Raw genomic sequence first — 115343 nt, forward strand, 5'->3', positions numbered from 1 at the left:
ATTTCGTACTATTTGCTCAAACGCGTCTTAAGAGTGCCAGCGGTGGATGCCACTGTCAGCGGGTGGCGGCCCCATATGCTGAGCGGCACTATCCGGCGCTGGTGGTGGTCCCATATGCTGAGAAGCATTGTTTACTGGCGAAGCAGGTCCGGCGTGCTGACTCCAGCTGGCGTCATTATGATGGTTTTCATGATGACGATGCCAGTCAGAAGATGGGCCACGATGATGACCACCATCAGCCATCACACAACCTGACGTTGCGGCACTCGCTAACGCTACAATTACACATGGGATAACTTTTTTTAAGAACATAACAGATCCTGATTGAATATCACCGGGGCAGGTTACGACTGAGTTTTTATACGTTGGGTAAACATGGTGAGGGGTTTGGGGAGGATGTTGGAAGAGGTTGATTGAGGTCAATTTTAGGTAGGATTGTGTTCCTTAAAGGCTATTCTCTGCTGTTGGGCTGCTAGTTAAGCGAGAGTGTCACCAGAAACTTACTGAACCTAAGATGAGGTTTGGTACTATTTCTTTTCTGACTTCCTCTGATGTTTAGCTATACATGAACAAACGCTAAATCCCTTTTTTCTCTGGTTGATGGGACACTCTAGCCCCATCAACTTACAAATCTTAAAGATTTGCGCCTGCTACGCAACGTGACCAGCATCGGAACCGTGTCGGCCCTCAATCTTGATAGCCCTTTATGCCGTGTTGTTACCTGAAAACACAATCAACTGGCTGAGCACCGATGCGGATAAAACCCGCTCATGGAATGCGCCGTCAGTGGGCGAACAAGTTCTTGTTCTGTGTCTGGGCGATGAAATTGATACCGGCTTTATGCTGTCAGATATTTTATCTGACAACACCCCGGCCTATGCTTTGCACTGGTCATTTCATGACGGCGCGGTGATCGAGTACGAGCCGGGAACTGGCTTACTGGCCGAAACCGGCAAACAAACGGCCACCATCAAGACGGCGTTAAAAATCCTGTTCGACCTGGCTGAAGTGGAATACAAAACGCTGCGAAAATTGCGCAGCTGGAAGTCACCCAAGGCTGCACGCTGACCGATCTTGAGCACATATGGCAGTGAGTGCAAGCGGCCGTGTTCAAGCGTGAGCATAACGTTGATGCGGATAATTATGTATTACATCCACTTCGCGCCCGCTCATCCTGAGGATGCAATTCGCTGGCGTTCCTGGCGAAGAAAAATGGCGACAAAGTGGCGGGTAAAATTCCAGCAGAATAGAAATTCAGGTAACAGAATGGGTTTTAACTGGTTGATTTAGGTATTAAATTTTTTAAATTCCAACCAAAAAAAGACCGAATACGATTCCTATATTCGGTCCAGGGAAATGGCTCTCAGGGAGCCGTGCGCTAAAAGTTGGCATTTATGAAGGCGATGTCGCCTTGCAATTTAAGGTTAGAACAGCGCGGTGGAAATGCCAGCAAACGCGGGGATCAGGGCCATAAAGTGGATCAGTTTGTGATCGCAACGGCAAAAAATCGGAGATTGGGCGCAGCGCGAGGCTGCACCCGAGAGGTTTATTTACCGCACAGCGCCTGGGTGCGCTCAATAATCGGCTGCAGGCTCATCATCTGGCCCGGATGCGCTTTGTCTTCGGCCTGAATCACGCTGATCGGCTGCGCTTTCACCTGCTTGTTTTTGAACAGCTGGTCGGCGATGTCGTTCAGCGGATATTGCATCAGTGTGCTCGGGTTGATGGCAAACATTGCTCCATCTTTCTCGCAGGTCAGCATCACCTCTTCACGGTTAAACGGCCACTTCTCTTTACCGATCTCAAAGCGGCTGACGGTAATGATTTGTGTCGCCAGCGCCTGGCCGCATACGGATAACAACAGGATTGCGGGGATCACTTTCTTCAGCAACATAACTACCCTTTTCTCTCTTAAACCACATTCAGGCTGGCGACAGCGTGGCAAATACGCTCACCAGCCCAACCACTCCACACGCCAGCAGCAGTTCAAGCTGCGTCATGCGAATAAATTTTTGCTGCGTGCCGCTGCCCGCCAGGCGGAAACGCGGCACCAGCCAGTACCGGTTAATCAGCGCCACCAGCACCATCAGGGCAACCAGCAGCATTTTGCACAGCAACAATATAATGTAGCGTGAATCGTGCCACATCAGTGGCCAGCCTGCGATCATCACGCTGTTTATCACGCCGCTCAGCAGCGTTAACACCACCGCCAGATGACCGTAGCGCGAAAACCGCATCATGGTACGAATCGCGTCCGTGCGGCGATCAATCTGGCGCACCTCGCGCATCAACAGCAGCAAGGGCAATAATCCCCCCACCCAAAACGCCGCCGCAATCAGATGCATTGCCTGGCTGATCTGCTGAAGCAGACCGGGCACTCCATCGCGCATTGCGGCGTGACCAATCAGGGCCATGCAGGACAGTTGCAGCACGCCTGCCAGCAGTAACACCTGCTGGCGCAGCTTTCCGGTCAGTAATAGCGCGAAAATGCCCATGACGCCGAAAATGATTTCCCACTGCCACACCGCACCAAAATGTGTGCCGAGCACCGCCAGCCAGATGTCGGTATCGGCCAGATTGGTACTGTCGCCGCTCATCAGCACATTCTGACAGGCCAGCATCAGTAGCGCACTCAGCAGCGCCAGCCAGGCGCTCCCCTTCACCAGCGGGTTTAACCGTAACGCCAGCAGGAGTCGATAGCGTCTGGGTGCCAGCAGCGCGCTGTAACAGGCGCTGCCGGTCAGCAGCATCACGGCAGCGAAATGCAGTCCGCGCAGCAGGATCCAGAAGGTGTTCACCGGGTTACTTCACGCTGAAGCGATAGCTTCCTGCAGTTTTATGTCCATCCACTGACAGCACATGCCAGTTAACCTGATAACTCCCCGCTTTCAGCGGCTGAGAAAGACCGACAATCAGGCGATTTTTCTGGTCAGACTCAACGCGGGCTTTGGCGGTCGCGACCGGCTTCTGTTCACTGTCCAGCAACGTAACGCCGCTGAAGGCCGCTTCAATATCTTCACTGAAGTTCAGCGTCAGCGCATCGGGAGATGTCGTCACCTGCGCTTTGGCTGACGGGATAGAAGTCTGGAGATGCGCATGCGCGGCGGCCAGCGAGCTGAATGCCATCAGTCCTGCTGTCGCCAGCGCAATAACCATGCGGGAAATGGGTTTTTTCTGCATAATATCATCCTTTTAACCGCCGCCAGGGCGAAAAACGTGGAAAAAGGATACGCTGCTGCATTTGCACTGTCGAGGCCAGCGATGCGATCCTTATCCTTGATTCAGACCGCCGAAAACATTACTTTTGCCGGCTATCGTCAGGAGAATATTATGAGCCATAACCTTGCCGTGCTGTCCCAGGAAGAGAAAGACAAGATCAATGTCGATTTGGCGGCAGCGGGCGTGGCGTTCAAAGAGCGCTATAACATGCCGGTCGTCGCCGAAATGGTGGCGCAGGAGCAGCCCGAAGCGCTGCGTGACTGGTTTCGTCAGCGTCTGATGCAATACCGCCAGGCGTCACTCAGCCTGTCGCGCCTTCCTTATGAACCGAAGATGAAGCAATGATGTTTCGCGTTATCGATACCGAAACCTGCGGTCTGCAGGGCGGCGTGGTGGAAGTCGCGTCCGTGGATGTGGTCAACGGTCAGATTGTGAATCCGATGAGCGATCTCACCCTGCCCGACCGCCCTATCAGCCGTCAGGCGATGGCGGTGCATCGCATCACCGAAGCGATGGTCGCCGGTAAACCGACGATTGAAGAGGCGATCCCGCGCTATTACGGCAGTGCTTTCTACGTGGCGCATAACGCCAGCTTTGATCGCCGGATGCTGCCGGAGATGTACGGTGAATGGATCTGCACCATGCAGCTGGCGCGCCAGCTCTGGCCGGGCATTAAATATGGCAACCAGGCATTGCGTCATTCGCTGAAGCTGGATGTGACGCCGCCTGCTGACCTGCATGCCCACCGCGCACTCTATGACTGCTATGTCACAGCGGCGCTGCTGATTCGCATTATGGAGGTCTCCGGCTGGGGGGCCTCCGAGATGATTGTGCGTTCACAACCAGCGGCCCAGCGCGACGATATTCTGCCGTTCGGCAAATACCGCGGCCAGGCGATTGCAGTGATTGCGAGAAAGGATCCGAGCTACCTGAAGTGGGTGCTGAATAATGTTAGCGATCTGCGCCCGCCATTACGGCAGGCGCTGAATAAGTACCTGTCGGAGTCTCAGTAGTCCTGAGCTGGCGGCAGGGTACCCTGTGCCAGTCCGAGCAGGAAGGTGTACTCCATCGCGATGCCCTCGTAGGCTTTGTAACGCCCCGACTTCCCGCCGTGACCGGAATCCATATCGGTGCAGAGCAGCAGTAGGTTGTTATCGGTTTTCATCGCTCTCAGCTTCGCCACCCACTTGGCCGGTTCCCAGTACTGCACCTGTGAGTCATGCAGGCCGGTCGTGACCAGCAGGTGGGGATACGTTTTCGCCTCAATGTTGTCATAGGGGCTGTACTGGCGGATGTAGTAGTAATATTCCGGATCGTTGGGGTTACCCCACTCGTCATATTCACCCGTGGTCAGCGGAATTGACTCATCCAGCATGGTGGTGACCACATCCACAAACGGCACCTGCGCCACGACGCCGTGGAACCGCTGAGGCGCCAGATTAATCACGCCACCCATCAGCAGGCCGCCTGCACTGCCCCCCATCGCATAGAGCCGTTCCGGGTGGCCGATGCCGCGCGCCACCAGCGCATCCGTGACATCAATAAAGTCGGTAAAGCTGTTCATTTTGTTCAGCAGGCGACCGCCGTCATACCATTGCTGCCCCAGCTCACCGCCGCCGCGCACCTGTATCAGCGCATAGACAAAGCCGCGATCCAGCAGGCTCAGACGGCTGACGCTAAAATCGGCATCCATGCTGCTGCCGTAGGCACCATAGCCATAGACCAGCATCGGGTTCTGACCGGGCTGATAATGTTTGCGGTGATAGACCAGCGACACCGGCACTTCAGTGCCATCGCTGACTTTAATCCAGTGGTGCTCACTTTTGTAATCTTCCGCGTTGAAGCCTTTAACCTGGCTCTGCTTCAGGATGCGGCGTTCGCCGGTATCCATGTCCAGTTCAAACAGCGTGGTCGGCGTGGTCATCGACGAATAGCCGTAGCGCAGTTTGCTGGTACGCGGCGTCGGATTATAGGCCAGCCAGGTCACATAGGTGGGATCGTCAAAGGCGATGCCGCTGGTTTCGCCGCTGGCCCAGTTAATCTGACGCAGGCTGGTTAAACCGCGCTGGCGCTCCTCAACCACCAGCCAGTCGCGGAATAGCTGGAAATCATCCATCACCACCTGTTCCCGCGCCGGGATGAGTGTTTCCCAGCGTGACTCATCCAGATAACGACTGCGGTAGAGACCGAAGTTTTTGCCTTCGCGGTTTGAGCGAATGAAGAACTGATGATCGTAATGGTCGATGCTGTATTCATGGTCGCGACGGCGCGGCAGAAAGACATGTGGCTGCGCATCGGGGAAGTTCGCATCGATAAGCTGAATTTCACTGGTGTTGGTGCTGTAGAGCGCAATCATGATGAACTGCTTAGAGGTGCTCTTGTGCACGCTGAGATGGTAAGTGTCATCCTGCTCTTCGTAGACGAGCTTGTCCTCCGACTGCGGCATCCCCAGTTCATGTCGCCACACCTGATAAGAGAGCAGCGTCTGCGGATGTTTCCGCACATAGTAGATCGTGCGCGAGTCGTTGCCCCAGGCGAAGCTGGATGAGGCGTTACTCAGCACTTCAGGATACCAGCTGCCACTCTCCAGGTTGCGGAACCGGATGCCGTACTGGCGTCGCGACAGGAAATCTTCGGCCAGCGCCATCACCCGGTTATCGGGGCTGATGTGCAGCGCGCCCATCGTGTAAAAATCGCTGTGCGAGGCGCGCTGGTTAGCATCCAGCAGCAGGCTCCACTCGCCAGACTCCTCGCTTGCTGCCGGTTGACGGTAATAAGCCGGATATTCGTTACCACTCTGATAGCGGCTCTGATAGCGATAACCGTTTTTCACATAGGGCACAGAGTGATCTTCCGGCGGCAGTCGATCGATAATCTCTTTTAAAACCCGGTCCTGCAGCGGCTGCTGCGATGACATGATTTTTTTGCCGTAATTGTTTTCGGCACGCAGGTAATCAAGAACCTCGCTGTTTTCGCGTTTGTCGTCGCGCAGCCAGTAGTAGTCGTCAACGCGCGTCTCACCATGCAGCGTCATCTCATGGGGAATTTTTTTTGCGATGGGTGCTTTCATCCATCCGTCTCCGTGAACGTAATGATCTGTAAGCGTAACACTTCAGTCGTGGGAAGCCAGGTATGACGAGAGAAGCTGCCGCTGACGAATCACGTTCTGTGACCTGCCAGCGGACGTTTGAAAGGATTAACCGGCGGGCAGACGGGCTTTTTCAGCCTCCAGATCCTGCTGGATGCCGTCACGCACATCCTGAGGAATTTTCAGCGCGTCGCCCAGCGCGGAGAGATAGCTGCGTTCCATAAAGTGATCGACGTCAATAGCGGCACAGCTCAGGAAGTAAAGCTCCAGCGCCTCTTCCTCATTTTTCACATCGGCGGCCAGCCACTGCGGATCCAGCGGGCGGTTCATCGCTTTCTGAATCAGCTGCTCTGCATCCTGGCCGTAACCGGACTGATGAATATTCTGCTCAATAGCTGCCCGCTCCTGATCGTCGATGTGTCCGTCACTTTTAGCGGCAAACACCAGCGCCGTGACCAGACGTTCAGCGCGCTGATCGACTGGCGTCTGGGCCACGCCAAAGTCAGGTTCATTCTGGTGCGCTTCGCTGACCCGCTGCTTGTATTTGTTCCACAGCAACGCTCCTGCGGTCGCACCACCACCAATAATCAGCGCTTTACCGCCATATTTTGTCAGCAGTTTGCGTGAAGACTTACTGGAGACAAGCATTGCGGCCAGACCGCCCAGCGCACCCGGCGCCAGCATGTCACTTAAGCCGCTGCCCGATTTGCTTTCACCGCCCTTCTTAGTCAGTACCGACTGAATCTGTTGCAACCAGTTGTTCATCATCCACTCCTTTTTGAGATGTCAGCCCGCTATCCTGACCAAAAGGATGTCAGGAAACGTCAGAGCGGGAAAAGTACGGCAAACGGCGGTGTCGTATGGACGAAAGATGAGAACGCAAACGTTTTCGTTTATACTTGCGCGCGAATTTGACTGCTTAGAGGAATGTATGACGACTCTCGGAACAGCGCTGCGTCCGGCGGCGACGCGCGTAATGCTATTGGGTTCAGGTGAACTGGGTAAAGAGGTGGCGCTGGAGTGTCAGCGTCTGGGTGTGGAAGTCATCGCAGTTGATCGTTACGCCGATGCCCCGGCGATGCATGTCGCCCATCGCAGTCATGTGATTAATATGCTGGATGGCGCAGCGCTGGCTGCGCTGATTGCCGAAGAGAAGCCAGACTTTGTGGTGCCGGAAATTGAAGCCATCGCTACAGATACACTGGTTGAGCTGGAGCAGCAGGGCCAGCGCGTGGTTCCGACCGCCCGCGCCGCAAAGCTGACTATGAATCGTGAAGGCATTCGTCGCCTTGCGGCTGAAGAGCTGTCGTTGCCGACCTCAAGCTATCGCTTTGCCGACAGCAAAGCGCGTTTTGATGAAGCCACAACCGAAATCGGCTTCCCGTGCATTGTAAAGCCGGTGATGAGTTCATCCGGCAAAGGTCAGAGCTTTATCCGCGACGTCAGTCAGCTTGAGAAAGCCTGGGATTATGCGCAACAGGGTGGCCGCGCCGGTGCCGGTCGCGTCATCGTCGAAGGCGTTGTTAACTTCGATTTTGAGATCACCCTGCTGACCATCAGCGCGGTCGACGGGATTCACTTCTGTGCGCCGATTGGTCACCGTCAGGAGGATGGCGATTATCGTGAATCCTGGCAGCCACAGCAGATGAGTGAACTGGCGCTGCAGCGAGCGCAGGATGTTGCCGCGCAGGTGGTGAAGGCGCTGGGCGGCTATGGCCTGTTTGGCGTTGAGCTGTTTGTCTGCGGTGATGAGGTGGTGTTCAGTGAAGTATCACCTCGTCCTCATGATACCGGCATGGTGACGCTGATTTCACAGGATTTGTCAGAGTTTGCGCTGCACGTACGGGCGTTCCTGGGTCTGCCGATTGGCGGGATTCGTCAGTATGGTCCATCGGCATCTGCCGTTATCCTGCCGCAACTGACCAGCCAGAATGTGCAGTTTGTGAATGTCGAAGCAGCACTGGGGGCCGGTCTGCAGCTGCGGCTGTTCGGGAAGCCGGAGATCAGCGGGCAGCGTCGTCTTGGCGTTGCGCTGGCCAGCGGTGACAGCACCACGCAGGCGATTGCGCGTGCAGTGGCCAGCGCAGCGGCGGTTACGGTTCAGGGGTAAATTTGTGCGGTGAGCAGACGCTCACCGCCATTACTTACTTCGCGCCTTCGACAGCTTCGCGTGCCAGGCGGGTTATGCGATCCCAGTCGCCCGCTTCCAGGGCGTCGTTGGGTACCAGCCAGGAGCCGCCGATGCACAGCACGCTTTTCAGCGCCAGGTAGTCACGGTAGTTGGCGGGAGAGATGCCGCCGGTCGGACAGAAACGTACCTGCGGAAAAGGTCCGCCAATCGCCTGCAGCGCTTTCACGCCGCCATTCGCTTCTGCCGGGAAAAACTTAAACTCGCGCAGACCATAGTCCATACCGGTCATTAACTCTGAAACGGTGCTGATGCCCGGAATCAACGGAACCGGCCCTTCAACCGCCGCTTTCAGCAGCGATTCTGTTACGCCAGGACTGATAACAAACTGCGCACCGGCATCGGTCACTTCCTGTAACTGCTGCGGATTAATCACCGTTCCTGCCCCGACGATCGCATCCGGCACTTCTTTGATCATCGCACGCAGTGCATCCATCGCTACGGGCGTGCGCAGCGTCACTTCCAGCACTCTGACACCGCCTGCCACCAGCGCTTTCGCCATCGGCACAGCGTGTTCCAGTTTGTTCACCACGATGACCGGCACGACAGGTCCGGTGGTCAGAATCTGTTCAGCACTCGTTTTCCAGTTTTTCATCAGTTCCCCTTGCTTGATAACACCGGGATTGTGGCCCGGTCATGGAGCATCGGCTCCTGCCCTGTAATTTGCGTCACTACCATACATGATCCGCTTCCTGAGCGTCTATCCTCCTGCGCCGATTTTGAAACAGCAGTTCAGTTTTATTCATATCCGCTGGCCCGGTTTAAAGGCGAAAAAAAAGCCCGCATTGCGGGCTGTAACTGCAGATGAAACCAGGTTTCGTATTTGCCTGGCCGCAATGTCTTAGTTTAAGGCGCAGGGAACACGGGCAGAGGAGGAAAGCGTCCCGCGCCATGGACGGCGCGGGCCGAGCGGCCAGGGATTGGCTCAAGCGCCTTTCCGATCTGACCGTGTTCCTTTCGCAGTCACAGTCTTACAACAGACCGGGCTGATATAATCACCCATCTCACCACCGCGTTACGGGCTTCATCATCACTTCAGTTATTCAAACTCGTTCCATGAGCGGCCATCGCGGGTGATCATCGCCACCGAGGCTACCGGGCCCCAGGTGCCGGCCTGATACGGCTTGGAAGAGTCACCATCCGCCGCCCAGGCTTCAATAATGGAATCGACATAGGTCCATGCGGCTTCAACTTCATCGCGACGCACAAACAGCGCCTGGATACCGCGCATGCTCTCCAGCAGCAGACGCTCGTAAGCATCGGCAAGGTGCGACTGGTTGAACGTCTCGGAGTAGCTCAGATCCAGCTTGGTGGTCTGCAGCTTGTGCTTGTGATCGAGACCCGGCACTTTGTTCAGGATCTCGATATCCACGCCTTCGTCCGGTTGCAGACGAATGGTCAGCTTGTTCTGCGGCAGCTCTGAGTAGGAATCTTTGAACAGGTTCATCTCAGGGTTTTTAAAGTAGACCACGACTTCGGAACACTTGGTCGGTAAACGCTTGCCGGTACGCAGGTAGAACGGCACGCCTGCCCATCGCCAGTTATCGATATCGACACGAATTGCGACGAAAGTCTCCGTAGCGCTCGTTTTATTGGCACCCTCTTCTTCCAGGTAGCCTGGCACTTTTTTACCCTGTACAAAGCCCGCAGTGTACTGACCGCGTACGGTTTTCTCACGCACGTTGGTCTGGTCGATGCGGCGCAGCGAGCGCAGCACTTTAACTTTTTCGTCACGGATGCTGTCGGCGCTAAGATCGGACGGCGGCGACATGGCGATCATGGTCAGAATCTGCAAAAGGTGGTTCTGAATCATGTCACGCATCTGACCCGCTTTATCGAAGTAACCCCAGCGGCCTTCGATACCCACCTCTTCGGCCACCGTGATCTGCACGTGGTCGATGGTGCGGTTATCCCAGTTGTTCACGAAGATAGAGTTCGCAAAGCGCAGCGCCAGCAGGTTAAGCACGGTCTCTTTGCCGAGATAGTGGTCGATACGGAACACCTGGCTCTCATCGAAGTATTCACCAACGCTGTCGTTGATCTCCTGCGAGGTTTCCAGTGAGGTACCCAGCGGCTTCTCCATCACGACACGCGCCGGTTTCGCATTCAGCTTCGCGGTGCCCAGTCCCTGACAGATCGCGCCAAAGGTGCTCGGCGGCATCGCGAAGTAGTTAATGGTGGTGCGGTTTTTCTGGTCCAGCATCTTGCCCAGTTTCGGGAAGTGCGTGGTGTCATTAACATCGAGGTTGCAGAAGTCGAGACGATTGCTGAGTTTGTCCCACAGCGCTTCGTCAATCTTCTCCTTCATGAAGGTTTCCAGCGCTTCACGTACCACTTTGGTGTATTCCGCTTTGTCCCACTCGGCACGGCCGACACCAATAATGCGGGTTTCCTCGTGGATCTGACCCGCTTTCTCTAACTGGTACAGTGAAGGCAACAGTTTACGGCGTGCAAGATCGCCTTTGGCACCGAAAATCACCAGATCGCATGCCTGGGCTGTTTGTGTTACCGCCATTTTCCTCTCCTCGTTGCAGGATAGTCCGGTGGTGATGCATCCTCTGCCACCGGGTCCAGGTTATTATTTTCTTTCAGCACAATGTACTTTTTTCCCCGCGCCAGGTAAACCGACTCGCCGGGTCAACCGCATTAACTCTGTACCGGATACGCTGAGCGCGTGTGATGACACGTGCGGATTGCCGGTTTTTTCTGTGTCTGCTGGTGTCAGGAAAATCTGGCATCGGTCAAAGTATCCCAAAAAAAAGCGCTATCGGCTTGTCAGCCGTTGCGCTCGCCGGGTGCTGGCGCGATATAGTCGCTGTTAATCGCCTCCTGCGACAGTGATAATTGAAATTGATAAAAGTGATAATGGTTATCGGCTTATGAATATGCTGGAAAAAATTGAAGCGCAGTTTGCTGCGCTGAGCAAAGCGGAACAGAAAGTCGCCCGGCAGATTCTGGCTGCACCCCAGGCGGCAATGCACTCCAGCATTGCGACGCTGGCAGGCGTTGCCGGCGTGAGTGAGCCCACCGTAAATCGCTTCTGCCATCACCTTGGCGCACGCGGCTTTCCTGACTTTAAACTGCAACTGGCGCAGAGTCTGGTGAAAAGCAGCAGTTGGGTCAGCCGGGGCGTGGAGGATGACGACAGTGTGGAGAACTACAGCCACAAGATCTTCGACTCGGCGCTGGCTGGACTGCAGCGTGTGCGGGATCAACTAAACAGCACGCAGTTGCAACAGGCCGTCACCCTGCTTGCGCAGGCCGACAAACTCGCCTTTTTCGGGCTGGGAGCGTCCGCAGTCGTGGCGCATGATGCCTTTACCAAATTTCTGCGCTTTAATCTGCCGGTAATCTGGTCGGACGATATTGTGATCCAGCGCATGAGTTGCATAAATAGTCGAGCCGGTGACGTTTTTGTTCTCATTTCGCATACTGGACGCACAAAAAATATGGTAGAACTGGCTCGCCTGGCCCGTGTAAACGGTTCCACCGTTATTGCCATCACCTCTCCCGATTCACCCCTTGCCCATGAAGCAGCGATAGCTTTAGTGCTTGATGTACCGGAAGATACGGATGTCTATTTGCCGATGGTGTCGCGCCTGGCGCAGTTAACCGTGATCGATGTGCTGGCGACCGGTTTTACCCTGGAACGGGGAGCTCCCTTCCGGGAAAACCTGAAACGCGTGAAAGAGGCGTTGAAAGCGTCGCGTTACGAAAAGAACACCATTCGGGAAGAGAGTGATCAGCAAAAAAATTAACATCACATTTACAATGTGAGTCGTATCACAACCCGTCGATCATATAGAATAGATAACCATGCTGTGTCCACAGACCCGGACACGCTTAAATGTTTACGGAGTCCTCGATGTCAAGACGTCTCAGAAGAACCAAAATCGTAACAACCCTCGGCCCGGCTACCGATCGTGATAATAACCTCGAAAAAATCATCGCTGCCGGTGCGAATGTTGTACGACTCAACTTCTCTCACGGCACCGCAGAAGACCATCAGCTACGTGCCGATAAAGTGCGTGAGATTGCCGCAAAGCTGGGCCGCCACGTGGCTATTCTTGGTGACCTCCAGGGTCCAAAAATTCGTGTTTCGACCTTCAAAGAAGGCAAAGTTTTCCTGAATATTGGCGACCGTTTTCTGCTGGATGCGAGCCTGGGTAAAGGCGAAGGCGATAAAGAGCGCGTCGGTATCGACTACAAAGGTCTGCCTGAAGATGTGGTGCCGGGCGATATCCTGCTGCTGGATGATGGTCGCGTGCAGCTGAAGGTGCTGGAAGTTCAGGATACGAAAGTCTTCACCGAGGTCACCGTGGGTGGCCCGCTGTCGAACAACAAAGGCATTAACAAGCTGGGTGGCGGCCTGTCAGCTGAAGCGCTGACCGAAAAAGACAAGGCAGACATCATCACCGCCGCTAAGATCCGCGTCGATTATCTGGCTGTCTCTTTCCCACGCTGTGGCGAAGATATGAACCTGGCGCGTCGTCTGGCGCGTGAAGCGGGTTGTGACGCTAAGCTGGTCGCTAAAGTGGAACGTGCCGAAGCGGTCGCCAGTCAGGAAGCGATGGATGACATCATTCTGGCCTCAGACGTGGTGATGGTTGCGCGTGGCGACCTGGGCGTTGAGATTGGCGATCCGGAACTGGTCGGCATTCAGAAAGCATTGATTCGTCGTGCCCGTCAGCTTAACCGCACCATCATTACGGCGACGCAGATGATGGAGTCGATGATCACGAACCCGATGCCAACTCGCGCAGAAGTGATGGACGTGGCTAACGCCGTACTGGATGGCACCGATGCTGTGATGCTCTCTGCGGAAACCGCAGCGGGTCAGTATCCGGCGGAAACCGTCTCAGCGATGGCGAAGGTCTGCCTGGGCGCGGAGAAAATCCCGAGCGTCAACGTCTCCAAGCACCGTCTGGATGTGCAGTTCGACAACGTCGAAGAAGCGATCGCCATGTCTTCCATGTACGCCGCAAACCATCTGCAGGGCGTCACCGCGATCATCACCATGACCGAGTCGGGCCGTACTCCACTGATGACCTCACGTATCACGTCGGGCCTGCCGATTTTTGCGATGTCGCGCCATGAGCGCACGCTGAATCTTACCGCGCTCTATCGCGGTGTGACGCCGGTGTTCTTCGACAGTAACAACGACGGTGTCGCGGCCGCACACGACGCGGTTAATCTGCTGCGCGATAAAGGTTTCCTGGTTTCCGGCGATCTGGTCATCGTGACGCAGGGTGATGTAATGGGCGCCACCGGCACCACCAATACGACTCGTGTGCTGCGCGTGGATTAATTGCGCCCGCGTTGACATTGTCGGTGTAGAATCAACGACGCGACTGCCTGGCAGTCGCGTTTTTCTTTTCTGACAAGGAGGCAAGATGCCCCGTTTCCAGCCCATCAGCCAGCTTACAGGCCGAATTTTACTTTTTCCTCTGGCGTTAGTGCTGTTCGAGTTTGCGACCTATATCGCTCACGACATGATTCAGCCCGGCATGCTGATCGTCACCAGCGAGTTTTCTGTTGGCCCGGAATGGGTTTCTACATCGCTGACCGCTTACCTGATTGGTGGCGTGGTGCTGCAATGGCTGCTGGGTCCACTCTCCGATAAGTTTGGCCGGCGACCCGTGATGCTGTCCGGCATTCTGTTTTTTGCCGTCGCCTGTATGCTCACGCACTGGGTCAGTTCGATTGAAGAATTTGTCAGCCTGCGCTTTATTCAGGGCATCAGTCTCTGCTTTATTGGCGCAGTCGGCTATGCCGCGATTCAGGAAGCCTTTGATGAGGCGCTGGCGGTGCGCATGATGGCGCTGATGGCCAACGTCGCGCTGATGGCTCCGCTGGCAGGCCCATTGGCCGGTGCCGCCTGGCTCACCGTGGGCAGCTGGCGCAGTATGTTCTGGCTGTTTGCCGCCTGCAGCCTCGTTGCGTTTGTGGTGTTGTGGCGTGTGATGCCCGAAACCGCCGGCGATCGCAGTCACTCCATTGCCCTGCCCAATCTGGCGCGCAACTATGGCCGACTAATGAAAGACCGTCTGGTGATGTTCGGATCTTTTGCTATCGGACTGGTGTTTATTCCGATCCTCACCTGGGTTGCTCTGTCGCCGGTGATCCTGATGCATGACGAAGGTCTTTCTCGCATGCAGTATGCCCTGCTGCAATTGCCGGTGTTTCTGGCGATGATCGCCGGTAACCTGACGCTGAGTAAGCTGGCCGGACGCGTGCCGATTGAACAGCCGGTGAAGTTCGCCGCCTGGCCGATTCTGATTGGTCTGAGCCTGGCGTTGGTGGCAAGCCTGCTCAACAGTCACGGTTATCTGCTGATTACGGCTGGCCTGAGTCTCTACGCTTTTGGTGCGGGAATGGTGAATGCCGGACTCTATCGCCTGACGCTCTACGCCAGCGATGAAGGCAAAGGCAGCGTGGCGGCCATGCTGGGGATGATTAGCATTCTGACGCTGGCGGTGGGGATTGAGCTGGCGAAAAGTGGCTACTTCAGCGGCGGCACGTTGTGGTTCTGTCTGATCAACTTTATCAGTGGCGTGTTATGGTTTGGTCTCGTCACCCTGTTTATGCGCGAGCGTAAACGTCGCAGCAGGCTGGAAGCGTTATAAACAGGCAGCCCAGCCACAGGTTTGCCCTGAGCAGGCAGCTTAGAAGCTCAAAGCGACGGGCGCATACTGCTGTAGCCAATGATTAAGAAATAAGAAAAGGCCGCTTTCGCGGCCTTACTGCTATTTACGTGGATAAAGCTCTTTGCGCGAATAGGGTTCGATGTCACCCTCTTTACGGGTCTTCAGCAGCTTGAGGATCCACGTGTACTGCTCTGGATGCGGGCGAACAAACACTTCCACCTCTTCATTCATCCGGCGAGCCAGCTGGTGATCGTCTGCCTCCAGCAGGTCATCCATCGGCGGACGCACATAAATCTCAAGCTTATGCGTTTCACTGTTATAAACCGGGAACAACGGCACCACGCGGGCACGACACACCTTCATCAGCCGGCCTACCGCAGGCAACGTCGCCTTATAGGTAGCGAAGAAATCGACAAATTCGCTGTGCTCGGCACCGTGATCCTGATCGGGCAGATAGTAGCCCCAGTAACCCTGACGTACTGAACTGATAAACGGCTTAATCCCGTCATTGCGGGCATGCATCCGGCCGCCATAGCGGCGACGGGCCTTGTTCCAGGCATAGTCCAGCAGCGGGTCGCTCTGGTTGTGGAACATGGCCGCCATCTTCTGGCCTTCTGACGCCAGCAGCATGGCGGGAATATCCACCGCCCAGCCGTGTGGCACCAGGAAAATCACATTCTGCTGCTCAGCTTTCATCTGGTCGATGATTTCACGACCATGCCACTCAACGCGCTGCCGGATGCGCGCAGGATCGCGCAGCACCAGCTCGGTCATCATTGTCATCGCCTGCGGCGCTGTCGCAAACATCTCATCGACCAGCGTGGCGCGCTGCGCTTCACTAAGTTCCGGCAGGCAATAATAGAGATTAATCAACGCGCGGCGACGTGCGCCCTTTGCCAGCTTACCGGCAAACCGGCCTAACCGGCCCAGCAGCGGATCGCGCACTTTCGGCGGTAAATAAGCCAGACCCGCCAGCGCACCTATTGCCAGCCAGCTGCCCCAGTACTTAGGTTTGAGAAAAGAACGTTCAAAAACGGGAATAAATTCAATGTTATTTTTTTTACGGGTTTCCATGCACTCGCCTCAAGCAATGACCGGCTTATGATAGTGACGACCTGAAAATTTGCAATCATCCTGCGCCAGATAGCAAAAAACCGACGGAGAAGCCGTCGGTTTTTGCGCGATTTGACGAAATTCGCTTACTTCAGACCCAGCTGGGGCAGCCAGGATTTAACCTGTGCCATGTAATCGCTGCGATCTTTGCCGGTCAGACCTTCCATGCGCGGTAGCTTCGCCGTTAATGGGTTAACCGCCTGGTTATTGATCCAGATTTCGAAATGCAGATGCGGGCCAGTGGAGCGTCCGGTGTTGCCAGACAGTCCGATGCGGTCGCCGCGTTTCACTTTCTGACCTGGTTTCACCAGCACTTTCTTCATGTGCATATAGCGCGTCATATACTGACGGCCATGGCGGATAGCGACGTAGTTACCCGCGGCTCCGCCGTTCTTCGCTACCACAATCTCACCATCACCGACTGCCAGCACCGGCGTACCGATTGGCAGCGCAAAGTCGACGCCTTTGTGTGGCGCAATGCGGCCGGTTACCGGGTTAAGACGACGCGGATTAAAGTTGGAAGAGACACGATACTGCTTAACCGTCGGGAAGCGCATAAAGCCGCGTGCCAGACCCGAGCCGCTGCGATCGTAGAACTTGCCATCTTCCGCGCGGAATGCGTAATAATCTTTACCGCCGCTGCGCAGGCGCACGCCCAGCAACTGACTCTGCGCACTCTTACCATCCAGCATTTCGCGTGACATCAGCACGCTGAACTGGTCACCGGCACGCAGCTTACGGAAGTCCATCTGCCACTGCATCGCTTTGATCACCGCGCTGGCTTCGGCACTGCTCAGTCCTGCACGCTGGGCGCTGGCGGCAAAACTGCCACGCACTTCGCCCTGCATTACGCTGTTGCGCCATTCGCCCTTCTGCATCTCCGCATCCATCTTAAAGCCACCCGCTGGGGTGCGCTCATAGGTGCGGGTTTCACGGCGGGAAATTTCCCAGCTCAGGGTTTTCAGGCCGCCATCATCATCCAGCGTCCAGCTAAGCTGCTGACCGACCTGCAGATTACGCAGATCGCGATCGCTCACCACCAGCGCATTAATGTCACCGATGTCGATGCCATACTGATTAAGGGCACTGCTCAGGGTATCGCCAGATGACACGGTGTAGTCATGCACCCCTGCCGTTTCGGGCGCGTCGGTGTCGACATCATCCGCAGGCAGCTCTTCGTCCGGTTCCGGTGTGCTTTGATCGATCGGCTCACTGGCTTCCGGCAACAGCGTGCGAAGCGTGTTCTTATCCAGTTCAATGTTCTTAACGATGGGCGTCACATCATCCGTGGGATGATAAACGTAGGGCCGCCAGACAGCGACGGCCAGAGTGACTACAGTTAAAGAACCCAGCATTACGCGGTGGGGGCGCGGCAAATTATTAAATGCGAGGGCGACAGAGCGGGCTATCTGCTGCACTTTTACCTATTCCTCATGCTCCATTCAGGCAGCTTTCATACTGGCTCGACAGTTGTGAGAGGAATTTCACATAGCTGTCTTTGGCTAAGCTGATGTCCGTGCCCAGGGGATCAAGCGTGCCTTTACGCACCTGTGTTCCGCGGGAGACAGCATCGATGACTGCTGGCCTGAATTGTGGCTCAGCAAAGACGCAGACCGCCTTTTGCTCAACCAACTGTGTTCGTATCTGGTGTAAACGCTGAGCGCCCGGTTGAATTTCAGGATTGACGGTAAAATGCCCGGCGGGCGAGAGACCGTAGTGCTTTTCAAAGTACGTGTAAGCGTCGTGAAAAACGAAATATCCTTTATTTCTGACCGGAGCAAGTTGTGCGCTGACGCGTTTGTCCGTGTCCGCCAAAGCTACCTCAAACTGCTGGAGGTTGGCGTCAAGTTTGGCTTTATCTTGCGGCATAAGTTCCAATAATTTTCCATGGATTGCAACCGCGGTTTTGCGCGCAATCTCTGGCGACAACCACAGGTGCATATTAAACTCGCCGTGATGGTGATGATGGGCTTCAGCATCCTGATCTTCGGATTTTTCCGCTGCATGTTCATCTTCATCTTCACCACCACTAATCAATAACGGTTTTACCCCGTCGATGTTCACCATCGCGAGGTTTTTTTGAGCCGGAAGTTCAGCCGCAGACTTTGCCATAAAGGCTTCCATTTCTGGCCCGACCCAGACAACTAAGTCCGCGTTTTTTAAGCGTTTTGCATCAGATGGCCGCAGGGCATAATCGTGTTCGGACGCGCCGTCTGGCAGCAGCACCTCGACCGGTGTAACGCCATCAGCAATAGCTGCGGCGATAAAACCTACCGGTTTGAGTGAAGCCACGACATTCGCCTGGGCAGGAAGGGTTAACAAAGCTGAAACAGATAAAGCAGTCAGGGCGAAAATTGTGCCCTTTTTATTATGTAACATATTGCGTCATTCCATCGTGACCATGAGGTGGAATGTGATATTATAACATTCGAAATTCTGTGCAACCTGTAAATACTATGACCTCACTTGTCACACTCGATAACGTTTCCATAAAATTTAACCAGCGCAATGTGTTATCAGGCGTCAGCCTGGCGTTGCAGCCTGGCCGCATCCTCACCCTGCTGGGTCCCAACGGTGCCGGAAAATCTACGCTGGTGCGTGTGGTGCTTGGCCTGCTCGCCCCTACAACCGGTTCGGTTCAGCGTAATCCTGCTCTGCGTATCGGCTACGTGCCACAGAAGCTCCACATCGATCCTACCCTGCCGGTCACGGTTGAGCGCTTTATGCGTCTGACCCGTGGCAGCAAACACGCGGAGATTATGCCGGCACTGAAACGAGTGCAGGCGGGCCATCTGCTCAACTCTCCGCTGCAGAAGCTGTCCGGCGGTGAAACTCAGCGTGTGTTGCTGGCGCGCGCCCTTCTGAACCAGCCTCAGTTGCTGGTGCTGGATGAACCGACGCAGGGAGTGGACGTGAACGGTCAGGTTGCCCTGTATGACCTGATCAATCAGTTACGTGTGGAACTGAACTGCGGTGTGCTGATGGTTTCCCACGATCTGCATCTGGTGATGGCAAAAACCGACGAAGTGTTGTGCCTCAACCACCATATCTGCTGTTCCGGCACGCCGGAAGCCGTCTCGCAGCATCCCGAATTTATCGCGATGTTTGGCCCGCGTGGCGCGCAGGAGCTGGCGATCTACCGTCATCATCATAATCATCGTCACGACCTTCAGGGACGTATCGTTTTACGCAAAGGACAGGGTTCATCATGATTGAGTTGTTATTACCGGGCTGGATAGGCGGTGTGATGTTAGCGCTGGCTGCCGGTCCGCTGGGTTCGTTCGTCGTCTGGCGTAAGATGTCCTACTTTGGCGATACCCTGGCGCACGCGTCTCTGCTCGGCGTAGCCTTTGGCCTGCTGCTGAACGTGAACCCCTACTATGCGGTGATTCTGGTGACGGTCTGCCTGGCACTGGGACTGGTCTGGCTGGAGCGTCGTCCGCATCTGGCTATCGATACCCTGCTGGGCATTATGGCGCACAGCGCGCTGTCGCTGGGCCTGGTCGTCGTCAGCCTGATGAAGAATGTGCGCGTCGATCTGATGGCGTATCTGTTTGGCGATCTGCTGGCGGTGACGCCAGACGATCTCTGGATGATGGGTGGCGGCGTGGTGATTGTGCTGCTGGTGATGGCGTGGCAGTGGCGGTCGCTGCTGTCCATGACCATCAGCCCGGAACTGGCGCAGGTCGATGGCGTCAACATCCAGCGTACCCGGCTGATTCTTATGCTGGTCACGGCGCTGACGATTGGCGTGGCGATGAAGTTTGTGGGTGCGCTGATCATCACCTCACTGCTGATTATTCCGGCTGCTACCGCACGCCGTTTTGTGCGCTCGCCGGAAGGCATGGCGGCCGTCGCGGTGGTCATCGGCGTGATCGCCGTCACTGGCGGTCTGACCTTCTCGGCGTTTTACGACACGCCTGCCGGGCCGTCAGTGGTGCTCTGTGCCGCCATCCTGTTTATCTTCAGCATGGTGCGCAAACCGGCTGTGTAATTACTCTTCGCGCGTAATGCCGAAGTGACGATAAGCATGCTGCGTGGCCAGACGGCCACGCGGTGTGCGCTGAATGAAGCCCTGCTGAATCAGGAAGGGTTCAATCACATCTTCGATGGTTTCACGCTCTTCACCAATCGCCGCAGCCAGGTTATCCAGCCCTACCGGCCCACCCATAAACTTGTCGATGATCGCCAGCAGCAGTTTACGGTCCATATAATCGAACCCTTCGCTGTCGACGTTAAGCATATCCAGCGCACTGCAGGAGACCTCACCGCTCATATCACCATTCGCCCGAACTTCAGCGAAGTCACGTACCCGGCGCAGCAGGCGATTAGCGATACGCGGGGTACCGCGTGCACGACGAGCGATCTCTAATGCCCCTTCGTCACTCAGCGCCAGTCCCAGACAGGCGGCACTGCGTCCTACGATGTGCTGCAGATCTTTAACCTGATAAAACTCCAGACGCTGCACAATGCCAAAACGATCACGCAGCGGCGAGGTCAGTGAGCCTGCACGCGTGGTGGCACCAATCAGGGTGAACGGCGGCAGATCGAGCTTGATCGAACGCGCCGCCGGGCCTTCACCGATCATGATATCGAGCTGATAATCTTCCATTGCCGGATAGAGCACTTCTTCCACCACCGGTGACAGGCGATGGATCTCATCGATAAACAGCACGTCATGGGGTTCAAGGTTGGTCAGCATCGCCGCCAGATCGCCCGCCTTCTCCAGCACCGGACCCGATGTGGTACGCAGGTTCACGCCCATCTCGTTGGCCACGATGTTCGCCAGCGTGGTTTTCCCCAGACCTGGCGGACCGAAGATCAGCAGATGATCCAGCGCATCGCCACGCAGCTGTGCGGCTTTGATGAAAATCTCCATCTGCTCACGCACCTGTGGCTGACCGACATACTCGGTCAGCATCTTCGGACGAATGGCGCGGTCGATTATCTCTTCTTCGTTAATGCTGGCAGCGGAGACCAGGCGGTCGGCTTCTATCATGACTTACCTCAAATGGCGGCGCGGAGCGCTTCACGGATCAGGGTTTCACAATCCGCATCCGGTCGACCGACTTTACTGATCATACGGCTCGCTTCCTGCGGTTTATAACCCAGTGATACCAGTGCTGCAACCGCTTCAGATTCCGCATCGTTGGTTTCCGGCTCGGCGCTCGGCGTGGTGAGCGTAAAGGCCGAATCGCCGCCAAACAGGTCGCCGTGCATCCCTTTGAAGCGGTCCTTCATCTCGACTACCAGACGCTCAGCGGTCTTTTTACCTACGCCAGGCAGTTTCACCAGTGACGCGATCTCTTCTTTCTCAACAGCGGTCACAAATTGCTGCGCCGACATGCCGGAGAGGATCGCCAGCGCCAGCTTGGGTCCGACGCCATTCACTTTTATCAGCTCACGAAACAGCGCGCGCTCCTGCTTGCTGTTAAAACCAAACAGCAGTTGAGCATCTTCACGCACGACAAAGTGGGTAAAAATAACCGCTTCGTGCTGAAGTTCAGGCAACTCATAAAAACAGGTCATGGGCATGTAAATTTCATAGCCGACGCCGTGTGCCTCAAGCAGCACCAGTGGCGGCTGCTTTTCCAGAATGTTGCCCCGTAAACGACCTATCACCTGAATGCTTCCTTAACTAACGAATGTGGCGGATTTTATAACATAAAAAAGGCTGGATGAATATCCAGCCTGAGTGTCTGTTCTGTGCCATGCCCTAACCTGAGCGCAACCGTCCGCGCGTCAGCACCAGCTTGCTGTCACTCATGCGAGCGGCGTTCTGCGCCACATGACAGTGAGTAATGGCTATCGCCAGCGCATCGGCAGCATCCGCCTGCGGGTTTGCTGGCAGCTTCAGCAGGGTTCGCACCATATGCTGCACCTGACTTTTCTCGGCGCTACCGATGCCAACTACAGTCTGTTTTACCTGACGGGCAGCATACTCAAACACGGGCAGATCGTGGTTTACCGCAGCAACAATCGCGGCACCGCGCGCCTGGCCGAGCTTCAGCGCGGAGTCTGCATTCTTCGCCATAAACACCTGTTCAATGGCGAAGAAATCGGGTGAAAACTGCGTGATGATTTCACAGACGCCCGCATAAATCAGCTTCAGGCGGGCGGGCAATTCGGTGGTATTGGTGCGGATACAGCCGCTGCCCAGATACGTGAGCTGGCGGCCGGTCTGACGAATAACACCATAACCGGTGATGCGTGAGCCGGGATCGATACCCAGAATAATCGACATTACGCCTCTCCGGTTAACAGGGTGACAACCGCCATTACAGCGTTTCCGCCACCTCGTCGGAGATCTCACCGTTGTGATAAACCTCCTGCACATCATCGCAATCTTCCAGCATGTCGATCAGACGCAGCAGTTTTGGTGCGGTTTCTGCATCCATTTCCGCTTTGGTGGTCGGGATCATTGCCACTTCTGCGGTATCCGCTTTCAGGCCAGCGGCTTCCAGTGCATCACGCACGGTGCCCATCTCTTCCCATGCGGTAAAGACATCAATCGCGCCGTCGTCATAAGTGACGATGTCTTCGCCGCCCGCTTCCAGTGCGGCTTCCATCACCGCGTCTTCATCCTGACCTGGCGCGAAGGAGATCACACCTTTTTTGTTGAACAGGTACGCCACGGAACCGTCGGTGCCCAGGTTGCCGCCTGTTTTGGTGAAGGCGTGACGCACTTCGCCTACAGTACGGTTACGGTTATCACTCAGGCATTCAATCATGATGGCTGAGCCGCCAGGACCGTAACCTTCATAAATGATGGTCTCCATGTTGGCGTTGTCATCGCCGCCCACCCCGCGCGCGATGGCGCGATCCATGGTGTCACGGGTCATGTTGTTGGCCAGCGCTTTATCCATCGCTGCACGCAGACGCGGGTTGGAACCCGGATCGCCACCACCCAGCTTGGCCGCCGTCACCAGTTCACGAATGATTTTGGTAAAAATTTTGCCTCGCTTGGCATCCTGCGCCGCCTTACGGTGTTTGGTATTTGCCCACTTACTGTGTCCTGCCATGTTAAATATTCTCCGATCTTTTACAGGGTGCAGACTCTCCTGGCTGCGAGCTTATTTACCGTCGGTGCTCAGCCAGGTAAGTGACAACCTGACGGCCCTGAGAGGCGAGCGTTACGCGTTATCCTCACGTATCTGTGTACGCAGGGGATTCGCGCTGACGGTGAACAATTTCGTGGCGAGGATGACGCCTGACTGTTCAATAGGTTGGTGTAGTCCTGTTAAAACTCACCAGATTCATAAAATTTAATCTATCCGCCGCCGGAATACCGGGCGATGGCGAGCATTCAGATAAATTCTTCAATTGCCTGGCGATTACTCCATGATCGGGTTAATGCTGCAGCGTCAGCGGGTGCCAGCCAGCGAAACGCCAGATGCTCGGTCAGCGTGATATTACGCTCTTCCGGCAATTGCAGGCGAAACCAGTGCTCGTGATTATGGGTAACATCCGGCGCATAGCGATGGCGGAAATGGGGGAAGATTTCAAAATCAATCTGACGCTGACAATCCTCTATTTCCAGCTGCTCAGCCAGCACGTTAATGCCGACCTCTTCATGCACCTCACGACACGCGGTTGTCAGCGGTGACTCTCCCGCTTCCAGGCTGCCGGTCACCGACTGCCAGAACGTGGGATCGTCACGCCGCTGCAGCATCAGCACCCGGCCAGTATCGCGCGCCGAAATGACGACCAGCACTGAAACCGGGTGTTTATAGCCCATTATTTATTCTCAGGCTTTTCTTTTTTAACCACCTGGATGCCAAGCTCCAGCAGAGAAGCCGGGTTCGCTTCGCTTGGCGCTTCGGTCATCATGCAGGCTGCCGCCGTGGTTTTCGGGAACGCGATAACGTCACGAATGTTGTCGGTGCCGGTCAGCAGCATGGTCAGGCGATCCAGACCAAAAGCCAGGCCTGCATGCGGTGGTGTACCGAACTTCAGCGCATCCAGCAGGAAGCCAAACTTCTCGCGCTGCTCATGCTCTTCAATACCCAGAATGCTGAACACCGTCTGCTGCATTTTGCCGTTGTGGATACGCACTGAACCGCCGCCAACTTCATAACCGTTGATCACCATGTCATAAGCATTCGCCACGGCACGGGTCGGATCGGCTGCCAGTTCTTCTGCGCTCATCTCTTTTGGTGCAGTGAACGGATGGTGCATGGCGGCCAGACCGCCTTCCTCGTCCTCTTCGAACATCGGGAAGTCGATCACCCACAGCGGTGCCCAGGCGTTCTCATCGGTGATGTTCAGCTCGCGGCCCACTTTCAGGCGAAGCGCACCCAGTGCGTCAGCGACCACTTTTGCGCGGTCAGCACCAAAGAAGATAATGTCGCCATCCTGCGCGCCGGTACGGCTCAGAATGCCTTCAACGATCTCTGCATTCAGGAACTTGGCAACCGGACTCTGCACGCCTTCCAGGCCATCTGCACGGACGTTAACCTTCATCCACGCCAGCCCTTTCGCGCCGTAAATCTCCACGAATTTGCCATATTCATCAATCTGCTTACGGCTCAGCTGCGCACCCGTCGGTACACGCAGCGCGGCAACACGGCCTTTTTCGTCGTTAGCCGGGCCAGAGAAGACCTGGAACTCCACGTTTTTCAGCAGGTCGCCAACGTCCACCAGCTCCATCGGGTTACGCAGATCCGGCTTATCGGAACCGTAGCGATGCATCGCTTCCGCAAAGGTCATCTGCGGGAACGCACCGAGATCTATGCCCTGCACGTCCTGCCACAGATTGCGGATTAAACGCTCCATGATTTCGCGCACCTGTGGCGCAGTCATAAAGGAGGTTTCTACGTCGATCTGGGTAAACTCTGGCTGACGATCGGCACGTAAATCTTCATCGCGGAAGCATTTTACGATCTGATAGTAGCGGTCAAAGCCGGACATCATCAGCAGCTGTTTGAACAGCTGTGGTGACTGCGGCAGCGCATAGAATTTGCCTTTGTGAACCCGGCTTGGCACCAGATAGTCGCGCGCGCCTTCTGGCGTCGCCTTGGTCAGCATCGGGGTTTCGATATCCAGGAACCCTTCGTCATCCATAAAGCGACGGACAAAGCTGGTGATTTTTGCGCGGGTTTTCAAACGCGTCACCATCTCAGGGCGACGCAGATCCAGGTAGCGGTATTTCAGGCGCGCTTCTTCGCTGTTGGTCTGGTTGGAGTCCAGCGGCAGTGGCTCAGAGCGGTTGATGATGGTCAGCGCCTGGGCAAACACTTCGACTTCGCCGGTCGCCATGTCGCTGTTTTTGTTCTTCTCATCGCGTGCGCGCACAGTACCGGTGATCTGGATGCAGAATTCGTTACGCAGTTCAGAAGCCAGCTTAAATGCGTCCTGACGATCGGGATCAAAAAATACCTGCACGATGCCTTCACGGTCGCGCATGTCGATAAAAATCAAACTGCCCAGATCGCGACGGCGGTTTACCCAGCCGCAAAGCGTGACTTGCTGACCCACATGAGACAGATTGAGCTGTCCGCAATATTCTGTACGCATAACACTATCCTTTTAACTTCGCCGCTGCAGCTGACAGCATCCGGCCGCGTTACCTGATGCGATGCTGTCGCAAAAATGGCGGCCATTATAATGGAAAAAGCCAGACAGGATAAGCAGATCAGCGCCAAAGCACCGATTTCCTGTGTGCATTTGCCCCTCAGCCTGACCATAGCGGATAATGAGGTCACTTAACCTGCAGCCAGGAGCGCGCGTGACACTTCGTATTGGCCTGCCCCAGTGGCAGCATTCACACTGGAAACGCTGGGGTATCGAAAGCCTGGCGGACTATGCCCGCTACTTCCACTGCGTAGAGGGAAATACCACCCTCTATGCGCTGCCGAATGCTGAAACGGTGATGCGCTGGCGCGACATGACCCACGATGCATTTCGCTTCTGCTTTAAATTTCCCAACACCATCAGCCATCAGGCGGCGCTGCAGCATAGCGATGATCTGCTGACCGATTTTCTGCGCCTGATGGAGCCGCTGGCCGATCGTATCGGTCAGTACTGGCTGCAGCTGCCCGCCAGCTTCTCCCCGGCACAGCTCAATGACCTGTGGCGTTTTCTGGATAGTCTGCCGCGCCGTTTTCACTATGGCGTTGAAGTGCGTCATCCGGCTTTCTTTGCCAAGGGCGAGGCGGAACGGTCATTGAATCGGGGCCTGCTGGCGCGTGGAATCAATCGTGTAATCCTCGATAGCCGTCCGGTTCACGCCTCCACCTCGCAAAGCCCGGCGGCGCTGGTCGCGCGTTCGCAGAAGCCGAGAGTGCCGCCGCATGCCCTGCGAACTGGCTCGCAGCCGATGGTGCGGTTTATCGGCAGCGACAGCGTGGACGAGAGCGTGCCGCTGTTCCAGATCTGGCGTACTAAGCTGGCTGAGTGGCAGCGACAGGGCGACGCCATGCTGTTTCTGCACACGCCCGATATGGGTCAGGTCTTTCCGCTGGTGCAGGCACTCTGGCCGCAGTTGCAGGAGATCGATCCGGCTATCGGTAACGGACCCGACTGGCCGCAACAGACGTCACTGTTTTGATTGCGTTACAGGACAGCGGGCTGTGCGCCCGTTAGAATCGAATCATTATGGACAGTCGCGGGAGTGGCTATGGTTAGCGCGTTATATGTGGTGATAGGGGCATTGCTGATAATGAAATTCACGCTGGACGTGGTGCGTTACCGTCGGTTCTACCGGGTGGCGTATGGCGATGGCGGCTATCACGACCTGAAAATGGCGATCCGCATTCATGGCAATGCCATCGAAACCATTCCACTGGCGCTGTTTCTGCTGGTGATGATGGAGATGAACGGCGCCGATATCTGGATGGTGCATCTCACCGGCCTGCTGTTCTTTATCAGCCGCCTGCTGCACGCATGGGGATTGCGCAGCAGCGCCATGGCGGGCCGTAAATATGGCATGCTCCTGACGCTGTTTTCACTGTGTGGCATGGTGATTTTCAACCTGATTTATATGCCGTGGGAACTGGTCCTGACGTTCCATTAAGCCAGCCTGGGTTAAGGGGTGCAGCCCGCCCCACTTTCTGCGAGAATAGCGCCCTTTCCGTCGTCTCTTCGGATTTTCGATATGTCTGACCGCGATCAACTCTTCTCAGCGCCCATTGCAAAACTGGGCGACTGGACTTTTGACGAGCGTGTAGCTGAAGTCTTTCCTGACATGATTCAGCGCTCGGTGCCCGGCTACTCCAACATCATTTCGATGATTGGCATGCTGGCAGAACGTTTTGTGACTCCGGACAGCAGGGTCTATGACCTGGGCTGCTCGCTGGGTGCGGCCACCCTTTCGGTGCGTCGCAATATTCATGTGCCGGGTTGCCAGATCATCGCGGTGGATAACTCCCCGGCGATGGTGGAGCGCTGTCGTCGCCATCTTGATGCGTTTCGCGCGGACACACCGGTCACGGTGCTGGAAGCGGATATCCGCGACATTGAGATTGAAGACGCCTCGCTGGTGGTACTCAACTTCACGCTGCAGTTTCTTGAGCCGCCTGCACGTCTGGCGCTGCTGGAAAAGATCTGGCAGGGACTCAAACCGGGCGGCGCGCTGGTGCTGTCGGAGAAGTTCAGCTTTGAAGATGCCGAGGTCGGTGAACTGCTGTTTAACATGCATCACGACTTCAAGCGCGCCAACGGCTACAGCGAACTGGAAATCAGCCAGAAACGCAGCATGCTGGAAAATGTGATGCTGACTGACAGCGTTGAAGCGCATAAAGCCCGCCTGAAACAGGCCGGGTTCTCGCACGCCGAACTCTGGTTCCAGTGCTTTAATTTTGGATCTCTGGTGGCGTTGAAATGATCGACTTTGGCCGTTTTTATCAGCAAATTGCAGTGGGCCCGCTGGCGAAGTGGCTGGAAGTCTTACCGGCGCAAATCAGTGAGTGGCAGCGTGAAAACCTGCACGGGCACTTTCGTGACTGGTACAAGTCGCTGGAGTATCTGCCGCTGCTGGAACCGCAAAAACTGGACCTGCTGCACAGCGTCACCGCCGACCGCGATGACATCAGCGACCGCCATCGTCAGGGGATTGAGAAATTACTGCGTAACCTGATGCCGTGGCGCAAAGGGCCTTATTTCCTCTATGGCACCCACATCAACACAGAATGGCGATCTGACTGGAAGTGGGAACGCGTGATACCGCACATCTCCCCGCTGGCGGGCCGCACAGTACTGGATGTCGGCTGTGGCAGCGGTTACCACATGTGGCGGATGATTGGCGCAGGCGCACACCTGGTGGTCGGCATCGATCCGATGCAGCTGTTCCTGGTGCAGTTCGAAGCAGTGCGTAAGCTGCTGAATGACGATCGCCGTGCGCATATGCTGCCGCTGGGCATTGAGCAACTCCCAGCGTTACAGGCGTTTGATACCGTATTTTCGATGGGTGTTCTCTATCACCGTCGTTCGCCGCTGGATCACTTGCTACAACTAAAAAATCAGCTGGTGAGCGGAGGCGAGCTGGTGCTGGAAACGCTGGTGATTGAAGGCGATGTGAATCAGGTGCTGGTGCCCGGTGAACGCTATGCACAGATGCGCAATGTGTTCTTTATCCCTTCAGCGAAAGCGCTGAAAAGCTGGCTGGAGAAAAGCGGCTTTGTCGATGTGCGGATTGTCGATTTTGCTCTGACCACCACCGAAGAGCAGCGCCGTACCGACTGGATGACCAGCGAGTCGCTGGCTGAATTCCTCGACCCCGATGATCCCAGCAAAACGGTTGAAGGCTATCCGGCGCCTCTGCGTGCCGTTCTGGTCGCCACCAAACCTTAATACCCTAGCGGCGAGACAACGCCAGTTTCGCCGCAAATCCAATAAATACACAGCCGGTCAGACGATCCATCCCCTTCAGCACCGTCGGTTTTCGCAGATGGCTGGCGAAATAGTGGCTGCCGCCAATCAGTACCGCATTCCAGAACAGCCCCAGTAGCATGTGCGCCAGTGCCATCAGTGTGCACCAGAGCGTCACGGACGCCCCCGCCGGAATGAACTGTGGCAGAAAAGTGACGTAAAACACGCCAATTTTCGGATTCAGCAGATTTCCCATTAATCCCCGACTGAAGCAGGCCAGATAGCCCTGCTGATGTGCAGGCTGTCCAGCTGTCCCCACGGATTGCTGACGCGGCTTAAGCAGCAGCTTTATGCCCAGACAGAGCAGCCAGCCTGCACCGATCCACTTTAGCAGGTTATAGGCGATTTCAGAGGCCATCAGCAGCGCGCCCAGCCCCAGCCCAACTGCGATCCCCCAAAGCAGACAACCCAGCGTTACGCCAAGGGCTGTCGCCCAGGCGCGTTGCCAGCCCTGTGCAATGGCGGTTCGCAGCACCAGCGCGGTATCAAATCCAGGTGTGAGTGTCAGAATAGTTATCGCAAACAGAAATGAAAAGAGCGTGGCGCTCATGACGATTCTCCGTTATTTCTCCCGGCAAGGGGTGTTCAGGCAGCTTAACAGCCCATGGAGCAGTCATGCGCGGAATCGACTGCCACTCTGAGTGGATTGTGCCAGGCTGGATCGGGTCGAACCATTCATCTTAAGGAGATGTGATTATGAGTAAATTTATTTTTTCATCACCCCGTAAATATGTGCAGGGCGCAGGTGTGCTTGATGAGCTGGGAACGTACCTGACTGAACTGGGCGATCAGGCCTTTCTGGTGGCGGATGACGTTGTCTGGAAGCTGATTGGCGAACGCACACAACAGACATTGCAGTCCGCCGGGGTGAAATTCAGCTGGCAGCAGTTTAACGGCGAGGCCTCCAGTAATGAGATCACCCGTCTCAGTGCGCTGGCGAAGAGCCAGGGCTGTAACGTGGTTGTCGGGCTGGGCGGCGGCAAAACGCTGGATACGGTTAAGGCGGTGGCGGACGAACTTAAACAGCCGGTGGCCATCGTGCCGACCATTGCCTCCACCGATGCCCCCTGTAGTGCGCTATCAGTCATCTACTCTGACAGCGGCGTATTTGAGAGCTATCGCTTCTACAGCAAAAATCCCGATTTGGTGCTGGTCGATACGGCAGTCTGCGCCAGTGCACCTGCGCGGCTCTTTGCCTCCGGCATTGCCGATGGTCTGGCCACCTGGGTTGAAGCGCAGGCAGTGGCGCGCTCCCATGCGAAATCGATGGTCAGCGGCGATCCGACCCTTGCCGGACTGGCGATTGCCCGCGCCTGCGAAGAAACACTGCTTAAGTGGGGATACAGCGCATACATCGCCGTTACCGAAAAACGGGTCACGCCCGCAGTGGAAGCGGTGGTTGAGGCGAACACGCTGCTTTCAGGGCTGGGCTTTGAAAACGGCGGGCTGGCAGCCGCCCACGCTATTCACAATGGTTTTACCGCCATCGATGGCGATATCCATCATCTCACCCACGGCGAGAAAGTCGCCTACGGCACACTGACGCAGATGGTGCTTGAGCAGCGGTCGGATGAGGAAATTGCGCGCTATATTCGTTTCTATCGCAGCATCAACATGCCGACCACGTTGCGTGAAATGCATCTGGAAAATGAAAGCTGGGAAAATCTGGTGAAAGTGGGGGCACTGGCGAACAGTGAGGGCGATACGCTGAAAAACCTCAACCCTCATCTGTCACCGGAAGATATCGCCAACGCCCTGCTGGCGCTGGATGCCTTTAGTCAGATGGTGAAATAAGCCGCCAACAGGCGATCATCCGATCGCCTGTTACTCTTCTGCCGCAGGCTGGTCCCAGTACTCATATTTGTAGGCGGAACTGAGATGGCGCTCAATGGTGCCACGCGTAAAGATTTCGGTTTCATGCAGATAGCTCAGTGTACAGTTGCCAACCTCATCCCAGGACTGACACTCATCGACCGACCGGATAGTGCTAAGCGGTGTGGTCGCAGTGCCGTTGAGCCGCACTTCACGCCACTGGTGATCGTAGGTGTATTCGTCGGTCCCCCGGGCAGAGGTGGTGCGCGTCACCAGACCTTTTGGGTTCCAGTGGTAGTGGAACTCGCCGTTGGTCAGCGGATCGCTGCCACGTGCCACACTCTTCTCCAGTCGTAGCTGGCGATCATACCGATAGGTGGTGTCGGTAAAGCCGCTTTTACCCATGCTGGTAAATCTGTCGGAAGCGCTGGTGATAGTGCCACGCTGGCCTTTCTGCCAGTTAATCGTTCCCTGCCGGTTATCAACCACGACTTCCCTGCCCTCTTTCAGCACTTTTACCAGATACGCATATTCCGCCACCCAGCCGTCCTGTACCCGGGCGATGTGTTGCTCCATGCTGAGGATCACGTTGCGTTCACTTTTGTCGTAGCTGACGTCAGCCACCGTCAGATTGCCGCAGGCGTCAAACTGTCCCAGCACCCGCTTTTGCGAATTCACATCTTTACCAAATTCACCTGCAATCACCTGCTTCACCGCGCCTTTCGCATTTCCGCCAAGCAAAATCAGGGTATTACTGCTGGAAACGGCGGTGTTGTCTGGCCCACATACGCTGGCCGCAGCGCTTCCAGTACTAGCGGTCAGTATCAGGCTTAAAGTAAGAATCTGATTGCGTTTCATAGGGTAAATTCCAGGCGACGTTGCTTTCAGTGTAAACGCTGTGGAGATGAACAGCGGCGATGATTTAAGCCAGCATCGCCTTTTAAACATCGAAAATGCGACAAGGCGCCAGCGTAACGGATAAAGCGCATGTTAAGGATGCCGTCAGGCCTTAAATTCCTGGATGACATTAATTAGTTAGTAAAAGGCAGGCATTTTAACTGAACCGGACGAAACGCTGTCACGGCAAACGGAGCGTGTTTTACACAAAAAGAACCCCAGCAAGCTGTACTGGGGTTTGGTACTTGCAAACACCACGTCAATGATCGGCGTGCTGCGCGGCAAAATCTGTTGTGGTTCAGGCAACCCGAACGGTGCTCATCTGCATCACGCTTTTCATCGCCTCAACCACATCGCCGTCTACGCAGTAGCGGCTGAACTCATCGGTTTCGGCTTCAGAACACATGGAGACACCCGCTTTGCGGTAGCGCATCGGTGACGCCGTCAGGCGACTGGCCGAGCTATGGACTTCATCAATCCCCATGTCGAGAAACTTTTGCAGGTTGCTGAGACGCACGCCCGCACCTGCCATAATAATAGGACCGGTACTGGTCTCATTTAGTTCCCGAAGTAATGCAATTCCGTTTTCAGCGCTCTGCTGCTGACCGGATGTCAGAATGCGCGCTACACCCAAATCCGTTAACGCTTCCAGTGCGCGCTTAGGGCTGTGACAGAGATCGAAGGCGCGATGGAAGGTCACCGCCAGACCGTCACACAGCGCCATAATCTGTCGCATCTGCCCCTGATGAATATGGGCGTCTTCATCCAGCATCCCAATCACCAGACCGGGAAAACCGAGTTCACGAATTAACGCCACATCCGATTTCATCGCCTCGAATTCACGTGCGGTGTAACAAAAATCGCCACCCCGTGGCCGGACAATAGGATGAACCGGAATCGAAACCTCGCGCCGGGCGGCATTCAGCATCCCCGCAGACGGGGTCAGGCCGCCTTCGCGCGGTGCGGCACAAAGTTCAACCCGATCAGCGCCCGCCTGTTGTGCGGTCACGGCGCAATCCACGCCATAGCAGCAAATTTCCAGTGTGGTCATTCTCTTCTCCTTTACATGACTCTGGTTCAAGGCAGATTCATCAGTTAGTCTGGCTGCTGGAATGAGTTTACCGGGAAAGTTAACTATGGCATTCAATTTCGACCAACGGATAGACCGTCGTCACAGCGATAGCCTTAAATGGAACAAATATGCGGACCAGGACATTCTGCCGTTGTGGGTGGCAGATACGGATTTCCGATCCCCTGACTGCGTCATCGAGGCAATTAAGACCCGCGCCGTGCATGGGATTTTTGGTTATGGTGATACGCCGGTGGCGTTTATTGACAGTGCGATAGCGTGGCTCGCCTCACGCTATCAGTGGCACGTTAATCCGGAGTGGATTGTGGTGTTGCCGGGTGTCGTGAGCGGGCTTAATCTCGCCGTGCGTGCGTTTACCGCGCCGGACGAGCTGACGATTGCCCCTACGCCAATCTATCCACCGTTTCGCGGTTCGGCAAAACTGGCAGAACGGGGTCAGCTCAATCTGCCGCTGACGCTGAAACAGGGACGCTGGGTGCTGGATATGGATGCGGCTGAAGATCAGCTCACCGGCAAAGAGCGGCTGTTAATGCTGTGTAATCCGCAGAACCCGGGCGGCACCGTTTATCGGCGCGACGAACTGCAGGCGCAGCTGGAATTTGCGCATAAGCACGATCTTATCGTCTGTTCAGACGAGATCCACAGCGATCTGCTGCTGGAACCGGGCGCTAAACACATTCCGTTTGCGTCGCTGAGTGGAGATGCCGCTCAGCGCAGTGTGACACTGATGTCACCCTCCAAGAGCTTTAATATTGCTGGTCTGGGTGCGTCCATTGCCATTATCCCTGATGCTGAACTGCGTGCGCGCTTTAACCGAATGCGACGCGGTATTGTGCCGGATGTGGATATTCTGGCGCTCACCGCCGCGGCAGCGGCATGGCGCGAAGGTGAACCCTGGCTGCAGGCGCAGAATACCTACCTGCGAAGTAATCGTGACTGGCTGGTCTCACAGGTTAATAAAATGACCGGTCTGTCCGTCGCCGCGCCGGAAGCGACCTACCTGGCCTGGATCGACGCCAGTGCGCTGGGTGTGGCCAGTCCTGCCCTCTATTTTGAGAAGCACGGACTCGGCTTAACCGCCGGTCGCGAGTTTGGCAATGACCAGTTTGTCCGGCTCAATTTTGGCTGTACCCGCGCGCTGCTGGATGAGGCCGTTGCGCGCCTGAAGCGCGCAGTAGCCGCCCGTATCTAGTTCTGCTCGCTGGCGACAATCTCTTCCAGTCGCCATGGGTGAAACTTGATTGTCGTCTGCCCATCCGTTACCGCCAGGGTCGGATTGGGCAAACGCTCATTCTCGCCCTGCGGTGAGCTGGTTTTAAATGAAATACCCGGCTGCGTCAGCGCGTCATCGGAAAGCAATGCCATCGCGCGCATGCCCAGCGTCTGATGATCGCCGCGCAACACCACTTCAATATGCTCCCAGCCTTCATGGCGATAACGCTTTTCACCCGGCCACGGCAGTTCAACCACATCAACCTGCCTGCCCGCCACGAACAGCGGATCATGTAGTTTAAACAGGCATATCTGTCTTCCGTTGATCATCGCTGCTGAAAATTCAGTACCAATCTGCTGCAGGCCTTGCTGCCAGCGCATCGCCGTCGTGTCCTGATGACAACGCAGCGAAATATGGTCAACTTCCAGATCGTTAAGGCGCAAACCCAGTCTCTGCGCAAAACTTTGCAACGATTCTTCAAAACGTCCTAAATCTGTCTTTAAATCATCCAATTCTGCCGGAAAAGATTGCTCAGCCACCGGGATTCCTCTCTATTTGTTTAGTCTTTATAATCAGTCTGGTTCATTGTGCACCGCGTGCTCCGCGTCACAAAATGGTAAGATTCATCTTATTTGGCCCGGAATTTAACGCAAAACCGTATAATAACATCTTTCATTTCGGATTTATCTCCTGTTTAGGGCCATGAGTTCCTTGATGAAAGCACCTTAACTATATGATTTAAATGATCTTCTTTAATACAATAAGATAACTCTTATTTGAACGGCAAACAATTGCAGCCTCCCCCGCCTTCCTATAAATTTGATCTAACACAACCAAAAGGAATGGCTCTATGTCTATGCTCATCGTTGTCGCTGTCCTGATCGCACTGATGGGGTTTGCAATTTCCCGCCATTGGAAGGTACGCGAAGATAAAAGCGTAAAGAACCCACGCCGTCATCTGCGACGTCGTTAACGCCTCCGGGAAACATCTTCTTCAGCTCTGTTTCCCCGCTTCATCCAACTGCTGACGCCCATCCACATTTCACGTATACTTTTCCCCTCATTTTTTTCCGTTTTGTCTGTCCTATCCGTTTCGGCCAATTCGTTACGCGATGCGCTCAGGCAAGATGATGACAGCCCGGCTTTTCATCCGGGCGTTGTTCAGCACATGAAGGTAACTCGGTGAATATTCAGGCACTTCTTTCCGCAAAAGTCAGTCAGGCAATGGTTTTAGCCGGCGCACCCGCCGATTGCGAACCGCAGGTTCGCCAGTCTGCCCGGGTTCAGTTTGGAGACTATCAGGCCAACGGCATTATGGCCGTGGCGAAAAAGCTGGGACAGGCACCGCGACAATTAGCGGAAGCGGTAATCCAGCACCTCGACCTGACCGGTATCGCCAGCAAAGTTGAAATTGCCGGACCGGGCTTCATCAATATCTTCCTCGACCACAACTGGCTGGCAAAGCATGCCCGCGAAGCGCTGAGTCTGCCGCGCCTGGGCGTGCAACTGGCCGAACCCCAGACCATTGTGGTCGACTACTCTGCGCCCAACGTTGCGAAAGAGATGCACGTGGGCCACATCCGCTCCACCATCATTGGTGATGCGGCGGTGCGCACGCTGGAGTTTCTCGGACACAAGGTGATCCGTGCGAACCACGTTGGTGACTGGGGTACGCAGTTCGGCATGCTGATTGCGTTCCTGGAAAAACAGCAGAATGAACACCACGCAGAGATGGCGCTGGCCGATCTTGAAGGCTTTTACCGTGAAGCCAAGCGCACCTACGATGAAGATCCTGAGTTTGCCGAGCGCGCGCGCAGCTATGTCGTGAAGCTCCAGAGCGGCGATGAATACTGTCGCCAGATGTGGAAGAAGCTGGTCGACATCACTATGAGTCAGAACCAGAAAATCTATGACCGTATGAACGTGACGCTGACGCGCAACGACGTCATGGGTGAAAGCCTCTATAACGATATGCTGCCTGGCATCGTCTCCGATCTGAAGCAGAAAGGCTTAGCGGTTGAGAGCGAAGGCGCGACCGTCGTGTTCCTGGATGAATTCCAGAACAAAGAAGGGGAGCCGATGGGCGTCATCATCCAGAAAAAGGATGGCGGCTACCTCTACACCACGACTGATATCGCCTGTGCGAAATACCGTTACGAAACGCTGAAAGCCGATCGTGTGCTCTACTACATCGACTCCCGTCAGCATCAGCATCTGGTTCAGGCCTGGACCATCGTGCGTAAAGCGGGTTATGTGCCGGAATCTGTGCCGCTGGAGCACCATGCGTTCGGCATGATGCTGGGCAAAGATGGCCGTCCGTTCAAAACCCGCAGCGGCGGCACCATCAAGCTCTCCGATCTGCTGGATGAAGCCTGGCAGCGTGCCTACACGCTGGTGCGTGAGAAGAATCCGGAGATGAGCGAAGCGGAAGTCAAAGCGCTGGCGGAAGTGATGGGCATCAGCGCGGTGAAATACGCTGACCTGTCAAAAAGTCGCACCACCGACTACATCTTCGACTGGGACAACATGCTGGCGTTTGAAGGCAACACGGCGCCTTACATGCAGTACGCCTACACCCGCGTGCTCTCTGTATTCCGCAAGGCAGGCATTGATGCCGATTCGCTGGATGCAGAGATCGTGATTAGCGAAGAGCGCGAAGCACAGCTGGCAACCCGCCTGCTGCAGTTCGAAGAGGTTATCACGCAGGTGGCTCGCGACGGTACGCCACACGTGATGTGTGCTTATCTCTACGATCTGGCCGGTCTGTTCTCCGGATTCTACGAGCACTGTCCGATTCTCAGCGCAGAATCAGACGCGACTCGTCTGAGCCGACTGCAGCTGGCCGCGCTGACCGCGAAGACACTGAAGCAGGGTCTGGATACGCTCGGTATCGACACCGTCGAGCGCATGTAATCGCTACAACGGAGAGGGAATTCCCTCTCCGTTGCTGACTCCTCACGTTTCCCCTGTTCTCCCTCCACTCTTTCAGCAGCAGGATGGTGCCATGTCTTTAGCCGCGCATCTCATCAGCAGCCACCTTCCCACAATTAAACAGTTACAGTGCTTTCTGGCGGTCGCGCACGAGCTTAATTTTCGCCGGGCTGCAGAACGCCTTAGCATGACGCAGCCTCCGCTCACCCGTCAGATTCAGAGTCTGGAAGATCTGCTGGGCCAGCCGCTTTTCGGGCGCACGACGCATAAGGTCACCCTGACAGATTCTGGCCACGCGCTGGTCACGAAAGCGGAAGCGATCCTGACTGCGCTGAGTGCCCTGAAGCAGGATGCGCAGCCCGCCGCGGCACGACTACGCATCGGGCTGACCCGCACGCTGAACTTTGAACTGATTTCCCCACTTAACCGGCTGCTCGCCGCTTTTCATGCCAGCGATGAGATGGAGATGCCCAGCCTCACTTCGGCTCAGCTGCTGCAGAGCCTGGCGAAAAATAGCCTGGATTTGATCCTTACCGGGGAAAAAGGTCCGGAGGCGGAAGATACCGTCCGGTATGCCTGGGTATACCGTGAGCCACTGCGGATTGCGATGCCGTCAGCACACCCCGCCAGCCTCTCTGAAAACGTTGCGCTGGAGGCGCTGGCTGACCTCCCGCTGTGCTGGTTTCCGCGCAGTGCCAATCCGCAGTATTATGATAAATGTGAGCGCTACTTCTCCACACTCAGCGTCACGCTGAAACGGGTCAGAGAGCCAGAAGACTCCCTGCTGATGCTGGCGCACATCGCCAGAGGCAAAGGGTTCGCCCTGATGCCGCAGTCAAAATGTACCTTTCATCAGGCAGGCCTCTGTTACCGGCCACTGGCTGACGATGCAGCTAAACAGCTGGCAATTGACGTTTATGCGGCTATTCGCGCCGATGAAACCAATGCGGCAGTTGTTAATGCGCTGATCGCACTCTCGCAGCCTGATGAACCCGAAGCCCCCGCCCATCCGCGCGTCTAAGTCGCTGTACTATCCGCACCAATAGTACCTGAAGCTCGCTGATACCTTTTTTGCATGACCGAAAGAGCAATTCATTGCTTTCACGCCGGGTGAAACAATCATCTCTCATTTACGAGGAGAGACAGATGAAAAAGCGATCGTTAACTCAGGGTCTGGAGGTCAGCGCCATCGGTTATGGTGCGATGGGGCTCAGCGAATTTTATGGTCAGACCGATGACCGCCATTCCCTCCAGCTGCTCAGCCAGTTGCGTGATCTGGATATCACCTTTATTGATACTGCAGACCTTTACGGGCGCGGCCACAACGAGCAGTTGATAGGCCAGTTTCTTGCCGGATTGAGCAAAGCCGAACGGCTGAAATTCACCGTCGCCACCAAGTGTGGCATTGAGCGTCCGGCGGACGAGGCTTATGCCCGCACTATCAATAATCAGCCCGACTACCTAACCCGCAGTTGCCATGCCTCTCTGAAACGGCTGGGCGTTGAGCGTATCGATCTCTTTTATCTGCATCGCATCAGTCCGGCGACACCGATTGAGGAGAGCATGCAGTGTCTCAGCCGTCTGGTGCAGGAGGGAAAGATTGCCCGGATTGGGCTGTGTGAAGCATCGGCTTCAACACTGAATCGGGCGCAGGCGATCCATCCGCTGGCCGCGCTGCAGACGGAGTATTCACTCTGGACGCGTGACATCGAAGAAGAGATTCTCCCTATGGTGAAAAAACTCGGTATCGGACTGGTGCCCTATTCGCCGCTGGGCAGAGGATTCCTGACGGGTAAATACCGTAAAAACAGCGATTTTGCCGAGGGTGATTTCCGCAAAAATAATGACCGTTTCCGGCAGGAAAATATCGATCACAATCTCCAGCTTCTTAACGCGGTGACGCCACTTGCTGAGAAATATCACGCCACCACCGGACAGATTGCGCTGGCGTGGTTGCTGGCACAGTATGAAAAAATTGTGCCGATACCGGGCACCAAACAGATTGCTTATCTCACTGAGAATGCGCACGCCGCGGATATCAGGCTGGAAGAGGACGACGTGCGGTTACTGAATACGATACATCAGCAGATTGAGGTCAAAGGCGGTCGCTATTCTGAGGAGGGAATGAAGGGAGTTAACGCCTGAAGACACATTGCGCACTTGCGCACCGTGCAGCGGTGCGCCAGTCAATTCAGCAACGAGACTCTTACTCGTAATTGACCATGACTTCGCTGCTCACTACCCGTAATCCCGGTGGCAGCGCCCCGCTGCCGGCAAAACCAAACACCATATGCAGGGTTTCTCCAGCGTTAAGATGTGCCAGCCCGCGCGTGGTGCCGCTGGCACCCTCAAGCGTGGTGCAGCGCTGTTCGCCGCACAGCCGCACTTCCAGGCCCGACGGCGCAGGTCTGCTCAGCTCATAACGCCAGTTAATGATGCTGACCTCCCCGCCAACATCGGCGGGTGGCGTCAGCGGCTGCGTCCGTTGCCAGCTGCCGCGATTCGCCAGCAGCGGTCCGTTGGCCGTGGCGCTCCAGGCCCCCCCGGCCGCCTGAACCAGCATCGGCAGCATGAAGAGCACCAACAGCAGCCCGCGCATTATTTGCCTCCGATGGTGGCAGTCATACGGATCTGGCGGTTGTCGCTCAGTTCCAGATTCGAGAGCACCACCAGCTGCGGCAGATTGCGGCGCAGGAACCGTGCCAGCAGCGCACGCAGCGGATGATTGACCAGCAGCACCGGTGGCGCACCCAGCATCTCCTGACGCTGCAATGCCGCCTGTGCCTGACTCAACAGCCGATCGGCCAGCCCCGGCTCCAGGCCGCCACCGCCCTGCAACGCCTGTAACAGCAGACGCTCAAGCGTGGAATCCAGCCCGATAACCTGCACTTCATCATTGCCCGGGAACCACTGCTGAGTAATTGCGCGACCCAGCGCCACACGGACTACGCTGGTCAGTTCCTGCGGATCGCTCTGTACCGGCGCATGTTCCGCCAGTGTTTCGATAATAGTGCGCATATCGCGAATCGAGACCCGCTCAACCAACAGGTTCTGCAGTACCTTATGCAGCGTGGTCAGTGAGATCACCCCCGGCACCAGATCTTCGGTCAGCTTCGGCATCTCCTGCGTCACGCGATCCAGCAGCTGCTGCGCTTCCTGACGGCCAAACAGCTCACTGGCGAACTGGCCGATCAGATGGTTGAGGTGTGTTGCCACCACGGTACTGGCTTCTACTACGGTAAAGCCCTGGATCTGCGCCTGCTCTTTCAGCGCGCTGTCGATCCAGACCGCCGCCAGGCCAAAGGCCGGATCGACAGTTGCTTCTCCCGGCAGACTGCCGGCAGCCGTGCCTGGGTTAATCGCCATCCAGCGGCCCGGATAGGCATCCCCACTGCCAATCTCCACCCCTTTCATCAGAATGCGATAGCGCGCAGGTGGCAACTCCATGTTGTCACGGATATGCACCACCGGCGGCAGGAAACCGACATCCTGCGCAACTTTCTTACGGATACTGCGGATACGGCCCAGCAGCTCGCCATTTTGCTGATGATCGACCATCGGAATCAGGCGATAGCCCACTTCCATGCCCAGCGTATCTTCCAGCTGTACATCGGTCCAGGATGCTTCAGTGGCGGCGGGCGTGTCCGCTGCCGCTTTGTTGCTGATGCTGCCAGCAACGTCCACTTTCTTCTTCGGCTGCGTTTCGCGTCCGCGCAGCCACCAGGCCAGACCCAGCAAGGCGGCGGTGAACAGCAGGAAGACGAAGTTAGGCATGCCTGGCACCAGACCCAGCAAGCCAATCACCCCGGCGCTGAGCATCAGCACGCGAGGATCCTTAAACAGCTGGGTGACCATCTGCTCGCCGACATCCTGATCGGTGGCGACGCGCGTCACGATAACACCGGCTGCGGTAGAGATAACCAGCGCCGGGATCTGCGCAACCAGGCCATCACCGATGGTCAGCAGCGTATAGGTCTCTGCGGCGTGCCCCACATCCATACCGTGCTGCACTACGCCCACCAGCAGGCCGCCGATGACGTTGATCACCATGATCATGATACCGGCGACGGCATCACCACGAACGAACTTACTCGCACCGTCCATCGAACCGTAGAAGTCCGCTTCCTGGGTCACTTCAGCACGGCGGCGTTTAGCTTCATCTTCACCGATCAGCCCGGCGTTGAGGTCGGCATCGATCGCCATCTGCTTACCAGGCATCCCGTCCAGTACAAAGCGCGCGCCCACTTCGGCGATACGACCGGCACCCTTGGTGATAACCATGAAGTTGATGATGACCAGGATGATAAACACCACGATACCGATGGCGAAGTTACCGCCCACCAGGAAGTGACCGAAGGCTTCAACGACCTGTCCTGCCGCAGCGGCACCGGTGTGCCCCTCCATCAGGATGATACGGGTTGAGGCCACGTTCAGTGCCAGACGCAGTAACGTAGAGAACAGCAGAACAGTCGGGAACGCCGCAAACTCCAAAGTCCGCTGGGTGAACATCGACACCAGCAGGATCATGATCGACAGCGCAATGTTAAAGGTGAACAGCAGATCAAGAATGAACGGCGGTAATGGCAGAACCATCATCGACAGGATCATCAGGATCAGCACCGGCCCGGCCAGCACCTGCCACTGCATATCTTTAAAGTTGCCCGGTAAACGTAGTTTTGCGGCCAGGTTATTAGCCATCGTTTTTGCTCTCTCCTGCAAAGTCCATCTCTGCCGGAACCGGCAGGTTTTTTGGTTTGGTTGGGATCAGGCCGCCTTCGCGCTTCCAGCGACGCGACTGCCAGACCCACGCCAGTACTTCTGCCACGGCAGCATAGAGCGCGCCGGGGATGTGCTGACCAATTTCGGTATGTCGGTATAACGCACGCGCCAGCGGCGGTGCTTCCAGAACCGGGATGCGGTGTTCAGCAGCCAGTTCACGAATTCTCAGGGCGATCTCGCCCGCGCCTTTCGCAACCACTTTCGGCGCGCTCATCTTCTTCTCGTTGTACTGCAATGCCACTGAGTAGTGCGTCGGGTTGGTGACGATGACATCGGCTTTTGGCACATCGGCCATCATTCGGCGGCGCGCGGCGGCGCGCATCTGCTGCCGGATGCGCCCTTTAACGTGCGGGTCACCTTCCTGCTGCTTATGCTCGTCACGGATCTCCTGCATCGACATCTTCAGCTTTTTGAAGTGGCTGTAGAGCTGCCAGAAGACGTCATATCCCACCATCGGGATCAGCCCCAGCATCACCAGCGAACAGCAGACCGCGATCATCTCCATGCCGTGAATCAGCGCGGTGACGGGCGCTTCACTGATCAGCCGCAACATTTCCGGCCAGTGACTCCAGATGTACCACCAGCCTACTGCGCCCACCAGAATGGTTTTGAGAATGCCTTTAAACAGTTCGGTCCACGCCTGTGCCGCAAACATTCGCTTAAAACCGGCCATCGGATTGAGCTTTTTCAGGTCGAACTTGATCGATTTGCCGCTGAAAATGATACCGCCAAGCAGCATGGGCGCGGCAATCGCCACCAGCACCAGCCCGCCCATCAGCGGCAGCAGCGCCATCAGTGCCTGGGTGATCAGGCTGCCGATGTGGCTGACGATAATTTTGTCATCCCTGACCATGCCGTGGTCAAAACGGAGCCCGGTGGCCACCATAGCCGCCAGCCGGTGCGCCATCATATTGCCGCCCATCCACAGGATCATGATGCCGGCCAGCAGCATCAGCAGTGACGTCAGTTCGCGCGAACGCGGAATCTGGCCCTCTTCACGCGCTTTCTCAAGTCGGTGGGCCGTGGGCGATTCTGTTTTGTCTTCGTCGCTATCTTCAGCCACGACAAACCTCGGTTGGCAGGAATTCTGAGCTTAGAATGCCAAATCTGGCTTAAGTTAAAGCGGAGATAAGATGGGGAAAACAGGCGTTCTTTCGGGGATGGGTCTGACAATGCGGAACGGGGCCACCCGAAGGTGACCCTGTTTTTGACGCCGGGAGCCGTTTTGCCCGCCCGCAGGCGGACAACACCGGATCAGAATCCTAAGCTGTCCAGCAGGTCATCAACCTGATCCTGGTTCGCCACCACACCCGGTGCATCGGCGTGGATCTGCGGACCATTCAGCAGGCTGGTGCCTTCCTGACGCTTCTCAGCGCTGACTTCTGGCATGTTCTCCAGCAGCACCATTAACAGCTGGCGCTCAATCTCCTGGATCACATCCATCATGCGCTTGATTACCTGACCAGTCAGGTCCTGGAAATCCTGTGCCATCATGATTTCAAGCAGCTGCTTGTTGGTAAAGGCGGTGTGCTCTGGCACGGCGGTGAGGAATTCGCGCGTATCCGTCACCAACTCCCGCGCATCACCCAGTTCAATCGGGTTCTCAAACCACGCATCCCAACGCCCTTTCAGCTGAGTTGCCCCGGCTTCCATCTTATCCTGATGGGGTTGTGCTGCTTCAACACAGTTCAGCGCACGGTCGGCTGCCTGCGCCGTCATTTGCACCACATAATCAAGACGATCGCGGGCATCAGGAATGGCTTCAGCTGCATCGGCAATGGCTTTATCCAGCCCCAGCTCGCGCAGACTGTCGCGCAGCATGCGCGTCAGTGAGCCAATACGTGAAATGATGTCGTGTGCCGCGGCATCCTCAGTTGGTTTCGGAAAGTCGCTCATCACATCCCCTTACATGCCCAGTTTTTCGAAAATTTTGCCCAGCTTCTCTTCCAGGGTTGCCGCAGTGAATGGCTTCACCACATATCCACTGGCTCCCGCCTGGGCGGCGGCGATAATGTTCTCTTTCTTCGCTTCCGCGGTCACCATCAGCACCGGCAGCGAACTCATCGCCGCGTCGGCACGAATAGTCTGCAGCAGCTGCAGGCCATCCATGTTTGGCATGTTCCAGTCGGAAATCACGAAGTCGAAGCCACCCGCTTTCAGTTTGCCAAGGGCATCCACACCATCTTCCGCTTCTTCTACGTTATTGAAGCCCAGCTCTTTCAGCAGGTTACGCACAATACGACGCATCGTATTGAAATCGTCTACTACCAAAAAGCGCATGTTTTTATCAGCCATATCTACTCCTGAGTTGTCTCGCCCGGCGGGACGGGCCTGTTAAATACGCAATGCCTGTCCGGCGCTAATTTTCGCCAGCATGTGCTGGCTGATGTTGCTTAAATCCACGACTTCGCTCACGCCGCCTGTGGCGATGGCCTCACGCGGCATGCCAAATACCACACAGCTGGCTTCGTTCTGGGCGATAGTCCAGGCACCTGCCCGATGCATTTCCAGCATCCCGGCGGCACCATCATTGCCCATTCCGGTAAGGATGACCCCTACCGCATTTCGTCCGGCGTACGTTGCCACCGATTTAAACAGCACATCCACTGAGGGTTTGTGCCGGTTGACCGGTGGACCTTCATTCAGTTTCACCACATAGTTGGCACCACTTCTGGCCAGCTCCATGTGCATCGCGCCTGGCGCGATATAAGCGTGCCCCGGCAGAATACGCTCACCGTCTTCGGCCTCTTTCACCGTGATCTGACACAGCTTGTTCAGACGTTCGGCAAAAGAGCGGGTAAAGCCTGGCGGCATATGCTGGGTAATCAGCAGCGCCGGACTGGTGGCCGGTAACGGCTGCAGCACGTGACGAATCGCCTCGGTGCCGCCGGTAGAGGAGCCAATCGCAATCAGCTTCTCACTACTCAGCAGTGGCCCCGCTTTCAGCGTCGCGGGCACCGGCATCGCTGCACGGTTGTGCAGGCGGGCCCGGGCCGCCGCGCGGATTTTGTCGCCAATCATCTGGCTGTAGCCCAGCATGCCTTCGCGGATGCCGAGCTGGGGTTTGGTGACGAAATCCACCGCCCCCAGTTCCAGCGCACGCAGGGTGATTTCGGAGCCTTTTCCGGTCAGCGATGAAACCATCACCACCGGCATTGGCCGTAACCGCATCAGTTTTTCCAGGAAATCGAGGCCATCCATGCGCGGCATTTCCACATCCAGCGTCAGCACCTGCGGATTGAACTGCTTGATCAAATCGCGGGCGACCAGCGGATCGGGCGCCGTAGCGACCATCTCCATATCCGGATGGCTGTTGATGATCTCGGTCATCAACTGCCGCATCAGCGCAGAGTCATCTACGCACATCACGGTGATTTTGCTCATCATCTTTCCTTCGTCAGTCCATAGACGGTTTGTCCACGCAGCCAGAACTCTTTACTGATCTGACTAAAGTTTTCTGAGTGTCCGGCGAACAGGATGCCACCCGGCTTCAGCAGCGGCACAAACCGACGCAGAATCTTCTCCTGCGTCTCTTTATCGAAATAGATCATCACATTGCGACAGAAAATTGCGTCGAACTGACCCGGCAGCGCCCAGTCGTTGGCCAGCAGGTTAAGCTGTGCGTAGGTGACGAGGTTGGTCAGCTCAGGACGCGCCCGCACCATTCCGGCGTGTGGACCGGTGCCGCGCAGGAAGAAGCGCTGCATTTGCGCGGGTGACAGCGTGCGCAGCTCTTCCTGGCGATAAACACCCGATACCGCTTTTTCCAGTACCTGGGTATCAATATCGCTGGCATGAACCTGGAACTTGCCAGGTCCGGTACCCAGCGTTTCCGCCAGTGTCATCGCGATGGAATAAGGCTCTTCGCCGGTTGACGCCGCGGTACTCCAGACGCTGAAATTGCCCTGGCGCTTACGTGCATGCTCCGCCAGAATCGGGAAGTGATGCGCTTCGCGGAAGAACGCGGTCAGGTTGGTGGTCAGGGCGTTGATAAACGCCTGCCACTCGGCACTGTTCGGATCGGACTCCAGCAGCGCCAGGTAGCGACCGAAATCATCGATATTCAGCGTACGCAGGCGACGAACCAGGCGGTTGTAGACCATCTCACGCTTGTGATCGGCCAGTACGATACCGGCACGCTGATAGATCAGCTGGCTGATACGACGAAAATGCGTATCGGAGAGCGGTAAACGCTGCACCATCTGCGACAGCAGCGTTGTCGTCTCACTTTGATCTAAAATTGTCGATTTTTTCATCTCTGCACCTGGCCCGAACTGAATATATTATTTTTCTGCTGCGATGCCCGGCGGCTAAATGGCGGCCGGGCCACGGGCGATTAAAAGGTTTCCCAGTTGTCGTCGCTGCGTACCGCAGACGAACGACCAACGGCTAACGGTGCATCTGACTGGAGCGTTTTTGTCGCCGTTGTCTTGTTAACGGCCTGAGCGACAAATTCTTTACCAATATTGAACACTGATACCGCTTGTTTTAAGTGACTTGCCTGATCTTCGAGCGCTGCAGCTGCTGCCGCTGACTCTTCAACCAGTGAGGCGTTCTGCTGCGTGACGCGATCCATCTCGGTCACCGCAAGGCCCACCTGGTCAATGCCACGGCTCTGTTCGTCTGACGCAGAGGCGATCTCGCCCATGATGTCAGTGACGCGTGTGACCGCGCTGACGATGTTGCTCATGGTGTCACCGGCGCTCTCTACCAGCACCGAGCCGGTATTAACGCGGCTAACGGAATCTTCGATGAGACCTTTAATCTCTTTGGCGGCCTGGGCGCTGCGCTGCGCCAGACTGCGTACTTCACCCGCCACCACGGCAAAGCCGCGGCCCTGCTCACCGGCACGGGCTGCTTCAACCGCCGCATTCAGTGCCAGGATGTTGGTCTGGAAGGCGATGCCGTCGATCACACTGGTGATATCGGCAATTTTCTTAGAGCTGCCCGCAATCTCTTTCATGGTGGTGACCACGCCATCCACCACTTTGCCGCCCTGCTGTGCGGTTTCAGAGGCGGTCAGCGCCAGCTTCGACGCCTGACGGGCGTTTTCGGCATTCTGCTTCACGGTCGCGGTGAGCTGCTCCATGCTGGCAGCAGTCTGCTCCAGCGAGGCGGCCTGCTGTTCGGTACGCGAAGAGAGATCGTTATTGCCGATGGAGATTTCGCTGGCACCGGTATAGATGGCTTCCGAGCCGTCACGGACGGTGCGGACAGTGCGTGCCAGCTCCTGCTGCATATGCTGCAGTGACGTCAGTAACTCACCAATTTCGTTCCGTACGGTAATCTCAACCGGCTGAGTCAGATCGCCGCGTGCGATGTGCTGGATGTGCTCAATGCTCTGACGCAGAGGACGGATCAGCACCGAGCGCATGACGTTCCACACCAGGATAATCATCAGCAACGTCACGGCCAGCGTGGCGATGACGATAGTGATGGAGCGGCTGTAAGCCTGCTGGTTGGCTTCCACACCCTGCTGTGACAGTGCTTTGTTGTTCTCAAGCCAGGCACTGTAATCTTTCTGGAACTTGTCCTGGAAACTCTGCGTTGGCTGATCCACAAAGCCTTTGAAGTTGCCGGTGGTGAAGAACACCATCAGTTCTGCCAGCGCATCGTGATAGGCCTTGTAGTTCGCCTGCAACGCCAGAACGTTTTCAGCCGTTTTGCCCTGTTCTGACAGGTTATCGTTGAAAATCTGATAGTTGACTTCAGCCTGTTTCAGCTCCTCGCCCGCCAGTGCGACCAGCTCTTTTACGCTGGCGCCCGATCCCGACATCTGCGCATCCTGCAGAAAACGGATACCGGCGCGGTTAAGGGTATTGCGCGCCTGAACCAGCGAAACCCATGAGGTGCCCATCGCCTGTTGCAACGTATTCAGACGCTGGTTGTAGGCAAAATTCTCTTTATCTGAACTGACAGTTTTGAAAAACATTCCGCCGGAAAACAGCTGCAGCAGCGCAAATAGCGCCAGCACACATAGCAGGCCGGAAACAACGCGTACTCGACTAAACATAAACACCTCATTGGTTGGCGATTCGTGTTTATTTATCGGCGGCGTCGGGGGGAACTTTATGCGTGGCAACGGCTTTAAACCGCCGCCACGCTGAAAGGCAGAAAATCAGGCGCGGGAAATTTTGAAAACCGAGACAGCCAGGGTGAGGACGCTGGCCTGCTGCTCCAGTGCGGCAGCGGCAGCGGCAGACTCCTCCACCAGCGAGGCGTTCTGCTGGGTCACGCGATCCATTTCGGTGACGGCCAGACCGACCTGCTCAATACCGCGGCTCTGCTCGTCTGATGCAGAGGCGATCTCGCCCATGATATCGGTTACGCGGGTAACGGCACCCACAATCTCATTCATGGTGCTGCCGGCGCTTTCAACCTGCAGTGAACCGCTGTTAACGCGAGACACGGAGTCCTCGATCAGGCCTTTGATCTCTTTAGCGGCCTGAGCACTGCGCTGTGCCAGACTGCGCACTTCACCGGCCACCACCGCAAAACCGCGACCCTGTTCCCCGGCACGCGCCGCTTCAACCGCGGCATTCAGCGCCAGGATGTTGGTCTGGAAGGCGATACCGTCGATCACGCTGATGATGTCTGCGATCTTCTTCGAGCTGCCCGCAATCTCTTTCATGGTCGTCACCACGCCGTTCACCACTTTGCCGCCCTGCTGCGCGGTTTCCGAGGCGGTCAGCGCCAGCTGCGAGGCCTGACGGGCGTTGTCAGCATTCTGCTTCACCGTGGCGGTGAGCTGCTCCATGCTGGCTGCAGTCTGCTCGAGTGAGGCGGCCTGCTCTTCGGTGCGGGCTGACAGGTCGTTGTTACCGGCGGCGATTTCGCTGGCACCGGTAAAGATGGCATCAGAGCCGTCACGCACATTACCGACCGTCATCACCAGCGATTGCTGCATCTCCTGGATGCCGGCCGCCAGCTGGCTCATCTCATTGCGTCCTTCAACCACAATTGGCTGGGTTAAATCACCGGAGGCGATAGCGCGAATCTGCCCCAGCAGCTGTTGCAGCGGCTGAATCAGAACCTGACGCAGGCCAAACCAGCACGTAATAATCACCGCGAGCACCGCAACGCCAATGATAGCCAGCAGCCACATCATCTGCTTAAAGGCTGTCTGATTCTGTTCCATACCTTTATCAGAGAGTTCGGTCTGACGCGCCCGCCATTGGTTGTAACTCTCCTGCATCGCCACCTGCTTCTGCTCAATATTCTGTTTAAACATTCCTTCCAGGTCACGCGCCTGTAAACTTTTCACCATCGCTTTCAGGCCGTTTTCGTAATTAGCGTAATCGGCTTCCAGCTTGTCGCCCATGGTTTCATCAAGGCCCGGCGTAGTTGGCAGATGGTAATAAATTTTAAAGTGGCGATCGGCTTCCGCCAGCTGCTTATTGGCTTTGGTGATCAGCTCATCAAGCTGACCGCCGTTCATCTGCGATGCCATGCTGGTCTGTAAGCGCAGCATGCCGCGGTTCAGCGTGGTACGGCTGTTATTTAATGAAATATAAGCGTCTGTCATCTCGGTGACATTGCGGTTAGAGACCTGTGACAGTGCAAAGGACTCTTTGTCTTTATTAAGCGCTGACCAGAAAAGGCTGCCAGCCACTAACTGGAGCGCGCCAAAGATAACCAGGACTGCGATTAAACTGGTCACCACTTTTATTTTTTTTAACATCTCGTTCCCCTGCAGGTTAATTTAGGTGCAGCGGCTATATCGGCGTGTTTATAGGATTAATTAACGCTTTTCAGCGCTTTCAGAAGAGAAGTGGCTTTTGTAATTAATTTTATTAGCAGGAGCTGCTGAGTTTGGCTTTAAGCAGAGGAATAAAGGGGGTGGCTGCGCATCCCACAGGATGCGCAGCTTTACATCAGAAGGTTTCCCAGTGCGTATCACTGACCGGGGCCGTCAGGGCTTTGCGCGGTGCCAGCGGCGCCGTGGCGGGCGCGGCAATCGGCAAATGCTTTGTCAGCGTCTGCCTGGCTTCACGTTTGATTTTAAAGACCGAGACTGACTGGCTTAACCGGCTGGCCTGATCTTCCAGCGAAGCGGCCGCTGCCGCGGACTCTTCCACCAGCGAGGCGTTCTGCTGGGTGACGCGATCCATCTCGGTGACGGCCTGCCCGACCTGATCGATACCGCGACTCTGCTCATCCGACGCCGAGGCGATTTCGCCCATGATATCGGTGACGCGCGTGACCGCACTGACGATATCGCTCATGGTTTCCCCGGCGGTACCGACCAGTTGCGAACCCACGCTGACGCGGTTGACTGAATCGTCGATCAGTCCTTTGATCTCTTTGGCGGCCTGGGCGCTGCGCTGCGCCAGACTACGCACCTCGCCTGCGACCACCGCAAAACCGCGCCCCTGTTCACCGGCACGCGCCGCTTCAACGGCGGCGTTGAGCGCCAGAATATTCGTCTGGAACGCGATGCCATCAATCACGCTGGTGATGTCAGCAATCTTCTTCGAACTGCCGGCGATTTCGCTCATGGTTTTCACCACGCCAGCCACCACATTACCGCCTTTTTCTGCGGTTTCGGACGCGCTGAGTGCCAGCTGTGACGCCTGGCGGGCGTTCTCGGCGTTCTGTTTCACGGTGGCGGTGAGCTGCTCCATACTGGCCGCCGTCTGCTCCAGTGATGCCGCCTGTTGTTCGGTGCGGGCGGACAGGTCATTGTTTCCGGCAGAGATCTCACTGGCACCGGTGAAAATCGCATCCGATCCGTCACGCACATTGGTCACGGTGCGGACCAGCGACTGCTGCATTTCATGCAGGCTGGCGGCGAGTTGCGTCATCTCGTTACGCCCTTCCACCGCGATCGGCTGGGTTAAATCGCCCTGGGCAATATGCTGAATGTGATTAATGCTGTTGTTGAGTGGTGTCATCACGATTTTGCGCAGGCCAAACCAGCAGAGCACGATCACGGCGATCACAACGACCATAATGGCGGCAAGAATCCACATCATACGGCTGTAAGCGTTACTGTTCTCGGCCACGCCCAGCGTGGTCAGGCGACTCTGATCGGCGCGCCATTCGCGGTAAAGCGTCAGAAACGCACTCTGGCTCGGGGCCACCGGGGCTTTTGCGGCTGCGGCCATATCATTGACCTGCAGCGCACTCTGCAGGCTGTTCAGCGCGCCCGCATAATCACTGAAGCGCTGGTCAAGCTGATTGTTAAGCTGCTCATCCTGCCCTGGGGTATCTGGCGTCTCTTTGAACGTCTTGTAGAAACCCGCTGCAGCCTGCTGGAAACGCTGACTTTCCTCAAACAGCGAGGCGATATCGGCCGTTTTACCTTCCAGTTTACTGGTGGCGATACGCAGCTGAATGCGGGTCAGCAACACACGACTCTGGTTAAGGCTCATATAGGCGTCATTAAGCGCCTGGGTGTTTTGCATCGCCAGCTGCGACACGGCAAAGCTCTGCTTGTCGTGGCTTAATGCGGAGTAGAAAACAGAACCGGAGAAGGCCTGTAACAGCCCGAACACCAGCAACACCAGTAGCAGGCTGGTGACCACACGGATTTTCGTTAACATGAGTAACCCTGAAAAATGTAGGTAATTTAAAAGTGACAGTGAGATTATCGGCAGGTGACAGCAGGAAATTAGGGGGAAGTGCGGTTTTAAATATATGAATTCAAACGAAACCATTACATATTGTAACTATCACGGACCAGCCGAAGCCAGCCCGTGATGATGCAATTACGCGGTACGCAAGTTATCCACCAGCGCCATCTCGTCGCTGCTCAGCAGCTTCTCAATGTCGACCAGAATCAGCATGCGCTCGCCCAGCGCACCCAGACCAGTCAGGTACTCGGTAGACATGGTTACCGCGAACTCTGGTGAAGGACGGATCTGATCCTGGGTCAGTGACAGCACGTCAGAAACGCCATCGACCACGATACCGACCACGCGATTTTCCAGATTCAGCACGATGACCACGGTGTTGTCATTGTACTCAACGTCAGGCTGCGCAAACTTTACGCGCAGATCGATAATCGGCACGATTACGCCGCGCAGGTTCGTGACGCCGCGGATGAATTCAGGGGTATTCGCAATACGCGTTACCTGATCGTAACCGCGAATTTCCTGAACTTTGAGGATATCGATGCCGTACTCTTCGTCGCCCAGCGTGAAGACCAGAAACTCCTGACCCACAGTTTCGCCAGCAATTTTTGTCACGGTTGCCATTCCATTCATGTTATTTACCCTTTCGTTATCTGTCAGGCGGCAGCGCCGGCCACACGTTTTTCGCGGTTAAGTGACTGCAGTGCTGATACATCAACAATCAGCGCTACGCTACCATCGCCAAGAATGGTCGCGGCGGAGATGCCCGGCACTTTGCGATAGTTACTTTCCAGGTTCTTCACCACCACCTGATGCTGACCAATCAGCTGATCGACCAGCAGCGCGTAACGTTTGCCCGCGCTCTGCAGGATCACCACGATGCCCTGCGTGGCCTCGGTTTTGGCACCCTGTACATCAAAGACGTTCCACAACTCGACCAGTGGCAGATATTCACCACGCACTTCCAGCACGCACTCGCCTCCCGCCAGCGGTTTCAGCTCTTCGGCACGCGGTTGCAGTGATTCCATCACCGCATTCAGCGGCAGAATAAAGACTTCATCAGCCACGCGAACAGACATGCCATCAAGGATGGCCAGCGTCAGTGGCAGCAGGATACGAATAGTGGTGCCTTTGCCCTGCTTCGAGGCGATTTCAACGTGACCGCCCATCTCCTGAATATTTCGTTTCACCACGTCCATTCCGACGCCGCGTCCTGAAACATCCGTCACCTGCTCCGCCGTAGAGAAGCCCGGTGCGAAGATCAGCATGCCGACCTCTTCGTCGCTCATGTTCTCGTGAACCGGCAGGCCCGATGACAGGGCTTTAGCCAGAATACGTTCACGGTTCAGGCCGGCACCATCATCTGACACTTCGATACAGATGTTGCCGCCCTGGTGTTCCGCGGAAAGCGTCAGGTTACCCGTGGCCACTTTACCGGCCACCAGACGTTTCTCGGGGGTTTCGATACCGTGGTCAAGACTGTTACGCACCAGGTGCGTTAATGGATCGATGATACGCTCAATCAGGCTCTTATCGAGTTCGGTGGAGCTGCCCAGCAGGGTCAGTTCGACCTCTTTGCCGAGTTTGCTCGCCAGGTCACGCACCAGACGCGGGAAGCGGCTGAAGACATATTCCATTGGCATCATACGAATCGACATCACCGATTCCTGCAGGTCACGGGCGTTACGTTCCAGCTGCCCCATGCTGTTCAGCAGGTCGCCGTGCGCCACCGGGTCGAGTTCACCGGAACGCTGGGCAAGCATTGACTGGGTAATGACCAGTTCACCCACCAGGTTGATCAGCTGATCGACCTTCTCTACCGCAACACGGATGCTGGTCGATTCGCTCGACTTGGCCGGTGCCGCGACGCGCTTACTTTCACGCTTCACCGCTGCCACGGGCAGTTCGGTAACGCTGGCGGTGTGAACCTCTTCTGCCTCGGGTGCGGCGGCTACAACAGCAGCAACCGGCGCGGCAACGGCTTCGTCAGCCTCCGGGAAACGGATCTGCGCTTCGTCGATGACGAAGCAAAGCACCGCCACGATGTCATCTTTACCGACGCCATCAATGCAGACGTCCAGCGTGGTGCTGCCCTTCTGCACATTGGTCAGGGTGCCGAGATTGCTCATCTCTTCCAGCATCAGGTCGACTTCTTTCTCTTTGAGGTCGATCAGCTGTACCCGCAGGCCGCTGGTGCTGGCGGGTTCTGCGCTGGCAGTGGTTACCGTAGCCGGAACATCAACCGGCAGACCTTTGGCCTCGAGCGCCAGCTGGCGCAGCGCTTCACAGATATATTTGAAGCTCTCCGCGTTAGGCTCCTGCGCGGTTTTATAAGCATCGAGCTGTTCCTGCATAATATCTTTGGTTTCCAAAAACAGGTTGATGATGTCGGTGCTGAGCTGCATCTCGCCGCGACGAGCACCATCCAGAATGTTTTCCAGGATATGAGTCGTTTCCTGTAATACCGTAAAACCAAAGGTTCCGGCCCCACCCTTAATGGAGTGAGCGGCACGGAAGATGGCGTTAAGCTGTTCCGAATCTGGCTCCTGCGGGTCCAGGCCCAACAGGTGTTGTTCCATATCCGCTAACAGCTCATCGGCTTCATCAAAAAACGTCTGGTAAAAATCGCTGATGTCCATACTCACGGGAATCACCTCGGCTGTGAGGGGGCTGCTGTATTCACCGCGCTGCCTGGTGTTGCAGGTGCGGTAATCTGTTCAATGGCCGCCGGATCGCTGATCTGGACGGCATCACTTTCTGCGTTCTCTTTTTCTATTGCTGCTTCGGTGTCGTGGTTCAACACCAGCAGGCTGATGCGGCGATTAACTGCGTCGTTACCGCCACGATTTTTCAGGCGCATGGTGTCGGCCATACCTAACACCCGTAAAACTTTGCCGCTATCCAGGCCGCCCATCACCAGTTCCCGGCGTGAAGCGTTAGCGCGGTCGGTAGAGAGTTCCCAGTTGCTGTAGCCCTTGTCACCGCTGGCATACTGAAAATCATCGGTATGTCCGGCCAGGCTGATGCGGTTCGGAATATCGTTAAGGATCGGCGCGATGGCACGCAGAATATCGCGCATATACGGCTCCACCTCCGCCCGACCGGTCTTAAACATCGGGCGATTCTGGCTATCGATAATCTGAATACGCAGCCCCTCTTCCACCATGTTGATGATCAGATGCGGCCGCAGCGCTTTCAGACGCGGATCCGCTTCAATCATCTGGTCGAGCTTTTCACGCAGCCGGTTAAGGCGAATCTCATCCAGCTTGCGTTTCTGGGCGTCCATATCGACGACTTTGTTCACTTCGCCAATCTTTTTGGTCGGATCGTCACCGCCGCCAGGGATCGGGCTATCGCTGTCGCTGCTGCGCGCGCCGCCGGTAATTGCGACTTTAAGCGGCGTTTTGAAATAGTCCGCAATCTGCACCAGCTCCTGCGGGTTGGCGATCGACAGCAGCCACATCACCATAAAAAAGGCCATCATCGCCGTCATAAAGTCGGCGTAGGCAATCTTCCACGATCCGTGGCTGCCTTCATGGCCTTTATGTTTGCGCTTTTTAATCAGCACAATTGGGCGATTGCCGTGTTTCATGAAGCCTCGTCTGAAGTCTGTTTAGCCGGGTTCTTAGCGTTACGTACATGCTCTTCCAGTTCGCTGAACGATGGGCGCTCGGCGGAGTAGAGCGTCTTACGACCAAACTCCACTGCAATCTGCGGCGCATATCCGTTCAGGCTCGACAGCAATGTCACCTTGATGCACTGCATCATCTTGGTGGTTTCTGCACATTTCTGACGCAGTACTGACGCCAGTGGAGAAACGAATCCGTAAGCCAGTAAAATGCCAAGGAAGGTTCCCACCATCGCATGGGCCACCAGCGCACCGAGTTCAGCAGCCGGACGGTCGGCTGAAGCCAGCGCATGGACCACGCCCATTACCGCGGCGACGATACCGAATGCCGGAAGACCATCGCCTACTGCAGAAATACTTTGCGCTGGTACGTCACACTCGTGTTCGTAAGTCTCAATCTCTTCATCCATCAACGCTTCGATTTCAAAGGCGTTCATGTTGCCGCTGACCATCAGGCGCAAATAGTCAGTAATAAAATCTACTAACTGTTTATCGGCAAGGATGCGGGGATAATTAGCAAAAATTTCACTCTGACTGGGATCTTCAATATCGCGTTCCAGCGATAACATCCCCTGCTGACGCGACTTCGCCATCAGGCGATAAAGCAGCGCCATCAAATCCATGTAAACGGCTTTGTTGTATTTGGAGCCGCGAAATAACTTTGGCAGCGCCTTCAGCGTTTTTTTAATCGACTTGCCATTGTTACCGACTAAAAAAGCACCGGCACCGGCACCGCCGATCATTAATAATTCGGCTGGCTGATAAAGCGCGCCCAGATGGCCACCTACCAGCGCATATCCGCCCAACACGGAGCCTAAAACAATCAGGTAACCTATAATTATCAGCACAAAAAAATCCTTACGTCCGTAACGTGTTGGTGGAAATTTAGCCAGAGAGCAGCAGGTGTTATTCCTGAACCGCAAGCAAAAAAAAAGCAGCGGTATTAACCGCTGCTGGATGGCTTCCACAATGCGAACAAACTTAAACGGCGTGTTTAACCTGTTCATCCAGCAGTTGTGGAAACATATCGGCAGGTTCTGCAGAAAGTTTACGTCTTTTTACGGCACGTGATGGCGGCTGGCACAGGCTGCAGGTAAAGCTCCCAACCGGCTGATGCGCATGATTAATAAAGCTGCCGTTGCAGCATTTGCAATCCGCCAGTTCCAGCATACCGCTATCAACGAATCGGACCAGGGTCCAGGCACGAGTCAGCGCCAACAGCGGGCCCTCGTCCGATTGAGGACACTGTTCAAGATACAGGCGGTAGGCTTTGATTACGGCATCTACACCGCTGCACAGGCCAGTTTTCAGTAAAAATTTCCAGGCGTTACAGAACATAGAAGCATGAATGTTCTGCTCCCATGTCATAAACCAGTCCGTGGAGAACGGCAGCATGCCTTTTGGCGGCGGACTGCCACGTAATTCTTTATAGAGCTTGATCAGACGACCACGGCTCAGCTGAGTTTCACTCTCTAACATCTGTAAGCGCGCACCTAAAGTGATGAGCTCCATAGCGAGCTGAATATCACGTGCTTCCTGAACGATACTTTTCTCACTCATGACATTGCTCTCTTTTTAGCAGGCGCTTCATCTTTAGACGCATTACGCAGTAAACGGCTCGATAATAAAATGCCGGTGTGGATTTGTTGTAAATCATCCACGCGTGATTCCTGCGTCAGGCGATTAATAGTGCTGCTATCGGTAAAACGGAAGTGGCAAACCAGCTGATTGGTTTCCGCCATTTTCACCATCTCAGGCAATGTTAATTCAGATAATGCGTTCGCCATCTTCTCGTCAATGCCGAGGCGAAACATTGCAGAAGCTTTATCCTGGTTAATTAAACGCTGCGCGAGCAGTAAATAAGACAAGTTGAGATCATAAATATGTTTCAGTACTTCAGAGTTGCCCATTATTTTTCCATCCTGAGAGATGCGACGTAACTGTATCGCAGATTAAAATCTGCGGTTCGAGCTGCTGTTTGTTAAATCAAAAGATGGCAAAAAAAACTTCACATAATTTTAATGTCACTGTTTTTCGCCTTCTATTTTCGCGGGTTTCAGACCCACTGAAGGTCGAAAATCCATGCCATTCTATTTTCAAGTTCCGGACATCTTCCGTGATGTCTTCTTACATTTTTTAGGACTATTCCGAAAACAACGCAAATCTATATCGTCTGATTTCGACATACAACGACAGCCGGATGAAATTTTAGATAAAGTGTGACGCAGATCACACTTTTAACGCAAATTTCTTCAGCAATCCTTTACGATTGCTTACTGACTGGTCGTTTTTTGAACAAAAAAGTGTGTTTTTAAGTCCAATTCGTCCTGAGAAAGGTTTAATAGGGGGTAAAAGCATCGCTATTCGTCGCTTTGCGCAGTCCGGAATGATTATCGGGTGTTAATCGTTTTAACACCCTATTTAGAACCACCTAAACGAAGGTTATCAGGATATTATGCTGGTAAGGTGGGACGTTATTTGCTGTTAAATTAGTTACTTAAGGGGAGTGTCGCAGGGTGTGAGTAATGAAATCGTTAAGGTTTCTACGGCAGTAAGGGGGGATTCTGGCAACCTGGTGTTAACAGCGGCAGCGGGACGTTCAGGCTCCGAAACCCAATGTAACAAGGGGTTACATAAGAAAGACGAATGAATTAACGGCAGGTTATGCGTTGGCACTATCACTATCGGCAGTCTGAAGAAGAACTTTAGCAAAGTAGCTAAAGAAAGCGGCAGGCAGTGGTATGACAGGGTTTTCGGGGGTCATTGCATAGATCCGGCCACACTCAGCCGCTACTGAGGTCATCGGCACAAAATCGCAACGCAGAGTCGTTAACAGATAGCGGGCGAGTTTTCTGTGAGCTGGGCTTAAAAAAAAGCAGCGATACCGTCATAGTATCGCTGCTTCCATTATTGCCCTAAAGGCTCAGGTCAGGCGAGTTTCGGGAAGGTCGCCACCTTATTAACGGTACTGTGGTCAACACTGCGTGGGTCAATGCGCTCAAGATCCTTCAGGAAGCTCTCACGCCAGGCGGTAATGTCGTTTTTGCGCAGTACCGCCATCATATCGTTGTAGCGTGAAATCCTTTCGGTACGCGGCATGGTAATCGCCTTATCCAGCGCAGCGGCCACTTCATCGCGGTCATACGGGTTCACTATCAGCGCTGAGGTCAGTTCGTTGGCGGCGCCGGCAAAGCGCGACAACACCAGTACACCCGGATCGTCCGGGTCCTGCGCTGCGACATACTCTTTCGCGACCAGGTTCATGCCGTCACGCAGCGGCGTCACCAGCCCCACATCGGTCAGCCGGAAGATCTTCATCAGCAGACGACGGTCGAAATGCTGGTTGAGATAGTAGAGCGGGGTCCAGCCCAGCGTACCGTACTTACCGTTGATGCGCCCTGCTTCAGTCTCCAGCTGATGACGGATGTCCTGATAGGCCTGCACATCGCCACGTGAGGTGGGTGCGATCTGCGAATAGCGGATCTTACCGCGATGCTCCGGGAAGTTCTCCAGCAGCGCTTCATAAGCAAGAAAACGCTCAGGCAGACCTTTGGAATAGTCGAGACGTTCACAGGCAATAATGTTGCGTGCATCGCCCAGCTCTTTCTTCATAGCCGCCATTTTTGGCGGTAGCGGCCCTTCTGCCATCTCTTTAATACTGTCTGGCTCAATCCCGATGGGATAAACCTCAGTCATAAAGGTGTTGCCAAACGCGCGATGCTTTTTGTCGCCTTTATTCTGTAGCTGCGTAAGCTGACTGACGCTGTCCAGGAACGCCACCCGATCGGATTCAGTCTGGAAGCCCAGCAGGTCATATTCACACAGCATTTCCAGCAGCTCTTTGTGCGGAGGCAATGCGTTGAAGATTTCAGGCGTCGGGAATGGAATATGCAGGAAGAAACCGATGCGGTTATTAATACCGGCCCGACGCAGTGCGGCGGCAAAAGGTAAAAAGTGATAATCGTGGATCCAGACAATATCATCAGGCTTGATCAGCGGTTTTAAACGCTGCGCCACCGAATCATTGACGTCGCAATACCCTTCCCACGCTTCACGCTGGAACTTTACCAGGTCGAGGCGGTAATGGAAGGCGGGCCAGATAACTGTATTAGAGAACTGGCAATAATAGAGATCGTAATCGTTCTGACTCAGCGGGAACGAGGCATACTCGATACCCTCATGCTCCTGAACCTTAACATCTTCAACGTCTTCGCCTGTGAACTCGCTGATTTCACCGTTCCAGCCAAACCACATTCCACCGGTGCTTTTCAATGCATCGAGAATGCCGACGGCCAGGCCACCAGCGCTGGTTTTAGACCCATCTGGCATGGCGACACGGTTAGATACAACCACTAAACGACTCATAACCTAAACTCCTTACCGACGTTGTCTTGATCTAATAGTAATAATGTTTTTTCCAGCCAGCCGTAAACGTCATCGACATCGTTGAGTCGATAATTGGCCTGGCTTGCCCCTTCGCCGACTTTAACTGAGACGCCCTGCCGTTCATTAACGGCCAGAAAGCCCTTCTCATCCGTCAGATCGTCGCCAATAAAGACTGGCGTACGCCCGGCAAAAGGGGGCTGCTGCATAAAGTCGCTGATTGCCGCGCCTTTATCGATGCCTGCAGGTTTAATCTCAACGACACATTTCCCTGGCTGAAGCGCCAGTCCCGGGAAACGCTTCACTGACTGTTCAGCCAGTCGCAACACATCCTGCTCATGCTGCATCGCCTGGCGGTAATGAAGTGCAAAGGCCATGCCTTTCACCTCAAGCTGAGTGCCAGGCCAGCAAGCCATCGCATCCTGCAATTCCTTCCTGAGATTTTGTTCAACCTCAACAGGCAGGCTGATGCGCTGCACATTACCCTCTGCATCACGACGCTCAGCACCATGCACGCCCGCCGCCGGGCCGTGCCACGGCGCAGCCAGCGCATCCAGTTGTTCGATGGGTCTACCGGAGACCAGCGCCAGTGCGCCCTGAGAAAGCGCAGAGAGCTGTTGAAGTTGTGCGATGACCTGCTCAGGAATAAATACCGCTTCGGGACGGGACTGTATCGCTGCCAGCGTGCCGTCGACATCAAAAAAGAAGGCGTACTGCCCGCTGCTTAATGTCGGGTACCTGGCATAGGTGTCTGCCGCTTGGGTCACGTTACTTCTCCTGAAAATCAAATTTAATAAAACATTGAGTTAAAACAAGAATGTCCTGACGCAGTCAGGTCAGCAAGCGGGAAATTCTGATAAAGCGGTGATTGAGGGGTAAAACGCGGTGATTGGATAGGTCACTCTCCTCAAACTTGCAAGCGCATTGCTGACAATACTGGCTAACTGAGAACATCTTCACAATAAGTGTAGTCATTAACAGGGGTTATGCCAGAAATATGCACTTTTCATGCCAGCCGCTGCGGTTAAGTCAGCAGAAAAGCGCCATTCACATCTGTTCCTTTTTTAATAATCGTAGCGGTATCGGTCCGCATCAGGCTGGAGTGATGCTCGTTACTCACCCGGAACAAATGACATTCTTCAAAGCTTAAGTTTCTTAAGGTATTCCTAATATAGAAAGCGCAATCTCGTGACACTTTTATTACTCTGGTTCCTGCTCACATGGCGTTTACCCTGAAGAGGCCGCTAATTAGCCGCCTAAGCTTGCTGATCCTGGCTGCGGTTTATATCGCGGTTTTCCTTAATATTGCTTATTACCGTCAGGTGCTGGCGGTAATGCCGCTGAACAACCTGCATACCACGCTGGTGTTTTTATCAATGCCATTCGTTGCCTTTAGCGTGATTAACATCGTGATTACGCTGGCCTCATTTGTCTGGCTGGATCGGCTGCTGGCCGCACTGTTTATTCTGCTCTCTGCGTCGGCACAGTTTTTTATTCAGACTTATAACATCGTGGTCGATCGCTCAATGATCACCAACATGATGGATACCACAGCTTCCGAATCCTTTGCGCTGATTACGCCGCAGCTGCTCTTCACCCTGCTCACCTCGGGCGTGCTGATGGCGTTACTGGTTTTCTGGCCGCGCATAAAACGGCAGCAGTGGCGTGGCGTGCTGGCGCGACTGCTCAGCGTGCTGCTTTCCGCCGCGCTGATCGTGCTGGTTGCCCTGCTCTTCTATAAAGATTACGCTTCGCTGTTTCGCAATAACCGCGAGCTGGTTAAAGCGCTCAGCCCTTCTAACAGCATTGCGGCAACGCTCTCCTGGTATAAGCATGAGCAGTTGCAGAATGTGCCGCTGGTACGCATTGGTGAAGATGCCCATCTGCAGCCCAGCCGCAGCAGCGGTAAGCCGAATCTGACCATTCTGGTGCTGGGAGAGACGTCGCGCGCGCAAAACTTCTCGCTGGGCGGTTACCGTCGTCTGACCAATCCTCTACTGGCGAAAGACGATGTGATCTACTTCCCGCACACGACCTCGTGCGGCACGGCGACGGCGGTTTCTGTGCCCTGTATGTTCTCCAACATGCCGCGCGCGCATTATGATGATGTGCTGGCTGCCCATCAGGAGGGACTGCTGGATATTATTCAGCGCGCCGGCATCAGCGTGTTATGGAATGAAAATGATGGTGGCTGCAAAGGTGCCTGTGACCGGGTGCCGCATCAGGACATGACCAGCCTGAACCTGCCCGGCATGTGTATTAATGGTGAATGTTATGACGACGTGCTGTTCCACGGTCTGGACGACTACATCAGCCAGCTGAAAGGTAACGGGGTCATTGTCCTGCACACCATTGGCAGTCATGGCCCGACCTACAGCCATCGCTATCCCCCACAGCTCCGTCAGTTTGAACCGACCTGTGACACTAATCAGATTCAGGACTGTTCGCAACAACAGCTGATCAACACCTATGACAACACGCTGGTCAATGTGGATCATATTGTCGATAAGGCCATCAATGTCCTGCGCGCGCATCAGGATCGCTTCACCACCAGCCTGGTCTATCTTTCTGATCATGGTGAATCGCTGGGTGAAAATGGGGCTTACCTGCATGGTCTGCCCTATGCTATTGCCCCGGATACGCAGAAACATGTGCCGATGCTGATCTGGCTCTCTGATGATTATCAGAAACGTTATGCGGTTAATCGCGGCTGTCTGAATAAACGGGCGGCGACAGATGATTTTTCACAGGATAATCTCTTTTCAACCATGCTGGGATTAACCGGCACCGCGACCCACGAATATGTGCCTGCGGATGATATTTTGACGCCGTGTCGGAGCCAACCTTAATGAAGATACTGATTGTTGAAGATGATGCTCTGCTGCTGCAGGGCCTTATGCTGGCGCTGGAGGGCGAAGGCTATGTCTGCGATGGCGTGAAACGGGTACGCGATGCAGAAGCGCATTTCGCCAGCGGTCTCTATAGTCTGGTGGTGCTGGACCTGGGCTTGCCGGATGAAGATGGATTGCACTTCCTGATACGCCTGCGGCGGCAGAAGAAGATGACACCGGTGCTGATCCTGACCGCGCGCGACACCATCAGCGAGCGCATTGCCGGGCTCGACGCGGGTGCTGATGACTATCTGATTAAACCGTTTTCGCTGGATGAGCTGCTGGCGCGCATCCGCGCCCTGATTCGCCGTCACGTCAATCAGGGCGACAGCCAGGTGAGAGTCGGCTCGCTGGCGCTGGATATGACCCATCGTCAGATCACCCTCGGCGATATGCTGCTGGATCTGACGCCCAAAGAGTTTGCGATTCTGTCACGACTGATGCTGAAGGCCGGCAATCCGGTTCACCGTGAAATTCTCTACCAGGACATCTATAACTGGGAGACCGAGCCTTCTACTAATACGCTGGAAGTGCATATCCATAATCTGCGCGACAAAATTGGCAAAAGCGCCATTCGTACCGTGCGCGGATTTGGTTATGCGCTGGTGACGCAGGATGGCGTTCGCGAGGCCACATGATAAAACGTTTCGATCACCGCAGTATGCGCTTTCGCCTGATCCTGACTATTGGTCTGATCCTGCTGGTATTCCAGGTGATCAGCGTGGTCTGGCTGTGGCATGAGAGTAAAGAGCAGATTCAGTTTCTGGTGGAAGCGCAGTTGCAGAAGCGCAACATGGACAGCCACGTGAAGCGTGAAATCCACGAAGCAGTGGCCAGCCTGGCGGTGCCGAGTCTGGTGATGATTACGCTAACGCTGCTGCTTTGCTATCAGGCGGTGAAATGGGTCACCCGACCGCTGTATCAGCTGCAGCGGGAACTGGAAAGCCGCAGCGAAGAGAATCTCGATCCCGTCACCTGTCACAGTCAGGTTCATGAGATCGATGCGGTAACTCAGGCGATAAACCAGCTGGTCGCCCGCCTCAACAGCAGTCTGGAGCGCGAAAGATTGTTTACCGCCGACGTGGCGCATGAGTTGCGCACGCCGCTGGCGGGATTACGGCTCCACCTGGAGTTAATCGAACGCAACAGCGATGTCAAAGTTCAGCCGCTGGTGCAACGCCTGGATCAGATGACCCACAGCGTATCGCAGCTGCTGAATCTGGCGCGCGCCGGACAGTCATTTACCTCAGGCACCTATCAGAACGTCGGGCTGATCGAAGATGTGATCCTGCCGATGGAAGCGGAGCTGAGTATCATGCTGGAGGCGCATCAGCAGACGCTGGTTCTGGATCTGCCGCAGGCGCAGTTTGTGCGTGGTGATGCCACCCTGCTGAAGATGCTGCTGCGTAACCTGGTGGAGAACGCCCATCGCTACAGCCCGGATAACAGTACTATCAGCGTGCAGCTGCTGTCTGTGCCACAGCCCATGATGGTGGTGGAAGATGAGGGACCGGGAATTGATGAAAGTAAAAGTGGTGAGCTGAGTAAAGCGTTTATCCGGATGGACAGTCGCTATGGCGGTATCGGACTCGGGCTGAGCATTGTCAGCCGCATCGTCCAGTTACACCGTTTTCAGTTTTTCTTAGAGAACCGTCGCGACCGGAGCGGTTGCCGGGCCGTCATTAAGTTTTAAGCGGTAAACCAGGCAAACAGGAACAGTACAACCGTTGCTGCGGCAATCAGCAGAGACGTATATTCGCTCATCGGACGTGTCGGAGTGACAGCCAGGGTAGCAGGGGCAGTTTTCATAGTATTCTCCTCCGTTAAAGCAGGCAGTATCGCGCCTGCATATTAAGGAAACCTTAAGCTCGCGAGACGATCGGTGAAAATGTCTGCTCTGTCCTGTTTCTCCCATGGCCCCTTTATGCCCGCTAACCTTCCTGCCGCACCCGCAGGGTGCTCTACACTTAATGGCACCATTCCGTTAAAGGAGCTACGCCATGAGCCAACGCATGCACAAATATGCTTTTCCGGTCAGCAAAGCCCGTAAATATCTTGAGCCCGGACCGGTATTGCTGCTCAGTTCGCAGTATCAGGATCAGCATGACATTATGACGCTCGGCTGGCACACGGTGCTGGAGTTCTCTCCGTCACTGGTCGGCTGCATGATTGCCGGCATGAATCACAGCCACGAGCTGATCCGCAACAGCGGTCAGTGCGTGCTGAATATCCCTTCTGCCTCGCTGATTAATGAAGTGGTGGCTGTCGGCAACAGCCACGGTGACAGTATTGATAAGTTTGAGGCGTTTGGCCTGACGCCGGAACCGGCTCAGGTAGTGGTTGCGCCAATGATTGCCGAATGTTTTGCCAGCTTTGAATGTCAGCTTTATGACGATTCTATGGTCGCCCGCTACAACCTGTTTATTTTTGAGATCGTCAAAGCGCATGTCGTCGGGGAGCCAGAATATCCCGCTACCCTGCACTATACCGGTGAAGGCCGCTTCAGCGTGATGGGCGACAAAATGCTGGATAAAAGCGGAGATTTTAAACCGGAGATGCTCATCTAGTTGAAAGCGCTCTGCTGCGCCCCCATTCACCTCTTTCGACCTGACAGGAGTAAATTATTATGGCAATCGAATACGCAGTTATCGCTGGCGGCTGTTTCTGGTGTACCGAAGCGGTATTTAAGGACGTGATCGGCGTAGAGTCGGTTGAAAGCGGCTATACCGGCGGAGCCCGTCCTAATCCGACCTATGAGCAGGTCTGCAGCGGTGCAACCGGTCATGCAGAAGCGATCCGCATTGGCTTTGATCCGGAGCAGGTAACCTACGGCGATCTGCTGGATATCAGCTTTGTCACGCATGATCCGACCCAGCTTAACCGTCAGGGCAATGATATCGGCACCCAGTATCGCTCCGCCATTTTCCCGGCGAATGCAGAACAGGAAGCAGAAGCGCGTGCCGCCATTGAACGCGCCCAGGCCGACCATGATGTGCCCGTGGTCACCACGATTGAGCCGCTGAAAGAGTGGTATCCCGCCGAGGCTTATCATCAGGATTACTGGGAAGGCGCGGGCCAGCGCAACGGCTACTGCATGGCCGTTATCCCACCGAAACTGCAGAAGCTGCGCAAGAGCTTCGCTAATCGGGTGAAGAGCTGATTTAGCGTCTGACGATGCGGCGCCCGGCTGGGATACAGGCCCGGACGCCGCACCGGGTTATTTCAGTCGTAACGCAGCCCTGAAAATGACCCGGTCTGCTTCTTTGTTACTGTGGAATATGGCGCATAAACGGCCGGTTTTAAGCCGCAGTAAATCGATTCGTTCAGAGCTTAAGCGAATAGATCGAAAGAAAAAAATAGTGCTTGACCCTTTTCAGCCGACTCCCTATAGTAGCGCCCCGTTGACCCAGCGCGGTCAGCGAAGTAAATGTGGTGAGGTGTCCGAGTGGCTGAAGGAGCACGCCTGGAAAGTGTGTATACGGCAACGTATCGGGGGTTCGAATCCCCCTCTCACCGCCACATTCTGAAGAAGAGCCTGAACAAACGTTCAGGCTTTTTTTTTGCATATTGCACAGCGAGAGGGGGTGAGAACCCCCGCCGGGGTTCGACAGCAGGTGAAACCTGCTGGACAGCAGAGCCTGCGACGCTGCCCGCAGGGTGAGCGCAGCGAATCCATCCCCCTCTCACCGCCACATTCTGAAGAAGAGCCTGAACAAACGTTCAGGCTTTTTTTTGCATATTGCACAGCGAGAGGGGGTGAGAACCCCCGCCGGGGTTCGACAGCAGGTGAAACCTGCAGGACAGCGGAGCCTGCGACGCTGCCCGCAGGGTGAGCGCAGCGAATCCATCCCCCTCTCACCGCCACATTCTGAAGAAGAGCCTGAACAAACGTTCAGGCTTTTTTTCGCCTGTTGCACTACGAGAGGGGGTGAGAAGCCCCGCAGTGGAAACGATCGCATGCTGAGCGAATTCCTCTCTTCGCTGATGTTCTCTTCTTTAATTTTCCTATCCTTTGCTCATTATTCTTATTTGAGGCCATTAATTAAATTTACGTAATTCTCAAACTGGAAAGTTTATATTTAATTCTGCGACACATTAAATGACCTGCCTCAAAAGGCATCTGCTATAGCCTGTTACTATACGCGGCTAAAAATTTGCAAGACGCTGATAATGAACGATGAAAAAAGATGAATTAAAAAAACACCTGTATGAATGTTTACGCTTCGAAGTGATGATGAGTGAGAAACCTTTTAGCTGGACACGTACGCTTCATAAAGCCTTAAAGTGTCCGGACAGGCGATTTAACTTCTGGTGGCGGATTGTCTCATTTCTGTACCATTCCGAGAGTAAAACCTCAAAGAGGCTCGCGAAGAAAATTAATCGCAAATTAATTCAGAAGTACAACACTGAAATCCAGCCCGGCACCCAAATCGGACCGGGACTGACCGTCAGCCACTTCTTATCGGTGGTGATAAATGAATGCACCGTTATTGGCCGTAATTTCAAAATCCGTCAGAACTCCACGATCGGCATCCCCGGCCGCACAGATAACAGCACATCCGCCCGCATCGTTATTGGCGATAACGTTGAAGTGGGTGCCGGAAGTTGCATCATTGGGGACGACCTGGTCATAGGAAGTAACGTGACTATCGGCGCGATGTCATTTATCAATAAAAGCATCCCGGACAATAGCGTTGTTTATACCGAAAAAATTCTGGTCATCCGCGGTAAATAACAGCCAGCATTGTGGTTAAACTGCACGAAAGTTTCCTGCATAACGCTATGCAGGGCGTACCTTTGAATGCCAGCCTGCATTAATACGAAGTCATGATTAAGCCTTTAATGCCTGACTTATCAGCATCAGCCTGTTATTAAGTCCGTCAGGCAACATCCATTGCCTCAGCTTTTTTATATCAAAGTCTGCGGTGCCATCATTAACGACGTCACCTGTTATTCTGACATCCACTCCGTCCTGGCGCCCTAACCTAAACAGACAAAAGAAAACCCGGCCGGAGCCGGGTTTGGGCGCTACACTTCTACTCAATCGAACGCTAGCTATATGCGTGCAGGGTGCGCTGACAAAGCGCAGAACGCACACAATCCTCTTTGCCAAAGCGCACAATGCCAACCATCTCGTCCTCTTCAAAACGCGCCAGCGCGTCCGCGAGACCGGAAGGCACCCCAGCGGGCAAGTCGCACTGGGTAATATCGCCGTTAACAATGACCGTGACGTTTTCGCCCAGTCGGGTCAGGAACATTTTCATCTGCGCGGCGGTCACGTTCTGCGCCTCGTCCAGAATCACCACAGCATTTTCAAAGGTGCGGCCTCGCATATAGGCGAAGGGCGCAATCTCTACCTTGGCAATTTCCGGACGCAGACAATATTGCATAAATGATGTGCCAAGACGTTTAACCAGAATGTCATAGACCGGGCGGAAATAAGGGGCGAATTTCTCAGAAATATCACCGGGCAGGAATCCCAAATCCTCATCTGCCTGAAGTACCGGGCGCGTAACGATAATCCTGTCGATATCCTTATTAATCAGGGCTTCAGCCGCTTTCGCAGCACTGATCCAGGTTTTACCGCACCCGGCTTCACCGGTTGCGAAGATCAGCTGTTTTCTCTCTATGGCGTTAAGATAGTGCGCCTGAGCTTCATTACGGGCTTCAATCGGCAACCGGTCACGCGTATCGCGCGCCATGCCAATGGCATCCAGTCCGCTCATATGCACCAGCGAAGTGACCGACTCTTCTTCACGCTGACGATGACTCCGGGAGTCATTACGAAGCACTCTTCTTGCTTCACGACGCGCTTTGATCACTGCTTTCTGTCTTCCCATAGTGGCACCTTTCAGTTGGTTTCATTTCCCGCGCGAGGCCGGTGGCCCGTTGCGATTACGTGAACGCTTTAGAGGTTTCAGTTGGCTTCCTTTTGAGCCATGACAGGACAGGATAGTGGGTATACAGCAGCGCAATAGCGTGGCTGAACACCGGATAAAACAGGCTGTGCTAAGACGAAAGAAATGGTTGAAGGAAGGGAGAAATAACGAGGCAGAATTGCCCTCGCGGTCAGGCGCAATTTATTCAGTGACAGTAACGTTCCATAAAAGACTCGACCCATGCGCGAACTCCAGTGTGATACATCGACACATCCGATTACGCCTGTTGAATAAAGTGCATCATTTCGTTGGACCTTTGCAATAGTAATTTTACCTGCTGGCAAAGGAATTGCTAATCACACGTAACTATTTCTTTTAAAGCGAAAGGTAAAAATCATAGATTACAGTGAATTAGCTTATTTGATATATGCCAGAGCATGGCTTAATCTCAGCTAAAACTCAGTAAGCAAAGCGTTGAAACCTCAAAGGCAGGCGGTTGAGGATAAGCCGCCTGCGATGGTTAAATTTTAATCAGGCTTCCAGCAACGACTGTGCTAAATAATGGCTGGCGTCGGGGACACCGGGTAAAACGAAAAAGTAACCGCCGCCAAAAGGCCGGATATATTCTTCCAGCGCTTCACCGTTCAGACGCTGCTGCACGGTCAGAAACCCACGTTCCAGATCGTGCTGGTAGCAGACGAACAGCAGCCCCATCTCCAGCTGGCCGGATGCGGAGATACCCGCCGAGTAACTGTAGCCACGTCGCAGCATCAGGCTGCTGGCCGTCTCAGGTGTACGAGGGTTAGCAAGACGGATATGCGCATCCAGTGCAATCACATCGCCGTCCGGATCACGGGCGTAATCCGGAACGTCACGCTCATGCTTCATCCCCAGCGGCGCGCCGCTCAGCTTCTCGCGTCCAAAGATAGTCTGCTGCTCACCCAGCGGCGTGCGGTCCCACATTTCGACGTGAAAGCGGATAAGCCGCACGGCCTGATAGCTGCCGTTGCGTGCCCAGGCAGGTTCATCCTGGTCCGCGGTCACCCAAAGCAGCTGTTTCATTAACGCAGAATCGTGAGTATCCGGATTCGCGGTGCCATCTTTAAAGCCCAGCAGATTGATCGGCGTCTCCTGCCCCTGACTGCGTGCCGCGTGGTCGGAGATAAAGCCTTCACGCCGCCAGCGTACACCCAGCAGATCGGGCGTATGCTTGATGATGTCACGCAGGGCATGAATCACCGTATCCTGCGTATTGGCACAAATCTGCAACAGCAGGTCCCCATGACACTGGCTGGCATCCAGCGAATCATTGGGGAAGCGCGTCATCGGCTGCAATTTTTTCGGCTTACGCGGCGCCAGACCAAAGCGTTCATCAAACAGCGAATGCCCGACCGATACGGTAATCGTCAGATTATCCGGCGCGATCGTCGCCCCCAGAATGCCGGAATCCATCGGTGGCAGTTGCGGATTGGTGACCGCAGGTGCCGGACCGCCCGTCGTGAGAAAGGCGATACGCTGGGTCAGCAGCTGAAACAGACGCTTCAGTTCGGCTTTATCGCTGCTGAGCAGGTCAAACGCCACCAGCATCATTGATGCCTGCTGGGGCGTCGTGATCCCCGCCTGATGCTGACCATAAAACGGCTGCGTCTGCTGTCGCGCCTGCGGCGTCACCGTACCTGGCGAAAAGCTGTCAGCGGCAGCGGTATGGAACGGACAGCCGCCGCCGATGGCCGCTGCCCCGCCCAGCAGACCCAGTCCTTTCAGTAAACGACGGCGCGCAGGCTGCGCGTCATCTTCCTTACGACTCATGATTAATCCAGACCCAGAGTGCCACGAAGTAATGAAAGATCTTCCGCCAGCGCGGTGATCGGCCCTTTCAGCGCGTTACGGTCGGCGCTGGTCAGCTTCTCATAGGATTCGAAACCGGTCTGGGTGCGGTACTTGCTCAGGATCGCATCCACTTTTTTAAAGTTGGCGTCAACTTTGGCCAGCAGTTGCGGATTCGCTTTGCTCACCAGAGGGCGCAGCAGCTCAACGATTTTCTGTGCGCCATCGATATTGGCCTGGAAATCCCACAGGTCGGTGCGGCTGTAGCGATCTTCTTCGCCGGAAATCTTGCTGGAGGCCACTTCTTCAATCAGACCGGCTGCGCCGCCGACCACTTTGGCTGGCGGAAAGGCCAGCTCACTGATGCGCACCTGCAGATCTTTCACATCTTTATTCAGCTGCTCAGCGTAGTCCGCCATGCCTTTGGTGCTGTTATCAGCAAACAGCGCTTTCTCCAGACGGTGGAAACCGGTGAACTTCGGATCGGCTGATTTCTTTTCGTAATCATCTTCGCGGGCATCAATGCTGCCGTCGAGATCGGAGAACAGCTCAGCAATCGGCTCAATGCGCTCATAGTACTGACGCGTTGGGGCAAACAGCGCTTTGGCTTTTTCCACATCGCCCGCTTTAACCGCGTCCGTGAATACCTGAGTGCTGCTCACCAGCTGGTTCACCTGCTCCGTCACATAAGCTTTATATTCGGTGATCGGCCCTTCGAGCTGCATACGTGCGGAAGTGCTGTTTGTCGCTGCGCCCTCACCTTTTACAATCAGCTTGCCTTTTGGATTGCTCAGCAGGCCACAGGTCATCTCATATTCACCCGCTTCCAGATTAGCGGTCAGCTTCTGACTAAAGCCCGGTGCGATATTTTCACGCTCTTCCACCACCAGCACGCCTTTGAGGATCTCCCACTCCAGCGCTTTCTGGCTGTTATTTTTAATCAGGAACTGGGTTTTGCCAGCCTTGACCGTCAGGTTCATCGGCTCACACTGCCTGTCATTGACGCTTACGGTAACCTGAGGAATCGCTGCGGTAGCCGATGCGGAGATTGCCAGCAGAGGAAGCAGCAGCGCCTTGCGGCGGAAACGCATTGTCATCTCGATATTCCCTGTTAAGTTGCAGGCGCGGCGGGCGCGCCTAAAAATGTCTGATTAGACCGTTGCCGACGCTGCAGGCCGCGCAGGCATAAAGAACAGAATCAGCGCCGGGATCAGATAGACGAAGTAAATCGTCACTTCACTCACGCTTGGCGTCTCCTGATAACCCAGAATGCCTTCCAGCAGCGTACCGAACAGCGAATGGGTCGATAAGGTATTGCTGAGATCGAAGGCCACATCCTGAAAGCGATTCCACAATCCTGCTTCGTGGAAGGCGCGAATCGCACCGGCTGCCAGGCCCGCTGCGACAAACAGGATGAAGACGCTGGTCCAGCGGAAGAAATGCGCCATGTTCAGGCGTATACCGCCCCAGTAAAGCAGCATGCCCAGCACCACGGCGGTTGCCAGACCCAGTACCGCGCCGATCGGCGGCGCATAACCGACATCCTGCGTAAAGGCCGCCAGCAGGAAGAACACCGACTCCAGCCCTTCACGTGCCACGGCAAGAAATACCATCAGCACCAGCGCCAGACCGCCCCGACCGGAACGTTGCAGCGCCTGATCGACCGCCTGCTCAAGTTCGACCCGGATGTTTCGGGCGACTTTGCGCATCCAGAACACCATTGAGGTCAGGATCACCACCGCAATCACCGCCACGATGCCCTCAAACAGCTCCTGCTCTTTTTGCGGGAATTCACCGGTAGTGGCATTGATAAACAGACCCAGACCCAGACAGAGCGCAGCGGCGATAAACACGCCAGCCCACATTGCCGGAAACCATTGGGTGCGCTGGGTGCGCTTGAGATAGCTGGCTATCAGGCTGACTATCAGCGCGGCTTCAAGCCCTTCGCGCAGCATGATGAGAAATGGAACAAACATCGCCAACCTCTTGAATGTTAAGCAGCGTCAATGAACAGTAAAATCAGGTAAAGTGTAAACGATACCGATTATCATTATCGCTGCGAAAAAAACAAGTTACTGGCGGAGATAATTTCATCTTTGGGTGATTTATCTTTGTAACAAAAAAAGCCCGCTCCTTACGGGGCGGGCTCTCATGACTAACGCTTCGCTTATTTGGTCTGGAACTCCGCTTCTGCGGCAGCAAAGCGCTGCTGCGCTTCGGCTGAAGGTTCACGTCCCATCAGGCTGAAGACTACAATCGCGATGCTGGCGAAGATGAAGCCAGGGATGATTTCATACAGTCCCAGCCAGCCATACTGTTTCCATACCAGCACGGTCAGCGCACCGATGATCATCCCCGCCAGCGCACCGTTGCGGTTCATACGCTTCCAGCAGACGCCAAACAGCACTACCGGACCAAACGCCGCACCAAAACCCGCCCATGCGTAGCTTACCAGGCCCAGCACACGGTTTTCCGGGTTTGACGCCAGCGCAATCGCAATCAACGCCACCAGCAGCACCATCAGACGCCCTACCCATACCAGCTCTTTCTGACTGGCATTTTTGCGCAGGAAGCCTTTATAGAGGTCTTCGGTCAGGGCGCTGGAGCAGACCAGCAGCTGACAGCTCAGCGTGGACATCACGGCTGCCAGAATCGCTGACAGCAGAATACCGGCAATCCACGGGTTGAAGAGAATGCGTGCCAGCTCGATAAAGACGCGCTCAGCGTTGTCATTGACGCCGGTTGCCAGGGTCGGGTTGTTCTGGAAGTAGGCGATACCGAAGAAACCGACGGCCACCGCGCCCGCCAGACAGAGCACCATCCACGCCATACCGATACGGCGTGCGGTGCGGATAGAGCGATGCGAATCTGCCGCCATAAAGCGCGCCAGAATATGGGGTTGCCCGAAGTAGCCCAGACCCCAGCCGAGCAGGGAGATGACCGCGACGAAGTTCAGCCCTTTGAGCATATCGAGGTTTTCAAGGCTTTTCGCCTCAATCACCGTCAGCGAATCGGACCAGCCGCCTACTGCGATAATGACAAACACCGGGGTCAGGATCAGCGCAAAAATCATCAGGCTTGCCTGAACGGTATCGGTCCAGCTCACCGCCAGGAAACCGCCCACCAGCGTATAGAGAATGGTCGCTGCTGCACCCGCCCACAGAGCCGTCTGGTAGTCCATACCAAAGGTGCTTTCAAACAGACGCGCACCGGCCACCACGCCCGAGGCGCAGTAGATGGTGAAGAATACCAGAATCACAATAGCGGAGATGACGCGCAGAATTTTACTGTGGTCTTCAAAGCGGCTGGTAAAGAAGTCCGGCAGGGTCAGCGCGTTATTGTGATGCTCGGTCTGAACACGCAGGCGACCGGCCACGATTTTCCAGTTCAGCCAGGCACCGATAGTCAGGCCAATCGCAATCCAGCTCTCAGAGATGCCGGAAATGAAAATGGCTCCCGGTAAGCCCATCAGCAGCCAGCCGCTCATATCGGATGCACCGGCAGAGAGTGCCGTGACCACGCTACCCAGACTGCGGCCACCGAGGATGTAATCATCGAAGTTTTTGGTCGAGCGATAAGCCGCAAAACCGATTAATACCATCCCAAGAATATAAACCACAAAGGTCACCAGCATCGGTGTACTTACACTCATCTGTCTCTCCACTTATTATTTGATATCCCAGAGAAATCGCCAGCTACCCGCCTGCCGGAACGGGGCAAAGCGGGTCGATTTTCTTCGTCAGGGCGTCAGTCATTTCCCAGCGGCGCGGTATCCTGCCGGAAAGGCGTTCCGCGCACAATGGATTTAACACAGGCGTTACAGTGATTTCACTAACCGTTTGTGAAAACGTGCTGATAGGTTGCACTCGCTCACAGTTATCCGGTTGTACCTCTGTATAACCGGCCGTAAACCCGCTTTTTATCGGGCCTGCCGACCTGGCGAGGATCTTGCAGCAATATCCGTGCCGCATTGCGGGATTTAACAATTGCTGATGTAAGAAGGGTGTTAACTGGCTCACATTTAACACGGTTGCACAAAGTTGCAACTTAAGTGATAGTGCAGCCAACGCCGTACTGAACCACTATTAAGGAGCTCTGGAGTCATGGCTACAACCACCATGGGTGTAAAACTGGATGACGCGACACGCGAGCGCATCAAACTGGCTGCGCAGCGAATTGATCGCACGCCACACTGGCTGATTAAACAGGCGGTCTTTAACTATCTGAGCCAGCTGGAGAGCGGCGACGCCGTGCCGGAGATCCCGCTTTCTGCCCAGGCAGCCGCGGAATCTGACGACATCCAGTCAGAGGAGACGCACCAGCCGTTCCTTGACTTCGCAGAGCAGATTTTACCTCAGTCCGTGACGCGTTCAGCGGTGACTGCCGCCTGGCGTCGCCCGGAGACCGATGCGGTACCGATGATGCTGGAGCAGGCACGGTTACCCGCGGCGCTGGCAGAGAAAACGCATCAGCTGGCTTACCAGCTTGCCGACAGGCTGCGGCACCAGAAAGGTGCAACCGGACGCGCTGGCATGGTGCAAAGCCTGCTGCAGGAGTTCTCGCTTTCTTCACATGAAGGTGTGGCGTTAATGTGTCTGGCGGAAGCGCTGTTGCGTATTCCTGACAAGCCAACGCGCGATGCGCTCATCCGCGACAAGATCAGCAACGGCAACTGGCAGTCGCATCTGGGCCGCAGCCCGTCGCTGTTTGTCAACGCCGCGACCTGGGGCCTGCTGTTTACCGGCCGTCTGGTCTCGACCCACAACGAGGCGAATCTTTCCAGCTCGCTCAACCGCATCATCGGTAAGGGCGGCGAGCCCCTGATCCGCAAAGGCGTGGATATGGCGATGCGTCTGATGGGTGAGCAGTTCGTCACCGGTGAAACCATTGCTGAAGCGCTGGCCAATGCCCGCAAGCTGGAAGAGAAAGGCTTCCGTTACTCTTACGATATGCTGGGCGAAGCGGCCCTGACCGCAGGCGATGCTAAAGCCTATCTGCTCTCTTATCAGCAGGCGATCCACGCCATCGGTAAAGCGTCGAATGGTCGTGGCATTTATGAAGGCCCGGGCATCTCCATCAAGCTCTCAGCCCTGCATCCCCGCTACAGCCGCGCACAGTATGAGCGCGTGATGGAAGAGCTCTACCCTATTCTGAAATCACTGACGCTGCTGGCCCGCTCCTATGACATCGGCATCAACATCGATGCAGAAGAAGCTGACCGCCTGGAACTGTCGCTGGATTTACTGGAAAAGCTCTGTTTCGAACCAGAGCTGGAAGGCTGGAACGGCATCGGCTTCGTGATTCAGGCCTACATGAAACGCTGTCCGTTTGTGATCGATGAGCTAATCGATCTGGCGCAGCGCAGCCGCCGTCGTCTGATGATCCGTCTGGTGAAAGGCGCGTACTGGGACAGCGAAATCAAGCGCGCCCAGATGGAAGGTCTGGAAGGCTACCCGGTTTACACCCGTAAGGTTTACACCGATATCTCTTACCTGGCCTGCGCCCGCAAACTGCTTTCTGTTCCCAGCCTGATCTATCCGCAGTTTGCTACGCACAATGCCCACACCCTGGCCGCGATTTATCAGCTGGCAGGCAACAACTACTATCCGGGGCAGTATGAGTTCCAGTGTCTGCACGGCATGGGTGAACCGCTGTATGAGCAGGTCGTCGGCAAAGTGGCGGACGGCAAGCTTAACCGTCCCTGCCGCATCTATGCGCCGGTCGGCACCCATGAAACCCTGCTGGCCTATCTGGTTCGTCGACTGCTGGAAAACGGGGCCAACACCTCGTTTGTAAACCGCATCGCTGATACCTCGCTGCCGATTGATGAGCTGGTAGCCGATCCGGTAACTGCCGTCGAGAAACTGGGTGCCAGCGAAGGCGCCATTGGCCTGCCGCATCCGAAGATCCCCCTGCCGCGTGAGCTGTATGGCGAGAACCGCGTGAACTCAGCGGGTCTGGATATGGCTAACGAGCACCGTCTCGCCTCACTCTCCAGCGCCCTGCTGAGCAGCGCTGCACAGCCCTGCCTGGCCGGGCCGATGATCGACGGTGAAGCGGGTGCGGGTGAGTTGCGCGACATTCTGAACCCGGCCGCACCGGGCGATCGTGTGGGTCAGGTACGTGAAGCCACAGAGCAGGAAGTCTCTGTGGCGCTGGATGCCGCCGTGAACAGCGGACCGATCTGGTTTGCCACCCCACCGCAGGAGCGCGCGGCGATACTGGAACGCGCTGCACAGATTATGGAAGGCCAGATGCAGCAGCTGCTTGGCATCCTGGTGCGTGAAGCGGGCAAAACGTATAACAACGCCATCGCGGAAGTGCGCGAAGCGGTGGATTTCCTCTATTACTACGCCGGTATGGTGCGTGACGATTTCGACAACGAAACCCATCGTCCACTGGGTCCGGTGGTCTGCATCAGCCCATGGAACTTCCCGCTGGCGATCTTCACCGGTCAGATTGCAGCTGCACTGGCCGCAGGTAACAGCGTGCTGGCTAAACCGGCTGAGCAGACTCCGCTGATTGCCGCGCAGGCGGTTCAGATCCTGCTGGATGCGGGTGTGCCACCAGGCGTACTGCAACTGCTGCCGGGTCAGGGAGAAACGGTGGGCGCACAGCTGACCGGTGACAATCGGGTGCGCGGCGTGATGTTTACCGGCTCAACCGCGGTCGCAACCCTGCTGCAGCGTAATCTGGCCGGTCGCCTTGACCAGCATGGTCGTCCGGTGCCGCTGATTGCGGAAACCGGCGGGATGAATGCAATGATTGTCGACTCTTCCGCGCTGACTGAGCAGGTGGTGATCGATATCGTCGCATCGGCCTTCGACAGTGCCGGACAGCGCTGTTCTGCCCTGCGTCTGCTTTGCATTCAGGAAGATGTCGCTGACCATACGCTGAAGATGCTGCGCGGCGCCATGGCGGAGTGCCGCATGGGCAATCCGGAGCGCTTCTCAACCGACATCGGCCCGGTGATTGATGCTGAGGCAAAAGCCAATATCGATCGCCATATTCAGGTGATGCGCAACAAGGGCTTCACCGTTTATCAGGCGGTACAGGATAACCCGCAGGACAGCAAAGAGTGGACCAGCGGCACCTTTGTCAAACCGACGCTGATTGAGCTGAATCAGGTCAGCGATCTGGATAAAGAAATTTTTGGACCGGTGCTGCACGTTGTGCGCTTCACGCGCAATAACCTGCCGAAGCTGGTTGAGCAGATTAACGCCTCCGGCTATGGCCTGACGCTCGGCGTGCATACCCGCATCGACGAGACCATCGCTCAGGTTACGGCCAACGCCCGTGTCGGTAACCTCTACGTTAACCGCAACATGGTGGGCGCGGTCGTGGGCGTTCAGCCGTTTGGCGGCGAAGGCTTATCCGGAACCGGTCCGAAAGCGGGCGGTCCGCTTTATCTCTACCGCCTGCTGGCCAGTCGTCCGGATGGCGCGCTGCGTCTGACCTTTGATCGTCAGGATGCTGAGCGCCCGGCAGACAGCACACTGCGTCAGTCACTGCTGGCACCGCATCAGGCGCTGAGCAACTGGGCGAAAGATAAGCCTGAACTGGCTGAACTCTGCCAGCACTATGACGAGCTGGCCCAGGCGGGCGTGGTCCGTCTGCTGCCTGGCCCGACCGGCGAGCGCAACACCTTCTCGCTGCTGCCGCGCGATCAGGTGCTTTGCCTGGCTGACAATGAGCAGGATGCATTAATCCAGCTGGCTGCTGTGACCAGCGTCGGCAGTAAAGCGCTGTGGCAGGATGATGAGCTGCATCGTGCCCTGCGGGCCTCACTGCCAGAGGCCGTGAAAGCGCGCATCACGCTGGCACGTGATCCGTTAGCGGCAGAGTTTGATGCGGTGATCTATCACGGCGATGCCGATCAGTTGCGTACGCTGTGCGAGCAGATTGCAGCGCGTGACGGCGCGATTGTCTCGGTGCAGGGCTTTGCCCGTGGCGAGACCAATCTGCTGCTTGAGCGTCTGCTGATTGAGCGCTCGCTGAGTGTGAATACCGCGGCGGCGGGTGGTAATGCGAGTCTGATGACCATTGGGTAGCGCTGAAGCTTAAGGGGCTTGTTCGCTGCGCGAACGGGCTTACAGCTGAGCTGTTGCTGTGGGTTGTTCGCTGCGCGAACGGGCTCTGAGAGGGGTTTCGTTCGCCTGGCGGATGCATGCGCTAAAGCTGGGGTGGTTCGCTGCGCGAACGGGCTCTGAGAAGGGTTTCGTTCGCCTGATCAGTTGGGCAGTTTCAGACACGCCTCTGCAGGCGACCGACAAGGGGCGCCAGTCGCCGCGCCCCTTGACCCCCGGCTCCGGCCTGCTTCACCGCCGCTTCGCGGTCCCTTCGCTTCTTCCGGATTTCTCACGGACCACCGGGACGCGCCATCCCTGGCGCGAACCCGCCTCTTCGCGACATCCCTGTCGCTCGTCCTGAAATCCCTCATCCGCTCAGCGGTTCAGATGGCCTCCCTGACCCCTCGCTGTTATTTCTTCTTTCTGTGTTGGTTACTTTATCGCTTTACGTTTCCGGGATTGGCTTTGGCTTTGGCTTTGGCTTTGGCTTTGGCTTTGGCTTTGGCTTTGGCTTTGGCTTTTCAGGTCAGCAGACAATACAGCACCAGAGAAAACAAAAGAGATAACAGGCGGGGGTTTGCCAGAGGCATCCGAAGCGCTGAGGAACAACCGGAGGCCAGGATGAGCCGACAGGACGTCGGCGAAAGGACGGTCAGCTGGCCGCAGGGCGTGACGAAGGTACCCCGCAGAGCGGGGCGCGCAGGCTGCCGGACGCCGGGATTGTTAAGGGGCGGGCATCCGCCCCTTAACGCGTCCGCCTGCACAGGCAACCTGAAACTCCCCATCACCTGGCGGGCGAAATCTTCTCAGTGCCCGCCCGCTGCACAGCGTCCTCTTCCCACTGCAAAGCGCCCCTCACCCGCCGCCAGGCACCCTCTTCATCAGCGTCGGAAACACAAACAGCGACTGCCCCACCCCGCGATTGGTCAGCGACCAGATTGCCACTGAACAGACCGAACAGAGCCCCACGATGGCCACCGGATAGAAACAGGCCCAAAGAAACGAAAACCATGCCTGCTCGAACAGATGATGCCGCTGCGCGAACAGAATCGCGGACATCCCAAAGAACTCGATGAAAATACGGTGAATGACGTAAATCTGCAGCGTATTGCGGCCCACCCAGTTGAGATAGCGCATGCTGAAATGCTGATTCAGCCAACGGCATGCAGCAATACTGAACAACACCGCCAGCACACACAGGAACAGACTCTTATCCAGACCGAATATCACATGAATACCGGCGACCGCAGCAAGTAGCGCCCAGGGCATCAGATTCTCTCGCCGCCATTCACTCAGGCGCAGCATGGTCTGGCTCCAGAACGCACCTAAAAGGAAGAACAGGAAATATTGCGCCAGACTCTGCGGACCCCAGAACGGGATCACTTTTTCGACCGCCAGATAATTCAGCAGAATCGCCACCGCCACCAGGGCCAGCTTATATTGGCGAAAAACTTTGGCACAGAGGAAATAGAGTCCCAGCCCGTAGAGATACCATGAGGTACTCATGGCCATAAAGGTCAGCTTGAGAAATTCAAACAGCGAACCGGCATAGGCGGCATTCAGATTCTGCGAAATCCGCTGGCCGGTAATTTCAGTTGAGATGCCAATGATGGACCACCACTGAATAAATCCCCACAGAATATAGAGATAAAAGAGATTAGTGATGCGACTGGTAAACACCTGTTTCCAGGGCCGGTTAATAATGCCATTGGTCGCCAGCAATCCTGACACAAAGAAAAAGGCGGGCATACGCAGCGGCGACAGGACCGTATTAAACTGTATCCATATTTCGGCGGGGATCCATCCGGCAGTGAGGTATTTCATCGTCCCTTCAAAACCCGGTAATACCGTGTGATACAGGACCACCAGCAATATGCAGGCGCCCTTAAGGGTATCTACCCACAGGATCTGGTCTGACTTAGTCTGGCTCATTCAATGACTCCTGCTATGTAGGTCAGAATGCTGGAAAGTAAAAGCGAGGAAATTAGTATTGCTTTTATGATTATCCAGCGATTATTCGCCATTGAGCCGATGATGAATGTAGCGAAACTCTTAAAAGCCGCAGGGTGGCCCTGATGCCACAGTTATTTACTCTGCAGAACGTTTCCTTACACTTATTAATCAACATGCAAATACGCTAATTATCAGCGCCACAGCCAGGATAAATGATAATAATGTTTCATATTGCAGGGAATATAAATAAGAGAAAGCGGTATCGGGAAAAACCATTAAATATCCGATGAAAGGAAAAGATTTGTCAGATGTGGCAAAAGGTTTAACAGCTGAATAATGGGTTGTGCTATTACGGCACGCATTATGCTGACAGCCGCCCGTTATCGTTAAAAAGTGAGGCCATTGAGTCGGTTAAAACTGCCTTCCCGGGAAGGCAGTGAGGTTACTGACTGAGAAACTTATCGAGGAACTGACGGGTACGCGGCTGCTGAGGATTACTGAACAACGCTTTCGCCTCGCCCTGCTCCACAATGCGCCCCTGATCCATAAAAATAGCGCGGTCAGCGACGTCGCGGGCAAAGCTCATCTCATGTGTCACAATGACCATGGTGCGTTTCTCTTCGGCCAGCGCGCGAATAGTGCTGAGCACTTCACCCACCAGCTCCGGATCCAGCGCCGAGGTCGGTTCATCAAACAGGATCACTTCAGGTCGCATTGCCAGCGCACGCGCAATCGCCACGCGCTGTTGCTGTCCACCCGACAGACGACGCGGATAGCTCTCCTCTTTACCATGCAGACCGACCTTCTCCAGCAGCGTACGGGCGCGGGCTACCGCATCCGCTTTCGGTTCGCCTTTAACGATGACCGGTCCTTCAATGATATTCTCCATCACCGAACGGTGCGGAAACAGATTGAAGTTCTGGAAGACAAACCCGACCTGCTGACGCAGACGACGCACCTGCTCTTTCTGCTTACTTTGTGCCAGCGCCGCATCTACGATGATCTCTCCAACGCGGATGGTGCCGCTGTCCGGCACTTCCAGCAGGTTGATACTGCGCAGCAGCGTGGTTTTACCCGAGCCGCTGGGACCGATAATTGCCACCACTTCACCGGCGGCCACATCAAGGTCAATGTCGTGCAGCACCCTCTGGCCGTTAAACGATTTCACCAGCTTTCTGACTTCGATGGCGCTCATTTCGACTCCGAATCCTGACGATTAACATGCTGTTCCAGCCGGTTCTGCAGCGCAGATAACACCGTTGCCATCACCCAGTAAATCAGCGAGGCGGCCAGATACATGGTGAAGACTTCCAGCGTACGTGAGGTGATCAGCTGCGCCTGACGGAACAGTTCCGGCACCTGAATGGTCGCCGCCAGCGAGGTATCCTTCACCAGGCTGATAAAGCTGTTGCCCAGCGGAGGCAGCGCGGTGCGGGCCGCCTGCGGCAGGATCACCCGGCGCAGGGTCTGCCAGCGGGTCATACCGATACTCGCCGCCGCTTCCCACTGTCCGCGTTCAATCGATGCAATCGCGCCGCGCAGTGACTCTGAAGCATACGCGGCGGTATTCAGGGAAAGACCAATCATCGCGGAGGGGATTGGATCAAGCTCGATGCCAAACTGCGGCAGGCCGTAGTAGATCATAAACAGCTGGGCGATCAGCGGCGTGCCACGGAAAATCGAGACATAGATCCGCGCCAGCCAGCGAACCGGCCAGAAGCGCGACAGACGCATCAGCGCCAGAATAAAGCCCAGCAGCAGACCAAAGAACATGCCGCCGATGCTGAGCTGCAGCGTGAACAGCGCGCCTTTTAATAAAAAAGGTGCTGAATCCAGCACCAGTTGAAGACTTTCCTGCATTATTTCGTCACGTCCGCGCCAAACCATTTCTGAGACAGCTTGCTCAGCGAGCCATCTTTCTGCATGTCAGCAATCGCCTTGTCAATCGCTTTCAGCAGATCGTCGTTGCCTTTACGCACTGCCACGCCCGATTCCTGACGTGAGAAGGCATCACCCGCAACCGCCATGGTATCGCCGGTTTTCTTGACCAGATCCAGCGCAGCCAGACGGTCAACCAGAATGGCATTCAGACGCCCAGAGCGCAGATCCTGATATTTTGTCGGGTCATCATCATAGGTACGGATGTCCACACCCTTCACGTTCTCACGCAGCCACTGTTCATAGTTGGTGCCCAGACCCACGCCCACTTTCTTGCCCGCCAGGTCGGCTGGTTTGGTGATGGTGTTCGCGTTGGCTTTCATCGTCAGCGCCTGAATACCGGAGACCGTGTATGGCGTGGAGAAGTCATACTTCTTCTTACGCTCATCAGAGATGGTGACCTGGTTGATGACGACATCAATACGCTTCGCGTCGAGTGAGGCCAGCATGCCGTCCCACTTGGTCGGTTTCAGGCTCGCCTTAACGCCCATGTGCTGCGCCAGCTGTTCCGCGAACTCCACTTCAAAGCCGGTCAGCTTGCCCTTTTCATCCTGGAAACTGAATGGCGGATAGGTGCCTTCCAGCCCCACCAGCAGCGTGCCGCGCTCTTTAATTTTGTTCAGCAGGTTTTCGGCAGCAAAGGTTTTAACGTTGACGCCTGCGATCAGCGCCACAGCCATGACGCCCATCACCATCTGACGACCTGCACGAGAAAAGGACATATTCACCCCATTATTGACAGTATTGTGTGTGTTCTTATAAGGGCAGCACCGCGAGCTGCTGCCAGTCCAGAATGATAACGCACGGAGTATAAACTGTTTTATTCGCTTGTCTCAGACCGAAGGATGATAAGCAAATAACGCCGGTGCGCCGCCCGTATGAATAAACAGCAACGGGCCTTCACGACGGAAACGATTCTGGCTGATGCCATCCAGCAATCCGGCCATCGCCTTGCCGGTATACACCGGGTCGAGCAGAATGCCTTCCAGCTGCGCCAGCAGTTTCACCGCCGCCATGCCTTCATCATTCGGCTCGCCGTAGCGCGGCGCAAAATAGTCATCCCACAGCGTGATCGGTGCCTTAGCCTCCACTTCCAGCGTCTCTGCCAGCGACTGACGCAGCCGCTCAACCAGCGGCAACTGCGCGTCGACCTGGCGTGAAACGGTGACGCCGACCAGCTCAGTTTCCGGCAGCAGATGCTCCAGACCTACCGCCAGTCCTGCATGGGTGCCGGCACTGCCCGAGGCGACAACCACGGCGGCGAAATCGACTACGCCTTCGCTCTGATGGGCGATCTCCTGCGCGCACTCTACATAGCCTAGTGCACCCAGCGCATTTGAGCCGCCGACCGGCACGATGTAAGGGCGAAATCCCTGGGCTTCCAGACGCGTGGCCTCTTCAGCCAGCTGTTCAGTGGGGTTGTGCAACGCATCCACCCTAATCACTTCCGCGTCCATCAGGTCCAGTAACAGACGGTTACCGTTGCTCAGGTAGTTTTCAGCATGGGTGCCAATCGGGTTTTCCAGCAGCGCCACACACTTCAGGCCAAGCCGGGCCGCGACGGCCGCCGTCTGACGCACATGATTAGACTGGATTGCGCCCGCGGTCAGCAGCACGTCTGCACCTTCGCGCAGCGCATCGGCTGCCAGGAATTCGAGTTTGCGCAGCTTATTGCCGCCCATCGCCACTGGTGTGAAGTCATCACGTTTGATGAAAATATCGCGACCCAGATAGTCGGAAAGCCGTGGCAGATGTTCTAACGGCGTCGGTGCGCCAAGCAGTTCAAGACGCGGGAATTGATGTAACAGATGTAAAGACAATGCTGCCTCCGGTCGGGCATGAAAATTATCCTTACAGTGTTGCAGAAGATGCGCAAAGGATCACCCTGATTCCGGTGTCCGCAGATGTGGTAATAGAGGTGAGAAGAAAGAAGCGCCGTGCTCCCCCTTCCCTTTTCCCTGGCGGGCAGGTAAGGGAGAACGTGCGGCAGGCACGCGGGGGAGCAATCGGTGCAGAACAGGCTTACGCCTGCTGCCAGCCTAAAAACTGATCGTACTTGCGCAGCGCAATACGGTAATTGTTATTACCGGCATCGGGCAGATCGCTTTCCAGACACTGATGCCAGCTATTTCCTTTAAGCCTGTCGGCCGGGAAATTTTTGGCTTTTAGCATCTCATCCAGTCGACGCAGACGCACCACATATTCACGAATCGTGCTGGGGCTCATCTCTGTCTGTTCAAACAAATATTGTTTAAACGCCATAATGTCGAAGTAATTAGGATGGGTATTACAAAAAATATCACTACAAAAACGACAAAGCGCGGTCAGTTCGGGCTGAAGTTTCAGCCACAGCTGCTCATCAATCATCTGGTCCATCCGTGCGATGGCCTCTTTATTGATGATCTGGCCACGAAAAACGAGCGCCATTCGATCTAATATCTTGCCACAGTGTGAACAGTTGCTCTGGCTGTGCTTATAGTCTTTAAGATAACGACTTAACGGTCTGGCCTTGGTCTTGGCTCCCATTACTGAGTCCCCGGTTTCTTATAATTTTGAATCGCCAGGAACTGATACTGCTAGCGCGCTCCCGCAAGTCGGGCCCGCAGGCGTTTAATCGCCTGACTGTGCAGCTGGCTGACACGGGATTCACCCACATCAAGTACCGCACCAATCTCTTTCAGGTTCAGTTCTTCCTGGTAGTACAGTGTCAGCACCATCTTTTCACGATCGGGTAACGCTTCGATCGCTTCAATGACGCGCTCACGCAGACTCCCTTCAAGCAACTGGTGAAGCGGATTAGCCTCTTCATGGCCTTCCGTCACCAGTTCCGCGCTGTCGCCGTGCTCTTCCCGATACTCGTCGTAGGAGAAAAGTTGACTATTGTTGGTGTCCAGCAGGATCTGCCGGTACTCCTCCATGGAAACATTCAGCTGCTGCGCCACTTCCTGCTCGGAAGCAGAACGCCCCAGCGACTGTTCCACTCTGTGCATTGCGCCCGCCACTTCACGTGCGTTACGACGCACGCTGCGTGGTGCCCAGTCCCGACTGCGAAGCTCGTCGAGCATTGCGCCACGAATACGCTGCACGGCGTAGGTGGTAAAAGCTGTGCCCTGGAGCGCGTCGTAACGCTCTACGGCATTTAACAGCCCTATCCCACCCGCCTGCAGCAAGTCGTCAAGCTCAACGCTGGCCGGCAGGCGAACCTGCAGACGCAACGCTTCATGGCGCACCAGCGGCACGTAGCGCTGCCAGAGCGAATGCTTGTCCATCACGCCTTCGGCGGTATAGAAATCGTTCACGTTGACTACCCTGCGTTAATGAAGTTATCGGCATGATTATCCAATTCTGTAGCGTTTTCGATTGGCTGAATAGGCGGGGTAAAACGAGGCTATTTGATTTTTGTTAAGTCAGCGTGCAGTTATTTCTGCACGCCTCCTGGAATTAACGACGGGCGCGCAGCCGTTGCCGCGTGGCGGGCGGCACCGCGGCCCACAAACTGCAAATACGCCCCTCCAGCTCCTGATACCAGGGCGCAATGTGCTGCCGCGCCTCCTCGCCGGGATGCACCTGAATCGCGCCTGATTCAGCATCAATGCTAATCAGTCGGTTAATAAATAGCCGCTGCAGATCGCTGCGTAAAAACAGGCCGTTATCGATGCTGTTGTCCGCCAGGACGCCATCATCGCCTTCCTGCGTGTCGATATGGCAGGCTTCCACCCACGGCCAGTTGTGCCGTTCGGTCAGCTCGGTGCCGGTCATCACGCAGGCACCGTAGCGGGCTTTGACACCGGCGCTGAATTCCGCCTGGCTGGCACGCTGCAGCACCCGTGCTTTGACGCGACGGCCGACTTCAGTACCCGGCATCACAGCTGCAGGGACCTTGTGCTGCGGCGTACTGAGCACCACGATGAACTGAATACGCTGCGACTGCGGAAAACAGGGGTCCGCCTGCGGATTAAAGAGCTGCCAGTAGATGTCCTCATCATCCTGATGCATCAGCACCAGTTTATAGCCGCGACTGTTTAACAGATTCTGTGCCGTGGCCGATTGTGGATCGATCATTGCGAAGACCTGACTGCTGCCCATCACTTTCCACAGATTGTCGCGCTTCTCGTTGTCGCTGCGACGAAAATAGAGGAATGAGAGATTCTGCTTAAGGTAGTGCTCAAAGCGGCGCAGATAATTTTTACGCTCGTTGTCATGGGAGATGAACAGCAGATCTTCCAGCGGACTGTTGCTCTCTTCGCGTGCGAACACCGCACGGATTTTCAGCGTGCGCAGGCCGGTAGACGGGCTAAGCAAGGCGCGCGCCGTCAGCTCTTTATCATCAGGATATTGCAGCGCATAACGCCGGGCGATCTCCTCGAAGGTCAGCCGCTCGCCCGGTAACAGGTCATAATTGAAGCGCATAGACACTCCACAAAGTTAAAATCAAAAAATGATGTTGTTCTGTGAGGAGTTATCGGCAGGCTGGAGGGGAACTGTAACGGATGGGATGATCGTCATTATCTGGCTGACTGTGCCAGGCTGTGGAAATCCATGCACCGAATGGGTACGTATACGTACCCATCTTCCCGGTATCAGCGATCTTTACGGGCAAGCCATACCGGCAGTTCTCCCGACTGGTAAATCCAGCGTCTGTTAACTTCCTGATAGAGGTTTTCACCGAGGCTTTGCATTAAAAGCGGATTGCGGATCATTTTGTTAATCATAAATCGCCACTGCGACGTTTTATTTTTAATACGCTCAACGCTCATTATCTCTTTATAAGCATCGTGATCGCTGGCCAGCACCGGGTAACCGCAGGCACCTAACTGCGCGATAACACGATGCCCTTCCGCCTGGTTGAGTAACGAATCTGAGAGAGGAGCAAGCGCAAGGTTTAAATTTAAGGACTGAAACAACGGCGCAAGCCTGTTTTGCGGCACTTTACGATGATATTCATGGATAGAGGCTTTCCATGCGTCAGGACAGGCTCCGTAAATAATCCAGCAGACATCTTCACACATCTCCTTGATAAGCACCTCAATGTGCCGCCAGTCTTCCGGGTGCAAATCCGTCAGCACGATGCCCACTCTGGGCTTTGCGTCATTTTCGGCTGAACGATAATCAGGCTGAACGAGTCCCTGCCAGTCCGTGCCGAGCTTATCCTCCTGAAGGAGCATGTTTTTGTGGCTGAAAAGTTTCAGCGCAGCGGCATTCCTGACCACCAGCATGTCCGCGCCCTGCATAATCGCATCACGATCACGCTGATGACTGTTCGTGCTAAACGACGCCCGGGTTATGTCAACAATGAAACGGGTGTCAGGGAAAAGATGCCGGTTCTGTAACAGCCGCACCTGTCTGTTGGCCATCACATCGCTCAGCACAATATACTCAGGTTTTAGTCTGTAAAGTTCACCAGCAGATAAACGATGAGTGACCAGAGTGTGTAAGCCGCTTGCGGAGTGGGTAATCGCCTGATGACGATCTTTGACACGCTGAATTTCCGCGCAGTCTTCGGGATCAGACAAAAATAGCGAATCGGATTTTAAGCCCAGCCGGGCCGCTATCAGCGCGCTATTATTTTCCCGTACAAAACGCTCACCACTCCAGGAGAGATTAGGATTCATAACAGGGTCACGGGCTAACCGGTCGATCCACTGGGCTGTAAAGAGCGCAGTGCCGGGGATAAGTTCTGCTTCTGACATGATTTCATCGCAACATACCCGTGACTGAGGAACGGCTAACATGACAGATTCTTTTTCTGACGCCCTTAACAGCAGATCGCTGACTGCCTCATGGACGGTAGTGAACTTTTCATTAAGCCCTCCTGCCTGATGGCAGGCTGCGGTTCTCAACATGATACATTCGCTGCTGAGCAGTAAATAGCGTTGCGGAACAATCTGTTCCGGGCTGTACGTCCCGTCTGCTGCGTTGAACTGATCATAGTGGCAGCGTACCGTCCCATCAATAATGCCCGGGGAGTAGAGGTGGTGACGTTTATCAGTTAAAAATGGCGCACAGGCGAGGAGTTCAGAACGCCCGCAATGGTTCAGCAATGCGTTCAGCCAGGCTTTATTATTAAAATAAACCCCACAGGAAAGATAAAGTGTAAATTCACCGCGCGCCACAGAGAGAGCATAATTCAGCGCACTGACGCTGCTGATTTTCTCATCAACGAAATAGACTCTGAAGATATCTTCATTTATTTCTGAGAGTGAAGATAGCCATGCTCTGACGCTCTCGTCTTCTGACAGATTATCGATAAAAATGATTTCATAGGCTGTATCAGTGACGGTGTCGACAAACGTCGACAGCGTCCGCTTAACCTGATCGATTTCATTGTCTACGATAAGAACGACGGTAAGCTTTTTAATTGCTGAGGTATTGTAATGTATAGCAAACACGTTCTTATTTTTTTCAACTGAAGCATTGCTGTACCCTCTCAGCGTCAGGTGCTCTGCCAGTAAAGCCTGCGTTAACTCGTCATTATTATTGTCTGCTGATAACACCTCTAACACAGGCAGCGGGATATGCTGAATATCAGCCATCATTCGCGCATTGAGCAGTGGGAATAAAAAATCGATTTCAACCGTCCGGGGTGAAATGTCACGTGATTTAATTATCTCCATACACAATTCACGTCTGAAGAAAGCCCCCCTGGCAAAGCACTCTGGCTTCGCTAAAAAGTAATCAGGATCAAAATCGGGCAGAAAAAGTGACGAAGTCTCCCCATCCGAATCCAGCCAGATACGGTCTGTATAAAATGCCAGCGAGGTCGTGATTTTTTCGCTGAAAAGAGAGAGACTGTTGAAAATATTCGGGAAAATTCTGTCGCCAGAATGGAGGAACAGTATCCATTCATTCTGGTCTTCAGCCAGCAGTTGGCTTAACCAGCGGCTGAAGTGATTCGGTTTTGAATCCTTTTCACTCATTTCCACAGTGGCGTAGATGTTAATATCCACGCACAGCGTATGAAGTGAGGTGAGTGTAATATCAAGTGCCTGCTGCGATGAGTTGTCATCCAGAACCACCACGCTGAGGGACAGACCGCCATCCGTTTCAGCCAGAGATTTTTCAGGCACGGGATAATGGGCCAGCCAGTTTTCCGTTGAGACAAACTTCTCTTCACTTTTCTTCTCTGCAGCCGTCTGCGTTTTACTAAAAAAGTGCGTTAACTGCTGCGAGAAATTTGCTTCAAATTTTCGCATGTGGTCGCGAACGTTATAAAGCCCGGCACGCGTGCTCTCCAGTTCCGCGGGATCGTCACTAAAGCAGACACCCGCCCCACCCATATCGCGAATCGAAGCATCGGAGATGGCGAGTTTTTCATAACCCGGGGCGACCAGAGAAACCACCGGCACCCCACACAATGCAGCCAGGTTACAGGTTCCGGACCATTCAAAGGTGTACATCACCGTGGCCGACTTTAAAATTTCTGCCAGCTCTGCCAGAGGACGAGGATTTTTAACCGATATAATCGTGATATCGTCGGGTAAAGCAGTAAAATCGACTTTCTCTTCGGGTACCCGATTCAGATAGAGAAGTTTTGTCGTTTTTACTCTGCCGTCATCCGAGAACATCGCTAAATCCGGGCCTACCATCGTTAAAAAATCAACGTCAGGTTCTTTCACAATCAGCTGTGAGCTATACCAGAAAAAGAGATCCTCTTCTGTTTCATTAAGACGATTACCATTGAGCAGCGCTTCATGATTTAACATGTAGCGCACACAGACGTCAGCCTTAATCGGATTACCAGAATAAATTTCAGGATAAACAGCGATGGGGATCAGCTCCGATTTTTTATGCTGATCATAAATTTCAACATCCAGCTTAGGCGTATTCCAGGCAGGATTGGTGATATCGCTATTTACCATCCATGCATTGCCGCCATGCAGATTGATTTGATGACAGAGTTTGTGCAAAGCCTGAATACCGCCGGACGACTCCCGATAATCAGGTGAAAATATATAATAAGGATGTTTAAATTCAGACATTGCAACTCCGCCCGCCAGGTTGATGAAATCACTTAACCGTTCTGTGCTCTGCGCTGTTTCAGGCCATCTGAAATTTTGATCAGATAGCCTGAAAGGTTAACAGCTGCCGAAAGGAATCAGGGCTGCCATGCTTTTGCCCACAGCCGCAGGGTCTCACCGGTCAGCATCCAGTTACGTCGGATCTCAGCCTGCAATTCCATTCCCATTTTTGCGCTGGCATCCGGGTCAGCCAGATGCATCCGGATAGCCTCGCGCCAGTCAATGAACCGGTTATTAACACGGGTAACTGGCAGATTATCGTCCCGATAACAGGCAACGTTGCTGCAAATAACGGGCACTCCGCAGGCACCGTATTCCAGTAACCTCAAATTACTTTTACAGGCGTTAAAGATATTGTCTTCAACCGGTGCCAGCGCCAGATCGAGATTGAGCGACGCGAGCGCTGCAGGATAAAGTGTGAGATCAACGCCACTGTGTATTTCGTGCACATAAGGACGGAGTTTATCCGGACACATACCCATAAAGATCCATTCAACGTCTTTAGAAAATTCCCGGACAATGTCGAAAATCATTTCAAGATCGCCCCGATGACTGACACCGCCAGCCCAGCCCACACGGGGTTTATTACCCTGCTGACGCAGTGAGCGAAGGCTGCCCCAGGCCTCTGAAGGAAGGCGATTTTTCATCACAACGATATCCGGATGCATATCACGCATCGCGTCGGCCAGTGGTGCGGTAGAGACCACAAAGCGGTCAAAAAAGCTCAGGCTTTTACGTATTAATTTTGCCGTCTCCTGCTTATAAGCGTGACGGCCATGATGTTTCATGGGCAGATTGATGATGTAATCGTCCAGTTCAAACACCTTAAATACGTTGTGAAGTTTACTGACTCGCTCCATCCAGTTATGAAATGCTGGTGCATACCGGCGCTGGATAATCAGACTATCGGGGCTGAAATGCCCCATCTCACTCAATGTCAGCAGTGTCATGCCGCTTTTCCCCTGAGCAACGCCTTCCGCTATCATCGCCTCAAGCGGTTGAGTAATACGGTAATGTCCGCAACCGTAAATATCGGCATTATGCGCAAGAAAGGTGGGCAGATTTTCTGCTCTGACCGGCAGCCAGTTAACATCGTCATTTCGTAATTCGAAGTGACGACTTCGCATTGAAAGGTTTGGGTTATACGCAGGGTCACTGGCCACGACCGGCATCCATTCAGCATAAATTTTGTCTTCTTCCAGCTGTTTTAATTTACTGGACGTCTGCACGGTTTCATCCGGGAACGGGCTGGTGCGTGCTGCGGGACGATGCAGACGGGCATAAGGTGTCCAGACCGTCAGATAGCCCTGCTCCCGCGCCTTCAGGCACAGATCAACGTCAGCATATAAGCGCTTATCCTGATCAAATCCTCCCAGCTCGTCGAATACCGATTTGCGCATCAGCATCAGATCACCCGAAACGGCACTGTAGTTCTGATCGACATTCATGCGCCCCAGATAGTTGGCGTCTTTGTCGTCATTACCTCTGAAGACTTCACCCACTGCACCGTTTACCCCCAGGACGTAACCCGCATGCCTGATCTTATTGTCAGATGAGAGATGCTTTCCACCCACAGCAAAGACTTCAGGCCGTAGTCCATGATTCAGGAGATTATCGAGCCATTCACCGTCAGTGACCGCCATTTCACAATGCATGAAAAGCAGATAGTCTCCTGTAGCCTGTTCAGCGGCGAGATTAGCCATAGCACTGTGGCTGAATGCGCCGTTAAAGCTTGCGGTTTTTATACGGACAGGATCAACTGTTGCAATATCTGACAACCATTTATCCCGCTCAGTCGTCCCCTGGTTATCAGAGATGATGATCATCTCGTACTGGTGCCAGGTGGTTTTTTCCAGCACGGTCGTGACGCAACTAATCAGCGAGGCGAGATCCCAGTTAGCCAGAATGATGATTGAAACCACCGGCTTATCGGGATGGTTGTATCGTAAACGGTAATTGAAGAATTTATCTAATGCCGCCCGTCCATCCGGGTAGCCGCGATTATGCAAATGCCGCTCAATGATCGCCACATCTTCAAGGATATCTCTGCTTTTCAGATGGCCTGTTAACAACGGCTCAGCGAGGTGACCGATACCCTCAAACCCCTGAGATTCAATCAGCTTAATAATGAGATCAAACTCTGCTGAAGCGGGATAATCGGCATCCAGTCCTTCCGCCGCTAACAGCAGCTCTCGCCGGAACAACCAGTGTTGCGCCATCGTTTTGGGCGAACTGAGCAGTAAATCAAGATTAAAATCGGGCCTGAAAGCGGCACCGAGTGGTGCATTATCGATATAAAAAAATTCATCTGCATAGAGTGCTAAATAATGGTTTTGAACGAGGAGCATTTTGCTCAATGCGATCATACCGGAGGCGTGCAGAATCGTGGTCGCCTCAAGAAACATGATCCAATGGTCTTCACGTTCATGGATGATTTGATTGATGACACTGATTCGGCTCTGCTCTGTTGCGGCATAGCATTCAGCGTTCGTGTCAGGCGTTACGTCGATGGCAACGATAACCGGTTCAAACCGGATGCCCACTGTCGCTGTCTGGCCGATCGATTTCAAAAGTATATCCAGACCGGTGACGGTCTCTTCTGTAACCGTAATCACGACCAGCACGCTGACGGGATGCGTGTGCGTCGCGGCAAGATCCACCAGCATATTATGCTGCAATGGATTCAGGGTGCGTGAAGCTCTCCACGTCGCAAGCGTGTCTAAGGTAAAGTTCTTCTGCTGCTCTTCAGAAAGATTTTTGATGCCAAACAGATCAGGTCGCTCCGTGGAAGCAACGCGCGCCAGATGTGGCTCATGGTCGACATCATTAAACCAGCTTTCGTTACGGATCTTTTCATATAACGCCTCTCGCCCGTCTCTGAAAATATCGTTACTTTCACGCTGATGAGGCTGAAATTCCACATCTGAAGCACGAATGCTACACAACGGCGTGGCAAACCAGAGAAGGTGGCTGTGCCTCAATAAATGGTGAAAAATAACCAGCGCCGGAACCGCCTGTAATGCCGGATCGCCGGTGGTGAGCAGTGAATGATCGATAAGGCTGCTGGTGAGATCTTCGCGGTAAAACAGCGCGGCGGTCATTTCTCCCGGCAGACTGTACGCTTTCAGTGTCTGATTACGCAGCAAATCCTGGCCGTTGATAATGCTGTTTTCACTGTACAAAGCCGATGTTGAGATAAGCTCGGGCAGCACTTCACCCTGTGGACCTACCCGCTCCCGACGGGAGGCCGCCACACGGCACTCAGGCTGTGTCATCAGGCCTGAGACTAATGTGGAGACGCAGGCAGGTTTCAGGAGATCGGCATCTGACAGGAATTTAATATATTTTCCGCGCGCTGCGCTGACGGCAGCCTGATAAACCGGTACCGTCCCATCATCTATTTTTAAATAGCGAAGAAGATGGCCGTATCGGACAAGATAACCCTGTAGCTTCTTATGAATAAAAGGCGCGTCACTGTAATCAGCCACAATGATTTCAATCTGCGGGTAATCCTGGCTGAGCGCGCTGTCGAGTGCGTTTGTAAACCAGGCTGAAGCGCCGGCGGTAATGATGATGCTGACCAGATCATGTTGATGCATTTTACTCTCTCTCACTGACTCCTCTGAGTCATGACCGACTGAGAGCAGCGCACATTTTGCTTTAGCATAATCTTTGTGCCTGGGTTCAATCGGAGAAGTAAAACAGCAAAGAGGGCCTAATCTGCCAGAACGGCAACGCTGGACTATTCTTCAGCCATAAAAAAACCCCGCCGAGGCGGGGTTTTTGCGTGGATTCTGAGGGAATCGATTAGCCCTGCAGCAGAGACAGAACCTGCTGTGGAACCTGGTTAGCTTTTGCCAACACTGAGTTACCAGCCTGCTGTACGATCTGCGCTTTAGACATGTTTGAAACTTCAGTTGCGTAGTCAGCATCCTGGATACGAGACTGTGCAGCTGACAGGTTGGTCGTGGTGTTGCTCAGGTTAGTCACGGCTGAGTTCAGACGGTTCTGAATCGCACCCAGTGAAGAACGGAACTTATCCACGCTCGCAATCGCTTCATCCAGTTTAGCCAGTGGGCTTGATGATGCACCCGTAGTCAGGCTGGACAGGCTCATGTTAGAGGTGTCCAGTTTGAATGCTGCGGTGCCAGCAGTGGTTGCTGTATCAGCAGACTGTGGGTCAACCGCTACGAAGAAGCTTTTCGCGCCGGCTGCGCCGCTGGCGATATCAAAGCCATTTGCCTTCAGGTTGTTGGTTTCAGCATCGCTGCCTGAAGTCACGGTGACTTTAGCAAACATTTTGCCGTTGTCATCTTTGTAGACAGTACCGGTGTCTACAGCAACACCAGAAGTGGCCACACCCAGACGGGTAGACAGGGCATTAGCAGTTGATTCAGCAACAGTTGCGCCAGTTACGTTGGTAGTAGAACCGTAAGCAGCTTTAAATTCTGTTGCACCAGCTGCAGTTGGGGTACCAGCAGGACCGTTCACGTTGAAGCTATCCAGACCCAGGGTCTTGGAGTCGATTTTTTTCAGGTCGATAGTGATGGTTTCGCCATCGTTAGCGCCAACCTGGATGTTCATTTTTCCGTCTTTAGCCAGCACGTTCACGCCGTTGAACTGAGTCTGACCCGATACGCGGTCAATCTCGTCCAGACGTGATTTGATTTCGTCCTGGATTGAAGATTTGTCAGAATCTGAGTTAGTACCGCTTGAAGCCTGTACAGTCAGCTCACGGATACGCTGTAAGTTGTTGTTGATTTCTGACAGCGCGCCTTCAGTCGTCTGCGCAGCAGAGATACCGTCGTTGGCGTTACGAGCAGCCTGAGTCAGACCCTTGATGTTAGAGGTGAAACGGTTGGCAATCGCCTGACCAGCAGCGTCATCTTTCGCGCTGTTGATACGTAAACCAGAAGACAGACGCTCCATTGAAGTAGACAGAGCTGACTGGTTCTTGTTGATGTTGTTCTGAGTGATCAGCGAGAGGCTGTTGGTATTAATGACTTGGGCCATGATAAATTTTCCTGTTAATCAAGTCTTTCGGTTAAGGTGTGGGCTTCAACCCGCCGGCTTCAGCGCCGTCAAAGTTGTTATCGTCTGCCGTTTAACAACCTTTAGAATTTTTTTAGTACCAGGCGAATTTTTCTGCTTCAGCCTGTCACGTTTTAAGTTATCGCCACCCGTCCCGACTTCTTTAGACTTAATTCATTAATTTTCTAGTCACTGAATTACCCTTCTCTATAGTGCTTATTTACCTCATTACCCTAAGGCAAATAACGTTAAACTTTACCTATTCAAGGCCGATAACCCAGGTATCAATTTCCCTGTCGACCTTATAAAGGAATTAACATGGCCAGTATCAGTAATCTCGGTGTGGGTTCCGGCCTGCCACTCAGTACCATGCTTGACAGTCTGACCACCGCGGAAAAAGCGGCACTGACACCCATTTCAAAACAGCAGTCAGCTTATACGTCCAAACTCAGTGCCTATGCCACCCTGAAAAGTTCTCTGACAACATTCCAGACGGCCAACACCAAGCTGAACAGTGCGGACCTGTTTACCGCAACGACCGCAGCCAGCAGCTCCACGGCCTTCAGTGCCACGACATCTGGCAGCAGCACCGTCGCCGGTAAATATGCGATTAACGTTACGCAGCTGGCGCAGGCGCAGGTTCTGACCTCAGCTGTGCAGAGCAGTAGCACTACCGCACTGGGTGACAGCTCAGTCGCCAGCCGCAGCATTGCGATTACCTTAAAAGATGGTACCAGCAAAAGCGTGACGCTCTCGGCCGATCAGACCTCGCTGACCGGTATGCGTGACGCTATTAATGGCGCGAATGCGGGTATCACCGCCAGTATCATTAAGGTGTCAGACGGCAGTTTCCGACTCTCTATGAGCGCCAATAAAACCGGCAGCGACAATGCTGTGGCAACGATTGCCGTCACCGGTGACAACACGCTGCAGGGAATTGTGGGCTTTGACGCATCCGCCAGCAGCAATGTAATGACAGAAAGCGTTAAAGCGCAGAATGCCCAGCTTACGGTAAACAACGTTGCAATTGAAAACAGCAGCAACCAGATCAGTGATGCACTGGAAGGGATTACGTTAAATCTGACTGCGCAGACGGTTGGCAGTCAGACGCTGACCATTACCAAAGACACCTCAAAAGCCTCCAGCGCCATCAGTGCCTGGGTGGATGCATACAACACCTTGCTGGATCAGTTCAACACCCTGACCAAATACACCAAGGTTGATACCAATACGGATTCACAGGACTCCAGTAATGGCGCGCTGCTGGGCGATAGCACATTACGGACGATTGAGACGCAGCTCAAGACGATGCTGACCAACGCGCAAAGCTCATCATCCTATAAATCACTGGGTCAGATTGGTGTTACTACCGATCCCACCACCGGTTCATTAAAACTGGATTCGACCAAGCTGAGTGCCGCCCTGGATAAAGATGCTGCGGGCGTGAAAGAGATGATCGTGGGTGACGGTAAAACTGGCATTACTGCGAAAATCGACAGCAAACTGACTGACTGGCTGGCTACTAAAGGGATTATTCAGTCCGCCACCGATGGCGTGAGTAAAACACTGAATACCTTAACCGCCCTTTATAACACCACCAGCGATCGCATTGATGCGGATATCGCACGCTATAAAACACAGTTTACCCAACTGGATATGGCTATCAGTAAACTTAACTCGACCAGTACCTATCTGACACAGCAGTTCGATACGTCAGATTCGTCTAAAAAATAACAGGAGTGTCCATGTACAGCGCTACAGGCACCAAAGCCTATGCAAAAATTGGCGTAGAAAGCGCCGTGATGAGCGCCAGCCAGCAGCAGCTGGTCGTGATGCTGTTCGACGGCGCACTGAGCGCGTTAATCCGCGCCCGCCTGTTTATGCAGGATGGCAATATCGAAGGCAAAGGCAGCTCCATCTCCAAAGCCATCAATATTATCGAAGCGGGTCTGAAAGAGGGCCTGGCTGAAAACCGTGGTGATGAGCTGGCAGACAATCTGCTGGATCTTTACAACTACATGACGCGTCGCCTGTTGCAGGCCAACCTGCACAATGATGTTGCCGCGGTCGAGGAGGTCGAAGGCCTGCTGCGCAACATCGCGGACGCGTGGAAAGAAGTGGTTCAACCTAACCTGATTCAGGACGCCGTTTAATGACTACTGCACCGCATCTGATTGCCGTTTACCAACAGTTACTCGATCTCAGCCAGGGAATGCTGCGTCATGCCGCACAGGGCGAATGGGATGAATTGATCAGCCGGGAGATGGAGTATGTCAATGCGGTGCAGGACTTAGCCCAGTCGACAGAGGCAGTATCGCCTTCATCACAGACGCAGGAGCAGTTACGTCCGGTACTGCGCCGTATTCTCGACAACGAAAGCGAAGTAAAACGCCTGCTGCAGGCGCGGATGGATGAGCTGGCCTCGCTGGTCGGTCAGAACAGCCGTCAGAAATCGGTGATGTCCGCCTATGCCAACCAGGGCGGCATTGTGATGGTACCGCGCGAAACCCTCTCCTGATCCCCTGCTCTGCTACGCCGCCAGATTTATTTTTCTGCGCGGCGTCTCTTTTCTGCCGCTTACTCCATACTTGATTTTCATCATCCTCCTGGAGTGTGGTACATGCAAAACCCAACGTTATTACAGTTTTTCCATTGGTATTACCCGGATGGCAGCAAATTGTGGCCGGAAGTCGCCGATCGCGCGGCCTGGCTCAGCGAAATTGGTATCACTATGGCATGGCTGCCACCCTGCTACAAAGGGGGGTCGGGGGGCTATTCAGTGGGTTACGACAGCTACGATCTGTTCGACCTGGGGGAATTTGATCAGAAAGGCGGCGTTGCCACCAAATATGGTGATAAAGCGCAATTACTGGCTGCCATGGAAGCCCTGCGTAGCCACAACGTTGGGGTGCTGCTGGATGTGGTGCTAAACCACAAAATGGGCGCGGACGAGAAAGAGGCGATCAGCGTTAACCGCGTCAATCCGGACAACCGAGATGAAATTTATGATGAGGTCGTCGACTGTGAAGCCTGGACGAAATTCACCTTTCCGGCGCGGAAAGGTGAGTATTCGAAATTTGTCTGGGACCACAAATGTTTTAGCGGCGTAGACCACATCGAAAACCCGGACGAGAACGGCGTATTCAAAATCATCAACGACTACACCGCCGAAGGCTGGAACGATCAGGTCGATAACGAGCTGGGCAACTTCGACTATCTGATGGGTGCCAACATCGATTTCCGCAACAATGCGGTCAGGGAAGAGCTGAAATACTGGGCACGCTGGGTGATGGAACAGGTGCCCTGCACCGGCTTCCGTCTGGATGCGGTAAAACATATTCCGGCCTGGTTCTATAAAGAGTGGATCGATCATATTCAGGACGTCGCTGAAGAGCCGATGTTTATCGTCGCGGAGTACTGGTCGTTTGAAACCGAGAAGCTGCAGGAGTATGTGCATCAGGTGGAAGGCAAAACCATGCTGTTTGATGCGCCACTGCATATGAACTTCCATCAGGCCTCAACCGCAGGCAGCGCCTACGATATGAGCCAGATTTTTGCTAACTCGCTGGTGGTGGCGGATCCGTGGCATGCCGTGACCATCGTGGCTAACCATGACACCCAGCCGCTGCAGTCGCTCGAAGCGCCGGTTGAGGCCTGGTTCAAACCGCTGGCCTATGCGCTGATCCTGCTGCGTGAGCAGGGCGTGCCAACCATTTTCTATCCTGACCTGTTCGGGGCGACTTATGAAGATGAGGGCGGCGACGGCGAGACGCACAAAATTGAGATGCCGGTCATTCCTGAACTGGAAGGATTAATCCGGGCGCGTCAGCAGTATGGCTGGGGCGTGCAGACCGACTATTTTGATCACCCCAACTGCGTGGCGTTCAGCCGCAGCGGCACCGAAACGCAGCCAGGCTGTGTGGTGATCATGTCGAACGGCGATGCGGGCGAGAAAAGTGTGCCGATGGGCGAAGGCTTTGCCGGTAAGGTCTGGCGCGATCATCTGGGGAACCGTGAAGAGACCATTACGGCTGACGAGCACGGTACAGCCGTCTTTGCCTGTAACGGTGGCAGCGTCAGCGTCTGGGTAGTAGCAGAATAAGTGACTGAATAAGCGTAAAACCGCCCTGCCGGACGCTTTCGCGTGCTGCCGGGGCGGTTTTTTTATGGGCTGCGGTTAGGACTGCGCGTTATGCTCAGTAATCGGCGTGCGCAGCAGCTGCGGTTCAATATTCTGAATGACAGCAGCTTTCGGCTGTTTTGCCACTTCTTCCAGTGCCTGCTGACACTCTAGTGTCGGACGCGCCACTTTGCGCAGGGTCAGCCCGTCATACTTAAGTTCACTGTTATCGACGACCAGCGGCATCACCCGAATCTTTCGCGTGACGTTGACATAGTCACCGTTCAGACGGGTCAGCTTGCCTGGCTTCGCAATCACACGCATCCACTGGCGGCAATCCAGCGTGCTGCCATCCGCATTGATAATCAGACTGGCTATTGCCTGTCCGCTGATCAGGCTGCTTTGTGGGCCGACGGTTTGCCAGTTCCCCTGCAGATCAGCCGGTGCCGGCGCCTGTACCGCATTTTCATAATCGTTGATTTGCGCACAGCCACTCAGTGCCAGCGCGGCAATCAGCATCCACTTTTTCATGTTTAATCCCTAAGATCGCGTCAATGGCGGCTACGTTATAATTTTTTCACCGCGCAGCGCAAGGTATCTGGCTGTTCAGACACCCGCAAGCGGCCGATTGCAGCAGAATTTACTCATGAGCCAGGACATCGGTCAGCGTTTTAATCGGCTACTGGCAGTCTGAATGGGCTCTGGCACGCCTGACAAGCGGAAGACAACCCGATACACTGACGCGCTGCATCAGCCTTTCAGGAATATAAATATGAAAACGCCAGAAGCCTATTATGCCCAGGCACGTGAAATGTTTTTTACCGCGCATCCCGACTTTCAGTCAGCACTGGATGAGTTAACGGAGAGCGATGCCCGTGCCGCTAATCTGTCGCTGCGACAGCTGCGTGAATGGCACGCCGAACGCATCTATGCGGCCTTTTTACGGCAGAAGAATCTGGATGGGATGATTTTTTCTATTCAGCTCGCTGAGCCCGATAAAGCGGTAGCGGCTGAGGCTATCGAGACCTATCTCAAATCTCATGCTGAGTCGCTGGGAATGAGCTGGGAAGAGTTCTGCATCAAAAACGAGCTGTAACGTTCCCTGCACTGAAGAGCTATAAGTGACACCTCTCAGTCTGTCGCACAGCATCGGATAGAGCAGTAAAGCAAAAACGCGATACCTTCACGTTAAGCCGCAGGTGATGATTGCACTTTTGGGCAAAGCAACTGCACTGCCTCCGGAGAGATTGCCGGGCTTTCCTCTCCGGAGGTGTATTGAAAAATGGCCCTACTCTCGCTCTTCCGTGGCTTTGCCTTTCACTTCTACATAGCTTGCAACCGCCAGCAGACGATTGATATGCGTCAGTAGCAGATCAACATCCGACTGCAGAAACTCAGTCGACGATTGCGAAGCGGTAATGATGGCATCCTGCACCGTTTCTGTAATGGTCAGCGAGTTGTCCTGTTTCGCCTGCACCAGCAGCGCTGCAACCAGCAGGGACTGCGCTTCAAGTTGCGCCGTCAGCTCTTTTGCATCGACGTCCATCTTTGCCAGCTTTAGCAGAATATCAATGACCAGTTGTCGCATCGCGGACCTCCTGAAAAGTAAGCCAGCATTATGTCGCGATGCGTGCGCATTTTGCTAGTCGAAGATGGAGGTTTTCGCGAGATAAAAATTTACGCGAAATCAGGCGCACTGCCTTGCTACTGTTTTTATTTACAGTATTATATATCAGCGATTTTGCCCTGAATGGATTGCCATCATGTTTGTTGAGTTGATTTATGACAAGCGCAACGTTGCCGGTTTACCGGGTGCTCGCGAGATGATTCGTGAGGAGCTGGAAAAGCGGGTACATCGGGTGTTTCCTGACATCGAAGTTAAGGTCAAGCCGATGGAACGTAACGCGATTGATACTGATTTGAGTAAGAACGATAAGGCGACAGTTGCGCGTATTGTTGAAGAGATGTTCGACGAAGCGGAAATGTGGCTGGTGGCCGACTAATCTCTTAGCGGCCACCGTATCAGTCAGCGGGAGATGAATCAGCTCTCCTGCTCACTGTGATTAATTTCAATCTCGATGTCCTGAATGGCGGCATCCAGATCTTCCAGCAGTTTCCCCTGCTTATTCAGCAACGCATCGATACGGTCGGCATTCGTCTTATCTTTATACTCACCAGCATCAAACGCTAACCAATGGCTGGACAGGGTTTCGGTGTTGGTCTGCGCGTAGTGGCGCATCTCTTTAAGCTGCGAAGTCACATCGCGCAGATAGTCATTTTTGGTTTTGGTTTCTGTTGAATCGCTCATGCTAAATTTCCTTCTGGTCAGTTATCAAAAGTGTTTAGGCTTAGCGGTTCATCAACCGGCCAATCAGCGGACGTCAGTTCAGGTACAAAATGTCGTCCGGAGATTTAAAACTAGTCGATCATAGCGAATCCGCACTAAGAATAATCGGAAGTTACGGTTTCCCGGTGGGTTTCGCGGATGGCACCTCATTCTCAATCACGACTTCTTTTACTTTTGTGATCGTTTTGTCGGCGACGCGATCAGGTATCACATCAAGCTTATGCTGTAATGCTGCAACCTGACTGGTCAGCAAATCCACCCGCTCATCACGCCGCGCTGCAATGACCCGATAATCTGCCCGGATCTCCTCAACCCGCTTATTTGCCGTGTTACTGACGTAGAGAAAAATAATTGTCATCAGAATGCAAATCATCGAACAGCTCAGCAGAATGCAGCCGAGGATAACTTTGCGCCGTTGTAACATAGGAGCCTTAAGGCTGTTAATTGTTGTCATCGCTGCGATCCTCCAGAGTTGAGATCAGCCGATTAATCTCATTACGAAATTTATCGTTCTGATCGGTTTCGGTCATCGCCAGTAAAATACCTACGGCATTCTTGATTAACCGTAGATCCGTTTCGAGTGTCGCAATACGTCGCAAATTTCTGTCATGACGTTCACGTAACTCATCGTTCTCCTCCCGTATCATCAGGTTGCTCTCTTTCAGCAACACCACCTGCTCTTTGTAGCTGGTAATAATTTCGCCGCCGGCTCGATTACTGGTTACGATTGACGCAATACCCGCCAATAACGGTTTCCAGAACAGTGCTGCTGCCCCCCCACCCAGAACCAACGCACCCATACTGGTAATCAGACTACTTTCCATGCCACACCCCTTTGTCCGGTAAGGTCTCTGGAACACACTGCGTGCAGAACAGCCACGTCCTTAACCCTGAATTTAAGATTGCTTAAATACCAGGGTTAAGTATACTTAAGTCACTCTCAATCAAAAAGTCAAGCTGATGAAAAATGAAACGCTGGGTGACCGCATCCGACTCCGACGTAAATCACTGCAATTAACGCAGAAGCAATTGGCACAACAGGTAAAAGTCTCCCATGTGGCTATTTCGCAATGGGAAAAAGAGGAGACGCTGCCGCGCGGTGAGAACCTGCTTCGGCTTGCCGAAGCGCTGGGCTGTGCACCGGCTTATCTGATAGATGGGGATGGTCCTGTTTTCAGCGAAAATAGCTGGGCAGGACTGCACCAGATCCCGCTGCTTGCTCAGCGTAACGTCGCACAGTGGCTGAACGATGCCGGTGCTGTCCGGCATCAGCTGCTGATGCACAACGATATGGCGCTGTCGAAACAGAGTTTTGCCTTCCGGGTGGAAGAACAGGCTATGTCACCCGCTATTCTGCGGGAGGATGTGGTGATTATCGATCCCTGCCTGTCACCTCAGCCTGGTGACCACGTACTGGCATTACAGCAACAGAATGTCCTGCTGCGCACCTGGCGCCAGCGCGGCAGTGAGGATGGTGTTACGCAGTTTGAACTGGCACCGGTCAATATCAACTTTCCCGAGCTGCATTCAGGCCGTGACAGCCTGAAGCTGATAGGCACGCTGGTGGAATTGCGCCGCTATCGGCAGCCATAAAAAAACCCGCCGGGTGCGGGTTAGCTTTTCAGCGAAAAACTGTAGTTAGAGTAATAGCCATGCAACTACAGGGCGTCGACCAGTTGATCCACTACGACCTTACCCTGCAGGTCGGTCTGCATAATGCGATAGTTGACTGGCCATGAGCGGCGGGTGCTGAGTTTATCGAACAGGGTCACGCCGCCTTTTTTGACACCCTGACGGCTGACAATAATCCATTCTGTCACCTCTTCCTGACCACGATTTCTCAGACTCAGTGTGCGTTGTTCAATTAGCTGGTCTTCAGCTTCAATCTTTAAATAGTCTCGTAACATAATTTCTATCTCCTGGTAACGCAGGTCACTATATGCTTTTTATTAATCAGTTCAATCGAATTTATTAATCGAAGATTTTATCGTCGGGAATGTGACCTGCCGCAGTCGATATGACAGGTTTGTCCATTTCTGCATCAGACCTTTCCCGTTAGCATGATTGTGCTGCACACACCCAAACATCGAAAAATGACGTGTTCAGTATGAGAGAAACTCCGATTAGCCCGCCTCTGGCGGGCTTTTTTTCGCTCTGTAATCCGATGTAAAGGCGGGATGTCAGGGCTGGTCTAGACTTAAGGCACTGGAAAAAAAGGAGTGAGTTATGTTTAAGCACAATACAAATGAAGAACGTAAGAAAGAAGGTGATGTCAGCAAGAGCCTGCCCGAAGCTGCGCCAAATGCCGGCAATGCTTATGAAGAAGATGATCATCCTGCCACTGACGCACCGAAAGATCATGGTGAAGTGCCGCGCAAAAATGATGACAGCCAGGATGATAAAAAAGATCCCTATAAAGCGAGTTGATGTGCAGATGGCGCGCCCGGCGGGCGCGCTGATTCCTGTTGCTCAGGGAAGCTTCAGGTAAAGAGTACGCCACACCTTCAGGGCAGAAAAGTTTTTGCGTAATAGCATTTCTCACCGTTTCGTTATGTTCCTGCTTTTACTACGGCAAAAACCGCCTGACAGACTGTTCATTAAACCCCGAAGGTTCAATTTGAAGTAGCGCTTCGCAAATTTTTCGTTCATTTCCCGTAACCCGTAAATTGATCCTTCCATTCGCCCTCCGTTAACTCAAAGTGAGGCAGGTATGTATTGTGTTCATGAATCGGTGACGCTGAGTGTTGTACCCTCTGCTCTCGTTGACTTAATCACAGGTTCGTGACAGAGCCTTAAAGGGCGCAGATTAGCCGGAAAAATGATAACGAGAGTGGATGCCATGAATAGATTAATAATCGCTCTGAGCGTAAGTTTGCTGAGCGGATGTGTAGATACGGGACGAGTTGGATTGCACCCGGAAACGAAGACCGCCTGGTTCGACGGTCATCCTTATCAGGTTGAGTCCTGCCTTACCGAAGTGGCACAGAATAAGCAGTCCTACCTGGAGCAGGATGATCCGCTGCCAAATGGCACGAAGCGATATAACCTCGAAAAGGATAATGAAACCGTAGCCTGGATTGAAATTGCAAAGTTCAGTCATCATCAGACCAGCGCGACGTTTTACTACGATCCAAAAGCGCCGGATATCAGCGCACTGGTTTCAGCGATGATTGCAGCGTGCAAAACAACGCGTTAGCGGCATCGCCGGGCTGGTCGCAGATCAGGCTATTTAGCGGGTTCGCAATCATAGAGTCCCCGTATGCGGATCTGACTCTGGCTGGTGCGGACGATTTGCGCCCGTAACATTCCTTTGCCCTCGCGCGTCGTCTGCTCCATATCTACCATGCCCGGCGCTTTGCTGTTTTTAACCAGCAACTTTATCGTGGCGTTGTCGTAATCACCCTTCTCTTTTGAAAACGTGACTTTCTGGGTCTTCGCACGTTCTTCGTTTACGGAGAACCAGCCACTCTTATCGGCTTTAAGGTAAAACGGCCCGCACTGTGTGGCGGCAAAAGCTGGGGCTGATAAGGCGATTAATGACGTTATCAGAATAAGTTTTTTTAGCATCGGGCTGGCGTCCTGTTGATGGGTGATGAAATATCGCCGGTGCCAAAAAGTGAGTTCACTGCTGCACGGCTCATAATAAAAGGCATTATAGCCAATGACGCCTGCATGATTGCCAGTGCAGGCCCATAGACTCAGCAAAGAAACTGGGGATATTGCTGGCAACCCTCATCCGCCACCAGGCAGGTGCTCATTGAGCAGCGAAATCAGTTCAACTAAACCTGCATATTCATAATTTCACTTTGAATATTTAGCATATCAGGTTGCTGTGCGTTGAAGCGTGGTTTTACAGAGACATACCGCAAGTCACAAACTGCCGTCGTGGTGGTTTTGAGGTGATTTGCGGTATTTTTTTGTGCTACATGTGTGCTACGGCTAAATTGTCGGCCGGAGAGGCTCGTACACAGACACCACCTCCGCCGTCACTTTCCCCAGCACGATAATCCCTTGCATGCCCTCTCCGTCGATCGTCTCGCCGTCTAGCGTAATGATGCCTGCGCTGAACAATCTACCCAGCTGTGGGAACTCGCCTATCTGGAATGCGATCTTGTCTCCCGACACTGGCTTCAGTGATTTGTCCGCCAGCACGAACTCGTCAGGCGTCTCAATCAGGATCATATTGTTGCGGCGAGGCATCAGCACATCGTTCAGGTCTATGCGTCGCTCTATGTAATCGGACGCTGGTGATGGAAATCCCATAATTACCTCACATATCCCATGTTGCGTAACGACCAGGTCTTATTCTCGCTTTCCTCGGTAACGAGCTCGAAGAAGAAGTTCTGGTAACGGCGAATCCACCGGTTGCACTCTGCCAGCGTCCATACGTGATTCAGGTCATCCAGCCGCTTCTGGAAAGCCGCAGTGGTGACAATCTGCCGCCCCCGCCCGTCCTTCGTTATCGCTCCAGTGAACGCCGCGTGTATGTCACTCTCTCTCGCCATGATGAATTCTCCTCTGATAATTACTGTATGGATAAACAGTAATATCGATCAGTGGATTTGATCAAGGAGATGTGTCACACAGATTTGTAAAGGGATTGATGGAAAAGGTTTTTTTGGTTGGCGCTTCAGATATCGTTTATCTAAGCTCAAATTACCCACCCCGTAGCCTGCTAAGACAGGAGCGGCTGAGTCATTGCCCGGTCGCCGGGCTTTTTTATGCGCTTAATTCAACAGATCGATTCCTTGATCATTACCTGGCACGATGACAAAATCCCGTATCTTTTTTTCCAGGTGTCCCCATGGCTAAATTATTTGCCCGATACATGACGATTGGAGTCTTGAACACGCTTATTCACTGGGTCGTGTTTGCCATCTGCATCAAGAACGACCAGAGCCAGTCTGTCTCCAACTTCATAGCCTTCTGTGTTGCCGTTACTTTTTCATTTTTCGCAAACGCCCGGTGGACTTTTAACGCTGAGGCAACCACGTTCAGATACATGATGTATGTGTTCTTTATGGGTGCCGTGGCGACTCTCATTGGTGCATCTGCAGACCGGCTGCATGTTAACCCTGTGGCTACTCTTGTCGTATTCTCTGCAGTAAGTCTTGTGTGCGGATTCCTATATTCTAAATATATTATTTTTAGAGAGAAAAAATGAAGATATCGCTCGTTGTTCCCGTTTTTAATGAAGAAGATGCGATAAGGTACTTCTACAGCGCGGTAAGAAATAAAGCGTTTTTGAAGCAGTATGAAATTGAAATTGTTTTCGTAGATGATGGAAGCACAGATTTCACGGCGCAGCTGATGAAAGATATGCAGCAAGGCGATCCATTAATTCGGAATGTATTCTTTACCCGAAATTTTGGCAAAGAGGCCGCTCTCTTTGCTGGCATCGAATGTGCCACTGGTGATGCCATTATCCCTATTGACGTGGATTTGCAGGACCCGCTTGAAGTGATACCACAGATGATCGAGCGCTGGCAGGCAGGTGCAGATATGGTGCTGGCTAAACGCACTGACAGAAGCACCGATGGCCACATGAAGCGTAAGACTGCTGAGTGGTTCTATCGTCTGCACAACAAAATCAGCTCGCCTAAAATTGAGGAAAATGTTGGCGACTTCAGACTGATGTCCCGCGGCGTGGTTGAGAATATAAAACTTCTCCCTGAACGAAACCTGTTCATGAAAGGCATTCTTTCATGGGTCGGAGGCCGAACCGATATCGTTGAATATACGCGAGCCAGTCGCGTTGCAGGTACAACAAAATTCAATGGCTGGAAGCTATGGAATCTGGCGTTAGAGGGTATCACTTCATTCTCTACAGTCCCCCTGCGCATGTGGACTTATATAGGCTTCTTCGTAGCTTCGCTGTCATTCCTCTATGGCGTATGGATGATCATCGATAAGCTGATTTGGGGCAACCCCGTGGCTGGCTACCCGTCTATCCTGGTCTCAATACTCTTCCTTGGTGGCGTTCAGTTAATCGGCATTGGCGTGCTGGGTGAATACATCGGTCGTATTTATACTGAGGTTAAACAGCGGCCTCGTTACGTTAAGAAAAAAGAGAGTGAAAAGTGATGAGTAAAGGGAAGTATAACAAGCTTTCACGCTATATTTTCTGGTTCGGACTGGTGATATCAGTTGCAATTCCTTTCGCATTTTATAAGTCATTCAATAAGGTTGTTATTGCGAGTCCTTCCACACCAACGGCAGACAATGGAAATGTAATGTTCAATGTTGATCAGTGTGAGTATCACCACGGCAGGCTGACAATTCGCGGATGGGCAACGCCTAAAGAAGGCGTCGGCGACATCATGACCTTTGCAGAAATTGATGGTCAAACCTACAAATTGCACACTGGTCAGATTAAGAGAGTTGACGTCAGCGCCTATATGAACAAGCCGGGGCTTTACGATAAGTCTGGTTTTTCATCGTCAATTAACATTGGTGATGATATTAAGTCCATCAAGGCTCTTATTCAAATCAGCAAAGACAACAATGTATACGTGGTGAAACATGACTGTAAATAACTTGAGGCCATTAAAGATACTTGGCTTTATATATGTTGCAACTATATTGGTTTTTATCGCTATAAGCCTTCACACATGGGGCGCGGATGATGATAAGTACTTTAGTGACGCGCTGCTGAATCGTAGTCTTTTTGAATTCCTCGATATCCGTTATCACACATGGACTGGAAGAATCCTTATTGAAGGAATAATGGTTCTGACGATTAACCACCCCTGGTTCTTCAAGTTCATAATTCCCCTTTCACTGTGTGTCATGGCGGCATCACTTGTTTCGCTGTCCTCAAAGGGACGGAAGGTGGGTCTGCTCTCTTTTTGCCTGTCAATTACCCTTTTGCTGCTCATCAACGGTGACGTTATGGGTGAGGCTTCCTGGTGGGTAACCGGTTCTTACAACTATCTCCAACCGATTGCTGCTGGGCTTCTTTCGCTGGCCATATTTTACTATCACAGAAACGGCCCGGTATGGACTAAAGCGCTTGCTTTGGCTCTCCTTGTCTTCGCATGCTTCAACGAAATTTATTCAATATTGTTTGCTGTACCGGCAATCGTTGCAATTACGTATGCTCGGAAAGGCTATGACAAGTACAGTGCGATTTACTTTATCGCTGCTGCACTAACAACAGCTTTTGCACTTACGGCACCTGGTAATCGTGAGCGCTTTTATAAAGAAACATCCCGATGGTTCCCTGATTTCCCGAATTTCAATATCATCGATAAAGTGGCTTTAGGGTTTGACAGACTTAGCTCGCATATCACCGAGCCAAATGTTCTGCTTTTGGTATTGATGGCGGTGCTCGTCGCATGCATTGTTCTGCAGAAGAAAAATATTACTGGCTTGCAGATGCTATGTATGTCTGCTCTGGCCTTCAAATTTGCATTGTTCTTTGTCTTTACACGATATAGCTTTCCACTGAAAGCTTTTACTCACTTCGAGTTTTTAGATTTCGGGAACGTTGCTGATATAAAGTTCTTTTTCCCGTATGTCTTTTCATTGTTCATATTATTCACATGCATATCGTTAATGACCTCTATATGCGATTCAGTAGAAGACCTGATCAACCTGCCAGTGATTTTCATTTTGGGGATTGCTTCAGTGGTGATGATGGGCCTAAGTCCTACGGTTTATGCTTCAAGCTTTAGGGTTGTATTCATTTTCGACCTGTCTGTTATCTATATCATCATGTACATGATTTTTAATAAGCTCCCCTTAAAAGATTAGGAAATTAAGCCCGGAGCTTTTCCGGGCTTTTATTTTACATTGCTGACATGATGAAGCAGATTAGCTCGTCATACCTGATACCATAAAGTTCGCCAGCCTCACGAATCAGCCTCTTGCCACCCGTAGCGTGCTGCTCCTTAACTTTCGCCAGATACGTGATATCAACCCGGCGCGTGCCAACCTGCTCACCATTGATGATCACCGGTTCATCAGCCTTACCTGCTACTTCCCGTTCAACCTCAACATCTTCATAAATATCCTCATACTCGTCTTCCCATTTGTCGTAACACAGGAATGTGTACATATCAGGATCTAGTCCATGTTTAGTCAGCACATCACGAACGTACTGGGCACCGACGCCAAAGTGATAGCGGGCTTTGTCCGTACCCTTCTCGGAAATAGCATCGTTAAACTGGAACTTCCTCATCATTCCCCTGATCTCGACTGCAGCATCTTTCTCTGCCTGCTCAATATTGAGGAATGTCTTGGTAGTAACATCGGAGGTTTTGATCGTACCTGTGCTCGCATACACGATACTGTAGCGATACTGTGGAAGGCCAAGGCTTTTAGTCGCGTCAACTGATGGCCGAAAGCTGTTGAATTCAACGATCTAGCCAGGCGATAAGTTGATGCTGGTAGCGGCAAGCGTCATCGTCCCGCCACCGTTGGTTGTGGTGCCTCCCGTGGCAGAAATTCGCGCATCGTAGTCTATGTCGTTGCCTGATGAATGCAGATCGAGTGTGACCGTAGCGGCCGCGTCGATGCGACCCATCTCAACCGAACCATCTTTTTTGACTGCGAACGATGTTTTATTCCCGTAAACATCCGGCTGGAAAAGGATCTGATAGTCTGAGTTGGCCTGGCTATGGAACATGGCCACAGAAGGCCAGATACCATTGGCGTTCTTACCGGTAAAACCGTAGCCGGTAGCACCACGACTCTCATAGCCTTTGTAGTAATAGCCACGCTGCATATAGGCTGTTTCACAGCGCTTAGAACCCAGCGTAATTGCGTCATAACACCAGGTGTGCCATGTGTCCGTCACAGGGTCGTAGTCAAATTTCTCGTTACTTACGCCAAGCTCCAGCCCAACTGCCGCCACCGCATGGGAGTTGGTATCAATAAACACGTTAGCGTTCATCGCCCAGGCTTTGGTAAAGGGATTGATGTTGACCCCGGTACCGTTTGCCGGTGTCACTTTAGAATGGCTGGCAGAACTTCCGTCAACGAGATACCAGCCTTCCACAGTGATCGACGTGCCGTTTGCGGCCCAGCCCGTCACGATACCAGAGTATTTTGTCGGCGTGTGTTTTGTATCGATGATCATGCCAACACGCAGCTTTTTAACCTGGTCAGCTGTAAGCGCGGTACCGAAAGTTACTGAGTTGGCGGTATATGTTCCGGTCGAGGTGGTTGCCAGAATCTGAGGAGCATAGTTCTCCGCGTGCAAGCCAACTGAATCACGGTCCATGTAAGTGGCGATCTGGTCAGGAGATATGACACCCAGAACCTGTGCAGGAGCCTCGGCACCACGGTCAGCACTGACGCTGAATGAGCATGCTCCATCGAGCGTGCCATGCTGCATAACATTGTTATTGCGGATCCCCTTTCTGAAAATACGTCCATTCAGATTTGCAGAGTTGGTGAATGTAGCTCCAGCATCTGCCACCCACGTCACCGTGCGTCCGCCCACGTCAATCAGTGAGCTGAGTAGAAAGTTACCGGCTGGCACCAGCACTTCACAGTATTGTGTATGCGGCAGCAGCCACCTCTGGTAGATATTCAGAAGGGCGGCCAGTTTTAGCTTTGGTCGCCATAACTCACCTTAAACATTTTCTTAAGTCTGCCGATAAGCAAGCAAAGGAGGCTGTATGAATATGATATGTTTGATATGTGTTTTTGCGATTGCTCTTCTGATGCGACTGAAGAAGAACATCGAAAAGAGAACTCGCTACTTCCCACTCTTTTCAGTAGTCAGTCACGGTTCAAAACCGGCAACTTTACACATGCGGTTTGCAAACTGTCCTGTTGGCAAAGGGGCAATATTCCAAATCTATGACGAGTTGCAGAAGACTCTTATTGAGTTACAAAAGCTTAGGTATCGGCGCGTCAGATTTGTGTCACACCTGTGCCGCGAAGGAGGGACGCGGGATTTGCTTAATTTTCTTAGCTCTAATGGGATGGCATGTGAACAAGCAACCACCCTTCCCACCCCATGGATACACTCTTTATTAAATAAGGTTGTGATGCGTTTTCGTAAAAAATGCAGTCTGAAGGTATCGCCTTTGTCACTTGATATAACAATTAAGCTAATTTCTGATTAGAACCTCTGCTTTCGAAGTCAATCCTTCATCGTTCCCTTTTCGCTCGGTTGCTCGTCAGTGACGGGTTCTGGCACATACTCCAGCTTGATCACGTCATCTTGCGCGAGGTAGACCCATGTACCATCTTCCCGGGCAACACCAATGAAGCCGTTAATCATTTCGGGCTGTGATCGGTTCATTAGGCCTTCGTGAGTTTCGCCTGATTTTGTTGTGACGGTAACGCGGTAGGTATCAGGCATATTCGCTCCATAAAAAACCGCCTGGAGGCGGTTACGTGGTCATAGGCTTTAGCCTCTCTCTAATTAAGGCCTGCATTTTTTTAATTTTTAGCTCAACATCGATAGATGCTTTATTAATAGAGTTGGATACGCCTCCTGCGTCTACTTCTAGTCCCCTCTTGAAGTTTTCGTGCAGACTATTTGACGTTTGAATATGTGAACGTACCTGGTCCATTAGTGGGGCTAATTCAGTGAAGTATAGCTCTAGCAACGTTAAGATTCTGTCATGTGCGCCGGGCTCAAAACCTAATTGTTGTACATGGTCTTCATAACCTGACCATTCTCTATTTGATTTCACGTACCTTATCTGTGCCAGTTGCACTAAAAATATCAACTTACTCCAGCGCCCGAGCAGAACATAAAGCTCTTCGCCTTTGTCTCGAAGAACTTTTGCTTTTTCATTACTATCCTCGTGTTTTACCTGATTCAACCAACGCTTTTCTGCAAATTTGTTTGCAAGAATCGCGCCGCCCAGGGCACCAATTAAGCCCGTACAAGCTGTAATCAATGCGGACCAAGGAAATTGAGATGCATTCAAAACTGTTTCGTTTGCCATGTAGCCTCCTTTAGAGGTTACATAATATAAATTTTTCCATCATCAGGCGCACTCGCAAATGCGCCTTGTGATGGTCACAAAAAAGCCCCCGTGAGGAGGCTTTATAATTTATGACTTGAAGCCACGCTTACCGTGGGCTTTGCGCCATGCTTTAACAGCGGCGACAATCTTCACAGGTGTTGCGTCCTTATCTTCGCTGTAAAAGATCAGGTCAGAACCTTCAGGGTGCTCACTTACCGAAATGAAGTTTTCCAGCAACTTATCCTGATGACCTTCTCCGCCTTTAGCGCTGCAGATTTCACTCACAAGCTGGGTGAACTCGGCTTCCGTATAATCATGAAAACTAGGTTTCAGCTTCATTACTGATTTCCTCCGTTCGGCGAAAATCATCTTACTCCTTTTGCTCATGCACGCGATCGAACCTGAGCAAGTCATCAGGCACTAGGTATAACCAAGCGATAGCTTCCTGAGCAATGTCAATAAAGCACTCAACCAATTCTGGCTACACATCCTGATAGAAGTCAGTGTGCGCTTAACTTAATTTTTTGAATTAATCCGGTGTTTATCGAATTTACACGTTCGGATACAAAACCCGCCAAAGCGGGTTTACATTGTTTGATACCAAGGTGCAAACATCATTTCCCTATGTGATAGTGCAAAGCTGTAATCTCTGGGACGTCAGCAGGCTTCACTGGGAACTTCATTTTTGCAAAATTGCTCAGAATACTTCCAACCACCCTCTGGCACTTAGATGGGTCGTTATTTTCATCAGCCCAGAACCGCACTGGCTTGCTCTCTCCGTGTCGCTGCTGAACATATACAGTGCATTCACCACCGTCAGAAAGGTCTGCTTTCATTAGTTTATACGTTGGTACATCAATTGTGCCGACTTGGTTTATATACTTCTGAGTGTTGCTATTAACCTCACTCGCATGCTTGTTAGGGTTGCTTGTAACTCCCCCCGTATGCTTAGCCTGACACCCAACAAGCGCCACTACCGCCAGCGCAAATAGTATTTTTTTCATCGCTTACTCCCTGTTGAATAGTAAGCATCTTATATCATATTGTTACATAGCTTAACAGGGAACTGCTAAACGCTGCGGCAAATTTGTTATCGCCATATTCATTACAATAAAAAACCGCCCGGAAGCGGCTAACTGTGCGGTAGCATTTTAAATTACTTTTGCTTTATTATCAGATTTCCATCGATTAAGTTCATCAAATGTAAACCATTCTGTAACAACGATATTTGTTGATGAAGCACATGCCTTAGTCATATGCTCAGCAGAACGCAGGTCAGGATGAACCATCCATACAACCGTATCAGGCCCTACTGAACGAGGAAACTTAGCTGACGCCACACGCCTAATTGTCACTCCATCAACCTGAAACGGGTCTGTTTGCGCCAGAGCTTTCGAGAAATCTTCACCCAATGAATCATTAATGTGGCCAGAGCGAATATATTGTATTTGCGCAACAGTAATAAGCACTTCTCCACCGATGCTTTTAGCTAAAGCGTGAGCCTTCCGAAACCCCGTCAAAATCGCATTTTTCTGATTTTCAAGTGAATCAACACCGTTTACAACTGAGTGAGTGATGAACCTTGCCATGTGGACCTCCCTATCTAATTTATCCCCAATATTACATATAACAATAGTCTTGGTGTAAGAAATTTTCGGCTGCTTTTAATGTATTAATGCCTTATCCGACATAGACTAATTCAGACATTGCTCTCTGACGTACTGCTGCAGCCAGGCTATTTGCTTTCCGGTGACTTCGATTCGCTCTCTGAGGGTGAAATAATCCCGTTGAGCGGCGTCAATAAGTCGGGCGCTGGCTGCATCATCCAGGCTGGAGGTGCCGGTGGCGGATTGCTTCGCACAGGTGGCGTTGAGCTGCAACCGGCGCTTGCCAGTAGCAACATCATCATGCAGTTGATCGATAGTGGCTTTAGCATCGGCTAACTCCTTGGTGTATTTCTCATCGAGTGCGGCCACATCGCGCTGGCGTGTCTGCATATCGGTGATGGTTTCATTGGCCTGCTTCAGGTTACTGGTAGCGGTGTCACGCTGTGCCTTGTAGTCGATGGCATTGCCGCGGTAATACAGTGCAAACGCCGTCGAGGTGGCAATAGCGACGGTAATCAGCAGCGCGAGCGCCAGTAGCAGTTTAGCCTTTAAGGTCATCGACACTCTCCGCCAGACATAATGAACGCTCCATGTCTCGCCGGTTCATCAGCCCCCGCCATTTCATGCCGCCGGCATACACCCAGCGGCGGAGTTCTTCACATGCTCCATCTACATCACCTGAATTCAGGCGCTTTAACAAAGTGGACTTGGAGAACGCACTGGAGCCAACGTTGTAGGTGAAGCTGTAGAGCGCAGCGCGCTGATATTCTCCCAGCGGCACTTTTACCAGACTATCTACCGACTTCTTAACCGGCTGCAGGTCATTCCACAGAAGCCGATCGCATTCACGGTCCGCGTACCTCTTACCCTTGATGATATCGGTTCCGGTATGGCCGTCGCAGACCGTCCAGACGCCAGCCACATCCTTGTAAGGCTCATATACCCTGCCCTCTACCCCATCCTTTCCGCCGAGGAATACCGTAGCGATAGCCATAGCTCCGCCACCCGCGAGAGCTATAAGCTTATTGCGCAGGCTGTTTGACATAGCCATGGGTTATTCCTCGTTGATGTCCGGAGCAGTGGGCCAGCGTTGAAGGGCTTTGATTTGCGCCAGTGTAGCCTTGCGCTTGTAATACCAGTTGATTCCGAGCGTGAAAAGCGCGACCAGAATACCGGCCAGCACGCCTACAGCACTCCATTCATCGGGACTCAGCCTAGTCAACAGACCATTAGCGATTGTCCCGGCAGATGCGCCGTAAGCTGCGCCTGAAGCCAGTTTGCTCATATCGATACTCATAT

The 115343-nt window shown here is 53.9% G+C and carries 113 protein-coding genes, 1 tRNA gene and 2 other RNA genes; 42 read left to right on the top strand and 74 right to left on the bottom strand.

What is annotated here, in order from left to right; translation table 11 throughout:
* Window positions 1-27 precede the first annotated feature (27 nt).
* On the bottom strand, window positions 28-312 hold the full coding sequence (locus NIM72_RS04150) for a hypothetical protein (RefSeq protein ID WP_202604893.1): 285 nt from the start codon (window positions 310-312) through the stop codon (window positions 28-30).
* Window positions 313-693: 381 nt separating this feature from the next.
* On the opposite strand from NIM72_RS04150, the gene NIM72_RS04155 reads away from it, so the two are divergent.
* The gene (locus NIM72_RS04155; RefSeq protein ID WP_253418868.1) at window positions 694-1068 is read left to right on the top strand and encodes a phage baseplate assembly protein V; all 375 of its coding nucleotides are present in this window, start codon (window positions 694-696) and stop codon (window positions 1066-1068) included.
* 478 nt (window positions 1069-1546) lie between these two features.
* Here the strand turns inward: NIM72_RS04155 and NIM72_RS04160 are convergent, their stop codons facing one another.
* Genes NIM72_RS04160 through copC form a run of 3 tightly spaced genes read right to left on the bottom strand, consistent with a single transcriptional unit; the run spans window position 1547 to window position 3180 of the window.
* Complete coding sequence (locus tag NIM72_RS04160; protein ID WP_161733105.1) at window positions 1547-1894, bottom strand: YebY family protein; 348 nt, start codon at window positions 1892-1894, stop codon at window positions 1547-1549.
* 28 nt (window positions 1895-1922) lie between these two features.
* Entirely contained in the window at window positions 1923-2798 is an 876-nt protein-coding gene (copD, locus tag NIM72_RS04165; protein ID WP_253418871.1) for a copper homeostasis membrane protein CopD, read from the bottom strand.
* Between the two features lie 4 nt (window positions 2799-2802).
* Window positions 2803-3180 (bottom strand): copper homeostasis periplasmic binding protein CopC, encoded by a 378-nt coding sequence (gene copC, locus NIM72_RS04170; protein ID WP_253418874.1) that lies wholly within the window; start codon window positions 3178-3180, stop codon window positions 2803-2805.
* A gap of 150 nt (window positions 3181-3330) precedes the next feature.
* Between copC and NIM72_RS04175 the strand changes: the two genes are divergently transcribed.
* The gene (locus NIM72_RS04175) at window positions 3331-3564 is read left to right on the top strand and encodes a DNA polymerase III subunit theta (protein ID WP_033733020.1); all 234 of its coding nucleotides are present in this window, start codon (window positions 3331-3333) and stop codon (window positions 3562-3564) included.
* Window positions 3564-4232, top strand: coding sequence for an exodeoxyribonuclease X (exoX, locus tag NIM72_RS04180; protein ID WP_161733186.1), 669 nt, complete (start codon window positions 3564-3566; stop codon window positions 4230-4232). Before NIM72_RS04175 ends, exoX begins: the two co-directional genes overlap by 1 nt.
* Here exoX and NIM72_RS04185 read toward each other — a convergent pair.
* Entirely contained in the window at window positions 4226-6289 is a 2064-nt protein-coding gene (locus NIM72_RS04185; protein ID WP_253418877.1) for a prolyl oligopeptidase family serine peptidase, read from the bottom strand. The genes exoX and NIM72_RS04185 overlap by 7 nt on opposite strands.
* A gap of 126 nt (window positions 6290-6415) precedes the next feature.
* A complete protein-coding gene (locus tag NIM72_RS04190) occupies window positions 6416-7072 on the bottom strand; it encodes a tellurite resistance TerB family protein (protein WP_161733188.1) in 657 nt (218 codons plus the stop codon).
* 166 nt (window positions 7073-7238) lie between these two features.
* Here NIM72_RS04190 and purT point away from each other — a divergent pair, with 166 nt between their 5' ends.
* Window positions 7239-8417, top strand: a complete 1179-nt coding sequence (purT, locus tag NIM72_RS04195) for a formate-dependent phosphoribosylglycinamide formyltransferase (protein ID WP_253418893.1) — start codon at window positions 7239-7241, stop codon at window positions 8415-8417.
* Window positions 8418-8451: 34 nt separating this feature from the next.
* Here the strand turns inward: purT and NIM72_RS04200 are convergent, their stop codons facing one another.
* Together NIM72_RS04200 and zwf are read right to left on the bottom strand one after the other, a co-directional pair.
* On the bottom strand, window positions 8452-9090 hold the full coding sequence (locus NIM72_RS04200; protein WP_010258674.1) for a bifunctional 4-hydroxy-2-oxoglutarate aldolase/2-dehydro-3-deoxy-phosphogluconate aldolase: 639 nt from the start codon (window positions 9088-9090) through the stop codon (window positions 8452-8454).
* Between the two features lie 444 nt (window positions 9091-9534).
* A complete protein-coding gene (zwf, locus tag NIM72_RS04205; protein WP_033732917.1) occupies window positions 9535-11010 on the bottom strand; it encodes a glucose-6-phosphate dehydrogenase in 1476 nt (491 codons plus the stop codon).
* A gap of 364 nt (window positions 11011-11374) precedes the next feature.
* On the opposite strand from zwf, the gene NIM72_RS04210 reads away from it, so the two are divergent.
* The 3 genes from NIM72_RS04210 (at window position 11375) to NIM72_RS04220 (ending at window position 15121) form a co-directional block, all read left to right on the top strand.
* Complete coding sequence (locus NIM72_RS04210) at window positions 11375-12253, top strand: MurR/RpiR family transcriptional regulator (RefSeq protein ID WP_202604894.1); 879 nt, start codon at window positions 11375-11377, stop codon at window positions 12251-12253.
* Between the two features lie 107 nt (window positions 12254-12360).
* A complete protein-coding gene (gene pyk, locus NIM72_RS04215; RefSeq protein ID WP_161733116.1) occupies window positions 12361-13803 on the top strand; it encodes a pyruvate kinase in 1443 nt (480 codons plus the stop codon).
* A gap of 85 nt (window positions 13804-13888) precedes the next feature.
* Window positions 13889-15121, top strand: a complete 1233-nt coding sequence (locus tag NIM72_RS04220) for an MFS transporter (protein WP_161733118.1) — start codon at window positions 13889-13891, stop codon at window positions 15119-15121.
* A gap of 120 nt (window positions 15122-15241) precedes the next feature.
* Here NIM72_RS04220 and lpxM read toward each other — a convergent pair whose 3' ends face one another.
* The 3 genes from lpxM to znuA all read right to left on the bottom strand — a co-directional run bounded on the left by lpxM (window position 15242) and on the right by znuA (window position 18634).
* The gene (gene lpxM / locus NIM72_RS04225; protein ID WP_253418896.1) at window positions 15242-16216 is read right to left on the bottom strand and encodes a lauroyl-Kdo(2)-lipid IV(A) myristoyltransferase; all 975 of its coding nucleotides are present in this window, start codon (window positions 16214-16216) and stop codon (window positions 15242-15244) included.
* A 125-nt stretch (window positions 16217-16341) separates the two neighbouring features.
* Window positions 16342-17673: a murein DD-endopeptidase MepM gene (gene mepM / locus NIM72_RS04230; RefSeq protein ID WP_161733122.1), complete on the bottom strand. Its 1332-nt coding sequence runs from the start codon at window positions 17671-17673 to the stop codon at window positions 16342-16344.
* 13 nt (window positions 17674-17686) lie between these two features.
* Window positions 17687-18634: a zinc ABC transporter substrate-binding protein ZnuA gene (gene znuA / locus NIM72_RS04235; RefSeq protein ID WP_095707041.1), complete on the bottom strand. Its 948-nt coding sequence runs from the start codon at window positions 18632-18634 to the stop codon at window positions 17687-17689.
* Window positions 18635-18711: 77 nt separating this feature from the next.
* Between znuA and znuC the strand changes: the two genes are divergently transcribed.
* Entirely contained in the window at window positions 18712-19467 is a 756-nt protein-coding gene (gene znuC, locus NIM72_RS04240) for a zinc ABC transporter ATP-binding protein ZnuC (RefSeq protein ID WP_253418899.1), read from the top strand.
* On the top strand, window positions 19464-20249 hold the full coding sequence (gene znuB / locus NIM72_RS04245; RefSeq protein ID WP_098050283.1) for a zinc ABC transporter permease subunit ZnuB: 786 nt from the start codon (window positions 19464-19466) through the stop codon (window positions 20247-20249). Before znuC ends, znuB begins: the two co-directional genes overlap by 4 nt.
* Here the strand turns inward: znuB and ruvB are convergent, their stop codons facing one another.
* From ruvB to aspS, 6 genes are all read right to left on the bottom strand, one after another.
* Window positions 20250-21254 carry a Holliday junction branch migration DNA helicase RuvB gene (gene ruvB / locus NIM72_RS04250; RefSeq protein ID WP_013358170.1) on the bottom strand — a complete coding sequence of 335 codons (1005 nt, stop codon included), beginning with the start codon at window positions 21252-21254 and terminating at the stop codon, window positions 20250-20252.
* An 8-nt stretch (window positions 21255-21262) separates the two neighbouring features.
* Complete coding sequence (gene ruvA / locus NIM72_RS04255; protein WP_003849207.1) at window positions 21263-21877, bottom strand: Holliday junction branch migration protein RuvA; 615 nt, start codon at window positions 21875-21877, stop codon at window positions 21263-21265.
* Window positions 21878-21971: 94 nt separating this feature from the next.
* On the bottom strand, window positions 21972-22499 hold the full coding sequence (ruvC, locus tag NIM72_RS04260) for a crossover junction endodeoxyribonuclease RuvC (RefSeq protein WP_003849205.1): 528 nt from the start codon (window positions 22497-22499) through the stop codon (window positions 21972-21974).
* Between the two features lie 34 nt (window positions 22500-22533).
* Window positions 22534-23277, bottom strand: a complete 744-nt coding sequence (locus tag NIM72_RS04265; RefSeq protein WP_033732924.1) for a YebC/PmpR family DNA-binding transcriptional regulator — start codon at window positions 23275-23277, stop codon at window positions 22534-22536.
* Window positions 23278-23561: 284 nt separating this feature from the next.
* The gene (gene nudB / locus NIM72_RS04270; protein WP_161733124.1) at window positions 23562-23993 is read right to left on the bottom strand and encodes a dihydroneopterin triphosphate diphosphatase; all 432 of its coding nucleotides are present in this window, start codon (window positions 23991-23993) and stop codon (window positions 23562-23564) included.
* Entirely contained in the window at window positions 23993-25771 is a 1779-nt protein-coding gene (gene aspS, locus NIM72_RS04275; RefSeq protein WP_222925375.1) for an aspartate--tRNA ligase, read from the bottom strand. The genes nudB and aspS overlap by 1 nt, the downstream gene beginning before the upstream one ends.
* 211 nt (window positions 25772-25982) lie before the next feature.
* Between aspS and NIM72_RS04280 the strand changes: the two genes are divergently transcribed.
* The 4 genes from NIM72_RS04280 (at window position 25983) to cmoB (ending at window position 29044) form a co-directional block, all read left to right on the top strand.
* The gene (locus tag NIM72_RS04280) at window positions 25983-26804 is read left to right on the top strand and encodes a DUF72 domain-containing protein (protein ID WP_253418902.1); all 822 of its coding nucleotides are present in this window, start codon (window positions 25983-25985) and stop codon (window positions 26802-26804) included.
* A 69-nt stretch (window positions 26805-26873) separates the two neighbouring features.
* On the top strand, window positions 26874-27269 hold the full coding sequence (locus tag NIM72_RS04285; protein ID WP_161733130.1) for an MAPEG family protein: 396 nt from the start codon (window positions 26874-26876) through the stop codon (window positions 27267-27269).
* 81 nt (window positions 27270-27350) lie between these two features.
* Window positions 27351-28079 carry a carboxy-S-adenosyl-L-methionine synthase CmoA gene (gene cmoA, locus NIM72_RS04290; RefSeq protein WP_033732927.1) on the top strand — a complete coding sequence of 243 codons (729 nt, stop codon included), beginning with the start codon at window positions 27351-27353 and terminating at the stop codon, window positions 28077-28079.
* Window positions 28076-29044 carry a tRNA 5-methoxyuridine(34)/uridine 5-oxyacetic acid(34) synthase CmoB gene (gene cmoB / locus NIM72_RS04295; protein WP_161733132.1) on the top strand — a complete coding sequence of 323 codons (969 nt, stop codon included), beginning with the start codon at window positions 28076-28078 and terminating at the stop codon, window positions 29042-29044. Before cmoA ends, cmoB begins: the two co-directional genes overlap by 4 nt.
* A 4-nt stretch (window positions 29045-29048) precedes the next feature.
* Here cmoB and NIM72_RS04300 read toward each other — a convergent pair whose 3' ends face one another.
* Window positions 29049-29672 carry a LysE family translocator gene (locus tag NIM72_RS04300; protein ID WP_253418905.1) on the bottom strand — a complete coding sequence of 208 codons (624 nt, stop codon included), beginning with the start codon at window positions 29670-29672 and terminating at the stop codon, window positions 29049-29051.
* Window positions 29673-29818: 146 nt separating this feature from the next.
* Between NIM72_RS04300 and NIM72_RS04305 the strand changes: the two genes are divergently transcribed.
* Window positions 29819-30916 carry a glycerol dehydrogenase gene (locus NIM72_RS04305; RefSeq protein ID WP_161733136.1) on the top strand — a complete coding sequence of 366 codons (1098 nt, stop codon included), beginning with the start codon at window positions 29819-29821 and terminating at the stop codon, window positions 30914-30916.
* 30 nt (window positions 30917-30946) lie between these two features.
* On the opposite strand, the gene NIM72_RS04310 is transcribed toward NIM72_RS04305, so the two are convergent.
* A complete protein-coding gene (locus tag NIM72_RS04310; protein ID WP_161733138.1) occupies window positions 30947-31792 on the bottom strand; it encodes a hypothetical protein in 846 nt (281 codons plus the stop codon).
* A 337-nt stretch (window positions 31793-32129) separates the two neighbouring features.
* Window positions 32130-32882 (bottom strand): copper homeostasis protein CutC, encoded by a 753-nt coding sequence (cutC, locus tag NIM72_RS04315; RefSeq protein ID WP_161733140.1) that lies wholly within the window; start codon window positions 32880-32882, stop codon window positions 32130-32132.
* Window positions 32883-32967: 85 nt separating this feature from the next.
* Between cutC and NIM72_RS04320 the strand changes: the two genes are divergently transcribed.
* The gene (locus NIM72_RS04320; RefSeq protein ID WP_253418923.1) at window positions 32968-34113 is read left to right on the top strand and encodes a MalY/PatB family protein; all 1146 of its coding nucleotides are present in this window, start codon (window positions 32968-32970) and stop codon (window positions 34111-34113) included.
* On the opposite strand, the gene NIM72_RS04325 is transcribed toward NIM72_RS04320, so the two are convergent.
* Window positions 34110-34673, bottom strand: a complete 564-nt coding sequence (locus tag NIM72_RS04325; RefSeq protein ID WP_161733145.1) for a VOC family protein — start codon at window positions 34671-34673, stop codon at window positions 34110-34112. The genes NIM72_RS04320 and NIM72_RS04325 overlap by 4 nt on opposite strands.
* Window positions 34674-34984: 311 nt before the next feature.
* On the opposite strand from NIM72_RS04325, the gene NIM72_RS21485 reads away from it, so the two are divergent.
* The 4 genes from NIM72_RS21485 to NIM72_RS04340 all read left to right on the top strand — a co-directional run bounded on the left by NIM72_RS21485 (window position 34985) and on the right by NIM72_RS04340 (window position 39210).
* Entirely contained in the window at window positions 34985-35107 is a 123-nt protein-coding gene (locus NIM72_RS21485; protein ID WP_009089698.1) for a hypothetical protein, read from the top strand.
* 209 nt (window positions 35108-35316) lie between these two features.
* Window positions 35317-37047, top strand: coding sequence for an arginine--tRNA ligase (argS, locus tag NIM72_RS04330; protein ID WP_222925368.1), 1731 nt, complete (start codon window positions 35317-35319; stop codon window positions 37045-37047).
* 91 nt (window positions 37048-37138) lie between these two features.
* Window positions 37139-38086, top strand: coding sequence for a LysR family transcriptional regulator (locus NIM72_RS04335; RefSeq protein WP_253418926.1), 948 nt, complete (start codon window positions 37139-37141; stop codon window positions 38084-38086).
* A gap of 125 nt (window positions 38087-38211) precedes the next feature.
* Window positions 38212-39210, top strand: a complete 999-nt coding sequence (locus NIM72_RS04340) for an aldo/keto reductase (RefSeq protein ID WP_253418929.1) — start codon at window positions 38212-38214, stop codon at window positions 39208-39210.
* A gap of 61 nt (window positions 39211-39271) precedes the next feature.
* Here NIM72_RS04340 and NIM72_RS04345 read toward each other — a convergent pair whose 3' ends face one another.
* From NIM72_RS04345 to otsB, 18 genes are all read right to left on the bottom strand, one after another.
* On the bottom strand, window positions 39272-39664 hold the full coding sequence (locus tag NIM72_RS04345) for a flagellar protein FlhE (protein ID WP_161733153.1): 393 nt from the start codon (window positions 39662-39664) through the stop codon (window positions 39272-39274).
* Window positions 39664-41763 carry a flagellar biosynthesis protein FlhA gene (gene flhA, locus NIM72_RS04350; protein WP_098050260.1) on the bottom strand — a complete coding sequence of 700 codons (2100 nt, stop codon included), beginning with the start codon at window positions 41761-41763 and terminating at the stop codon, window positions 39664-39666. The genes NIM72_RS04345 and flhA overlap by 1 nt, the downstream gene beginning before the upstream one ends.
* Window positions 41756-42907, bottom strand: coding sequence for a flagellar biosynthesis protein FlhB (gene flhB, locus NIM72_RS04355; protein WP_161733155.1), 1152 nt, complete (start codon window positions 42905-42907; stop codon window positions 41756-41758). Before flhB ends, flhA begins: the two co-directional genes overlap by 8 nt.
* Before the next feature lie 191 nt (window positions 42908-43098).
* Window positions 43099-43740, bottom strand: coding sequence for a protein phosphatase CheZ (gene cheZ / locus NIM72_RS04360; protein WP_013358224.1), 642 nt, complete (start codon window positions 43738-43740; stop codon window positions 43099-43101).
* Window positions 43741-43749: 9 nt separating this feature from the next.
* Window positions 43750-44139 carry a chemotaxis response regulator CheY gene (gene cheY / locus NIM72_RS04365; protein WP_010258559.1) on the bottom strand — a complete coding sequence of 130 codons (390 nt, stop codon included), beginning with the start codon at window positions 44137-44139 and terminating at the stop codon, window positions 43750-43752.
* 39 nt (window positions 44140-44178) lie between these two features.
* Complete coding sequence (locus NIM72_RS04370; RefSeq protein ID WP_150015331.1) at window positions 44179-45228, bottom strand: chemotaxis response regulator protein-glutamate methylesterase; 1050 nt, start codon at window positions 45226-45228, stop codon at window positions 44179-44181.
* Entirely contained in the window at window positions 45228-46100 is an 873-nt protein-coding gene (gene cheR / locus NIM72_RS04375; protein ID WP_161733157.1) for a protein-glutamate O-methyltransferase CheR, read from the bottom strand. The genes NIM72_RS04370 and cheR overlap by 1 nt, the downstream gene beginning before the upstream one ends.
* 80 nt (window positions 46101-46180) lie before the next feature.
* Window positions 46181-47857 carry a methyl-accepting chemotaxis protein gene (locus NIM72_RS04380; protein WP_253418946.1) on the bottom strand — a complete coding sequence of 559 codons (1677 nt, stop codon included), beginning with the start codon at window positions 47855-47857 and terminating at the stop codon, window positions 46181-46183.
* 105 nt (window positions 47858-47962) lie between these two features.
* Entirely contained in the window at window positions 47963-49525 is a 1563-nt protein-coding gene (locus NIM72_RS04385; RefSeq protein WP_253418949.1) for a methyl-accepting chemotaxis protein, read from the bottom strand.
* Between the two features lie 193 nt (window positions 49526-49718).
* The gene (locus tag NIM72_RS04390) at window positions 49719-51389 is read right to left on the bottom strand and encodes a methyl-accepting chemotaxis protein (protein WP_161733163.1); all 1671 of its coding nucleotides are present in this window, start codon (window positions 51387-51389) and stop codon (window positions 49719-49721) included.
* Between the two features lie 165 nt (window positions 51390-51554).
* Entirely contained in the window at window positions 51555-52052 is a 498-nt protein-coding gene (cheW, locus tag NIM72_RS04395) for a chemotaxis protein CheW (protein WP_150015287.1), read from the bottom strand.
* Between the two features lie 23 nt (window positions 52053-52075).
* Complete coding sequence (gene cheA / locus NIM72_RS04400) at window positions 52076-54058, bottom strand: chemotaxis protein CheA (RefSeq protein ID WP_202604904.1); 1983 nt, start codon at window positions 54056-54058, stop codon at window positions 52076-52078.
* Between the two features lie 11 nt (window positions 54059-54069).
* Window positions 54070-55011: a flagellar motor protein MotB gene (motB, locus tag NIM72_RS04405; RefSeq protein ID WP_161733167.1), complete on the bottom strand. Its 942-nt coding sequence runs from the start codon at window positions 55009-55011 to the stop codon at window positions 54070-54072.
* Window positions 55008-55895: a flagellar motor stator protein MotA gene (gene motA / locus NIM72_RS04410; RefSeq protein WP_161733169.1), complete on the bottom strand. Its 888-nt coding sequence runs from the start codon at window positions 55893-55895 to the stop codon at window positions 55008-55010. The genes motB and motA overlap by 4 nt, the downstream gene beginning before the upstream one ends.
* 133 nt (window positions 55896-56028) lie before the next feature.
* A complete protein-coding gene (gene flhC / locus NIM72_RS04415) occupies window positions 56029-56607 on the bottom strand; it encodes a flagellar transcriptional regulator FlhC (RefSeq protein ID WP_033732951.1) in 579 nt (192 codons plus the stop codon).
* Window positions 56604-56957, bottom strand: a complete 354-nt coding sequence (flhD, locus tag NIM72_RS04420; protein ID WP_161733171.1) for a flagellar transcriptional regulator FlhD — start codon at window positions 56955-56957, stop codon at window positions 56604-56606. The genes flhC and flhD overlap by 4 nt, the downstream gene beginning before the upstream one ends.
* Window positions 56958-57975: 1018 nt before the next feature.
* Window positions 57976-59412 (bottom strand): alpha,alpha-trehalose-phosphate synthase, encoded by a 1437-nt coding sequence (gene otsA / locus NIM72_RS04425; protein ID WP_161733173.1) that lies wholly within the window; start codon window positions 59410-59412, stop codon window positions 57976-57978.
* Entirely contained in the window at window positions 59409-60197 is a 789-nt protein-coding gene (gene otsB, locus NIM72_RS04430; protein WP_161733175.1) for a trehalose-phosphatase, read from the bottom strand. Before otsB ends, otsA begins: the two co-directional genes overlap by 4 nt.
* A gap of 453 nt (window positions 60198-60650) precedes the next feature.
* On the opposite strand from otsB, the gene eptA reads away from it, so the two are divergent.
* The 9 genes from eptA to NIM72_RS04475 all read left to right on the top strand — a co-directional run bounded on the left by eptA (window position 60651) and on the right by NIM72_RS04475 (window position 67056).
* Complete coding sequence (eptA, locus tag NIM72_RS04435; RefSeq protein ID WP_253418952.1) at window positions 60651-62279, top strand: phosphoethanolamine transferase EptA; 1629 nt, start codon at window positions 60651-60653, stop codon at window positions 62277-62279.
* Window positions 62279-62959 (top strand): two-component system response regulator PmrA, encoded by a 681-nt coding sequence (gene pmrA / locus NIM72_RS04440; protein ID WP_161733179.1) that lies wholly within the window; start codon window positions 62279-62281, stop codon window positions 62957-62959. Before eptA ends, pmrA begins: the two co-directional genes overlap by 1 nt.
* On the top strand, window positions 62956-64014 hold the full coding sequence (pmrB, locus tag NIM72_RS04445; RefSeq protein WP_161733181.1) for a two-component system sensor histidine kinase PmrB: 1059 nt from the start codon (window positions 62956-62958) through the stop codon (window positions 64012-64014). Before pmrA ends, pmrB begins: the two co-directional genes overlap by 4 nt.
* A 307-nt stretch (window positions 64015-64321) precedes the next feature.
* Window positions 64322-64888, top strand: a complete 567-nt coding sequence (locus tag NIM72_RS04450; protein WP_202604897.1) for a flavin reductase family protein — start codon at window positions 64322-64324, stop codon at window positions 64886-64888.
* Between the two features lie 59 nt (window positions 64889-64947).
* Window positions 64948-65481, top strand: coding sequence for a peptide-methionine (S)-S-oxide reductase MsrA (msrA, locus tag NIM72_RS04455; protein ID WP_013358241.1), 534 nt, complete (start codon window positions 64948-64950; stop codon window positions 65479-65481).
* 271 nt (window positions 65482-65752) lie between these two features.
* Window positions 65753-65840, top strand: a tRNA-Ser gene (locus NIM72_RS04460).
* 45 nt (window positions 65841-65885) lie between these two features.
* Window positions 65886-66013: non-coding RNA, RtT sRNA (locus NIM72_RS04465), on the top strand.
* A 44-nt stretch (window positions 66014-66057) separates the two neighbouring features.
* Window positions 66058-66185, top strand: a non-coding RNA gene (locus NIM72_RS04470) — RtT sRNA.
* A gap of 313 nt (window positions 66186-66498) precedes the next feature.
* Window positions 66499-67056 carry a serine acetyltransferase gene (locus NIM72_RS04475; RefSeq protein WP_161735992.1) on the top strand — a complete coding sequence of 186 codons (558 nt, stop codon included), beginning with the start codon at window positions 66499-66501 and terminating at the stop codon, window positions 67054-67056.
* A gap of 316 nt (window positions 67057-67372) precedes the next feature.
* Here NIM72_RS04475 and phoH read toward each other — a convergent pair whose 3' ends face one another.
* The 5 genes from phoH to putP form a co-directional block, all read right to left on the bottom strand.
* Window positions 67373-68161 (bottom strand): phosphate starvation-inducible protein PhoH, encoded by a 789-nt coding sequence (gene phoH, locus NIM72_RS04480; protein ID WP_161735993.1) that lies wholly within the window; start codon window positions 68159-68161, stop codon window positions 67373-67375.
* A gap of 570 nt (window positions 68162-68731) precedes the next feature.
* A complete protein-coding gene (efeB, locus tag NIM72_RS04485) occupies window positions 68732-70009 on the bottom strand; it encodes an iron uptake transporter deferrochelatase/peroxidase subunit (RefSeq protein ID WP_161735994.1) in 1278 nt (425 codons plus the stop codon).
* A gap of 2 nt (window positions 70010-70011) precedes the next feature.
* Window positions 70012-71124: an iron uptake system protein EfeO gene (gene efeO / locus NIM72_RS04490; protein ID WP_222925359.1), complete on the bottom strand. Its 1113-nt coding sequence runs from the start codon at window positions 71122-71124 to the stop codon at window positions 70012-70014.
* 54 nt (window positions 71125-71178) lie between these two features.
* Window positions 71179-72003, bottom strand: a complete 825-nt coding sequence (efeU, locus tag NIM72_RS04495) for an iron uptake transporter permease EfeU (RefSeq protein WP_033783356.1) — start codon at window positions 72001-72003, stop codon at window positions 71179-71181.
* Window positions 72004-72194: 191 nt separating this feature from the next.
* Complete coding sequence (putP, locus tag NIM72_RS04500) at window positions 72195-73679, bottom strand: sodium/proline symporter PutP (protein WP_033732967.1); 1485 nt, start codon at window positions 73677-73679, stop codon at window positions 72195-72197.
* A gap of 451 nt (window positions 73680-74130) precedes the next feature.
* Between putP and putA the strand changes: the two genes are divergently transcribed.
* Entirely contained in the window at window positions 74131-78078 is a 3948-nt protein-coding gene (gene putA / locus NIM72_RS04505; protein ID WP_253418955.1) for a trifunctional transcriptional regulator/proline dehydrogenase/L-glutamate gamma-semialdehyde dehydrogenase, read from the top strand.
* A gap of 873 nt (window positions 78079-78951) precedes the next feature.
* Here putA and NIM72_RS04510 read toward each other — a convergent pair.
* From NIM72_RS04510 to NIM72_RS04560, 11 genes are all read right to left on the bottom strand, one after another.
* Window positions 78952-80028 carry an acyltransferase family protein gene (locus NIM72_RS04510; protein WP_161736967.1) on the bottom strand — a complete coding sequence of 359 codons (1077 nt, stop codon included), beginning with the start codon at window positions 80026-80028 and terminating at the stop codon, window positions 78952-78954.
* A 463-nt stretch (window positions 80029-80491) separates the two neighbouring features.
* Window positions 80492-81244 carry an L-cystine ABC transporter ATP-binding protein TcyN gene (gene tcyN, locus NIM72_RS04515; protein WP_161736968.1) on the bottom strand — a complete coding sequence of 251 codons (753 nt, stop codon included), beginning with the start codon at window positions 81242-81244 and terminating at the stop codon, window positions 80492-80494.
* Window positions 81241-81909, bottom strand: a complete 669-nt coding sequence (gene tcyL / locus NIM72_RS04520; RefSeq protein ID WP_013358251.1) for a cystine ABC transporter permease — start codon at window positions 81907-81909, stop codon at window positions 81241-81243. Before tcyL ends, tcyN begins: the two co-directional genes overlap by 4 nt.
* The gene (gene tcyJ, locus NIM72_RS04525) at window positions 81909-82709 is read right to left on the bottom strand and encodes a cystine ABC transporter substrate-binding protein (RefSeq protein ID WP_253418958.1); all 801 of its coding nucleotides are present in this window, start codon (window positions 82707-82709) and stop codon (window positions 81909-81911) included. The genes tcyL and tcyJ overlap by 1 nt, the downstream gene beginning before the upstream one ends.
* 111 nt (window positions 82710-82820) lie before the next feature.
* On the bottom strand, window positions 82821-83807 hold the full coding sequence (locus NIM72_RS04530; protein WP_161736969.1) for a D-cysteine desulfhydrase: 987 nt from the start codon (window positions 83805-83807) through the stop codon (window positions 82821-82823).
* Window positions 83808-84009: 202 nt separating this feature from the next.
* Entirely contained in the window at window positions 84010-84513 is a 504-nt protein-coding gene (gene fliZ, locus NIM72_RS04535) for a flagella biosynthesis regulatory protein FliZ (RefSeq protein WP_222925356.1), read from the bottom strand.
* 50 nt (window positions 84514-84563) lie between these two features.
* Complete coding sequence (locus NIM72_RS04540; protein ID WP_003854529.1) at window positions 84564-85286, bottom strand: RNA polymerase sigma factor FliA; 723 nt, start codon at window positions 85284-85286, stop codon at window positions 84564-84566.
* A 142-nt stretch (window positions 85287-85428) separates the two neighbouring features.
* The gene (locus tag NIM72_RS04545; RefSeq protein ID WP_161736513.1) at window positions 85429-86397 is read right to left on the bottom strand and encodes an HNH endonuclease signature motif containing protein; all 969 of its coding nucleotides are present in this window, start codon (window positions 86395-86397) and stop codon (window positions 85429-85431) included.
* A gap of 170 nt (window positions 86398-86567) precedes the next feature.
* A complete protein-coding gene (locus tag NIM72_RS04550) occupies window positions 86568-89966 on the bottom strand; it encodes a glycosyltransferase (RefSeq protein ID WP_253418961.1) in 3399 nt (1132 codons plus the stop codon).
* 116 nt (window positions 89967-90082) lie between these two features.
* Entirely contained in the window at window positions 90083-93604 is a 3522-nt protein-coding gene (locus tag NIM72_RS04555; protein ID WP_253418964.1) for a glycosyltransferase, read from the bottom strand.
* Between the two features lie 208 nt (window positions 93605-93812).
* Window positions 93813-95018: a FliC/FljB family flagellin gene (locus NIM72_RS04560; protein WP_222925353.1), complete on the bottom strand. Its 1206-nt coding sequence runs from the start codon at window positions 95016-95018 to the stop codon at window positions 93813-93815.
* Window positions 95019-95354: 336 nt separating this feature from the next.
* On the opposite strand from NIM72_RS04560, the gene fliD reads away from it, so the two are divergent.
* The 4 genes from fliD to amyA all read left to right on the top strand — a co-directional run bounded on the left by fliD (window position 95355) and on the right by amyA (window position 99138).
* Entirely contained in the window at window positions 95355-96770 is a 1416-nt protein-coding gene (fliD, locus tag NIM72_RS04565) for a flagellar filament capping protein FliD (RefSeq protein WP_253418967.1), read from the top strand.
* Window positions 96771-96781: 11 nt separating this feature from the next.
* Window positions 96782-97189 (top strand): flagellar export chaperone FliS, encoded by a 408-nt coding sequence (gene fliS / locus NIM72_RS04570; protein WP_110330520.1) that lies wholly within the window; start codon window positions 96782-96784, stop codon window positions 97187-97189.
* Window positions 97189-97554, top strand: coding sequence for a flagella biosynthesis regulatory protein FliT (gene fliT, locus NIM72_RS04575; protein ID WP_161736517.1), 366 nt, complete (start codon window positions 97189-97191; stop codon window positions 97552-97554). Before fliS ends, fliT begins: the two co-directional genes overlap by 1 nt.
* 102 nt (window positions 97555-97656) lie before the next feature.
* Window positions 97657-99138 (top strand): alpha-amylase, encoded by a 1482-nt coding sequence (amyA, locus tag NIM72_RS04580; protein ID WP_253418970.1) that lies wholly within the window; start codon window positions 97657-97659, stop codon window positions 99136-99138.
* A 75-nt stretch (window positions 99139-99213) separates the two neighbouring features.
* Here amyA and yedD read toward each other — a convergent pair whose 3' ends face one another.
* The gene (gene yedD, locus NIM72_RS04585) at window positions 99214-99687 is read right to left on the bottom strand and encodes a lipoprotein YedD (RefSeq protein ID WP_222925350.1); all 474 of its coding nucleotides are present in this window, start codon (window positions 99685-99687) and stop codon (window positions 99214-99216) included.
* 241 nt (window positions 99688-99928) lie between these two features.
* On the opposite strand from yedD, the gene NIM72_RS04590 reads away from it, so the two are divergent.
* A complete protein-coding gene (locus tag NIM72_RS04590) occupies window positions 99929-100252 on the top strand; it encodes a DUF6388 family protein (RefSeq protein ID WP_008926858.1) in 324 nt (107 codons plus the stop codon).
* Window positions 100253-100444: 192 nt separating this feature from the next.
* On the opposite strand, the gene iraP is transcribed toward NIM72_RS04590, so the two are convergent.
* On the bottom strand, window positions 100445-100744 hold the full coding sequence (gene iraP, locus NIM72_RS04595; protein ID WP_013358264.1) for an anti-adapter protein IraP: 300 nt from the start codon (window positions 100742-100744) through the stop codon (window positions 100445-100447).
* A gap of 175 nt (window positions 100745-100919) precedes the next feature.
* Between iraP and NIM72_RS04600 the strand changes: the two genes are divergently transcribed.
* A complete protein-coding gene (locus tag NIM72_RS04600; RefSeq protein ID WP_003854508.1) occupies window positions 100920-101159 on the top strand; it encodes a DinI-like family protein in 240 nt (79 codons plus the stop codon).
* A gap of 38 nt (window positions 101160-101197) precedes the next feature.
* Here the strand turns inward: NIM72_RS04600 and NIM72_RS04605 are convergent, their stop codons facing one another.
* From NIM72_RS04605 to NIM72_RS04615, 3 genes are all read right to left on the bottom strand, one after another.
* Complete coding sequence (locus NIM72_RS04605; RefSeq protein WP_013358265.1) at window positions 101198-101464, bottom strand: hypothetical protein; 267 nt, start codon at window positions 101462-101464, stop codon at window positions 101198-101200.
* Between the two features lie 151 nt (window positions 101465-101615).
* Window positions 101616-101861 (bottom strand): hypothetical protein, encoded by a 246-nt coding sequence (locus NIM72_RS04610; protein ID WP_237566756.1) that lies wholly within the window; start codon window positions 101859-101861, stop codon window positions 101616-101618.
* An 82-nt stretch (window positions 101862-101943) separates the two neighbouring features.
* Window positions 101944-102327, bottom strand: a complete 384-nt coding sequence (locus NIM72_RS04615; protein ID WP_161736521.1) for a hypothetical protein — start codon at window positions 102325-102327, stop codon at window positions 101944-101946.
* A gap of 136 nt (window positions 102328-102463) precedes the next feature.
* On the opposite strand from NIM72_RS04615, the gene NIM72_RS04620 reads away from it, so the two are divergent.
* A complete protein-coding gene (locus NIM72_RS04620; protein ID WP_222925349.1) occupies window positions 102464-103096 on the top strand; it encodes a helix-turn-helix domain-containing protein in 633 nt (210 codons plus the stop codon).
* A gap of 65 nt (window positions 103097-103161) precedes the next feature.
* On the opposite strand, the gene NIM72_RS04625 is transcribed toward NIM72_RS04620, so the two are convergent.
* The gene (locus NIM72_RS04625; protein WP_013358269.1) at window positions 103162-103410 is read right to left on the bottom strand and encodes a hypothetical protein; all 249 of its coding nucleotides are present in this window, start codon (window positions 103408-103410) and stop codon (window positions 103162-103164) included.
* 319 nt (window positions 103411-103729) lie between these two features.
* Here NIM72_RS04625 and NIM72_RS04630 point away from each other — a divergent pair, with 319 nt between their 5' ends.
* Complete coding sequence (locus NIM72_RS04630) at window positions 103730-103930, top strand: hypothetical protein (RefSeq protein WP_010247636.1); 201 nt, start codon at window positions 103730-103732, stop codon at window positions 103928-103930.
* A 481-nt stretch (window positions 103931-104411) separates the two neighbouring features.
* Window positions 104412-104699, top strand: a complete 288-nt coding sequence (locus NIM72_RS04635) for a hypothetical protein (protein WP_253418973.1) — start codon at window positions 104412-104414, stop codon at window positions 104697-104699.
* Between the two features lie 29 nt (window positions 104700-104728).
* Here the strand turns inward: NIM72_RS04635 and NIM72_RS04640 are convergent, their stop codons facing one another.
* The 3 genes from NIM72_RS04640 to NIM72_RS04650 form a co-directional block, all read right to left on the bottom strand.
* Window positions 104729-105070 (bottom strand): hypothetical protein, encoded by a 342-nt coding sequence (locus NIM72_RS04640; RefSeq protein WP_222925473.1) that lies wholly within the window; start codon window positions 105068-105070, stop codon window positions 104729-104731.
* Between the two features lie 372 nt (window positions 105071-105442).
* The gene (locus tag NIM72_RS04645) at window positions 105443-105766 is read right to left on the bottom strand and encodes a phage repressor protein (RefSeq protein WP_253418975.1); all 324 of its coding nucleotides are present in this window, start codon (window positions 105764-105766) and stop codon (window positions 105443-105445) included.
* 2 nt (window positions 105767-105768) lie between these two features.
* Window positions 105769-106008 carry a hypothetical protein gene (locus tag NIM72_RS04650; RefSeq protein WP_201499567.1) on the bottom strand — a complete coding sequence of 80 codons (240 nt, stop codon included), beginning with the start codon at window positions 106006-106008 and terminating at the stop codon, window positions 105769-105771.
* A 299-nt stretch (window positions 106009-106307) separates the two neighbouring features.
* On the opposite strand from NIM72_RS04650, the gene NIM72_RS04655 reads away from it, so the two are divergent.
* The 4 genes from NIM72_RS04655 to NIM72_RS04670 are packed head-to-tail and all read left to right on the top strand — an operon-like array spanning window position 106308 to window position 109258.
* Window positions 106308-106667 (top strand): GtrA family protein, encoded by a 360-nt coding sequence (locus tag NIM72_RS04655; protein ID WP_253418978.1) that lies wholly within the window; start codon window positions 106308-106310, stop codon window positions 106665-106667.
* The gene (locus NIM72_RS04660; protein WP_253418981.1) at window positions 106664-107587 is read left to right on the top strand and encodes a glycosyltransferase family 2 protein; all 924 of its coding nucleotides are present in this window, start codon (window positions 106664-106666) and stop codon (window positions 107585-107587) included. The genes NIM72_RS04655 and NIM72_RS04660 overlap by 4 nt, the downstream gene beginning before the upstream one ends.
* Complete coding sequence (locus tag NIM72_RS04665) at window positions 107584-108039, top strand: hypothetical protein (protein ID WP_253418984.1); 456 nt, start codon at window positions 107584-107586, stop codon at window positions 108037-108039. The genes NIM72_RS04660 and NIM72_RS04665 overlap by 4 nt, the downstream gene beginning before the upstream one ends.
* The gene (locus tag NIM72_RS04670; RefSeq protein ID WP_253418999.1) at window positions 108026-109258 is read left to right on the top strand and encodes a DUF6056 family protein; all 1233 of its coding nucleotides are present in this window, start codon (window positions 108026-108028) and stop codon (window positions 109256-109258) included. The genes NIM72_RS04665 and NIM72_RS04670 overlap by 14 nt, the downstream gene beginning before the upstream one ends.
* A 34-nt stretch (window positions 109259-109292) precedes the next feature.
* On the opposite strand, the gene NIM72_RS04675 is transcribed toward NIM72_RS04670, so the two are convergent.
* The 10 genes from NIM72_RS04675 to NIM72_RS04720 form a co-directional block, all read right to left on the bottom strand.
* Window positions 109293-109790: a tail fiber domain-containing protein gene (locus NIM72_RS04675; protein WP_253419002.1), complete on the bottom strand. Its 498-nt coding sequence runs from the start codon at window positions 109788-109790 to the stop codon at window positions 109293-109295.
* A 78-nt stretch (window positions 109791-109868) separates the two neighbouring features.
* Window positions 109869-110927, bottom strand: coding sequence for a hypothetical protein (locus NIM72_RS04680; RefSeq protein WP_253419005.1), 1059 nt, complete (start codon window positions 110925-110927; stop codon window positions 109869-109871).
* 672 nt (window positions 110928-111599) lie between these two features.
* Complete coding sequence (locus NIM72_RS04685) at window positions 111600-111821, bottom strand: hypothetical protein (RefSeq protein WP_253419008.1); 222 nt, start codon at window positions 111819-111821, stop codon at window positions 111600-111602.
* A 31-nt stretch (window positions 111822-111852) separates the two neighbouring features.
* Window positions 111853-112416 carry a hypothetical protein gene (locus NIM72_RS04690; RefSeq protein ID WP_253419011.1) on the bottom strand — a complete coding sequence of 188 codons (564 nt, stop codon included), beginning with the start codon at window positions 112414-112416 and terminating at the stop codon, window positions 111853-111855.
* 108 nt (window positions 112417-112524) lie between these two features.
* A complete protein-coding gene (locus NIM72_RS04695; RefSeq protein ID WP_253419014.1) occupies window positions 112525-112776 on the bottom strand; it encodes a bacteriocin immunity protein in 252 nt (83 codons plus the stop codon).
* Between the two features lie 275 nt (window positions 112777-113051).
* Entirely contained in the window at window positions 113052-113441 is a 390-nt protein-coding gene (locus tag NIM72_RS04700) for a hypothetical protein (RefSeq protein ID WP_253419017.1), read from the bottom strand.
* Window positions 113442-113588: 147 nt separating this feature from the next.
* The gene (locus NIM72_RS04705) at window positions 113589-114026 is read right to left on the bottom strand and encodes a hypothetical protein (RefSeq protein WP_253419020.1); all 438 of its coding nucleotides are present in this window, start codon (window positions 114024-114026) and stop codon (window positions 113589-113591) included.
* 105 nt (window positions 114027-114131) lie between these two features.
* Window positions 114132-114602 (bottom strand): lysis protein, encoded by a 471-nt coding sequence (locus NIM72_RS04710; protein WP_253419023.1) that lies wholly within the window; start codon window positions 114600-114602, stop codon window positions 114132-114134.
* Entirely contained in the window at window positions 114586-115095 is a 510-nt protein-coding gene (locus NIM72_RS04715) for a lysozyme (protein ID WP_305884804.1), read from the bottom strand. The genes NIM72_RS04710 and NIM72_RS04715 overlap by 17 nt, the downstream gene beginning before the upstream one ends.
* Before the next feature lie 3 nt (window positions 115096-115098).
* Complete coding sequence (locus NIM72_RS04720) at window positions 115099-115341, bottom strand: phage holin (RefSeq protein ID WP_033758113.1); 243 nt, start codon at window positions 115339-115341, stop codon at window positions 115099-115101.
* Window positions 115342-115343 lie beyond the last annotated feature (2 nt).

Source organism: Pantoea sp. B550, assembly GCF_024158165.1.
In the GTDB taxonomy this organism is placed as follows: Bacteria; Pseudomonadota; Gammaproteobacteria; order Enterobacterales; family Enterobacteriaceae; genus Pantoea; species Pantoea alfalfae.

What these genes read in the sequence shown, in the direction of transcription:
- NIM72_RS04615 (WP_161736521.1), bottom strand. Translation starts at nt 102,327, where the DNA reads ATGGAAAGTAGTCTGATTACCAGTATGGGTGCGTTGGTTCTGGGTGGG.
- efeB (WP_161735994.1), bottom strand. Translation starts at nt 70,009, where the DNA reads ATGAGTCGTAAGGAAGATGACGCGCAGCCTGCGCGCCGTCGTTTACTG.
- NIM72_RS04510 (WP_161736967.1), bottom strand. Translation starts at nt 80,028, where the DNA reads ATGAGCCAGACTAAGTCAGACCAGATCCTGTGGGTAGATACCCTTAAG.
- fliD (WP_253418967.1), top strand. Translation starts at nt 95,355, where the DNA reads ATGGCCAGTATCAGTAATCTCGGTGTGGGTTCCGGCCTGCCACTCAGT.
- znuA (WP_095707041.1), bottom strand. Translation starts at nt 18,634, where the DNA reads ATGTTACATAATAAAAAGGGCACAATTTTCGCCCTGACTGCTTTATCT.
- cheA (WP_202604904.1), bottom strand. Translation starts at nt 54,058, where the DNA reads ATGGACATCAGCGATTTTTACCAGACGTTTTTTGATGAAGCCGATGAG.
- zwf (WP_033732917.1), bottom strand. Translation starts at nt 11,010, where the DNA reads ATGGCGGTAACACAAACAGCCCAGGCATGCGATCTGGTGATTTTCGGT.
- NIM72_RS04590 (WP_008926858.1), top strand. Translation starts at nt 99,929, where the DNA reads ATGAAAACGCCAGAAGCCTATTATGCCCAGGCACGTGAAATGTTTTTT.
- eptA (WP_253418952.1), top strand. Translation starts at nt 60,651, where the DNA reads ATGGCGTTTACCCTGAAGAGGCCGCTAATTAGCCGCCTAAGCTTGCTG.
- NIM72_RS04475 (WP_161735992.1), top strand. Translation starts at nt 66,499, where the DNA reads ATGAAAAAAGATGAATTAAAAAAACACCTGTATGAATGTTTACGCTTC.
- lpxM (WP_253418896.1), bottom strand. Translation starts at nt 16,216, where the DNA reads ATGGAAACCCGTAAAAAAAATAACATTGAATTTATTCCCGTTTTTGAA.
- iraP (WP_013358264.1), bottom strand. Translation starts at nt 100,744, where the DNA reads ATGCGACAACTGGTCATTGATATTCTGCTAAAGCTGGCAAAGATGGAC.
- NIM72_RS04705 (WP_253419020.1), bottom strand. Translation starts at nt 114,026, where the DNA reads ATGGCAAGGTTCATCACTCACTCAGTTGTAAACGGTGTTGATTCACTT.
- NIM72_RS04670 (WP_253418999.1), top strand. Translation starts at nt 108,026, where the DNA reads ATGACTGTAAATAACTTGAGGCCATTAAAGATACTTGGCTTTATATAT.
- NIM72_RS04645 (WP_253418975.1), bottom strand. Translation starts at nt 105,766, where the DNA reads ATGGGATTTCCATCACCAGCGTCCGATTACATAGAGCGACGCATAGAC.
- NIM72_RS04685 (WP_253419008.1), bottom strand. Translation starts at nt 111,821, where the DNA reads ATGCCTGATACCTACCGCGTTACCGTCACAACAAAATCAGGCGAAACT.
- NIM72_RS04690 (WP_253419011.1), bottom strand. Translation starts at nt 112,416, where the DNA reads ATGGCAAACGAAACAGTTTTGAATGCATCTCAATTTCCTTGGTCCGCA.
- purT (WP_253418893.1), top strand. Translation starts at nt 7,239, where the DNA reads ATGACGACTCTCGGAACAGCGCTGCGTCCGGCGGCGACGCGCGTAATG.
- znuC (WP_253418899.1), top strand. Translation starts at nt 18,712, where the DNA reads ATGACCTCACTTGTCACACTCGATAACGTTTCCATAAAATTTAACCAG.
- znuB (WP_098050283.1), top strand. Translation starts at nt 19,464, where the DNA reads ATGATTGAGTTGTTATTACCGGGCTGGATAGGCGGTGTGATGTTAGCG.
- putP (WP_033732967.1), bottom strand. Translation starts at nt 73,679, where the DNA reads ATGAGTGTAAGTACACCGATGCTGGTGACCTTTGTGGTTTATATTCTT.
- NIM72_RS04655 (WP_253418978.1), top strand. Translation starts at nt 106,308, where the DNA reads ATGGCTAAATTATTTGCCCGATACATGACGATTGGAGTCTTGAACACG.
- NIM72_RS04380 (WP_253418946.1), bottom strand. Translation starts at nt 47,857, where the DNA reads ATGTTTAGTCGAGTACGCGTTGTTTCCGGCCTGCTATGTGTGCTGGCG.
- flhA (WP_098050260.1), bottom strand. Translation starts at nt 41,763, where the DNA reads ATGGCTAATAACCTGGCCGCAAAACTACGTTTACCGGGCAACTTTAAA.
- NIM72_RS04715 (WP_305884804.1), bottom strand. Translation starts at nt 115,095, where the DNA reads ATGGCTATGTCAAACAGCCTGCGCAATAAGCTTATAGCTCTCGCGGGT.
- exoX (WP_161733186.1), top strand. Translation starts at nt 3,564, where the DNA reads ATGTTTCGCGTTATCGATACCGAAACCTGCGGTCTGCAGGGCGGCGTG.
- tcyJ (WP_253418958.1), bottom strand. Translation starts at nt 82,709, where the DNA reads ATGTCCTTTTCTCGTGCAGGTCGTCAGATGGTGATGGGCGTCATGGCT.
- NIM72_RS04555 (WP_253418964.1), bottom strand. Translation starts at nt 93,604, where the DNA reads ATGCATCAACATGATCTGGTCAGCATCATCATTACCGCCGGCGCTTCA.
- NIM72_RS04310 (WP_161733138.1), bottom strand. Translation starts at nt 31,792, where the DNA reads ATGAAACGCAATCAGATTCTTACTTTAAGCCTGATACTGACCGCTAGT.
- NIM72_RS04390 (WP_161733163.1), bottom strand. Translation starts at nt 51,389, where the DNA reads ATGTTAACGAAAATCCGTGTGGTCACCAGCCTGCTACTGGTGTTGCTG.
- NIM72_RS04335 (WP_253418926.1), top strand. Translation starts at nt 37,139, where the DNA reads ATGTCTTTAGCCGCGCATCTCATCAGCAGCCACCTTCCCACAATTAAA.
- tcyL (WP_013358251.1), bottom strand. Translation starts at nt 81,909, where the DNA reads ATGCAGGAAAGTCTTCAACTGGTGCTGGATTCAGCACCTTTTTTATTA.
- NIM72_RS04305 (WP_161733136.1), top strand. Translation starts at nt 29,819, where the DNA reads ATGAGTAAATTTATTTTTTCATCACCCCGTAAATATGTGCAGGGCGCA.
- NIM72_RS04710 (WP_253419023.1), bottom strand. Translation starts at nt 114,602, where the DNA reads ATGACCTTAAAGGCTAAACTGCTACTGGCGCTCGCGCTGCTGATTACC.
- cutC (WP_161733140.1), bottom strand. Translation starts at nt 32,882, where the DNA reads ATGACCACACTGGAAATTTGCTGCTATGGCGTGGATTGCGCCGTGACC.
- NIM72_RS04345 (WP_161733153.1), bottom strand. Translation starts at nt 39,664, where the DNA reads ATGCGCGGGCTGCTGTTGGTGCTCTTCATGCTGCCGATGCTGGTTCAG.
- NIM72_RS21485 (WP_009089698.1), top strand. Translation starts at nt 34,985, where the DNA reads ATGTCTATGCTCATCGTTGTCGCTGTCCTGATCGCACTGATGGGGTTT.
- putA (WP_253418955.1), top strand. Translation starts at nt 74,131, where the DNA reads ATGGCTACAACCACCATGGGTGTAAAACTGGATGACGCGACACGCGAG.
- NIM72_RS04700 (WP_253419017.1), bottom strand. Translation starts at nt 113,441, where the DNA reads ATGAAAAAAATACTATTTGCGCTGGCGGTAGTGGCGCTTGTTGGGTGT.
- NIM72_RS04190 (WP_161733188.1), bottom strand. Translation starts at nt 7,072, where the DNA reads ATGAACAACTGGTTGCAACAGATTCAGTCGGTACTGACTAAGAAGGGC.
- yedD (WP_222925350.1), bottom strand. Translation starts at nt 99,687, where the DNA reads ATGAAAAAGTGGATGCTGATTGCCGCGCTGGCACTGAGTGGCTGTGCG.
- otsA (WP_161733173.1), bottom strand. Translation starts at nt 59,412, where the DNA reads ATGAGTCGTTTAGTGGTTGTATCTAACCGTGTCGCCATGCCAGATGGG.
- NIM72_RS04610 (WP_237566756.1), bottom strand. Translation starts at nt 101,861, where the DNA reads ATGACAATTATTTTTCTCTACGTCAGTAACACGGCAAATAAGCGGGTT.
- NIM72_RS04630 (WP_010247636.1), top strand. Translation starts at nt 103,730, where the DNA reads ATGTTTAAGCACAATACAAATGAAGAACGTAAGAAAGAAGGTGATGTC.
- NIM72_RS04210 (WP_202604894.1), top strand. Translation starts at nt 11,375, where the DNA reads ATGAATATGCTGGAAAAAATTGAAGCGCAGTTTGCTGCGCTGAGCAAA.
- NIM72_RS04450 (WP_202604897.1), top strand. Translation starts at nt 64,322, where the DNA reads ATGAGCCAACGCATGCACAAATATGCTTTTCCGGTCAGCAAAGCCCGT.
- NIM72_RS04265 (WP_033732924.1), bottom strand. Translation starts at nt 23,277, where the DNA reads ATGGCAGGACACAGTAAGTGGGCAAATACCAAACACCGTAAGGCGGCG.
- pmrA (WP_161733179.1), top strand. Translation starts at nt 62,279, where the DNA reads ATGAAGATACTGATTGTTGAAGATGATGCTCTGCTGCTGCAGGGCCTT.
- phoH (WP_161735993.1), bottom strand. Translation starts at nt 68,161, where the DNA reads ATGGGAAGACAGAAAGCAGTGATCAAAGCGCGTCGTGAAGCAAGAAGA.
- cheY (WP_010258559.1), bottom strand. Translation starts at nt 44,139, where the DNA reads ATGGCTGATAAAAACATGCGCTTTTTGGTAGTAGACGATTTCAATACG.
- pyk (WP_161733116.1), top strand. Translation starts at nt 12,361, where the DNA reads ATGTCAAGACGTCTCAGAAGAACCAAAATCGTAACAACCCTCGGCCCG.
- flhD (WP_161733171.1), bottom strand. Translation starts at nt 56,957, where the DNA reads ATGGGCAACTCTGAAGTACTGAAACATATTTATGATCTCAACTTGTCT.
- NIM72_RS04650 (WP_201499567.1), bottom strand. Translation starts at nt 106,008, where the DNA reads ATGGCGAGAGAGAGTGACATACACGCGGCGTTCACTGGAGCGATAACG.
- NIM72_RS04560 (WP_222925353.1), bottom strand. Translation starts at nt 95,018, where the DNA reads ATGGCCCAAGTCATTAATACCAACAGCCTCTCGCTGATCACTCAGAAC.
- pmrB (WP_161733181.1), top strand. Translation starts at nt 62,956, where the DNA reads ATGATAAAACGTTTCGATCACCGCAGTATGCGCTTTCGCCTGATCCTG.
- NIM72_RS04600 (WP_003854508.1), top strand. Translation starts at nt 100,920, where the DNA reads ATGTTTGTTGAGTTGATTTATGACAAGCGCAACGTTGCCGGTTTACCG.
- msrA (WP_013358241.1), top strand. Translation starts at nt 64,948, where the DNA reads ATGGCAATCGAATACGCAGTTATCGCTGGCGGCTGTTTCTGGTGTACC.
- NIM72_RS04640 (WP_222925473.1), bottom strand. Translation starts at nt 105,070, where the DNA reads ATGCTAAAAAAACTTATTCTGATAACGTCATTAATCGCCTTATCAGCC.
- cheR (WP_161733157.1), bottom strand. Translation starts at nt 46,100, where the DNA reads ATGAAAAAATCGACAATTTTAGATCAAAGTGAGACGACAACGCTGCTG.
- copC (WP_253418874.1), bottom strand. Translation starts at nt 3,180, where the DNA reads ATGCAGAAAAAACCCATTTCCCGCATGGTTATTGCGCTGGCGACAGCA.
- NIM72_RS04300 (WP_253418905.1), bottom strand. Translation starts at nt 29,672, where the DNA reads ATGAGCGCCACGCTCTTTTCATTTCTGTTTGCGATAACTATTCTGACA.
- cheW (WP_150015287.1), bottom strand. Translation starts at nt 52,052, where the DNA reads ATGAATGGAATGGCAACCGTGACAAAAATTGCTGGCGAAACTGTGGGT.
- motB (WP_161733167.1), bottom strand. Translation starts at nt 55,011, where the DNA reads ATGAAACACGGCAATCGCCCAATTGTGCTGATTAAAAAGCGCAAACAT.
- ruvC (WP_003849205.1), bottom strand. Translation starts at nt 22,499, where the DNA reads ATGTCGATTATTCTGGGTATCGATCCCGGCTCACGCATCACCGGTTAT.
- aspS (WP_222925375.1), bottom strand. Translation starts at nt 25,771, where the DNA reads ATGCGTACAGAATATTGCGGACAGCTCAATCTGTCTCATGTGGGTCAG.
- NIM72_RS04550 (WP_253418961.1), bottom strand. Translation starts at nt 89,966, where the DNA reads ATGTCTGAATTTAAACATCCTTATTATATATTTTCACCTGATTATCGG.
- NIM72_RS04625 (WP_013358269.1), bottom strand. Translation starts at nt 103,410, where the DNA reads ATGTTACGAGACTATTTAAAGATTGAAGCTGAAGACCAGCTAATTGAA.
- NIM72_RS04660 (WP_253418981.1), top strand. Translation starts at nt 106,664, where the DNA reads ATGAAGATATCGCTCGTTGTTCCCGTTTTTAATGAAGAAGATGCGATA.
- NIM72_RS04150 (WP_202604893.1), bottom strand. Translation starts at nt 312, where the DNA reads ATGTTCTTAAAAAAAGTTATCCCATGTGTAATTGTAGCGTTAGCGAGT.
- NIM72_RS04385 (WP_253418949.1), bottom strand. Translation starts at nt 49,525, where the DNA reads ATGTTAAAAAAAATAAAAGTGGTGACCAGTTTAATCGCAGTCCTGGTT.
- NIM72_RS04185 (WP_253418877.1), bottom strand. Translation starts at nt 6,289, where the DNA reads ATGAAAGCACCCATCGCAAAAAAAATTCCCCATGAGATGACGCTGCAT.
- NIM72_RS04370 (WP_150015331.1), bottom strand. Translation starts at nt 45,228, where the DNA reads ATGAGCAAAATCACCGTGATGTGCGTAGATGACTCTGCGCTGATGCGG.
- NIM72_RS04175 (WP_033733020.1), top strand. Translation starts at nt 3,331, where the DNA reads ATGAGCCATAACCTTGCCGTGCTGTCCCAGGAAGAGAAAGACAAGATC.
- tcyN (WP_161736968.1), bottom strand. Translation starts at nt 81,244, where the DNA reads ATGAGCGCCATCGAAGTCAGAAAGCTGGTGAAATCGTTTAACGGCCAG.
- NIM72_RS04220 (WP_161733118.1), top strand. Translation starts at nt 13,889, where the DNA reads ATGCCCCGTTTCCAGCCCATCAGCCAGCTTACAGGCCGAATTTTACTT.
- amyA (WP_253418970.1), top strand. Translation starts at nt 97,657, where the DNA reads ATGCAAAACCCAACGTTATTACAGTTTTTCCATTGGTATTACCCGGAT.
- efeO (WP_222925359.1), bottom strand. Translation starts at nt 71,124, where the DNA reads ATGACAATGCGTTTCCGCCGCAAGGCGCTGCTGCTTCCTCTGCTGGCA.
- NIM72_RS04545 (WP_161736513.1), bottom strand. Translation starts at nt 86,397, where the DNA reads ATGCGCTTCAATTATGACCTGTTACCGGGCGAGCGGCTGACCTTCGAG.
- cmoA (WP_033732927.1), top strand. Translation starts at nt 27,351, where the DNA reads ATGTCTGACCGCGATCAACTCTTCTCAGCGCCCATTGCAAAACTGGGC.
- fliS (WP_110330520.1), top strand. Translation starts at nt 96,782, where the DNA reads ATGTACAGCGCTACAGGCACCAAAGCCTATGCAAAAATTGGCGTAGAA.
- cheZ (WP_013358224.1), bottom strand. Translation starts at nt 43,740, where the DNA reads ATGAGCGACTTTCCGAAACCAACTGAGGATGCCGCGGCACACGACATC.
- fliT (WP_161736517.1), top strand. Translation starts at nt 97,189, where the DNA reads ATGACTACTGCACCGCATCTGATTGCCGTTTACCAACAGTTACTCGAT.
- NIM72_RS04620 (WP_222925349.1), top strand. Translation starts at nt 102,464, where the DNA reads ATGAAAAATGAAACGCTGGGTGACCGCATCCGACTCCGACGTAAATCA.
- NIM72_RS04720 (WP_033758113.1), bottom strand. Translation starts at nt 115,341, where the DNA reads ATGAGTATCGATATGAGCAAACTGGCTTCAGGCGCAGCTTACGGCGCA.
- NIM72_RS04200 (WP_010258674.1), bottom strand. Translation starts at nt 9,090, where the DNA reads ATGAAAAACTGGAAAACGAGTGCTGAACAGATTCTGACCACCGGACCT.
- NIM72_RS04285 (WP_161733130.1), top strand. Translation starts at nt 26,874, where the DNA reads ATGGTTAGCGCGTTATATGTGGTGATAGGGGCATTGCTGATAATGAAA.
- NIM72_RS04340 (WP_253418929.1), top strand. Translation starts at nt 38,212, where the DNA reads ATGAAAAAGCGATCGTTAACTCAGGGTCTGGAGGTCAGCGCCATCGGT.
- fliZ (WP_222925356.1), bottom strand. Translation starts at nt 84,513, where the DNA reads ATGGGAGCCAAGACCAAGGCCAGACCGTTAAGTCGTTATCTTAAAGAC.
- ruvB (WP_013358170.1), bottom strand. Translation starts at nt 21,254, where the DNA reads ATGATAGAAGCCGACCGCCTGGTCTCCGCTGCCAGCATTAACGAAGAA.
- NIM72_RS04320 (WP_253418923.1), top strand. Translation starts at nt 32,968, where the DNA reads ATGGCATTCAATTTCGACCAACGGATAGACCGTCGTCACAGCGATAGC.
- efeU (WP_033783356.1), bottom strand. Translation starts at nt 72,003, where the DNA reads ATGTTTGTTCCATTTCTCATCATGCTGCGCGAAGGGCTTGAAGCCGCG.
- nudB (WP_161733124.1), bottom strand. Translation starts at nt 23,993, where the DNA reads ATGGGCTATAAACACCCGGTTTCAGTGCTGGTCGTCATTTCGGCGCGC.
- NIM72_RS04160 (WP_161733105.1), bottom strand. Translation starts at nt 1,894, where the DNA reads ATGTTGCTGAAGAAAGTGATCCCCGCAATCCTGTTGTTATCCGTATGC.
- cmoB (WP_161733132.1), top strand. Translation starts at nt 28,076, where the DNA reads ATGATCGACTTTGGCCGTTTTTATCAGCAAATTGCAGTGGGCCCGCTG.
- NIM72_RS04605 (WP_013358265.1), bottom strand. Translation starts at nt 101,464, where the DNA reads ATGAGCGATTCAACAGAAACCAAAACCAAAAATGACTATCTGCGCGAT.
- NIM72_RS04695 (WP_253419014.1), bottom strand. Translation starts at nt 112,776, where the DNA reads ATGAAGCTGAAACCTAGTTTTCATGATTATACGGAAGCCGAGTTCACC.
- flhC (WP_033732951.1), bottom strand. Translation starts at nt 56,607, where the DNA reads ATGAGTGAGAAAAGTATCGTTCAGGAAGCACGTGATATTCAGCTCGCT.